Source organism: Clostridium subterminale (assembly GCF_039521425.1).
GTDB lineage: Bacteria > Bacillota > Clostridia > Clostridiales > Clostridiaceae > Clostridium_J > Clostridium_J subterminale.
Genome location: NZ_BAAACI010000007.1, coordinates 230,686 through 346,028 on the forward strand (window position 1 = coordinate 230,686; position 115,343 = coordinate 346,028).

The 115,343-nt window shown below is 29.3% G+C and carries 114 protein-coding genes, 1 pseudogene and 2 riboswitches (2 of these 117 only partly in view); of the genes and pseudogenes, 16 read left to right on the forward strand and 99 right to left on the reverse strand.

Annotated elements, in window-relative coordinates; all coding sequences use genetic code 11:
- The 7 genes from yjeM to cobT all read right to left on the reverse strand — a co-directional run.
- Positions 1-134, reverse strand: partial view of a glutamate/gamma-aminobutyrate family transporter YjeM gene (gene yjeM / locus ABDZ93_RS14755; protein WP_343827214.1) — the 5' end (the start) only. 1,384 nt of this gene lie to the left of the window's left edge; only the first 134 of its 1,518 coding nucleotides appear in the window; its start codon is at positions 132-134; its stop codon lies off the left edge, out of view.
- Between the two features lie 154 nt (positions 135-288).
- The gene (locus tag ABDZ93_RS14760) at positions 289-2,061 is read right to left on the reverse strand and encodes an aminopeptidase P family protein (RefSeq protein ID WP_343827215.1); all 1,773 of its coding nucleotides are present in this window, start codon (positions 2,059-2,061) and stop codon (positions 289-291) included.
- Between the two features lie 49 nt (positions 2,062-2,110).
- Positions 2,111-2,965, reverse strand: coding sequence for a DegV family protein (locus tag ABDZ93_RS14765; RefSeq protein WP_343827216.1), 855 nt, complete (start codon positions 2,963-2,965; stop codon positions 2,111-2,113).
- 285 nt (positions 2,966-3,250) lie between these two features.
- The gene (gene cobS, locus ABDZ93_RS14770) at positions 3,251-4,066 is read right to left on the reverse strand and encodes an adenosylcobinamide-GDP ribazoletransferase (RefSeq protein WP_343827217.1); all 816 of its coding nucleotides are present in this window, start codon (positions 4,064-4,066) and stop codon (positions 3,251-3,253) included.
- Positions 4,067-4,081: 15 nt separating this feature from the next.
- A complete protein-coding gene (gene cobU / locus ABDZ93_RS14775; protein WP_343827218.1) occupies positions 4,082-4,633 on the reverse strand; it encodes a bifunctional adenosylcobinamide kinase/adenosylcobinamide-phosphate guanylyltransferase in 552 nt (183 codons plus the stop codon).
- 44 nt (positions 4,634-4,677) lie between these two features.
- Complete coding sequence (gene cobC / locus ABDZ93_RS14780; protein ID WP_343827219.1) at positions 4,678-5,265, reverse strand: alpha-ribazole phosphatase; 588 nt, start codon at positions 5,263-5,265, stop codon at positions 4,678-4,680.
- Positions 5,266-5,326: 61 nt separating this feature from the next.
- Complete coding sequence (cobT, locus tag ABDZ93_RS14785) at positions 5,327-6,400, reverse strand: nicotinate-nucleotide--dimethylbenzimidazole phosphoribosyltransferase (RefSeq protein ID WP_343827220.1); 1,074 nt, start codon at positions 6,398-6,400, stop codon at positions 5,327-5,329.
- Between the two features lie 159 nt (positions 6,401-6,559).
- A riboswitch (cobalamin riboswitch) is annotated at positions 6,560-6,732 on the reverse strand.
- A 262-nt stretch (positions 6,733-6,994) separates the two neighbouring features.
- Between cobT and ABDZ93_RS14790 the strand changes: the two genes are divergently transcribed.
- The 4 genes from ABDZ93_RS14790 (at position 6,995) to ABDZ93_RS14805 (ending at position 10,958) form a co-directional block, all read left to right on the forward strand.
- Complete coding sequence (locus ABDZ93_RS14790) at positions 6,995-7,855, forward strand: DMT family transporter (protein WP_343827222.1); 861 nt, start codon at positions 6,995-6,997, stop codon at positions 7,853-7,855.
- Positions 7,856-8,092: 237 nt separating this feature from the next.
- Positions 8,093-9,187 (forward strand): MGDG synthase family glycosyltransferase, encoded by a 1,095-nt coding sequence (locus ABDZ93_RS14795; protein ID WP_343827223.1) that lies wholly within the window; start codon positions 8,093-8,095, stop codon positions 9,185-9,187.
- Entirely contained in the window at positions 9,187-9,891 is a 705-nt protein-coding gene (locus tag ABDZ93_RS14800) for a polysaccharide deacetylase family protein (RefSeq protein ID WP_343827224.1), read from the forward strand. The genes ABDZ93_RS14795 and ABDZ93_RS14800 overlap by 1 nt, the downstream gene beginning before the upstream one ends.
- A gap of 2 nt (positions 9,892-9,893) precedes the next feature.
- Positions 9,894-10,958 carry a lysylphosphatidylglycerol synthase transmembrane domain-containing protein gene (locus tag ABDZ93_RS14805; protein ID WP_343827225.1) on the forward strand — a complete coding sequence of 355 codons (1,065 nt, stop codon included), beginning with the start codon at positions 9,894-9,896 and terminating at the stop codon, positions 10,956-10,958.
- Positions 10,959-11,072: 114 nt separating this feature from the next.
- On the opposite strand, the gene ABDZ93_RS14810 is transcribed toward ABDZ93_RS14805, so the two are convergent.
- The 19 genes from ABDZ93_RS14810 to ABDZ93_RS14900 form a co-directional block, all read right to left on the reverse strand.
- Entirely contained in the window at positions 11,073-11,546 is a 474-nt protein-coding gene (locus ABDZ93_RS14810) for a cupin domain-containing protein (RefSeq protein ID WP_343827584.1), read from the reverse strand.
- A 2-nt stretch (positions 11,547-11,548) separates the two neighbouring features.
- Positions 11,549-12,643: an ethanolamine utilization protein EutH gene (eutH, locus tag ABDZ93_RS14815; RefSeq protein WP_343827226.1), complete on the reverse strand. Its 1,095-nt coding sequence runs from the start codon at positions 12,641-12,643 to the stop codon at positions 11,549-11,551.
- 87 nt (positions 12,644-12,730) lie between these two features.
- Positions 12,731-13,276, reverse strand: coding sequence for a BMC domain-containing protein (locus tag ABDZ93_RS14820; RefSeq protein ID WP_343827227.1), 546 nt, complete (start codon positions 13,274-13,276; stop codon positions 12,731-12,733).
- Positions 13,269-13,541 (reverse strand): EutN/CcmL family microcompartment protein, encoded by a 273-nt coding sequence (locus ABDZ93_RS14825; protein ID WP_343827228.1) that lies wholly within the window; start codon positions 13,539-13,541, stop codon positions 13,269-13,271. The genes ABDZ93_RS14820 and ABDZ93_RS14825 overlap by 8 nt, the downstream gene beginning before the upstream one ends.
- Positions 13,542-13,552: 11 nt before the next feature.
- On the reverse strand, positions 13,553-14,239 hold the full coding sequence (locus tag ABDZ93_RS14830) for a TIGR02536 family ethanolamine utilization protein (protein WP_343827229.1): 687 nt from the start codon (positions 14,237-14,239) through the stop codon (positions 13,553-13,555).
- A 23-nt stretch (positions 14,240-14,262) separates the two neighbouring features.
- The gene (gene eutD, locus ABDZ93_RS14835) at positions 14,263-14,889 is read right to left on the reverse strand and encodes an ethanolamine utilization phosphate acetyltransferase EutD (protein WP_343827230.1); all 627 of its coding nucleotides are present in this window, start codon (positions 14,887-14,889) and stop codon (positions 14,263-14,265) included.
- Between the two features lie 16 nt (positions 14,890-14,905).
- A complete protein-coding gene (locus tag ABDZ93_RS14840) occupies positions 14,906-15,694 on the reverse strand; it encodes a cobalamin adenosyltransferase (protein ID WP_343827231.1) in 789 nt (262 codons plus the stop codon).
- Between the two features lie 72 nt (positions 15,695-15,766).
- A complete protein-coding gene (gene eutM / locus ABDZ93_RS14845; RefSeq protein WP_343827232.1) occupies positions 15,767-16,057 on the reverse strand; it encodes an ethanolamine utilization microcompartment protein EutM in 291 nt (96 codons plus the stop codon).
- A 49-nt stretch (positions 16,058-16,106) separates the two neighbouring features.
- Positions 16,107-17,585, reverse strand: coding sequence for an acetaldehyde dehydrogenase (acetylating) (locus tag ABDZ93_RS14850; protein ID WP_343827233.1), 1,479 nt, complete (start codon positions 17,583-17,585; stop codon positions 16,107-16,109).
- A complete protein-coding gene (locus ABDZ93_RS14855) occupies positions 17,585-18,229 on the reverse strand; it encodes a BMC domain-containing protein (protein ID WP_343827234.1) in 645 nt (214 codons plus the stop codon). The genes ABDZ93_RS14850 and ABDZ93_RS14855 overlap by 1 nt, the downstream gene beginning before the upstream one ends.
- Before the next feature lie 15 nt (positions 18,230-18,244).
- Positions 18,245-18,898 carry an ethanolamine utilization microcompartment protein EutL gene (gene eutL, locus ABDZ93_RS14860; protein ID WP_343827235.1) on the reverse strand — a complete coding sequence of 218 codons (654 nt, stop codon included), beginning with the start codon at positions 18,896-18,898 and terminating at the stop codon, positions 18,245-18,247.
- Positions 18,899-18,916: 18 nt separating this feature from the next.
- Positions 18,917-19,807 carry an ethanolamine ammonia-lyase subunit EutC gene (gene eutC, locus ABDZ93_RS14865; protein WP_035130580.1) on the reverse strand — a complete coding sequence of 297 codons (891 nt, stop codon included), beginning with the start codon at positions 19,805-19,807 and terminating at the stop codon, positions 18,917-18,919.
- Positions 19,808-19,820: 13 nt separating this feature from the next.
- Positions 19,821-21,185 (reverse strand): ethanolamine ammonia-lyase subunit EutB, encoded by a 1,365-nt coding sequence (locus ABDZ93_RS14870; protein WP_343827237.1) that lies wholly within the window; start codon positions 21,183-21,185, stop codon positions 19,821-19,823.
- 17 nt (positions 21,186-21,202) lie between these two features.
- Positions 21,203-22,636, reverse strand: a complete 1,434-nt coding sequence (eutA, locus tag ABDZ93_RS14875; RefSeq protein ID WP_343827238.1) for an ethanolamine ammonia-lyase reactivating factor EutA — start codon at positions 22,634-22,636, stop codon at positions 21,203-21,205.
- Positions 22,637-22,767: 131 nt separating this feature from the next.
- Positions 22,768-24,192 (reverse strand): sensor histidine kinase, encoded by a 1,425-nt coding sequence (locus ABDZ93_RS14880; RefSeq protein WP_343827239.1) that lies wholly within the window; start codon positions 24,190-24,192, stop codon positions 22,768-22,770.
- Positions 24,185-24,757, reverse strand: a complete 573-nt coding sequence (locus tag ABDZ93_RS14885) for an ANTAR domain-containing response regulator (protein ID WP_035130570.1) — start codon at positions 24,755-24,757, stop codon at positions 24,185-24,187. The genes ABDZ93_RS14880 and ABDZ93_RS14885 overlap by 8 nt, the downstream gene beginning before the upstream one ends.
- Positions 24,758-24,778: 21 nt before the next feature.
- Positions 24,779-25,210, reverse strand: coding sequence for a EutP/PduV family microcompartment system protein (locus ABDZ93_RS14890; protein WP_343827240.1), 432 nt, complete (start codon positions 25,208-25,210; stop codon positions 24,779-24,781).
- A gap of 8 nt (positions 25,211-25,218) precedes the next feature.
- Positions 25,219-25,566, reverse strand: coding sequence for an ethanolamine utilization microcompartment protein EutS (gene eutS / locus ABDZ93_RS14895; protein WP_343827241.1), 348 nt, complete (start codon positions 25,564-25,566; stop codon positions 25,219-25,221).
- 248 nt (positions 25,567-25,814) lie between these two features.
- Positions 25,815-26,948, reverse strand: coding sequence for a 1-propanol dehydrogenase PduQ (locus ABDZ93_RS14900; RefSeq protein WP_343827243.1), 1,134 nt, complete (start codon positions 26,946-26,948; stop codon positions 25,815-25,817).
- A 491-nt stretch (positions 26,949-27,439) separates the two neighbouring features.
- Here ABDZ93_RS14900 and ABDZ93_RS14905 point away from each other — a divergent pair, with 491 nt between their 5' ends.
- Positions 27,440-28,558, forward strand: coding sequence for a hypothetical protein (locus ABDZ93_RS14905; RefSeq protein WP_343827244.1), 1,119 nt, complete (start codon positions 27,440-27,442; stop codon positions 28,556-28,558).
- A gap of 77 nt (positions 28,559-28,635) precedes the next feature.
- Here ABDZ93_RS14905 and ABDZ93_RS20110 read toward each other — a convergent pair whose 3' ends face one another.
- A complete protein-coding gene (locus tag ABDZ93_RS20110; RefSeq protein WP_425544794.1) occupies positions 28,636-28,713 on the reverse strand; it encodes a DUF2089 family protein in 78 nt (25 codons plus the stop codon).
- A gap of 361 nt (positions 28,714-29,074) precedes the next feature.
- Here ABDZ93_RS20110 and ABDZ93_RS14915 point away from each other — a divergent pair, with 361 nt between their 5' ends.
- Positions 29,075-29,446 (forward strand): hypothetical protein, encoded by a 372-nt coding sequence (locus ABDZ93_RS14915; protein WP_343827245.1) that lies wholly within the window; start codon positions 29,075-29,077, stop codon positions 29,444-29,446.
- 81 nt (positions 29,447-29,527) lie between these two features.
- Here the strand turns inward: ABDZ93_RS14915 and ABDZ93_RS14920 are convergent, their stop codons facing one another.
- The 10 genes from ABDZ93_RS14920 to nagA all read right to left on the reverse strand — a co-directional run bounded on the left by ABDZ93_RS14920 (position 29,528) and on the right by nagA (position 39,025).
- A complete protein-coding gene (locus ABDZ93_RS14920; RefSeq protein WP_343827246.1) occupies positions 29,528-29,800 on the reverse strand; it encodes a hypothetical protein in 273 nt (90 codons plus the stop codon).
- Positions 29,801-29,874: 74 nt separating this feature from the next.
- Positions 29,875-30,630: an exodeoxyribonuclease III gene (locus ABDZ93_RS14925; RefSeq protein WP_343827247.1), complete on the reverse strand. Its 756-nt coding sequence runs from the start codon at positions 30,628-30,630 to the stop codon at positions 29,875-29,877.
- 154 nt (positions 30,631-30,784) lie between these two features.
- Positions 30,785-31,837 carry an outer membrane protein assembly factor BamD gene (locus ABDZ93_RS14930; RefSeq protein ID WP_343827248.1) on the reverse strand — a complete coding sequence of 351 codons (1,053 nt, stop codon included), beginning with the start codon at positions 31,835-31,837 and terminating at the stop codon, positions 30,785-30,787.
- A 92-nt stretch (positions 31,838-31,929) separates the two neighbouring features.
- Positions 31,930-33,363 carry a HAMP domain-containing sensor histidine kinase gene (locus ABDZ93_RS14935; protein WP_343827249.1) on the reverse strand — a complete coding sequence of 478 codons (1,434 nt, stop codon included), beginning with the start codon at positions 33,361-33,363 and terminating at the stop codon, positions 31,930-31,932.
- Positions 33,364-33,367: 4 nt separating this feature from the next.
- A complete protein-coding gene (locus ABDZ93_RS14940) occupies positions 33,368-34,051 on the reverse strand; it encodes a response regulator transcription factor (RefSeq protein WP_343827250.1) in 684 nt (227 codons plus the stop codon).
- 125 nt (positions 34,052-34,176) lie between these two features.
- A complete protein-coding gene (locus ABDZ93_RS14945) occupies positions 34,177-35,187 on the reverse strand; it encodes a LacI family DNA-binding transcriptional regulator (protein ID WP_343827251.1) in 1,011 nt (336 codons plus the stop codon).
- A 145-nt stretch (positions 35,188-35,332) separates the two neighbouring features.
- Entirely contained in the window at positions 35,333-36,607 is a 1,275-nt protein-coding gene (locus tag ABDZ93_RS14950) for an MFS transporter (RefSeq protein ID WP_343827252.1), read from the reverse strand.
- 90 nt (positions 36,608-36,697) lie between these two features.
- Positions 36,698-37,438, reverse strand: coding sequence for a tRNA pseudouridine(38-40) synthase TruA (truA, locus tag ABDZ93_RS14955; RefSeq protein WP_343827253.1), 741 nt, complete (start codon positions 37,436-37,438; stop codon positions 36,698-36,700).
- Between the two features lie 131 nt (positions 37,439-37,569).
- Entirely contained in the window at positions 37,570-37,881 is a 312-nt protein-coding gene (locus ABDZ93_RS14960) for a hypothetical protein (protein WP_343827254.1), read from the reverse strand.
- A gap of 34 nt (positions 37,882-37,915) precedes the next feature.
- Positions 37,916-39,025 (reverse strand): N-acetylglucosamine-6-phosphate deacetylase, encoded by a 1,110-nt coding sequence (nagA, locus tag ABDZ93_RS14965; protein WP_343827255.1) that lies wholly within the window; start codon positions 39,023-39,025, stop codon positions 37,916-37,918.
- Between the two features lie 355 nt (positions 39,026-39,380).
- Between nagA and pdaA the strand changes: the two genes are divergently transcribed.
- Positions 39,381-40,397, forward strand: coding sequence for a delta-lactam-biosynthetic de-N-acetylase (pdaA, locus tag ABDZ93_RS14970; protein ID WP_343827256.1), 1,017 nt, complete (start codon positions 39,381-39,383; stop codon positions 40,395-40,397).
- 214 nt (positions 40,398-40,611) lie between these two features.
- Positions 40,612-42,162: a MocR-like pyridoxine biosynthesis transcription factor PdxR gene (gene pdxR, locus ABDZ93_RS14975; protein ID WP_343827257.1), complete on the forward strand. Its 1,551-nt coding sequence runs from the start codon at positions 40,612-40,614 to the stop codon at positions 42,160-42,162.
- 241 nt (positions 42,163-42,403) lie between these two features.
- Here the strand turns inward: pdxR and ABDZ93_RS14980 are convergent, their stop codons facing one another.
- The 9 genes from ABDZ93_RS14980 to ABDZ93_RS15025 form a co-directional block, all read right to left on the reverse strand.
- Positions 42,404-44,065 (reverse strand): SulP family inorganic anion transporter, encoded by a 1,662-nt coding sequence (locus ABDZ93_RS14980; protein WP_343827585.1) that lies wholly within the window; start codon positions 44,063-44,065, stop codon positions 42,404-42,406.
- A gap of 242 nt (positions 44,066-44,307) precedes the next feature.
- Positions 44,308-45,498, reverse strand: coding sequence for a [FeFe] hydrogenase H-cluster maturation GTPase HydF (gene hydF / locus ABDZ93_RS14985; protein ID WP_343827258.1), 1,191 nt, complete (start codon positions 45,496-45,498; stop codon positions 44,308-44,310).
- A gap of 21 nt (positions 45,499-45,519) precedes the next feature.
- Positions 45,520-46,569 (reverse strand): [FeFe] hydrogenase H-cluster radical SAM maturase HydE, encoded by a 1,050-nt coding sequence (hydE, locus tag ABDZ93_RS14990; protein WP_343827259.1) that lies wholly within the window; start codon positions 46,567-46,569, stop codon positions 45,520-45,522.
- A 329-nt stretch (positions 46,570-46,898) separates the two neighbouring features.
- Entirely contained in the window at positions 46,899-48,281 is a 1,383-nt protein-coding gene (locus tag ABDZ93_RS14995) for a TraB/GumN family protein (RefSeq protein WP_343827260.1), read from the reverse strand.
- Between the two features lie 196 nt (positions 48,282-48,477).
- Positions 48,478-49,512 carry a M42 family metallopeptidase gene (locus ABDZ93_RS15000; RefSeq protein ID WP_343827261.1) on the reverse strand — a complete coding sequence of 345 codons (1,035 nt, stop codon included), beginning with the start codon at positions 49,510-49,512 and terminating at the stop codon, positions 48,478-48,480.
- Positions 49,513-49,694: 182 nt separating this feature from the next.
- Complete coding sequence (locus ABDZ93_RS15005; protein WP_343827262.1) at positions 49,695-50,117, reverse strand: GNAT family N-acetyltransferase; 423 nt, start codon at positions 50,115-50,117, stop codon at positions 49,695-49,697.
- 60 nt (positions 50,118-50,177) lie between these two features.
- Entirely contained in the window at positions 50,178-50,528 is a 351-nt protein-coding gene (locus ABDZ93_RS15010) for a DsrE family protein (RefSeq protein ID WP_343827263.1), read from the reverse strand.
- Between the two features lie 212 nt (positions 50,529-50,740).
- The gene (locus ABDZ93_RS15015) at positions 50,741-51,253 is read right to left on the reverse strand and encodes a ferritin family protein (protein WP_343827264.1); all 513 of its coding nucleotides are present in this window, start codon (positions 51,251-51,253) and stop codon (positions 50,741-50,743) included.
- A 479-nt stretch (positions 51,254-51,732) separates the two neighbouring features.
- A complete protein-coding gene (locus tag ABDZ93_RS15025; RefSeq protein WP_343827265.1) occupies positions 51,733-52,110 on the reverse strand; it encodes a PH domain-containing protein in 378 nt (125 codons plus the stop codon).
- 143 nt (positions 52,111-52,253) lie between these two features.
- A riboswitch (NiCo riboswitch) is annotated at positions 52,254-52,333 on the forward strand.
- A 97-nt stretch (positions 52,334-52,430) separates the two neighbouring features.
- On the opposite strand from ABDZ93_RS15025, the gene ABDZ93_RS15030 reads away from it, so the two are divergent.
- Positions 52,431-53,318: a cation diffusion facilitator family transporter gene (locus ABDZ93_RS15030; protein ID WP_343827266.1), complete on the forward strand. Its 888-nt coding sequence runs from the start codon at positions 52,431-52,433 to the stop codon at positions 53,316-53,318.
- 256 nt (positions 53,319-53,574) lie between these two features.
- On the opposite strand, the gene lplA is transcribed toward ABDZ93_RS15030, so the two are convergent.
- From lplA to ABDZ93_RS15135, 21 genes are all read right to left on the reverse strand, one after another.
- Positions 53,575-54,558, reverse strand: coding sequence for a lipoate--protein ligase (lplA, locus tag ABDZ93_RS15035; RefSeq protein WP_343827267.1), 984 nt, complete (start codon positions 54,556-54,558; stop codon positions 53,575-53,577).
- A gap of 56 nt (positions 54,559-54,614) precedes the next feature.
- The gene (gene lpdA / locus ABDZ93_RS15040; RefSeq protein ID WP_343827268.1) at positions 54,615-55,997 is read right to left on the reverse strand and encodes a dihydrolipoyl dehydrogenase; all 1,383 of its coding nucleotides are present in this window, start codon (positions 55,995-55,997) and stop codon (positions 54,615-54,617) included.
- Positions 55,998-56,179: 182 nt separating this feature from the next.
- On the reverse strand, positions 56,180-57,634 hold the full coding sequence (gene gcvPB, locus ABDZ93_RS15045; RefSeq protein ID WP_343827269.1) for an aminomethyl-transferring glycine dehydrogenase subunit GcvPB: 1,455 nt from the start codon (positions 57,632-57,634) through the stop codon (positions 56,180-56,182).
- A complete protein-coding gene (gcvPA, locus tag ABDZ93_RS15050) occupies positions 57,634-58,974 on the reverse strand; it encodes an aminomethyl-transferring glycine dehydrogenase subunit GcvPA (protein ID WP_343827270.1) in 1,341 nt (446 codons plus the stop codon). Before gcvPA ends, gcvPB begins: the two co-directional genes overlap by 1 nt.
- Position 58,975: 1 nt before the next feature.
- The gene (gene gcvH, locus ABDZ93_RS15055; RefSeq protein ID WP_343827272.1) at positions 58,976-59,371 is read right to left on the reverse strand and encodes a glycine cleavage system protein GcvH; all 396 of its coding nucleotides are present in this window, start codon (positions 59,369-59,371) and stop codon (positions 58,976-58,978) included.
- 12 nt (positions 59,372-59,383) lie between these two features.
- Positions 59,384-60,490, reverse strand: a complete 1,107-nt coding sequence (gene gcvT / locus ABDZ93_RS15060) for a glycine cleavage system aminomethyltransferase GcvT (RefSeq protein WP_343827273.1) — start codon at positions 60,488-60,490, stop codon at positions 59,384-59,386.
- Positions 60,491-60,716: 226 nt separating this feature from the next.
- The gene (locus ABDZ93_RS15065; protein ID WP_343827274.1) at positions 60,717-61,199 is read right to left on the reverse strand and encodes a flavodoxin family protein; all 483 of its coding nucleotides are present in this window, start codon (positions 61,197-61,199) and stop codon (positions 60,717-60,719) included.
- 86 nt (positions 61,200-61,285) lie between these two features.
- A complete protein-coding gene (locus tag ABDZ93_RS15070) occupies positions 61,286-62,716 on the reverse strand; it encodes a potassium/proton antiporter (protein ID WP_343827275.1) in 1,431 nt (476 codons plus the stop codon).
- Positions 62,717-63,150: 434 nt separating this feature from the next.
- A complete protein-coding gene (locus ABDZ93_RS15075; protein WP_343827276.1) occupies positions 63,151-64,200 on the reverse strand; it encodes an ABC transporter substrate-binding protein in 1,050 nt (349 codons plus the stop codon).
- 4 nt (positions 64,201-64,204) lie between these two features.
- Positions 64,205-64,987, reverse strand: a complete 783-nt coding sequence (locus ABDZ93_RS15080) for an ABC transporter permease (protein WP_343827277.1) — start codon at positions 64,985-64,987, stop codon at positions 64,205-64,207.
- Positions 64,981-65,817, reverse strand: coding sequence for an ABC transporter permease (locus ABDZ93_RS15085; protein WP_343827278.1), 837 nt, complete (start codon positions 65,815-65,817; stop codon positions 64,981-64,983). Before ABDZ93_RS15085 ends, ABDZ93_RS15080 begins: the two co-directional genes overlap by 7 nt.
- Position 65,818: 1 nt before the next feature.
- Entirely contained in the window at positions 65,819-66,868 is a 1,050-nt protein-coding gene (gene potA, locus ABDZ93_RS15090) for a spermidine/putrescine ABC transporter ATP-binding protein (RefSeq protein ID WP_343827279.1), read from the reverse strand.
- 62 nt (positions 66,869-66,930) lie between these two features.
- Positions 66,931-67,470 carry a helix-turn-helix domain-containing protein gene (locus ABDZ93_RS15095; RefSeq protein ID WP_343827280.1) on the reverse strand — a complete coding sequence of 180 codons (540 nt, stop codon included), beginning with the start codon at positions 67,468-67,470 and terminating at the stop codon, positions 66,931-66,933.
- Positions 67,471-67,993: 523 nt separating this feature from the next.
- Complete coding sequence (locus ABDZ93_RS15100; protein WP_343827281.1) at positions 67,994-68,272, reverse strand: hypothetical protein; 279 nt, start codon at positions 68,270-68,272, stop codon at positions 67,994-67,996.
- Between the two features lie 53 nt (positions 68,273-68,325).
- Complete coding sequence (gene aroQ / locus ABDZ93_RS15105; RefSeq protein ID WP_343827283.1) at positions 68,326-68,769, reverse strand: type II 3-dehydroquinate dehydratase; 444 nt, start codon at positions 68,767-68,769, stop codon at positions 68,326-68,328.
- 18 nt (positions 68,770-68,787) lie between these two features.
- Positions 68,788-69,600: a shikimate dehydrogenase gene (gene aroE, locus ABDZ93_RS15110; RefSeq protein ID WP_343827284.1), complete on the reverse strand. Its 813-nt coding sequence runs from the start codon at positions 69,598-69,600 to the stop codon at positions 68,788-68,790.
- A 37-nt stretch (positions 69,601-69,637) separates the two neighbouring features.
- Positions 69,638-69,916 (reverse strand): chorismate mutase, encoded by a 279-nt coding sequence (locus tag ABDZ93_RS15115; RefSeq protein WP_343827285.1) that lies wholly within the window; start codon positions 69,914-69,916, stop codon positions 69,638-69,640.
- Between the two features lie 138 nt (positions 69,917-70,054).
- On the reverse strand, positions 70,055-71,020 hold the full coding sequence (locus tag ABDZ93_RS15120) for a patatin-like phospholipase family protein (RefSeq protein WP_343827287.1): 966 nt from the start codon (positions 71,018-71,020) through the stop codon (positions 70,055-70,057).
- 33 nt (positions 71,021-71,053) lie between these two features.
- Positions 71,054-71,959: an alpha/beta hydrolase gene (locus ABDZ93_RS15125; protein ID WP_343827288.1), complete on the reverse strand. Its 906-nt coding sequence runs from the start codon at positions 71,957-71,959 to the stop codon at positions 71,054-71,056.
- 161 nt (positions 71,960-72,120) lie between these two features.
- Positions 72,121-72,894, reverse strand: a complete 774-nt coding sequence (yaaA, locus tag ABDZ93_RS15130; protein ID WP_343827289.1) for a peroxide stress protein YaaA — start codon at positions 72,892-72,894, stop codon at positions 72,121-72,123.
- 56 nt (positions 72,895-72,950) lie between these two features.
- Positions 72,951-73,613, reverse strand: a complete 663-nt coding sequence (locus tag ABDZ93_RS15135) for a pentapeptide repeat-containing protein (RefSeq protein WP_343827291.1) — start codon at positions 73,611-73,613, stop codon at positions 72,951-72,953.
- A 239-nt stretch (positions 73,614-73,852) separates the two neighbouring features.
- Here ABDZ93_RS15135 and ABDZ93_RS15140 point away from each other — a divergent pair, with 239 nt between their 5' ends.
- The gene (locus ABDZ93_RS15140) at positions 73,853-74,761 is read left to right on the forward strand and encodes a patatin-like phospholipase family protein (protein WP_343827292.1); all 909 of its coding nucleotides are present in this window, start codon (positions 73,853-73,855) and stop codon (positions 74,759-74,761) included.
- Between the two features lie 120 nt (positions 74,762-74,881).
- On the opposite strand, the gene ABDZ93_RS15145 is transcribed toward ABDZ93_RS15140, so the two are convergent.
- From ABDZ93_RS15145 to yeiL, 4 genes are all read right to left on the reverse strand, one after another.
- Positions 74,882-76,975, reverse strand: a complete 2,094-nt coding sequence (locus ABDZ93_RS15145; RefSeq protein WP_343827293.1) for a sensor domain-containing diguanylate cyclase — start codon at positions 76,973-76,975, stop codon at positions 74,882-74,884.
- Between the two features lie 43 nt (positions 76,976-77,018).
- Complete coding sequence (locus ABDZ93_RS15150; RefSeq protein WP_343827295.1) at positions 77,019-78,392, reverse strand: MATE family efflux transporter; 1,374 nt, start codon at positions 78,390-78,392, stop codon at positions 77,019-77,021.
- Positions 78,393-78,598: 206 nt separating this feature from the next.
- Entirely contained in the window at positions 78,599-79,573 is a 975-nt protein-coding gene (rsgA, locus tag ABDZ93_RS15155) for a ribosome small subunit-dependent GTPase A (protein ID WP_343827296.1), read from the reverse strand.
- 486 nt (positions 79,574-80,059) lie between these two features.
- On the reverse strand, positions 80,060-80,740 hold the full coding sequence (gene yeiL, locus ABDZ93_RS15160) for a transcriptional regulator YeiL (protein ID WP_343827297.1): 681 nt from the start codon (positions 80,738-80,740) through the stop codon (positions 80,060-80,062).
- A gap of 324 nt (positions 80,741-81,064) precedes the next feature.
- On the opposite strand from yeiL, the gene ABDZ93_RS15165 reads away from it, so the two are divergent.
- Together ABDZ93_RS15165 and ABDZ93_RS15170 are read left to right on the forward strand one after the other, a co-directional pair.
- Positions 81,065-81,490, forward strand: coding sequence for a DMT family transporter (locus ABDZ93_RS15165; protein ID WP_343827298.1), 426 nt, complete (start codon positions 81,065-81,067; stop codon positions 81,488-81,490).
- A gap of 57 nt (positions 81,491-81,547) precedes the next feature.
- On the forward strand, positions 81,548-82,015 hold the full coding sequence (locus ABDZ93_RS15170; RefSeq protein ID WP_343827300.1) for a DMT family transporter: 468 nt from the start codon (positions 81,548-81,550) through the stop codon (positions 82,013-82,015).
- Positions 82,016-82,097: 82 nt separating this feature from the next.
- Here the strand turns inward: ABDZ93_RS15170 and ABDZ93_RS15175 are convergent, their stop codons facing one another.
- Complete coding sequence (locus ABDZ93_RS15175; RefSeq protein ID WP_343827301.1) at positions 82,098-82,712, reverse strand: DUF488 domain-containing protein; 615 nt, start codon at positions 82,710-82,712, stop codon at positions 82,098-82,100.
- 230 nt (positions 82,713-82,942) lie between these two features.
- On the opposite strand from ABDZ93_RS15175, the gene ABDZ93_RS15180 reads away from it, so the two are divergent.
- Positions 82,943-83,428, forward strand: coding sequence for a permease (locus ABDZ93_RS15180; protein WP_343827302.1), 486 nt, complete (start codon positions 82,943-82,945; stop codon positions 83,426-83,428).
- Positions 83,429-83,481: 53 nt separating this feature from the next.
- Positions 83,482-83,973 carry a permease gene (locus tag ABDZ93_RS15185; RefSeq protein WP_425544795.1) on the forward strand — a complete coding sequence of 164 codons (492 nt, stop codon included), beginning with the start codon at positions 83,482-83,484 and terminating at the stop codon, positions 83,971-83,973.
- 137 nt (positions 83,974-84,110) lie between these two features.
- On the opposite strand, the gene ABDZ93_RS15190 is transcribed toward ABDZ93_RS15185, so the two are convergent.
- The 25 genes and pseudogenes from ABDZ93_RS15190 to ABDZ93_RS15310 all read right to left on the reverse strand — a co-directional run bounded on the left by ABDZ93_RS15190 (position 84,111) and on the right by ABDZ93_RS15310 (position 111,247).
- A complete protein-coding gene (locus tag ABDZ93_RS15190; RefSeq protein WP_343827305.1) occupies positions 84,111-85,241 on the reverse strand; it encodes a DUF1648 domain-containing protein in 1,131 nt (376 codons plus the stop codon).
- A gap of 1 nt (position 85,242) precedes the next feature.
- Positions 85,243-85,629, reverse strand: a complete 387-nt coding sequence (locus ABDZ93_RS15195; protein ID WP_343827306.1) for a GntR family transcriptional regulator — start codon at positions 85,627-85,629, stop codon at positions 85,243-85,245.
- A gap of 15 nt (positions 85,630-85,644) precedes the next feature.
- Positions 85,645-87,291 carry an ABC transporter permease gene (locus ABDZ93_RS15200; protein ID WP_343827308.1) on the reverse strand — a complete coding sequence of 549 codons (1,647 nt, stop codon included), beginning with the start codon at positions 87,289-87,291 and terminating at the stop codon, positions 85,645-85,647.
- Entirely contained in the window at positions 87,284-87,997 is a 714-nt protein-coding gene (locus tag ABDZ93_RS15205) for an ABC transporter ATP-binding protein (protein ID WP_343827309.1), read from the reverse strand. The genes ABDZ93_RS15200 and ABDZ93_RS15205 overlap by 8 nt, the downstream gene beginning before the upstream one ends.
- Before the next feature lie 399 nt (positions 87,998-88,396).
- Positions 88,397-88,906 (reverse strand): L,D-transpeptidase, encoded by a 510-nt coding sequence (locus ABDZ93_RS15210; protein WP_425544790.1) that lies wholly within the window; start codon positions 88,904-88,906, stop codon positions 88,397-88,399.
- 92 nt (positions 88,907-88,998) lie between these two features.
- Entirely contained in the window at positions 88,999-90,195 is a 1,197-nt protein-coding gene (locus ABDZ93_RS15215) for an alanyl-tRNA editing protein (protein ID WP_343827310.1), read from the reverse strand.
- Positions 90,196-90,239: 44 nt separating this feature from the next.
- Complete coding sequence (locus ABDZ93_RS15220; RefSeq protein WP_343827312.1) at positions 90,240-91,217, reverse strand: D-2-hydroxyacid dehydrogenase; 978 nt, start codon at positions 91,215-91,217, stop codon at positions 90,240-90,242.
- A 152-nt stretch (positions 91,218-91,369) separates the two neighbouring features.
- Positions 91,370-91,987, reverse strand: a complete 618-nt coding sequence (locus tag ABDZ93_RS15225) for an NUDIX hydrolase N-terminal domain-containing protein (protein ID WP_343827313.1) — start codon at positions 91,985-91,987, stop codon at positions 91,370-91,372.
- Positions 91,988-92,201: 214 nt separating this feature from the next.
- Positions 92,202-94,157, reverse strand: a complete 1,956-nt coding sequence (locus ABDZ93_RS15230; RefSeq protein ID WP_343827314.1) for a GTP-binding protein — start codon at positions 94,155-94,157, stop codon at positions 92,202-92,204.
- A 146-nt stretch (positions 94,158-94,303) separates the two neighbouring features.
- Complete coding sequence (locus ABDZ93_RS15235) at positions 94,304-95,038, reverse strand: MBL fold metallo-hydrolase (RefSeq protein WP_343827315.1); 735 nt, start codon at positions 95,036-95,038, stop codon at positions 94,304-94,306.
- A gap of 361 nt (positions 95,039-95,399) precedes the next feature.
- Positions 95,400-95,561 (reverse strand): annotated as a pseudogene (locus ABDZ93_RS15240) (DUF4272 domain-containing protein); the annotation flags it as partial.
- 61 nt (positions 95,562-95,622) lie between these two features.
- Positions 95,623-96,279, reverse strand: a complete 657-nt coding sequence (locus tag ABDZ93_RS15245) for an ABC transporter ATP-binding protein (protein ID WP_343827316.1) — start codon at positions 96,277-96,279, stop codon at positions 95,623-95,625.
- 16 nt (positions 96,280-96,295) lie between these two features.
- Positions 96,296-98,893, reverse strand: coding sequence for an ABC transporter permease (locus ABDZ93_RS15250; RefSeq protein ID WP_343827317.1), 2,598 nt, complete (start codon positions 98,891-98,893; stop codon positions 96,296-96,298).
- A 73-nt stretch (positions 98,894-98,966) separates the two neighbouring features.
- On the reverse strand, positions 98,967-100,220 hold the full coding sequence (locus tag ABDZ93_RS15255; RefSeq protein WP_343827318.1) for an ATP-binding protein: 1,254 nt from the start codon (positions 100,218-100,220) through the stop codon (positions 98,967-98,969).
- 8 nt (positions 100,221-100,228) lie between these two features.
- On the reverse strand, positions 100,229-100,921 hold the full coding sequence (locus tag ABDZ93_RS15260; RefSeq protein ID WP_343827319.1) for a response regulator transcription factor: 693 nt from the start codon (positions 100,919-100,921) through the stop codon (positions 100,229-100,231).
- Between the two features lie 907 nt (positions 100,922-101,828).
- The gene (locus ABDZ93_RS15265) at positions 101,829-103,115 is read right to left on the reverse strand and encodes a cation:proton antiporter (protein ID WP_343827320.1); all 1,287 of its coding nucleotides are present in this window, start codon (positions 103,113-103,115) and stop codon (positions 101,829-101,831) included.
- A gap of 5 nt (positions 103,116-103,120) precedes the next feature.
- Positions 103,121-103,741 (reverse strand): TetR/AcrR family transcriptional regulator, encoded by a 621-nt coding sequence (locus ABDZ93_RS15270; protein WP_343827321.1) that lies wholly within the window; start codon positions 103,739-103,741, stop codon positions 103,121-103,123.
- Between the two features lie 197 nt (positions 103,742-103,938).
- Positions 103,939-105,285 (reverse strand): hypothetical protein, encoded by a 1,347-nt coding sequence (locus ABDZ93_RS15275; RefSeq protein ID WP_343827322.1) that lies wholly within the window; start codon positions 105,283-105,285, stop codon positions 103,939-103,941.
- 519 nt (positions 105,286-105,804) lie between these two features.
- Positions 105,805-106,416 carry a class I SAM-dependent DNA methyltransferase gene (locus ABDZ93_RS15280; protein WP_343827323.1) on the reverse strand — a complete coding sequence of 204 codons (612 nt, stop codon included), beginning with the start codon at positions 106,414-106,416 and terminating at the stop codon, positions 105,805-105,807.
- A gap of 35 nt (positions 106,417-106,451) precedes the next feature.
- Positions 106,452-106,640: a hypothetical protein gene (locus tag ABDZ93_RS15285; protein ID WP_343827324.1), complete on the reverse strand. Its 189-nt coding sequence runs from the start codon at positions 106,638-106,640 to the stop codon at positions 106,452-106,454.
- A 237-nt stretch (positions 106,641-106,877) separates the two neighbouring features.
- On the reverse strand, positions 106,878-107,732 hold the full coding sequence (locus ABDZ93_RS15290; protein ID WP_343827325.1) for a GNAT family N-acetyltransferase: 855 nt from the start codon (positions 107,730-107,732) through the stop codon (positions 106,878-106,880).
- A gap of 469 nt (positions 107,733-108,201) precedes the next feature.
- Positions 108,202-109,101 carry an SPL family radical SAM protein gene (locus tag ABDZ93_RS15295; protein ID WP_343827588.1) on the reverse strand — a complete coding sequence of 300 codons (900 nt, stop codon included), beginning with the start codon at positions 109,099-109,101 and terminating at the stop codon, positions 108,202-108,204.
- A 70-nt stretch (positions 109,102-109,171) separates the two neighbouring features.
- Positions 109,172-109,609: a 2-thiouracil desulfurase family protein gene (locus ABDZ93_RS15300; protein WP_343827326.1), complete on the reverse strand. Its 438-nt coding sequence runs from the start codon at positions 109,607-109,609 to the stop codon at positions 109,172-109,174.
- Positions 109,610-109,659: 50 nt separating this feature from the next.
- Complete coding sequence (locus ABDZ93_RS15305) at positions 109,660-110,271, reverse strand: GyrI-like domain-containing protein (RefSeq protein WP_343827327.1); 612 nt, start codon at positions 110,269-110,271, stop codon at positions 109,660-109,662.
- 64 nt (positions 110,272-110,335) lie between these two features.
- On the reverse strand, positions 110,336-111,247 hold the full coding sequence (locus ABDZ93_RS15310) for a helix-turn-helix transcriptional regulator (protein WP_343827328.1): 912 nt from the start codon (positions 111,245-111,247) through the stop codon (positions 110,336-110,338).
- 354 nt (positions 111,248-111,601) lie between these two features.
- On the opposite strand from ABDZ93_RS15310, the gene ABDZ93_RS15315 reads away from it, so the two are divergent.
- Positions 111,602-111,751 carry a hypothetical protein gene (locus ABDZ93_RS15315; RefSeq protein WP_343827329.1) on the forward strand — a complete coding sequence of 50 codons (150 nt, stop codon included), beginning with the start codon at positions 111,602-111,604 and terminating at the stop codon, positions 111,749-111,751.
- Positions 111,752-111,822: 71 nt separating this feature from the next.
- Positions 111,823-112,671: a patatin-like phospholipase family protein gene (locus ABDZ93_RS15320; protein WP_343827330.1), complete on the forward strand. Its 849-nt coding sequence runs from the start codon at positions 111,823-111,825 to the stop codon at positions 112,669-112,671.
- A gap of 204 nt (positions 112,672-112,875) precedes the next feature.
- On the opposite strand, the gene ABDZ93_RS15325 is transcribed toward ABDZ93_RS15320, so the two are convergent.
- The gene (locus ABDZ93_RS15325; RefSeq protein WP_343827331.1) at positions 112,876-114,186 is read right to left on the reverse strand and encodes a sodium-dependent transporter; all 1,311 of its coding nucleotides are present in this window, start codon (positions 114,184-114,186) and stop codon (positions 112,876-112,878) included.
- 403 nt (positions 114,187-114,589) lie between these two features.
- On the reverse strand, positions 114,590-115,343 hold the 3' portion of the coding sequence (locus tag ABDZ93_RS15330; RefSeq protein ID WP_343827332.1) for an FtsW/RodA/SpoVE family cell cycle protein. 563 nt of this gene lie beyond the right edge of the window; 754 of the gene's 1,317 nt are visible here — the last part of the coding sequence; its start codon lies beyond the right edge, outside the window; its stop codon occupies positions 114,590-114,592.

Sequence of the window (115,343 nt, forward strand, 5' to 3'; positions counted from 1 at the left end):
AAGAATGGTATTGACCCATATCCCATTAAATAGAATGACCTCGGCATATTATTAAAGCCATATACAGATGTAAAAATCATTAATATCAGTGCTGTGATAGATAACTTTTCTGCACTACCTTTCTTTGATGACATTATTTCTCCTCCTTTGTAGCTCAATTAAGTTTTAAACTTAAGTTTATCTAATTACTTATTTAATAAGTAATCTTGTTTTATTTTTCACCATAATAAAATAAATATGTAAGAAAAATAAGAAACCACAAATATACATTGTGGTTTCTTACTTTTTTTAGATAGCTTTAGTTGCATTCCTTAACCATGAAATCTCATCTTCTAATAAATAAGGACTTAACTTCTCAAAGACTTTTCTATGATAATTATTTAACCAAGATTTTTCATCCTCATTTAGTAATGATGTTTCAATAGCCTCTAATTCATAGGGACATAAAGTTAAATCTTTAAAGTACATAAATTTCCCAAAATCATTTTCTTCTTTTTCCTGAACAGCTATTAAATTTTCAATTCTTACCCCATGTTTACCAGCTTTATAAACTCCAGGCTCATTAGACACTATCATGCCTTCTTCTAAAGCAACTGGATTTAATTCTCTTCTTATTCCTTGTGGTCCCTCATGTACATTAAGTAAATAACCAACTCCATGTCCTGTTCCATGTTTAAAGTCTAAGCCTTTACTCCAAAGAGCTCTTCTTGCTAAAACATCAAGACTACATCCTGGAGTTCCTTCTAAGAATATTGCTGTAGAAAGATTTAGATGACCTTTTAAAACTAAAGTATAATCTTCTTTTTCTTCTTGTGTAAGTTCGCCAAGGGCTATAGTTCTTGTAATATCAGTAGTTCCATCTAAATATTGAGCTCCAGAATCTACTAGAAACAATCCTTTTGATTGTAGTTTTGAACTAGTCTCTTCAGATGCTTTATAGTGAATTATAGCCCCATGAGGACCATATCCTGCAATAGTCTCAAAGCTTATATCTATAAAGTCCTTCCCTTCTGCTCTAAATTTCTTTAATTTTTCAGCTGCTGATATTTCTGTTATCTCTTCATTATTTACATTTTCTTTTACCCATTTTATGAATTTCACCATAGCTATTCCATCTTTCATATGGGCATTTTCTATATTCTTAAGTTCTACAGAATTTTTTCTAGCTTTTAAATCTGTAGTTATATTTCTTTTTTCTATTATGTTAACTTCTTTACTTATAGATTCCTTAAGCCATACATTAGTTTTACTTGGATCAAAAGTAATATTTCCTTTAACTAACTTAAGATCTGATGCAATATCATTATAATCTTTTACAGCTATGGATTTACTACTTAATAGATTTACTATTTTTTCATTTAATTTTTCCTTTTCTACATATAGACTGCACTGGCCATCACTGATTAAGAAATAACTTAAGAATACTGGATTACATTCCACATCTCCACCTCTTAAATTTAAAAGCCACGCTATATCATCTAAAGATGCTAATAATAAATTATTAGCATGAATTTTATTCATTTCTTCTTTTACTAAAGTTAACTTTTCTTCTACGGTTTTTCCTGCATAAGAGTCCTCATGAATAAATACTTTTTTATTAGGCATCTCTGGCCTATCCTTCCAAAGAATATTGAAAACATCATCCTCTGGTTTTGTTTTAATTCCTTTTTCTTTAAAAGTTCCCTCTAGATCATGAAGCTGAGAAACTGTAAATACCTTTCCATTAAAGCTTACAGTGCCACCAGATTGCACATTATCACAAATCCACTGTGTATACGTTTTTACACCTGGTTCTCCCATACGTTCCAGTATGTATTCTGTACCTTGTATTTGTTGCTCACCTTGAAGAAAATATCTTCCATCCACCCATAAATGAGCTTCTTTTTCAGTTATAACAACAGTTCCAGCCGATCCAGTGAACCCTGAAATCCATTGTCTTACCCTAAAATAGTCACTTACATATTCACTTCCATGGTTATCTGAACTTGGAATAATAAAAGCATCTATACTTCTTTCTTTCATTAAACTTCTTAAACTTTCAATTCTTGATTTAATATCCATTTTAACATCTCCTTATAAAATAAATTTTATTAATGTTTAAATATTAATCTTATTTTTCAGTGTAATAAACAACTCCTACAGTTTTTGGTCCTACATGACATCCTATCACAGGCCCAATGCATTGTATATCTACATCTATACATAGTATTTCTTTAATTTTATTAGCTAGAGCCCTTCCTTCTTCTTCACAGTTTATATGATGAACTATTACCTGTCCAAGTCCTCTATTTTTTATATCCTGTTGCAATTTTTCTATAATTTTAAGTACTGCCTTCTGTTTTGTTCTAACTTTATCAAAAACTGAAGTCTTTCCACCTTCTACAGTAAGTATAGGTCTAATTTGAAGAAGTGCTCCAAATAAAGCGGCTGCTCCTCCTATACGACCACCCTTTTTTAAATATTCTAAAGTATCTGGTACAAATAAAAATCTACTCCTACTCTTTATAACCTCTACTCCAGCTATAACTTCCTCCATAGATTTACCTTCCTCAGCCAGTTTTGCTGCTTCTAAAACTGCATATCCCATTTGCATACAGTTAGATGCTGAATCTATAACTTCCATCCTAGCCTTAGGATATTTGTCCATTATCATTGTCTTTATTAGTTGATTACAAGTAGCATATGTACCACTCATTTCTGAAGATATAAAAATTCCTAATGCTTCATGTCCTTCACCTATAACCTGGTCAAAGCTATTAAACAAATCATCTATACTTGGTTGGGATGATGTAGGTATACTATCTAACTTCTCCAAGGTTTCATAAAACTTATCATTTTCAATTTCTATTTCTTTATTAGCTATATTATTTATAACAACACCTAAAGAAACTACAGTAATATCATATTTTTCTATGAGCTCCTTTGGTATATAACTAGTACTATCTGTTATTATTTTTATACTCATAAATTCTGCCTCCAAATAACAATAATTATATGCTTATTATTAATTATAATCATAATTAATATTTATTTTTATATTATATTTAACTCTAATATAACATTTTAATTTTTAAAAATATAAAACTCTCTATGGAGCTAACCTTTAAGTAATATAATATTTAAATTAAGTTTGCATCTCAAATTTGAAATTTAAGATGCAAACTACAATATTAATTATATACAATTTTCTAAACAATATTATAATTATATCAATACCAGATTTAAAAATATATAGATAACCATTATTTTCTTAAAAAATCACACTACTAATTAGTATAAATAATGTAAGTTCTACTATTTCATTATTAGCACCTAGGGTGTCTCCAGAATGACCTCCTATTTTGCTATTACAAAACGAATTAAATATTATAGTAACTATAAGTCCACCAAGTAAAAGTATAAATATATATTTAACAGTAAAGAATAACCTTCCAATAAGTAAAGTAAGTGCTAATGCTCCTGCAAAATATACCCCATTAGTATTTCCAATATATAAGTTCCCAGTACCTTCCTTTTTAGCTGTCTTTCCTATTAAAGCTATAAATACAGTAAATAGTCTACTTATCATAGGTACTACTATTATCATATAGCCTATGGATTTTGTTCCTATATAGTATATTCCCAAAGCCTTAACTAATATATCTATAATCATAGCTAATACTCCAAAAGAACCTACTCTACTATCCTTCATTATCTCAATTATTCTCTCTCTACTTCTAAAAGAAAAAAATCCATCACAGGTATCTCCTAATCCATCCATATGAAGTCCACCTGTAATAATTATTCCAATTATAACCGTAATTATAGCAACCACAGGTAACGGTAACCATAGAGACGTAATATAAAAAACTAAATATTCAATAGCCCCAAGAATAGCTCCTACTACCGGAAAATATAAAGTAGCTTTTTTAAAGTTTTCTTTTTCACAAGCTAAAGATATATTCACTGGTATTCTAGTTATAAATTGAAATAGTAAAAGAAAATTATTAAAGAAAATCTTTTCTTTTCCTATGGCTCCTAATACCATAATAGTTACTATAGCTAAAATTATCAAACCTTTAATCATAATAATACTCCTCGTCTATCCCTTTATTTTTAATCCTTGTCCACAGCAAACTAAATATACTTCATCACAAATGTTCGCTACATGTTGATTTATAAACCCTTGAATATCTCTGAAAATTCTAGATAATTTATTTTCAGGCACTAATCCCCATCCAACTTCATTAGTAATTAACACAACTTCTTTATCTAATTCTCTACATTTTTCTAAGAATAATGTAAATTCATTTTTTATGCTATCACATATTTTATCTATTTCCTCATCGCTTATGTCATCGTAATTTGTAGTGATTTCAAACATTAAATTTGTAGTCATTATAGTAACACAATCTAAAAAAATATATTTTTCATTGAATCTCTCTATTTTTTTATGTAAATCTTTATAACTTTCTAAGGTTTCCCATTTTTTATTTCTGCTTTCCTTATGCTTTTCTATTCTGTGTTTCATTTCATCGTCTGTTACTATAGCTGTTGCTATATATAATACATCATCAGTATGTTTGAGTAGATTTTCTCCATATTTGCTTTTTCCACTTCTACATCCACCAGTAACTAAAGTTAATTTACTCATTATCTTTCTCCTTTTCTTTATACTTATAAACAAATTAATTTATATTAAAATTCTACTGGAATTATACTATCAATATAAAAGTACCCGTATTCTAGTTTAATTATGGACAAATCTGCATTTTTAGAATTAAATCTCCAATAATTATCTAAACAACCTTCCAATATATAAGTATATATAGTTCTTATAATTCCTCCATGGGTACAAATAAGTATATTGTCAACGGATTCTCTTTTTAGTTCTTCCATAAAGTTCTTTACCCTGTGATAAACTTCCTCAAAACTTTCTCCATTCTCTATGGAATACTGCTTCCAATCTTTTGTCCAATCATCATATTCCAGCTTGAATAAATCTTGTAGCTGTTTATAGCTTTTACCTTCAAATATTCCAAAGTTTCTTTCATTCAATCTAGAATCTACTATAAACTCTTCTCCTTCATATATTCTTTTAAGTGTATCCTTCGCCCTCTTCTTTTCACTGCAAAACACCTTATCAAAGTTTATATGCTTCAGTTTTCTTCCTACTAATTCAGCTTGTTTAATTCCCTTTGCTGTGAGCTCACAGTCTATTTCTCCATAGTAAGTCTTCTTTATATTTTCTTCTGTCTCCCCATGTCTAACTATATATATTTTCAATTACTACACTCCTTTATAAAAAGATGTATACCCAATAATCTATATACAACCTGTGCACATTCTATTGATTTCTTATATCTATATAATCTTTTTTATCTATACCAGCTTCATTAAAGGAATCCATATTATTCATAGTAAAAACAGCACTCTCTATTATTCCAAAGGCTATTGGACATCCACTACCTTCACCTAATCTCATTCCCAAGCTAAACATAGGCTCAAGTCCTAAAGTTTCCATTGCATATTGTGCTCCTGGTTCTGCTGAAAGGTGAGATGCAAACATATAATCAGAAGCCTTTGAATTTAATTCCTTTGCACAAATAGCTGCTGCTGATGATATAAGCCCATCAATTACCACTGGTACTTTATATATAGCTCCTCCTAAAAATACTCCACAAAGTCCAGCTATATCAAATCCACCTACCTTACTAAGCACATCTATTACATCATTTTTGTTAGGCTTATTTATTTCAATAGATTTTTTTACCACAGCCTTTTTATGAGACAATCCATCATCTGTTAGACCTGAGCCTTTACCTACTATTAAATCACTATCGATTCCTGAGAATACACTTATTATAGCTGCAGAAGTAGCTGTATTACCTACCCCCATTTCACCAGTTCCTATTAAATCATATCCTTGATTTTTTAGTTCCTTAACAACATCAATTCCTACCTTTATAGCTTTGATAGCTTCTTCCCTAGTCATTGCAGGACCTTTAATCATATTACTTGTACCATATCTAATCTTTCTGTTAATTATTCTAGAATCAGTAAAGTCCTTATCTACACCTATATCTATCACTGTAGTATCACTATTATAGTATTTGCTTAATATACACACTCCAGTAGTACCCTTCACAAAGTTTTCTGTAACTGTAGCCGTTACCTCCCTTGGGCATGATGAAACCCCTGATTCTTGAATTCCATTATCAGCACACATTATAACTATATTTTTCTTATTTATCTCTTTTATATGCTCACCTTTAATCCCACTAAGTTTAACAACAATATCTTCTAAGGCTCCTAAACTTCCTATGGGCTTACTTAAATGATCTATATAATTCTTAGAATTATTCATAACTTCCTTATCTGCATGTTCAATACTACTTAATATTTTTTTTAACTCTTCCACTCTTATCACTCCATCTAAATTTATTCTTTAAAATTTATTCTTTAAATAGTTTTATTATAACTAAAAACACCCTTATCCTCTAAGATAAGGGTGTTAATACACATAACTAAATTTATTAAACTAAAAAATAGTTTGATATACTCTTCCCTCCGAAGGTCTCAACTAACAAAGTTTTAGGCAGGTCTCCTGACTCACGGCTTATCCTCATCATTCCCTTCCCAGTGAATCACCAGTGGTATTATGACTTGTATCCGTACACAGTAGCGGGGGCTGCAGTGGATTTTAACCACTTTCCCTATTAAACTTAAAGTACCTTAAACTATTATTCATCTACTTTAAATTATATACTACTAGGATAACTTATTCAACAATCTTTATAGATTCCACTTATATTATATAAAACTATTAATTAAAATATAAATCAAATTTACATAACATTCGTAAATATCCCTATTCCCTTGAAAAATTTATGAAATAGTGGATAATTATAATTGATAAGTAATATCATTTGAATTGTATTTATAACTTTACTATAATACATAAACTGTATTTTAAAATAGTTTATAAAAATTAACTTAAGATTGGAGACGTACTATGAGTAATAGAATTAAAGGAATAATATTAATTATTTTATCTGCCTTCGGCTTTGCAATGATGTCCGCATTTGTAAAGCTATCTGGAGATTTACCTTCTATGCAGAAAGCTTTTTTTAGAAACATAGTTTCTTTTGTCATAGCCCTTGGAATGATTATATATCACAAAGAAAGATTCTTCGGTAAAAAAGAAAGCCAAAAGCTTCTTATTATGAGATCTACTTTAGGTACATTAGGAGTAATATTAAACTTTTATGCCATTGACCATTTGATTCTTTCCGATGCTAATATGCTTAATAAGCTAAGTCCCTTCTTTGTAATACTTTTCTGTGCTATCTTTTTAAAAGAAAATTTGCAACTAAGGCATATTGCTATTATCACTGTCGGATTTCTTGGATCACTACTTATTATTAAACCAGCTTTTAGTGTGGATATAATTCCTTATGTTATAGGACTTTCATCTGCCATATTTGCTGGAGCTGCCTATACCTGTGTTCGTGCCATTGGAAATCGTGAAAAACATTATACTGTAGTATTCTACTTTTCTTGTTTTTCCGTAGTGACTATTTTACCATTTATGATATTTTCTTATACGCCTATGACTTGGCTTCAATTTACCTACTTAATACTAGCTGGTATCTTTGCAACTATAGGACAGTTTGGAATTACTCTTGCCTATAAGTATGCACCTGCAAAAGAAATATCAATTTTCGATTACTCTAATATAATATTTTCAGCTATCATAAGTATGGTAATATTTAACCAATCCCCTGATATCATAAGTGTTTTAGGATACATAGTTATATTTTCGGCTTCACTTTACATGTTTATGTACAATAAAAAATTAGATAACCCTAAATAGTATTTTAAAAAGGGTTGTCTCAAAGTTAATTCTTTTGAGACAATCCTTTTTATTTTTATAACTAATATCTTTCTTTCTCTATTTTATATAGTAATTTATTATAAATTTATGTTAAATTTAATAATTTTCCCTAAATCTTTAATAAATCTTAATATTTATTAAAGGTATTTCTTAAGATTTACCGGGTAATATAAAACTATAGTAAAAATTATGTATGATTAATGGGAGGTTAAAAATATGAAAATATTAATTCTTACCGGAAAATTTGGTATGGGTCATTATTCAGTATCTAAATCTTTATGTGAAGAAATTAAATCTAAATATCCTAATGTATCTGTAGTTATAAAGGATGTTTTTGATTATGCATTACCAACTTACTCTAATACAATTTATAAAGCTTTTAATGTTATTGTAAACAAGGGAAGTATTTTTTATAATCAAGTTTATAAAATTACAGAAAATAGAAAGCATAACATAAGACCTGCATTTTTAAGTTATTTTCTTCCAAAACTTGGTGAACTTATTAAAGATACAGAACCTAATATTATTATTTCTACTCTGCCATTCTGCTCTCAATTAATTTCAAGATATAAGATGAAGTATAATCCTTCTTTACCTCTTATAACTTGTATAACTGATATTAGTAGCCATTCAGAGTGGATTAATGATAATACTAATTTCTATTTAGTTGGAAGTAATTCTTTAAAAAAGGATCTAATTTTAAAAGGTGTTCCTGAAAATAAAATATTTATTAATGGAATACCTGTAAAAGAAGAATTTAAAAAAACTATAACTAATAATTCTTCTAATGAAAAGCAGATCCTTATTATGGGCGGTGGATTAGGATTATTACCTAAGTCTCTGGAATTTTATGACCAGCTTAATTCCTTAGAAAATGTTAAAACTACAGTTATTACAGGAAATAATACCGAAATCTATAATATGCTTCATGGCAAATATGAAAATATTAATGTACTTGGATATACTGATGAAGTTTATAAATATATGCAGCAAGCAGATTTGATACTTTCTAAACCTGGTGGAATAACTCTATTTGAAAGTATTTTCTCAGAAACACCTTTAATTGCATTTAAGCCTTTTCTTCAGCAAGAAATTAATAATACTAATTTTATATTAAATAATGGTATTGGAAAAGTTCTTGAAACAAGTCCTGATAAATGTTTTGATAAAATAAAAAAAATTATCTATGATGATACAATACTAGATGTTCTTTCTAATAATATAAAAAACCTAAAAAGACAATTTGATTGTACAGTAATTGAAAAAGTATTACTTACTTTAGAACCAAACATGGATGGAGTGTGCGCTTAATGTACTTTACTACTTTAACAGCTATTATTATAATTATTTTTCTCATTCACTCAATCATACCAACTTTATACAACAAATATATAAATTCAAATATTATTAAATGCACTAATAAGGATAATGAAATAATGCTTACATTTGATGATGGTCCTGATGAAAGATATACTGATACTCTTTTAGATGTACTTAAAGAAAATGAAATTACAGCTACTTTCTTTGTTGTTGCTGAAAATGCTAAGAAGAACCCTGATATTATACATCGTATGCATAAGGAAGGCCACGCTATAGCACTACACTCTTTAGAGCATAAAAATGCTCTCTTTTATAGCTATAAATATACAAAAAAAGATTTTAAAAAGAGTATAGAAATAATGAGAAACTTTAATTATGAAATCAATTATTATAGACCACCTTGGGGGCATAGTAATATGTTTACAAACTTTTCTATGAAAAAGTATAATTTAAAAATGATTTTATGGGATGTTATGGCTGAGGACTGGAGCAAATATGCAACAATTGATTCCATATCTTCAAAGTTATTATTACGCACTAATGGAAATTCTATTATATGTCTACATGACGCAGGGGAAAATTCAGGTGGTGCTTTCAATGCGCCTCTTAAAACCATTGAAGCATTATCTGCAGTTTTACCTAAGTTAAAGTTAGAAGGTTATAAATTTATAACACCAGAAAGGTTAGGACAATAATTGTGGAAAAATCTATAAAAAAAGAAAAGTTTAATAATTGTTATGGAAGTTTAATTTTTATGACCTTACTCATTGCTATTACCTTTTATTTACTTTTTAAAGATACTTCTATAACTTCACTAGTCTCTGTAATAAATACAGTTAATCCTATTTACTTATTCATAGCATTTTCTATGATGTGTCTATTTATAATTTTTGAAGCTTATGTTATTTATATTATACTTAAAAATTTAAAGAAAAAAGTATCTTTTAAAAAATGCATTGGTTATTCCTTCATTGGATTTTACTTTAGTGCTATTACTCCTTCATCATCTGGTGGTCAGCCAGCACAAGTATACTATATGAAAAAGGATAATATAAATATATCCTATTCTTCTTTAACCTTATTGATAATTGCCATAGTCTATCAATCAGTAATGCTTTTATATGGACTACTTATGTATCTTTTTAAATATACTTTTATAATAAATAATGTACATGGCATTAAATGGTTATTAATTTACGGAATTGTGATAAATGTATTTATAATAGGTTTTATATTTGCAGTTATATTTTCTAAAAATTTAGTTGGTAAGTTTATTAAATTCATTGTTGAACTCTTATCAAAATTTAAAATTATAAAAAATGCAGAATATACTCTATCCAAAATTAATGTCCACCTTGATGAATATACTAATGGTGCTAAGTATATCAAAAATAATCCTTTACTACTTGTTAAGGTTTTAGTAGTTACAGTTTTACAAATTACAGCTATGTATTTAGTTCCGTATTTCATATATAAATCTTTTGGATTAAGTACTTATAGCATTATGGATATAATTTCTATACAAGCCTTATTAACTATAGCAGTATCTTCTTTGCCATTGCCTGGTGCAGTAGGTGCGACTGAAAGTAGCTTTATGATACTATTTAAAATATTCTTTTCACAAGAATTGTTGCTTTCCGCAATGCTATTAAGCCGTGTAATTAGCTTTTATGCCTTCCTATTAATAAGCGGAATAGCCACTATAATTATTCATATTAAAATAAATCATAGACACACGTCTCAGCAAAACTCACTTTATTAAAGTTAATAATGCATTATGTTCAAGCTATGTTATATAAACTAATATACAACACTAAAAACACAGGTTATATCAAAATAATATTTAGATATAACCTGTGTTTACTTCTAAATTAACTTAATCGTTTTGAGATGCCCAATCTGCTGGATATGTCACATATATGAATCTAGCATAGTTTGGAACTGAGAATTTAATTGTGCTTCCTTTTGGTATTAAAATTAATTCTCCAGCATCTGCTGATACAAGTCTTCCATCTACTACTATATCTAAATGTCCTTCTATAACATAATCTATTTCATCATAGTTTAAAGTCCAATCGAAGGTTGTTTCTTTCATTTCCATTATTCCACAACCTAATCTTCTACTTTCTTCAAGAGTGAATAAATCTTTTGTATATACTATATCACTACTATTTCCAGTATCAAGTCTATTTGACTCATCAACTCTAACTGTTGGAAGTTTAACAGAAATAACTCCACTTGCATCTTTATTCCTTACAAAGTCTACAGAATCATTAGAAGCTCCTGTAAGTTTTTCTTCTATTATTTGTCTAACTAATTTTTCTAATAAGCTTTTATCTATATTTTCCATCATTATTTAGCCTCCTCATTTTTAGTTGCATTGTTTGCAATAAATATAGCTACGAATACAGCTGTAATTCCTGCAACTAATTTACCTACTATCATTGGTAGTATCATTTCTGAATTAAACCCTGCTGTAAATCCTAAGTGATCTCCAAATACAAAGGCTGCAGATACTGCAAAAGCAACGTTAATTATTTTACCTCTGTTATCCATATCCTTCATCATACCAAACATTGGGATACTGTTAGCAAGAGTTGCAACCATACCAGCTGCTGCTATATCATTCATTTTTAAAACTTTACCTAATCCCATTAAAGGTTTTTGGAATACTTTAGTAATCACATATACTAGTGGGAATGCTCCAGCAAGAACTATTGCTATTGCTCCAACAGTTTGGATTCCTTCAGAAATCGGTGCCATTCCTGGAATTACAACAATACCTGTTAACGCTTCAATTACAGCTGCTGCTAATCCTAAAGTTATAACTATTACTACAAACTTTCCGAAAACTGTAAATCCTTTAATGATTGCATTTTCAAACTTCCAAAGTCCTAAAGCTATAAGTGCTGCAATTATAACTATTGGAATTAAGTTTTTAAGTACCATCATTATTGGGAATCCAGCTACAAGACCACCAACAAAAGCTCCTATTGGAATTGTAATAACTCCTGCTAATACTCCCATAGCTAAGAATTTATGATCTTCTTTTTCTATTATTCCAAGGGCAACTGGAATTGTGAATACTATAGTAACACCCATCATAGAACCAACTATTAATCCACCAAACATACCTGCTTGAGGATCTACTGCAAGAGCTTGAGAAAGTGAAGCTCCTCCCATGTCGTTTGCAAGTAGTGTACCACCAAACATACCTGGGTCAGCTCCTAAAAAGTTAAATACAGGTACTATTACTGGTTCTAATATGTTTGCAAGTACTGGTGCAAGACAGATAACTCCTATCATTGCAATTGCAAGAGAACCCATAGCCATGAAACCTTCTTCAAACTTTTCTCCAAGTCCAAACTTATTTCCTAAACACTTATCTATAGCTCCAAGAGCCATAAATACAACCATGATATATACGATTATCTCGTTAATTCCCATCATTTCATCTCCTTATTAAGTTAATTCTTTATTTAATAAATTACGTTTCATTTATATTCATAATTGTGTAAACTAAAGTTTAAGTTTTTATGTTAAATACTTAATGATAAGTTCATCTGGTGAAGGTATTACTGTTGCATGAACAATACGTTTTCCTTCTATAGCTTCTTTAGCTATATTCATTCCATGTTCTACATCACTTAGTCCACCAGAAATAATATAAACAAGTTTACCACTTATTCCAGATGCTACTTGTAGTTTTACTAAATTTAAGTTTGCTCCCTTAAGAGCAATATCTAATGCTTTAAGTCCACTACTTACACTATTGGTTTCCATCACTCCTATGGCACCACTAGCCTTAGTTACAAATCTACTTTTTAAAGCTTGTATAATGTTATTATGGGCACTATTTATAATACAGCTATCTATTATATGCCCTTGACCAGAGGTAATCCCATGGTCAAGGGTTGTTTTTATAGCATCTTCATCCCCTGTTAATATCACTAAAAATCTTCCAGGACATATAGTTTTAAGATATAGTACATCTACATCAGCTTTTTTCACCATTTCATCTGCAACTGCAATGCCTTTAGCTATACTTTTAAAATCAATTGCTCCAATACTTTTACTCATTTTCTACCTCTATTGAATCAATTATTCCAATAATAGTTGCATCTACAGGAACATCTCTTTCTCCTAGCGAAACTCTTGCTGAGCCTCCTCTAGTTATAAGTACATTATCACCAGTACCTGCACCCACACTATCCGCTGCAACAAAAAAGCCTGTTTCTTCTACATCTACATCTTTAAGTAACCTCACTATTAAAAACTTCTGACCATTTAGCTTTTCATCTTTCCTAGTTGCCCATAATCTACCAACTACTCTACCAATAACCATATTATCCTCCGTTAAACTCTTTTAACTTTCAGATTATGAATTCTTATAAAGTCGTTAGCTAATGGAGTGATTATGCTTTTTTTATCTATTACCACAGATTTCATCCCGTTCATAAATGGCTTCCTAAGATCCATTTCACTAATAAGTTTCTTATTTCTAATTTCGAAGCTCATCTCTTCTGATATAGAATTTGAAGTTTCTAATATACTAACTTCTTCAACTTTTTTATACTCTTCTTTTCTTGTGGTTTTATCTTCAACTTTTTCAATAGCCTCAACTATATCAATTCCATATACCTTAAGCTCTTTTTCAAAGCTTAAATACTTATTATATAGTGCTCTTGGTGCAGTATTTTTATATTTTCTATACTCTAGACCATTTTCAAGAACATAGACTCTCTTACCTGCTAATAGCATATTAATGATAAAGTTTTCTTCTTCATTAATGCCAGTTAGTGTAGCTATATTTGCCATGGACTTTATAGATAGTCTAGAAACTACAGCTATATCAGCTTCTAGTGCTTCTTCACCGTAATAAATCATTCTATATTCTTCATTTAAATTAGCTTTAGTAATAGGATCTAATTCTACATCTCCAATTACCACAGCTGTCTTATGTCTTATATTTTTTCTATTTGTTTCTTCTAACTTTTTATAAACTTCTTTTACTATTAAGTCCACAAGTTTATCATAGTTCATTTATATACCTCCTTTTTTGAGGCCTACTTAACTATTCTACAAAGAGTTCCCTTCGTAAATCCACAAGCATTAGCCTCATCATAGTCTATATGCATATATGTTCTAAAGTCTGGGCTTACTCTTATGACAACATCATCAAATATTAGAGGTCTATCACCATAAACCTTTGCTTGTATGATTTCTTTATCTTTTACACCAAACTTCTCTGCATCTTCTGGAGTCATGTGTATGTGCCTTTTAGCAGCAATTACTCCTTTGTCTATTGTAAGAGTAGCTCGCTCTGTGGAAATTGTAATTCCAGGAGTACCTTCTATTTTACCACTTTCTTTAACAGGAGCCTTAATTCCAAGAACTGTTGCATCAGTTAATGAAATTTCTACTTGAGTAGCTTTTCTAGCAGGCCCAAGAACAACAACGTTCTTTAATGAACCTTTAGGTCCTGTTATAGTAACTCTTTCTTTACATGCATATTGACCTGGTTGTGATAAGTCCTTAACCTTATTTAACTGATAATCACGTCCAAATAATATGTTTATATGTTCTTCACATAGGTGAACATGCTTTCCAGAGGCTTCAACTTCTATAAAAGCTTCTTTTTTTACCTTCTTTATTACTTCATCTATGATATCCTCTACTAAAAGATTATTCATATTTCATCCTCCTGATTTAACTGTATTCTCCAGTTCTATATTTAAATATCATTATCCAAAGCAAGGATGATAATCTATTTAATGCCTTTATTATATCAGGCCTTTGAACATCACCATATTCGCCTTTAAATGCTGTATAAGCTAAAAGTTCAGTTTCCCTTATAGTTGTTCTACAAGAATTTAAAGCCACAACAGCCTCACCCATAGAAAACCCTACTGGCTCATGACCAATACCATAGTATTTCTTTGGATAATGTGATCTTTCTCTTAATTCTTCTGGAGTCATACCAAGAAGTTTAAATTCTCCTACTGGTTCATTAACTACTTCACATCTAAGGATGCCTCTTACAAACTTTAAAACTTCTTCAAGATCTTCTGTTAATTTTGAAGCTCCTAATTTATGAGCAACAACTTGAGTTTCTAATATCTTAGACTCAAGAGAATCTAACTTTCCTCTCAGTGCTATTACCTTATGATCTTTAAACACTAATAAGTTTCCATGTAAATGTGTCATATGCTCAGGCTTTTCCGTTAATTCAGCACCAAATACAGTTATATATTTACTTTCTTCTTCTTTGGTTTGTGACTTTCCAGGTACTTCTTCTTTTACTTCTTTTGCTTTTTTTACTTCATGTACTACTTCCTCTAAAGAATCTACATACTCTAAGTTAATGTTATGTTCTGACAAAAATGATTTTGCAGATGGGGTTACTATTTGTCCCTTTAGCACTCTAAATTCAGTATATTCCTTGAAGTCTTTTCCCTTTAACTGTCTTCTAACTTCACTTTCAGTTAATACTGACATATCTTCACATCCCTCATTAGATGTAAGAGACGTACTGCCTATTTTAGCAATACATCTCTACACAAATCTAAACTAAACTGTTTCGTGTGTTTTTGGTAAAACAGCATCTACTTCGAAGTGTGGTCTTGGGATTACGTGAACTGATATTAATTCTCCAACTCTTTCAGCTGCTGCTGCTCCAGCATCTGTAGCAGCTTTAACAGCTCCAACATCACCTCTTACAAGTACAGTTACAAGACCGCCACCAACTTGTTCTTTTCCTACTAGTTGTACGTTAGCAGCTTTAACCATTGCGTCTGCAGCTTCTATTGCTGCTACTAATCCTTTAGTTTCAATCATCCCTAATGCGTTTGCGTTTGCCATTATAAATTCCTCCTTAAATTTAACCTATATACTTTGAAATTTTATTTTATTATCTTAATTCACTTATTATTTTCTTAACAAGTAAATTAACAAGCTCTTCTGTGTCTGCAGATGAAAGTGAACTATTACTGCGAGTAACTGTATTGCTGCTTCCACCTCTGAAATGTTCAATTTCTCTAACTCCATAAGCTACTTTTTTTATGTTTACAAGGTGAAGTGGTCCTACATTATCAGATGTTGCACTTCCACCAATAGCTCCACAACCTAAAGTTAAAGCAGGTACTATGTTTAGAGAAGCACCTATTCCTCCTAAAGTACTTGGAGTGTTTACTGGTATTCTCGATACCGGCATACTAAGAGCAAATCTCTTTACTAGTTCCTTATCTTCACAGTGCATTGAGAATGTGTGACCTGCACCTTCATTAAGAAGTATTTCTCTACACTTAGCTTCTATATCATCTACACTCTTTTCAACATAGAATCCTAGAATTGGAGCTAATTTTTCTCTTGAATATGGTACATTGTGTCCTACTTCTGTTTCTTCTGCAATAAGTACTCTTGCTGAAGCAGGTACGTTAGTTAAACTTGCAAGCTTTGCAATAGTTTCTACACTCTTACCAACAATTTGTGGATTCATACTTCCGTTAGCTCTCATTATAAATTTACCAAGTTGTTTTGCTTCTTCTGGACTTAAGAAATATGCTCCTTGGTTTTTGAACTCAGCTACTACTTTATCTTTAATAGCTTCTTCTATAATTACTGATTGCTCAGAAGCACAGATTGTTCCATTGTCAAAAGTTTTAGAATCCATTATTCTCTTAACTGCAATTCTAATATCAGCACTCTTATCGATAAATGCTGGACCGTTTCCTGGACCAACTCCAAGAGCTGGTGTACCTGAAGAGTAAGCCGCTCTAACCATTGCTGAACCACCAGTTGCAAGTATCATAGCTGTATCTTTATTTTTCATTAACTCGTCTGTAGCTTGAAGCGTCGGAATTGTAATACATCCAATAGCTCCTTCTGGGCATCCAGCCTTTACAGCTGCTTCATTCATAATTCTAACTGTTTCTAATATACTTTTTTTAGCATTTGGATGTGGTGAAAATACTATTGCATTCCCACATTTTAAGGATATAAGAGCTTTATACATAGTTGTTGATGTTGGGTTAGTTGAAGGAATTAATCCTGCAATTACTCCCATTGGAACTGCAACATCCATAACTTTTTTCTCTTCATCTTCTGCTACTATTCCAACAGTTTTAAGATCCTTAATATAATCATAGATGTATGTAGAACCAAATATATTTTTGATTACTTTATCTTGCCATACTCCAAATCCAGTTTCTTCAACTGCCATTTTAGCTAATTTCTCTGCATTTGCTGCAGCAGCCTCAGCCATAGCCTTAATTATTCTATCAATCTCTTCTTGAGACTTTTGAGCTAATTTTGCTTGAGCAGCCTTAGCTGTTTTAATTAGATTCCTAACCTCTTGTATAGACGCCAAATCTTTATCTGTAAGTTCCATTATTTTTCACCTGCTTTGTTATATTCTAGTATAGTGTTTATAAGCACATCCTTTTTGGCAAATTTAATTTGTTTATTTGTCATATTCGGAATTTTTAAAGTTCTAACTAATCTTCTTAACTCTTCAACTTTCATAGAGTTATAATCTATATGATCTTTGAAATCATTTTTTATAGTCTCTTCTATTTTGTTGATTTGAGACTCTACTTCTTTAGTTTCTTCTTTAACTTCTGATTTTTCTTTTGTAACTTTTTCTACAATTCCTACTTCAGAAGTTTCTCCCTTTTTATTATCTGGAGCTTCTATTTTTTCATTATCTTTTGAATCACTTTTTTCACTAGATGATTCTATAGAAACCTCTTGTGATTTTTTATGTCCTTCAAAGAATAAACTTTGAACTTGTGAGTCTACTCTTGGTATCACATGAGCAGTTCTAAAAGTACCTAAACTTTCTACAGAAGCCCTGGCTGCATCAACTGCAGCCTTTACAGCTCCTACATCTCCAGTAATTTTAATAGTGGTTATTCCACCTTTTATTTTCTCTAGTCCAATCAAGGTAACATTTGCAGCCTTTAGAGCAGAATCTGCAGCTTCTACTGCTGCAACGTATCCTCTTACTTCTACTAGACCTAATGCTTTACTCACTTCCTAAACCTTCGCTTAAAAGTTTACTGGTTGTTGAGCAACTGATTTGACAGCTTCTGCAAAAGCGTCACATGCTGCCTTACATGCTGATTGACTACCTGTAAGTAATCCACCACCATAGTTAGTTTCAGTTGGAGGTCCAAAGAATTCCTTCATCTCAACATCTGCTGCCTTAAGAGCTGCATCTAATCCATAAATAGCTTCAAGTGGTGGAGCTACAAGATAAGCTATTGCTTCTCCTTCTTTAACTCCTGCTACCTTTGAAAGATAAGTTCCAGTTCTTGAAACACAGTGTGCATAGTAAGCTATAGAGTTATCTTCATTAGCACTTACAAAGTGTGATCCATTTTCCATGAAGTCTATAGTAGCATTTAAACCGCTTCTTACTTCTGCTGGACTTGGTCCAGCTATTATTCCAATAACTTCACCAGCAAGTTTTGTAGATGCATTAGCAGCACCTGCATACATTGATCTTGCATATACTACATCAACTTCAGCAGCTTTAGTAGCTTCATCAAGAGCAGTGTAAGTTACGTCATCACTATCAGCAGTAATGATACCTAAACTTTTGTGATGAGGTTGTAATTCTAATTTTTTAACTAGTTCTGGGCTTACATTTGAAATTATTTTAACGCTTAATACTGTTGGACGTAATGCTTCATTAATCACAATAAATTCCCCCTAAAATTATATTTTTAAATTTATTCCTGATGCTTTTTTATCAAGCATTGTCTTTATAAGTTCAGCTATATGTGCTCCTGCTTCAACTGCTGTAGTACCACCTTTATGGATGTTTGATATAACTGTTCTGTTAGCTTCTGGCATATTAGCTGTTGGTCTATAAGCTATATAAGCACTCATTGATTCAGCAGTAACAAGACCTGGTCTTTCACCTACTAGCATACAAACAACTTCTGCTCCTGTTGCATCACCGATAGCATCCATAGCTCCAACTCTACAATGTTTAATAAATAATATATCTCCAATTTCAATTCCATACATTTTTAAACCTTGTTTAATTGAAGGAACTGAATCTTTTAAGTTAGCTTCAATAGCTGCTGAAGAAAGTCCATCTCCAACTACTACTAATACCTTTTGACCTGAAAACTTATCTTTTATAAACTTAGTAGTTTCTTCATCAAATTTTCTTCCAAGATCAGGACGAGTTATATATTGATCTTTATCAACACACATTGTATTCACTGGTATTAAATTATTTTCTTTTATAAAGTCTTCAGATACATAAGAGAATACTGAATCTTGTGCAGCAGCATGGTCAGCTCTAACTCTTAATTGAGTTATAGTTTTGTATCTTGGACCTGATCTTCCAATACCTATTCTTGCTGGAGTTCTTTCCTTCATTTTTAGATACCCTTCTCTATCATGAGGGTTTTCAACTAAAAGTTGTTTTTTAAGGTCAATTTCAGTGATATCTGGAATACATCCATTTTCATCTACTGAACCTATTACAGCACTCATTTTATTTGCTACTTGATTTACTATGTCAGTACTACCTGATTTTTCTACCATTTCTCCTAATAACTTTTCAACCATTAATTTTAATTCTTGTTCGTTCATCAGTAGTCCCCCCTTATCCTAAGAATATTGAAGCGTCGCCAGCTCTTCTGGTTAACTTGCCATTTTCTATAATTCCCATTTTTTCCATCCACTCTTCAAAAGGTTTAATAGGTTTTACTCCTAATAACTCTCTTAATGTAGCTGTTTCTTGATATCCAGTTGTTTGATAGTTAAGCATTACGTCATCACCATGAGGAATTCCCATGAAGTATGTACATCCTGCTGTAGCAAGTAATACTGCTAGGTTTTCTATATCATTTTGATCCGCTTTCATATGGTTTGTGTAACAAGCGTCACATCCCATTGGAAGTCCTGAAAGTTTACCCATGAAGTGGTCTTCAAGACCAGCTCTTATAACTTGTTTTGCATCATATAGGTACTCAGGTCCTATGAATCCAACAACTGTATTTACTAAGAATGGCTGGAATCTCTTAGCAAATCCATAACATCTAGCTTCCATTGTTACTTGGTCAGCACCATGGTGCGCATCTGAAGAAAGTTCTGAACCTTGACCAGTTTCAAAATACATTACGTTTGGACCTGTAGCTGTTCCTTCTTTAAGTGCAAGTTGTCTTGCTTCTTCTATTGTTGCAGCAGTAAATCCAAATGCTTCATTTCCTTTTTCAGAACCAGCAATTGATTGGAATATAAGGTCAGCTGGTGCACCTTTTCTAATTGCTTCCATTTGTGTAGTTACGTGTGCAAGTACACAAGTTTGAGTTGGTATTTGCCATTTTTCTTTAAATTCATTAAATCTCTTTAATACTTTAGTTACGCTCTCTACAGAGTCATCAACTGGGTTTAATCCAAGTACTGCGTCTCCAATACCATAGCTTAATCCTTCCATTAAAGATGCAAGTATTCCATCTGGATCATCTGTTGGATGGTTTGGTTGTAATCTAACAGATAATGTTCCTGGTTCTCCTATAGTTGTATTACAGTGAGCTGTAACTTTTATTTTCTTAGCTGCGTATACTAAATCCATGTTAGACATTATTTTTGCAACAGCAGCCACTATTTCTGATGTTATTCCTCTTGAAACTCTTCTTATATCTGCTCCTGTAGTGTTATCATCTAGTAACCACTCTCTAAATTCAGCTACAGTCCAATTTTTAACTTCTGCATATATTTTTTCATTTACGTCATCTTGTATTATTCTTGTAACCTCATCTATTTCATAAGGTACTGCAGGATTATTTCTTAAATCAGACAGTGTAAGGTTAGAAAGTACAACCTTTGCTGCAACCCTTTCCTCTGCTGACTGTGCAGCTATTCCTGCTAAGTTATCTCCTGATTTTTCTTCATTTGCTTTTGCCATAACTTCCATTACTGACTTAAACTGGTATACTTTTCCGAATAATTTAGTTTTTAAAATCATGATAATCCTCCTCTCGGTTAATTAAATACTAATGTTTTTATAACTACAGGTAAGACTTTACCTTCCGCTACAGGTTTTCCTATATCTATATAATCTCCATTTTCAACCTTGATACCATCTATACAAACTATATCCTTATCAAGATTTAAAAGGGAGTAAATAGCCTGACCTAATACCTTTGCCATATCATTTTCAACAATTATAATAAGTGGAAGCTTTCTATCAATAAGTTCTTTCATACCACCTACTAGCCCCTTTGCCATTTCTTGTATTTCTGTGAAAGAAGGATTCTTCTTTCCATGTAGAGCTATGGCAATACTCTGAAGTTCATTCTCATACTTAAACCAATTAATTTTTTCTGATATTGCTTTTTCTAAAACTCCAGCACCTCTATTTTCATCTTCTAAACTAAGCTTTAAAATTGGTAAATTCTTTATAGGGAAGTTATCATGGGTATATGTAATGGTACTACCACTAATATCCATGGTGTGAGATCCAGCTCCAACTACGGTAGCTCTTATAGTTTCTATTGATCTCACTAATTTCAGTTTTTTACATAAGTCTGAATTTTTAATAGCTTCTCCTAGAAGTATTCCTACATCTCCATACTTAAAGTAATCTTCTATAGGAGCTTCATTATATACATAGTCAGCTACTCCTCCTGAGAAGGATATACACTTAATTTCCTCATTTAAAGCTATGGACTTATTAGTAACTATCATTTCAAAGGTAGATGTTTGGGATCTAAGCCCTACACTTTCCTCTAAAAGTTTTACCATTTCATTAATAACTGGAATCAACATTTCTTTAGTTACTTTATAACCAATTTTTATATCAAAGTTATTTTCATTTATAATGTTTTGTATTTTAGGAGCAATATATACTATATTATTTGTATCTTTATCAAGTTTTATAAGTCTTCCACCTATATCAAGACATCCTGTTTCCTTCAAGTCACCTCTAGTAAATACAGCTAAATTTGTAGTTCCTCCACCAATATCTAAGTTAACTACACTTGTAGAATGTTCACTAGAGTAAATATGTGCTCCTGCACCCTTAGCTGCTATAATACTTTCAAGATCTGGACCTGCTGTAGCAACTACAAAATCTCCTGCAAATCCACTTAAAGTATGAAGTACTTCATTGGCATTTTCTTTTCTAGCAGTCTCACCTGTTATAATTACAGCTCCTGTTTGTATTTCATCCTTATCGATACCTGATTTTTTATATTCTAAAGACACTATATCCTTAACTTTCTCAGCATCAATTTCTGTCATAGATTTAAGTGGTGTAAAATAAACATCACTTCTATAAACCACTTCTTTATCAACTATTGATATTCTAGGCACTGAAAAACTTGAAGCAGTGTTTTCTATGATTAATTTTGAAAATACAAGTTGAGTTGTACTCGTTCCAATATCAATTCCAACGCTTAAAAGTTCTTCTCTCATTGAATCACCTCCAAATACAAATATAAAAGGCTTAAAGCTATCAAATTAATCTTTCAAATAACTATGAAAAATTAATTTTTTTAACTTTAAGCCTCTTTGCTTAAATCAAACTACTTCAATGTAGTTCTATTTCATTCAATTTTTATAGGAAATCTAAATTTAATTTTAGTTCCCTCATCATTAGAAAATATATCTATATCACCTTTTAATTTATCAGATATGTAGTTTTTTACTATAGACATTCCTAAACTAGAAGATTTATCAATAGAAGTATCAAAACCAACTCCATCGTCAGCTACTGATATTTCTCTAAACTCATCCTGCTCAGTCACAGTAATTTTTATAGTTCCACACTCCCTATGATTAAAAGCATGATCATAACAATTTTGTATCAATTCATTAATTATAAGAGATATTGCAGTAATTCTATCTGTATCAATGTAAAAATCATCACCTGATACTTCTATATTAATTTCCTTTTGAATGTTTAAAAAACATCTTTTAGCATTATCTACTATAGCATTTATAACCTTCATAATTTTTACCTCATCACTTATATCCTTTGATAAAAGTTCATGAGTTGCTGCAATAGCAAGAATCCTATTCACACTTTCCTGAAGACTTACCTTTGCTTCCTCACTATCACATCTTCTCCCTTGAATACGTAAAAGTGAAGCTACGGTTTGCAAGTTATTCTTTACTCTATGATGAATTTCTCGTATAGCAACAGATTTAGAGATTATTTCAGCTTCTTTATTCTTTATATCTGTTATGTCTTGAACTATTTCAATAACTCTCAAGTCCTCTTCCTTAATCAGTATTCTTTTTATTCCATAATAAAAATTACCAACTTTTACTTCCTTTGTTATTACTTTATTATCTTCTGTAATCTCTAAGATTTTATTAATATTGGTAAATAGGGTATTATCTAAGGACAAATCATCGTAATGCATGCCTTCAAGCTCGTTGTATCCCCTACCTATATAAATCATATCAGCTTTTCTATTTTTAATTCTTAATATTCCATTTTCATCATAAACTAAAACGGCAGATTCTAAGTTATCATTAATCAATCTATTGGAATTTATTAAGTTCATTAGCTGATGTGTCTTTTGTCTTTTGCTTTTGGAGCCATCATTAGGAATAGTAAAATCTTCTTTTATTTCATTACTTATATCATTCTCAACAATAATTACTCCTATTATTTTCTGTTCATTTAAAATTGGGTATACCTTTTGTCTTACAAATCTATTTTCTTGAGTTAAAGCTCTTACTCCTTTAAAAACTTCACCAGTTTTTAGAGTTCTTATTACACCAGGCTCATTTATTCTTAAAGCCTTTTTCCCAACTACGGAATCAGTATAAATAGATTCTTTTTTTCTTCCTTCTGAAACTACTATGGCTTCTTCTGGATTTTTTGATGGTACATCTATAAAAGCATCGCATTCCTCGAAATTAGCTATTAACTCTATTGAGTTAGAAATCTCTATGATTTTATTAATATCCTCATCAGTGAGGTTAGTATAAATATTACATAATTCTTTTATCTTATTCATAAGCCACTATTAAGGTTTTTGCAATATCTATCATAGAACATCTTCTATCCATACTCAATTTTCTAATGTACCTATAAGCTTCTTCTTCATCGGAATTTAATTCTTTCATAAGTATACCCTTAGCTTTTTCAATTAACTTTCTTTCGTTTAACTTTGATGTAACTTTCTCTAGGTTATTCTCTAACTCTTCAAATTCTTCTACTTTAGCTAAGCACATTTCCACTGTTGGAATAAATGATTTTTCATCTAAAGGTTTTACTAGATATCCATATGCTCCTACACTTTTAGCCTTTTCTATAAATTCAGTATCATTAAAGGCTGTCAACAAAAGTATTCCACCTGCAAGATGTTCAAGTCTAATTCTTTTACTAGCTCCAATGCCATCAAGTATAGGCATCTGTATATCCATAATTACTAAATCAGGTTTATGCTCTTTGCAAAGTTCTACAGCACTAAACCCATCAGAAGCTTCTGCTACTACATTGTAACCCTCTGCTTCTAAGATATCTCTGATATCCATTCTAATAATAGGCTCATCGTCGACTATTATGATTTTTTTACTCATATTTAATTATTCTCCTCTATATTATGAACTTAAATATTTAATTAATTCCTCTATTCCGGTTCCATCTAAAGTGTTTACTTCAAAAATTCTAGAGACTCCAGCCTCTTTTAAAATCTCCCTAGCATGTTTTACTCTATCATTGTTTTGAGCAATGTCTATTTTGGTAACTATCCCAATACACTCCTTAGCAAACATACTACAAAAACCTGGTGCTATGTAAGATTCCTCTGAAGTACAATCATATACTAGTGCAATTACATCTGCATCTGCTGATGTTACTATCAGAGCTTTATAATAAGATCTATTTTCTAAATATTCTCCTGGAGTATCTATAGACTCATCATAAATTTCTACTGATTGAGTCTTCTTATATTTCAAATCTAAGTCGTGAATCTTTTGGCACAAAGTAGTCTTACCACTTCCTGTCTTTCCTATGAATATTACTTTTTTCATGTTTCCTCCTACGTTCTAGTAATTTTTGTAGAAGTAAATTGTAATAATCCCTCAAGAACAGAAGTAACTTCCTTCAATGCTGATTCTATAGAACTAACATCTCCTGTTATAACAAGTGAGCCACTAAATCTATCTACAAATCCAAGATTAACTCCAGCAGCCTTCGTAGCTACATCTGCAGCTATTATGGAACCTTCACTTGGAGTTATTGTTAAAATTCCAATAGCATCTCTAGTATCTGCTACAAGACCCAGCTTTTTATAAAGTTCATCAGTAGGATTTGCTATTATATGTGCAAGGGTTACTTGTTTACCAGGAACAAACTCCTGTATAATCCTTTGCTTATCGTCACTCATATACTCACCTTACCTTTGCATTTAGAGACAATATCTAAAAACAATATTTAATATAAAATATTAGTATTAGTATTACCTGTGTTTTAACAACTATTCTTAAATAAATCTATAATTTTATAAAAAATAATAAAGGCTCCTTGAAAACATAAATATTTTCAAGAAGCCCCTTTGCTTAAAACCATTACACTACTTTGTGTATATTTCGATTATATATTCAAAATTTTATACTGTCAACCCATTTTTTAATGTTATTCTTTAATTTTTCCGATAATTTCAATAACATTAAGAGGAGTTGGTATTTTAGGGTTAGTTGCAGTACATGCATCTAATAATGCACTGTTTGCAATTTCTTCTTTAAGCTTTTCTAGTTCTTCCGTAGATACACCACAAGCTTTTAAAGTCGTAGGCATCTTCATTTCCTTTTGTAATTTTTTTATTTCATTTACAAGGCTTCTAACTCCTGCTCTAGCATTACTACAAGGTAATCCCAATAATTTTGATATATTTGCATATTTAATAGCTGCTCTAGAAAATTCATTATTCTCATATCCTACTATGTCAGCATTAAATTCAACTATATAAGGTAATAATAAAGAGTTAGTTCTTCCGTGAGGCACATGGAATTTACCTCCTAAAACATGGGCAATACCATGGTTTAATCCAAGAGAAGCTGAATTGAAGGCAATTCCTGCAAGACATGATGCGTTATGCATTTTTTCTCTCGCTTCTAAATCCTCACCATCTTTATACGCTCTTAAAAGATATTTGAAAGATAGCATAAGTGCTTTTTCAGATAAAGCATCAGAAAAATCAGATGCATTTGTAGATACATATGCCTCAAGAGCATGAGTAATTACGTCCATACCAGTATCTGCAGTAATTGATCCAGGTACGCTTTTTACTAGTTCAGGATCTAAAATAGCTACATCTGGTAATAGATCATCTGAAACTAAAGGATACTTTGTTCCCTTAGCTTTATCTGTTATTACTGAGAAAGATGTTACCTCTGAACCTGTACCACTTGTAGTTGGAATAGCTATAAACTCCATATCAGTAACAGGTGTAATTTTTTTTGCAAAATCCATTATAGCTTTAGCTGCATCTATTGAGGAACCTCCACCTAATGCAACTAATACTTCTGGTTGAACTTTTTGTAGTTCTTCTATACCTTGAACTATAAGCTCTATAGGTGGATCTGGAACTATATCACTAAATATGGCTATGCTAGCACTTTTTAATTTTTCTGTGATCTTATTAATCATTCCTGACTTCACCATGAAAGGATCTGTAACTATAAAAACTTTTTTATTTCCTACGTCCTCTAACCTTTCTAAAGCTCCTTGACCAAAATAAATCTGAGTCTTAATTTTAAAATTGTTCATTATAAACTCCTTTCAAGACTATTCTATTTATAATATAGTCTTTAAAATTAATTAACTATTTATACGGTAAGTTTACTAAAAGATAAATCTTTATTAAATTCACCCTAAAAATAAACACAAAAAGCTCCATAGGAATAATCCTATGGAGCTTCACTGCTCTTTAAGTACTTCATCGTACATATTTTCAATATACTATTTTAAAAATTAAAAGTCAATGAATATCTATTTAATTAAAATATAAAATCTTCATTGATCTAATTTTACATTTAAACCATTATATTATTTCTTACTCTTCTCTTATTTCTACAATATTTTTATTTATATTAACAAAAATAAAAAAATATTATAGTTTCAATACTTTTTTTGATAAATTTCCTCTAAATTTGCTACTAAATATCATCTTTTTTCATCATATTATACGTTTACATATGGCTGTTTTTAAAATATAATATTTGTATAACATGCTAACTCTTTATATTTAGGAGGACAAAATGAAAAATCAATCTTACCATACTACTATAAAAAATAATATTATAACTTTATATCCACAGGAATCTAAAAATAATGTTTGGTATATAGCTTCTTTGTGCTTTCTCATTGCTTTTATGATATTTCATTTATTCTTTTCGAATTTCTTAAATTTAGATGGAAAATTTCCTTTAGTATGGATTGTATTATTCAGTCTTACTTTAATTATAACCATTACTAACTTTAATGAGTTCCATTCTTCTAATTATATTATTGCTAGTTATATTATGACCATTCCCATGATTTTAAATTATTTTTTATTTAAGTTATACGTGTATATACCTAGTCAAATACTCCTCATATTATCTTTAAGTTTGACTATAATTTATGGAGCTACAAAAGAATTTCATACTAGAAAACATTTAAGAATTATTATGGTGATTTTGTCTATATGTGTTTTCTTTTTAATTGATTACTATATATATTCTCAAAGAATTATAAAAGATTCTAACCTTAATCTTACAATAAAAAAATCTATAGGTATGGATTTCTACTCTTTAAATTCATTAGATAAAAACAGTCTATTAAATATAAATACTCTTAAAATAAAAAATGTATCTAATCTAGAAGGCTTAGAATATATTGAAAATTTAAACGCACTAGATATAATTGATGATGGATTAATTTTAGATTATTCACCTATTACTAAGTTAGATAATTTAAAAACTTTAAGTATACATGGATGTAACTTAAATGTTTTAAGTGAAGTAGACCTAATAGATGAAGCAGAGACTTTTCAACTAATGTACCCTAAAACTGATTCTATAAATAGTCTTCCACTATTTCCAAGTGTAAAAAATTTAACTATTAATTTTAGCGGTAATTTTGCGCTGTCAACTTTAAAAAATTTCCCTAGTGTAGAGGAATTTTCTCTTTGCTTAGAAGGTCCTTTAGTTGTAGATGGAATAGAAGTTATAAATAATTTAAAAATATTGAATCTATCTTATGCCTACATGTCAAATTACTCCAAACTTTTTGATATACCTACACTGAAAACTATTAGTTTAAAAAATTGTTATGTAGTTAATTTAGAGGATTTCATAAAACAAGCTGAAGCTAAAGGTATTAAAGTCATTATGTAGTTTTGCATAATGATTTTAATACCTTTATTGTAATCTCTATTAAATTATCGGTTATACTAGTTAAAATACCTTTTCCTTCATGAACAGAACAAATATTCTAACTTACCTCTCACTGTTGGATAAGAAATTCCTAATACTCTCTCTACATCTTTTATATTTCCTCTATATTGTAAAAAAGGTTTCTACAAACCTTAATTGATCATCATTTAACTTTTCAAACTTATAAAAAGCAAAACTATTCTCAATTACTGAAAGATTTATCACACTCATATTTCAGTAATATATAAAACAACTTATTATGAAATTTTCATTTCAAACTTTATAATAAATATCCAAAGAACTACTAACATAAATCTTTTTAAATTGGTAATTATATTTATTAATGTATAATCAATAAATATTGTATACAAATTATAAAAAAATTTAATATTCAGTAAATTGATTGAATAATCTTCAAATTAATGGTACAATAATAATTAAAATATATGATGTAAAAGTGAGAGGGAGTGAATTTTTATGATGGTAAAACTTACTGTAAGAAGCATTATGAATTTAGGACTATGGGGTAGACTTTGTGAATATAAAGGGTGGGATAAACTTATAGTTAGAGAAGGTTTGATCTCTCTTGATAGTGAAGTGGAATTTGATGATGAATTTTTAAAGAAAGATGTTGTACCGATAGAGAAATTAAACGTATTCTTATTTAATGTGGATACTGAAGATGCTAGATACTGTGGAACATTATTAGCAAGAGATTTAGAGGATGCAAAAATTAGAGTTGGCATGATCCACAATGTAACTAAGATTACAACTATTCAAGAAATCTCTAAGGAACAGCTATATAATATGAAAAATAAACATATGGTTCTTGCAAGAATACCACTTTAATTTATAAGTGCTAATAAAATAAATTAATCCCCAGTTAAGTTGAGTGTTTTCAACTTAACTGGGGATTTTTCAAACTATAATTTAAATCTCTTTAAACTGTATATTATGTGCATAATGAAGTACTAAATCTCTTTGTACTTCTATTACAGATGTATTAATATTTTCTCCATCAACGCTTAAAGTTACTTCACTATGGTCTCCATATCTTTTTAGAAATTTATCCATATCTGAACGTTTAATACTAATTGGCAAAATGTCTCCATTACTTTTTAGTATTATTCCCATGGTTCTTCCTTCATTTCTAAATTTTCTTCCTTTAATTTTCAAATCTCTTAAACTAGCATCTATTATCATAGCAACCCCTCCATATTTACTTAAGTATAATTTTATATATTATATTTAAATTTATGGAATAATATTACTCTAAATTAAATATTAATTTGCAGTTCTACTGGACAATGGTCTGAACCCAATACTTCTGTATGTATCTTAGCTGAAACTAAACTGTCCTTTAATCTTTCAGAAGTACAAAAATAATCAATTCTCCATCCTGCATTCTTCTCTCTAGCTTTGAATCTATAGGACCACCAAGAATATGTTCCCTCTAAATCTGGATAAAAATTTCTAAAGGTATCTATAAACCCAGAATCTAATAATTCAGTGAATTTATTTCTCTCTTCATCAGTAAATCCTGCATTTCTTCTATTATTTTTAGGATTCTTAAGATCTATCTCCTTATGAGCTACATTTAAATCTCCACAAACTATCACTGGTTTACTTTCATCTAACTTCTTAAGATGTTTTCTAAATTCATCTTCCCAAACCATTCTATAATCAAGCCTCTCTAACTCCGACTTAGAATTTGGGGTATATACTGTTACAAGATAAAAACTTTCAAACTCTAAAGTAATTACTCTACCTTCTTTATCATGTTCTTCTATTCCAATTCCATAGGATACATTCATAGGCTCTACCTTTGTAAATATAGCAGTTCCTGAATACCCTTTTTTCTCAGCATAATTCCAGTATTGATGATATCCTTCTAAAGCAAGTTCTATCTGCCCACCTTGAACTTTACTTTCTTGAATACAAAACATATCTGCATCTACTTCTTTAAAGAAGTCTAAAAATCCTTTTTGAACGCAAGCCCTAATACCATTAACATTCCACGAAATCAACTTCATATATACTACCTCTTTTCCAAAATAAATTTTAAGTTATAATAACTTATAACTTAAAACTTATTTTATTATTAGCTATAGCTTATCCCTATAAGTTTAATGTGATTCTATTATCTTACTAATTATTGTAACATATAGTATATATCTATTTACACTACTATGGAGTAAATTTTCTACTCATTGATGCAACTATATTATTTTTCATATCTACTTCACATAGTAAAGCTCTTTCTGCTGAGGTGTCATTCTTATACTTCTCTATATGCTTTTTAAAAGTATCATAATTAACTTTTTGAAAATCAATCTTATTATTATCTGGGTTTACTTCATATGCTAATAAGTTCATTGCTACATCCTTAGAAACTTCATAAACCTTTGTTTCAACTGCAGAATTTCTAATATAATAGTCATCATAAACTATATAAGTTCCATCTTCTTCTTTTATAGCTTTATTATCCTTTTTAGCTTCTGCTAAGGCTTCTTCTCCAGTATAAAATTCTACTTCATCAAAGGATATATAAATGGTATTATTCTCTGTATATATATCTGTTACAAGTCCAATCCTACTATTATATACATCTTCTTTTGTATTTTCTTTTACATTCTCTTTTACATTTAAAGTAACATGAACATTTCTTCCATATTCCTTTGTTAGCCCATTATATGAGTACTGTCCAGGTTTATTGGATATACCGAGGTTTTCCTTTCCCCAAAGTACATAATCCTTAACTTTATTATTATCCACAGTTATATCCACTTCTTTTGGCAAAACAAATGAAACATTATCTTCATATATTTCATAAGATAGCTCTACACTTTCCATTTTATCTCTTATACTAGTAAGCACTTTCTCCATATTCTCTATATCAACCTTATTTTCAACAGCTAATTTAATAATATAGTAAGCATCATCATATCTATTTTTATTTAAATATTGATCCTTTATATCCATATAAATCTGCTTGTCATTCTTACCTTTTGTTATTGCAGCTTCATAAGATTTCCTAGCTTCTGTGTAATTTTTTTCTTCTAAAAATTTATTTCCTTCTTTTATATACTTTTCTATCTCATTTTCTTCAACTTGAATATCTTTGGCTACATTTTCAGATAAAACAATCTCTTTATCTTTATTTTTGCATCCTCCTATTATAACTGTACTAGTGACCATAACAAAAGCTACAGAACACAATAGAAATTTATTTATTTTCATTTTCAAGCACCCCTTACTTAATAACTTTAATATAAGTATATGATTAAATTTTTAACAACTATAGTAAAGTTATTTCCAAGTTATTAACAAGGTTATTTTTTACTTAATGGCATTTCTACTCTTACAGTAACCTTTTCTCCATTTATAATATCTATAGAACCTCCGTGATCTTTTATAATTTCACTGCATAGGTATAATCCAAGTCCTCTGCTTTCAGATTCTGAAAATTTATTAGATTTTATAAAAGGTTCAAAAATATGATCATATATTTCCTCAGGAATAATTCCTGACATACTCTCTATTTCTAAAATATATTTCTTTCCCTCTATTTTCCCGTTTATATAAAGAGGCTCTTGTGATTTAGAATACTTTATACCATTGTCAATTAAATTTATAATAAGTTCCCTAATCCTGTTACACTGTGTTGATACTATACCACTTTCTAAATTGTTTATAATTTCCATAGAGTATTTTTGAGCTTTTATACTCATGTCATCACTTATCTCATCTATAAGTTTATCTATTCTAATATCCTTAAATTCTTCTGTATTATAAGATAATCCCTTGGATATTTCTATTAACTCTATAATTAAGTGATGTAATCTTTCACTTTCTAGGTATATTCTTTCTATAGCTCTTTTCTTAAAAGCCTCATCCTTTACCATTCCATCATTTATCATCTCTGCATATCCAGAAATAGCAGTTAACGGTGTCTTCATTTCATGAGTCACATTATCAAAAAAAGCTTTTCTACTTTTCTCTAATTTCTCTACCTTTTGTTTTTCTTCTTTTATTGTATTTATTTGTTCTTTTATTTTTTCTTTCATACTATTAAATTCTCTTGACAATATAGCTATTTCATCATTTCCATGAGCATCTATATAAAAACTATATTCTCCTTGTCCAACTTTTTTTACGCCTTCTGTTAATGTTATTATAGGCTTAGTAACTTTAGTTATTATGAAAAAGCATAAGCTAAATATAAAGAATAATATAATTCCTTCTACAACAGTTATAAATAAAAGCATCCTATTATTTTCACCATAAACCTCGCTATAATCTTTTATAATACTAAGAACCCCTAGATTATCTTCATTTACAAAAATAGGATAGGACAGAATTCCATATAGTTTTTTATCTTCATATTTAAGATTAACAATAGCAGCTCCAGATCCAGCATTTTTATTTCCACTATCTAATATTTCCCTAAAAGATTCATCTACGTTCTCACTTAATACCTTACCGTCTGTATCACTTATTTCTACAGTACATTGAAAATTAGATGATATATATCTATTTAAGTAATTACTTTCTTTAACTAAGCTATCTTTTTCATACTCTAAATCTGTAGCTAGCAGTCTATATTTTATAGCTTCTCTAGTACTGTACATAATTTCATTTAATGAATTACCTATGGATGCCTCCATTCTAATAATTAATATATGCCTTATGGATAAATTCAATATTATTCCAAAAGTTATAATTATAGATAGTATAGAAAATATAAATTTCACTCTTATTTTCATATTATTACCTCATCACATATCCTACCCCAAATACTGTATCTATAAGAGATCTCTCATTTTCATTATCTAATTTACTTCGAATTCTTCTTACATGAACATCTACAGTTCTAATATCTCCATCATAATCAAATCCCCAAACTTTATTAAGAAGTTCTTCTCTTGAAAATACTCTATTCCTATTCTTCACTAAGAATTCAAACAAATCATATTCCTGTGGTTTCAATCTAACTTCATCTTCATCCTTTAATACAATTCTACTATCCATATTTAATTTTATATGGTTTGAAACTTCTAAAAATTCACTTTCACTCTTTACTTTGTACTTTTCTACACATCTCAGAGCAGTTTTAACCCTTGCAAGGACTTCCTTTATATGAAATGGCTTAGTCATATAGTCATCAGCTCCTAGCTCTAACCCTAAAATTTTATCTACTATATCATTTCTTGCAGTTAATATAACAATAGGAATTAAATACTTGCTATTAATTTCTTTACATAGCTCAAAGCCACTTTCATCTGGTAAATTTAAATCTAACAAAGCTAAATCAGGTTTAAAATTTTTTACTAATTCTCTGCCCTCCTTAGCGGTAAATCCACATCTTACAATATATCCTTCACTTTTTAATGCAGTATATAATATATCACTTATAGATATTTCATCTTCTACTATTAAAATCTTTATACCCATATCCCTCTCCCAAATTAAAAATCATACATTAATTATAATATACATCTTCGTATTATATATGGCAAATATATGAAGTGACTGTCTCAAAATAAAAAATCCCCATCTATATTAGATAGGGATTGAAACTATATTCTTTGTACACTTTCTCTTACTATTAATTCAGATGTATACCTATACTCTGATTGTTCTCTTGGTTGTCGTAAAATTATAGATATCAACTCTTCAGTGGCCTTCCTAGTCATTTCTTCTATAGGCTGTTTAAAAGTTGTAAGAGCTGGCGTTATAATTTCAGAGAAAACTAAATCATCAATACCTATTACGGATAAGTCATCTGGTATGGATATTTTAAGCTTATTAGCAACTTTATAAACTCCATAAGCAATAACATCAGAACAAGCTACTATAGCTGTAACCTTATTCCTACAGTTTAAAAGTTTCTCTGCTCCCTTAATACCAGTTTCTACATCATGCATAGAGGAGTATGTCCACTGCTCATCTATTTTTAATTCATAATCCTTCATAGCTTGTCTATATCCTTGCATGCCGTCGCCTGAATTTATTAACCATTGTGTTCCATTAATGCATCCAATATTCTTATGACCTAGTTCAATAAGTTGTCTAGTTGCTTCATAACCATCATTAAAACTATCTAGATACACATTGCAAACGTCTTCACTACTACTAATGCTCCGATGAATGGCTACCATAGGATACTTAATTCTTAGTAGATCTTCAAATTGCCAACTCTCTTTTATTAAACTAGGTGCAATTATCATACCATCTACACAATGCTCTCTCATTAGGTTGATATACTTATGTTCATTTTCTGCACTGTTATATGTACTACAAACTAATATACTATATCCATGCTCCTCTGCTGTTTCCTCAATCCCTCTAATTATTCGCGAAAAATAAAAACTAGAGATATCTGGTAAAATCACCCCAATAAGCTTAGTTTCTCCATTAACCAGGCTCCTAGCCATGGCATTAGGCTTATAGTCAAGCTCCTTAATTAAATTTAGTATTCTTTGTTTTGTCTCCTCTGTAGTTTTCGCTGTCTTACCATTAATAACATTAGAAACCGTAGTTGCCGACACTTGGGCAATCTTAGCAATGTCCTTTATTGTAACCCCCATACAGATTCCTCCTACTTTATGTCATTTATTAAGTTATAAATATATTATATATGATAGTCTATTAAACTACAATAGACCATATGCTCCCCAATATTTATCAAAGTAAGCACATGGTCTATATTAACTTTATATCTACTATGTAATACTATCTCTTGTATTCAATGTGTTTAACCTTAAAATGACAAGGACAACTTCTATTTATTATAGTATTTGCCATGTATGACCTAACCCTTAAATAGAAAAATAGTGTAGCACAAAGAAGCATTACAAATCCATATAAATAATTATATCTATACCCTAAATTATTTAAAATAGTTCCACCAACAAAATTTCCTATGGATATTGAGAACCCATTGGATAACATCTTTACTGCTGCAAATATATCTCTATGATCTATGGCTATATTACTCATCATCAAGCTATCTAAAGAGGAAATTATAAGACCAACAAATACACCTCTAATAACTAAGAAAAATATAAATAATTCACTATTAGAAACCATTGCTAATATAAAGCAACTAACAATAGCAATTACAAATATAGTTAAATTAAATTTCTTTACCCCAATTTTTTCTATAAGTCTAGGCATTAGAATAAGCCCAACCATACTCAAAATAGTTAATGAAAAGGTTATATAAGATATTATATTATTCTCTAAATTAAAGTAATTCTTTAATATTAAATTATTATAAGGTCCTACACCACTAAATCCTAAGGTGTTAATAAATAGAAGCATAGAAAAAAGTCTAATTTGTTTATCAGACTTTATGCATTTTATTGATTCCCTCATGCTTTTCTTTACTTCTTCATTCTCTACTGCATTAGTTGCATCTTTAGGCAACAAAAAACATCTAATAGATGAAGTCACTATAAGAATTATGGCTGCTAATAGAAATAACTTTTTATATCCTATTTTGGCAAAGTATTCTATTCCCGTTATATTTCCAGCTATTAATGCTCCCACAGCTCCAGCTATTAAATTTACAGAATACTTATAACTATAGGCACAACATTCCTTTTGCCCTGTAGTATAAGAATATAACAATTGTAATTCCGTAACATGTATAAGACATGTGCCCAAATTTATAAGAATTTGACCTATTATAAGAACTATCATTGATTTAAATCCCATATGAAATCCAATTCCTATGGCACAAACTGATAATCCTATGCATAAAATTCTCTTACGTCCAAATATCTTAATAAATGGTCCCATAAAAAAACCTATCAAGGTGAATAAAGAGCCTATAGAAAATATTGTTCCTATAGCTTCAGCCGATAAGCCTATAAAATCATAATATAAAACTTGTAAGAAAAAAAATATTCCCATGGCCAGAGCACTTAAAGCTTCACTAGCCACCATTATATGTATATTTCTTGAAAATGTCTTTATTATTTGTATAGTCTTTAATTTATCCATTTTATGTCCACCTTAAATAATCATTATCTATTTAGGTTAAACAAAATTTCAATAGTTATGCAAAAAGAGAGCATTATTGCTCTCTTAAAATTAATTATATTCAACTTCTTTTAAGTATAATCCTTTAGCTTGAGCCATTGGTCCAGCTTGAGCTCTCTCTTTTGCCTCTAAGATTTTAGCAACATCACTTGGCTTTAACTGACTTTTTCCTACTTCTAAAAGAGTTCCAACTATTATTCTAACCATATTTAAAAGGAACCCATCTCCATTGACCTCTATTTTAATAATCTCGTCATCCTTTGTTATATCAATATAATTTATGGTTCTAACAGTGGATTTATTATCTGATTTTAAGCTTGTAAAACTCTTAAAATCATGAGTACCAACTAAAATGTCTGCTGCTGCCATCATGGCATTTAAATTAATTTCTTCATCAATGTGGTATGTGAATTTCCTATTAAATACATTTCTGTATTTTCCATTATTTATAGTATACTCGTAGGTTTTTGCCTTTGCATTATATCTTGAATGAAATCTCTCATGAACATCAGTTACTGATTTTACAACTATATCTTCTGGTAAAAATTCATAAAGATAGTTCAAAATATCTTCATTGGTAAGGGTAGATTTAGTATGAAAGTTAGCTATATAGTTTTTAGCATGTACTCCTGTATCTGTTCTCCCACAACCTACAACTTGAATATTTTCATTAGTCATCTTACTTAATACATTTTCAATTTTATCTTGTATAGTAGCAACATTATCCTTTTGCTTTTGCCATCCTTTATATCTTGTTCCGTCATATTCTATTACCATTTTTAAATTTCTCATAAAATCTCCTCTATTATCTATCCTAGTTAAATTCTCTATAGAATAAAGCTCTAACTTTTCTAACTCTTAGCTCATTCCCAATTAAGTATATACTCTTTACTAAAATAAATCTATAAAATTATGTAGTTATATTATTTAGTTGTCTTGCAATTTTTACTTATCCCTTCGTAAAGATATTCTAAATACTCCACATCCACATTTTCAGCCTTTAAACTATCAATTCTTTCCCTAGCCTTTTCTATAGCTTCTTTTGCTTCTGCATAATCCCTTTGTTTTATAGCATTACTTGTATACTGAAGTAAATAATCCACCTTTAATACACTCTTTGCTAAGTCCTCTCTCTCATCATTTACTAAATCTAATAAAAGAGAATATATCTTAGGGGATGAACTATTTCTATGAGTATTTAAAAAATCATTGTTTTTACTATTCTTCTTTGCCATAATTTAATTTCTCCATTCTTATTACTTAAAACATTTATTTAGCTTTATACACAACTTTTCCTTTGCATAAAGTCTTTACAATATTATAATTGCTATCTAATATTACTAAGTCGCAATCCTTACCGATATCTAAACTACCCTTCCTATAAAGTATATTTAAATCTCTAGCTGGATTTGTACTTGCCATAGTAACAGCGTCTTCTAAGGTACATCCAGTGAATTTTATTATATTCCTTACAGCTTCTATCATAGTTAAACAACTCCCCGCTAAGGTTTTATCTTCAAGTCTAGCTTCACTTCCAGTCTTAATAACCTTTTGTCCACCAAGCTCATATTCACCATCTTTTAACCCTTTAGCTTCCATAGAATCTGTTATTAATATTATTTTATCCCTTCCTTTTATTTTATAAACAGCTTTTACAGTATCTTTGTGAAGATGTATGCCATCACATATTATTTCTACACTTAATTCATCAAAAGCAAAACCAGCAGTAACTACTCCAGGTTCCCTATGATGATGAGGACTTTGTCCATTATGAAAATGCGTAACACTGGAAAGACCCTTTTCTACAGCTGTTTCTATCTGAGAAAAAGCCCCATCACTATGCCCTACCGATGGAATAATATCATTGTTAGTAAGACATTTTATAAATTCAAAATTATTGTCTAATTCAGGGGCATAAGTAAGTTTTTTAATATTGTTATGAGAATGCTTTATAAGCTCCTTTAGCATCCCAACATCTGGGGTTAAAATATAATCTTCAAGTTGAGCTCCCTTATACCTTTTATTTATAAAAGGACCTTCCAAATGAAGTCCAATTATTTCTGCTCCACCAATTTCATTATTTTCATTATAGTTTTTAACCTTTAAATTATTATCAATAGCTACTTTTATGTCATCCAAATTTGCAGTCATAGTAGTTGGAAGAAAAGCTGTAACCCCTTCTTCGGGTAATTTATTAGTTAGATTTCTTAAACCTTCATAATCAGCATCCATGACATCTGTTCCATATCCACCATGGGTATGCTCATCTATAAAACCAGGTACTGCATAATATCCTTTTTCTATAACTAAAGACTGTCCATTATTTGCTATTTTCCCATCTTTAATATATATTGTTGTATCTGTTAATACCTTTATCATTACCATTACCCCTTAGATCTTTATTTTTCACTAACAAATCAATTATTAATAATTCACATTTTAATATATTTTTACTCTCACTATTTAAATGAAAAATGCCCTCAAACCCTCATGAATAGAACAACTATTTAACTATTTAAATAGCTCCCTATATAACAATTTCTCTATTTCGCTATTTAAATAGTTATATAGTACAATATTCTACATTTTATTATAAGATAATTTTACTAAAGGTTAAATAAATTTCAATTCATATATTACAAAAACTTTTTGTATTTTTTATTAACTATAAACACATGCTATTCGTATATTAAGTATTAAAATAACTAACGATATTTTAAAAAGGAGGATTAAAATGATTAAAAGATTTATACGTAGTTTAAGTTTAGTCCTTGTAATTATAAGTTCTTTTATATTTGTTGGATGTACTTCTAACACAGGGTCTACCTCAAACTCAACTACAGACAAGGATGAAAATAAAAGTGTATTTAATACCATAAAGGAAGTTGATGATGAAATAATTAAGGGATCTTCCCAAAATAATCAGGAAAATTCCTCATTTTCAAAAGATGACTTAGCAGTTAATCCATCAGATAAAGAAGAAAATATCCCTGATGGTAAATCTAGTAGTCCATCTAATGAAGCTCCTACTCCACCTACTTCAAAAATAGATACTACCAATCTTAGCAATGAAAAAATAGCCTGGTGGTTTAAACCCAATAAACAACATGTAACTCCCGAAGTAAATTTAAAATTAAATTTTGATTTAAGTAAATATGATGCTCATTACGTAGGAGATACTAATAAAAAGATCCTTTATTTAACCTTTGATGAAGGCTATGAAAATGGATATACACCTAAAATTTTAGACATACTAAAAGCAAACAATGTTAAAGCTATATTCTTTGTAACTTCACCTTATGTAAAAGACAATCCAGATATTATAAAGAGAATGATAGAAGAAGGACATATTGTTGGCAATCACACAAATCATCATCCTTCTATGCCCGACGTTACTAGATCAGAAGAAAAATTTAACGACGAATTTTCAGATGTAGAATCAAAGTTTAGAGAAATTACTGGTGAAGATATGCCACTTTATTTCAGGCCACCAATGGGTGAATATTCCGAGAAATCTTTAGCTATGACAAAAAATCTCGGTTATAAGACATTATTTTGGAGTTTTGCCTATCACGATTGGGATATAAACAAACAACCTGATCCAGTTAAAGCAAAGGATACTATAATGAATGGATTACACAATGGTGCAATTCTTCTTATCCATGCAGTTTCCAAGACTAACACAGAAATCCTTGATTCTGTACTAAAAGAAGCCAAAGCACAAGGTTATGAATTTCAACTATTCCCATAAATCATAAAACATATTACCTTTAATATATTTTTAAAATATATTCTTCCTAGAATTTAATAAATATGAAAAGGAGTATTGATACACTTAAAGCAGTATTAATGCTCCTTTCATATAATTATATTTAATCTTTTCTTTACAACCTGATTACTTAAATATATAATTATTGTAACGATACAATAATTATATATTTGAAATAATGAAAGGAATCTTAGTTATGAACTCTATTTCAATAGAACTAGACAAATCTTCAACTATACCTATGTACCTTCAAGTAGCTAATAAAATTGAAGCATTAATTAAATCTAGTACTTTAAAAGTTGGTGATAAGCTTCCACCTATTCGTAAATTATCTAAGGAATTAGAAGTTAATAATGTAACTATAGTTAATGCCTATAAACAACTTGAGATAAACGGATATGTTAACGCTATAAAGGGAAGTGGATATTATGTATCAGAGCAAGATAATATTTATATGAGTTATGATATTTCCTCCTCCCCCTCCAATAGTAGAGGTATAAATTCTGAAAATCTAGATTTACATAATACCTATGTAGCTTCTCCTAACTACCAGGAAGATTTTAAGCTTATGTCTAATGGTCAAATTGCTATGTCTTCAACTACTATTAACTTTGCTAGTGCTACTCCTGACCCAGGTATCTTTCCTTTTGAAGCCTTTAAATCTGCTTTAAATGAAGTCCTAGATAGAGATAAAGGTTATGCATTTGGATACCAAGAAAGCAATGGTTATGAACCTCTTAGGTCTTCTTTATGTGATTATTTCCTTCAAGAGTATGGAATAAATGCTACTCCAGATAGCATTCAAATAGTTTCTGGTGCTCAACAAGGTATTGATATAATTGGTAAAGCTCTACTTAGTCCTGGTGATTATGTTATTACAGAAAATCCTACTTATACAGGAGCTGTTGCAGTATTTAAATCTAGAGGTGCTAATATCATTGGTGTACCCATGGAAGTTGATGGCATAAACTTAAAGTTGTTAGAAGCAAATATTAAAATATATAAACCTAAATTAATATATGTAATGACTCAATTTCAAAATCCTACTACAGCTTCTTATTCTGAAGAAAAACTTAATCAGCTATTAGCTTTAGCTGATAAATACAATTTATATTTGGTGGAGGATGATTCTTTATCTGGACTGTCCTATGATAGTTCTTTTAAGAGCAAAACCCTTAAATCTATGGATAGTAAAAATAGGGTTATCTATATCAAAAGCTTCTCAAAGCTTTTAATGCCTGGACTTAGAATAGGATTTATAATTTCTCCTGATGCCATAAAAGATGAACTTTTAGCAGCAAAACATACTACTGATATTTCCTCTTCTGGATTAATTCAAAGAGCACTGCAACTTTATTTTAAAAATGGTTACTGGGAAAAACATCTAAAATATATGATAGAGATGTATAAAATAAAATATGATGCCATGAAATCGGAACTAAAAAAGCTTAAAATATATGGCATAGATTTTATAGATCCTAAAGGTGGTCTTAACTTTTGGGTAACACTTCCTAAGGGTGTTTCTGCTAGTGAGCTATATGTTCAATGTTCAAAAAAAGATGTATTAATTGTTCCTTGCAATGTATTCTATGTAAATAAAGATAAAAATATAGATAACACTTTAAGACTTAGTTATGCAGCCACTAATTTAGAAGAAATTCAAGTTGGCATGAGTATAATCGCTGACTGCCTATCAATGCTTATAAATAAATGTAAAAGAACTTCTTATATAAGTCCTCTTATATAAGAAAAATAGGTTCTGTATGCCAATAGTAAACTCTGTTTATCCGATGACTACCAGCTCTAATACTCCCATCTTCTTCAAAGTGGGAGTAAAGAGCTACTACGTCCCTGGATAACGATTTTCCCTAAAGGACAACGACTTCTAAGTATCAAAAATACTGATACTTAGAATTCTGTTAGTAAGCTTCAGTGGGAGAAAAACTCCCTCTGAAGCAAAGAACTCTGTTTATACAGAACCTTTAATTTTATCCCAAAAGTTTTTCTTCTATATTTATATACTCATGTGCAGCCTTTAATCCTTCTTCTCTCGTATTAAACACCGCTTCTTCACCTAAGGATTTTACAAACTCCATTTTAGTAAGTGCTTTTTTAGGTTGTAGTTGTAGATTGGATATTATCAGTTTTATATTGTGCTTATTACAATGACTATGTAATCTTTCTAAAGCTGAAATTGCACTTGCATCTAATGCTTGAGTGTGCCTCATGTCTAACAATAATACCTCTGCTGCAGTCTCAATTTTACTTATCATCTTAATAAAATCTTGAACTACTCCAAAGAAGAAAGGTCCATTTACTTCATATATTAAAATTTTATTATTATCAATCTGTATTACTTCTCCATCTTTATTTCTTTTGCTTTTTATTCCTTGAACTTTTTTAATATCTGTAGTTTCAGCTAATCTTCTTATCCATAAGAACATAGCTAGAATCATTCCTATCTCTATAGCTACTACTAAATCAAATACTATAGTAAATACAAAAGTTAAAATTAAAATTATAATATCACTTTTTGGCGCTTTAAGAAGAGATTTAAAGGTTGACCACTCACCCATATTATAAGAAACTACAATTAATACTGATGCCAAAGTTGTCATAGGTATCATTTTAGCTAAAGGCATAAATAATAACATTATTAATAATAAGGTTATAGCATGTACCATTCCTGAAATTGGACTTCTACCACCATTTTTAACATTAGCTGCTGTTCTTGCAATGGCTCCTGTAGCTGGAATTCCTCCAAATAAAGCTGAACCTATATTTCCAATACCTTGAGCAATGAGCTCCATATTGGAATCATGACTATCATCTATCATTCCATCTGCTACAACTGCTGATAATAAGGATTCTATAGCTGCTAATATGGCAATAGTCATAGCTGGCTTAAATAAAATTTTTATTGTTTCTATTTCAAACATTGGAATTGAAGGTACTGGTATACTAGATGATATTTGTGCATATCTACTACCTATTGTTTCTACCGGTAAATTAAATAACTGAACTGCTAGAGTAGATACAATAAGTGCTATAACGGAACCTGGTATAGTTTTATTTACCTTTGGCCAAAACACCATTATTAGTATACATCCAATTCCAACTAAAAGTGCAGCAATATTTAAAGTGCCCATATTAGAAAAATAGCTTTGCCACTTAGGTATAAACTCTGCTGGTACATTTTCAATATTAAGTCCTAAAAAATCTTTAACTTGTGTAGATAATAAAGTTATAGCTATCCCACTAGTAAAACCTACAGTTATAGTATGTGGGACATACTTTATAAGATCTCCTAATTTTAATACTCCCATTATAACAAGCATAATTCCAGCCATAAGGGTTGCTATTATAAGACCATTAATACCATACATTTGTACTATAGTATAAACTATAACTACAAAAGCTCCGGTGGGACCTCCTATTTGTACTCTACTTCCACCTAAAAAAGAAATTATAAATCCAGCAACTATAGCAGTGATGAGACCTTTTTCCGGAGATACTCCAGAAGATATACCTAGTGCAATGGAAAGTGGTAATGCTATTATAGCTACTATAATTCCAGCCATAACATCCTTCATTACTTGTTCCTTAGTAATTTTTTTCTCTTTAATAAGATTAAAAATTTTTGGTGACATCTTTTCTCCATCCTTTACTTTAGCTTTAGTCACTCAACGATATTCTATTTTAATACTTATTTCCACTACTAAGTACTAAAGTAGAATATTTGGGCAACGAACATAGCCTCAGTGGAATATTGCTATCCTCTGAAGCCTAATGCTTATGCTATTATTTATGAGTGCAAAACATATTTTTGCACCCATACACATTTTAAACCTTACTGTCTTTATTGTCAAATTTATATTTAATATGGAATTATTTACAATTTATAAATAGATAAAGTTCTATCTAAAATCCCTGTTAAATATGCAAGTATGACTCCATAGTTAGTTATAGCGACTCCCTTATCTTTACACTGATCTATTCTGTTAATAACAGTTTTTCTATTTATCATACATGCTCCACAATGAATTATTAAATCATATTTTTCTATATCCTCTGGAAAATCATGTCCAACTCTATATTCATAGGTGAGTTCATATCCTAAATGTTTATTTAAAAGTTTTGGAATCTTAGCTCTTCCTATATCCTCATGTGAAACATTATGAGAGCAGCTTTCTGATATAAGTATTCGTGAATTTTTGTTAAGTTCTTTGATTTTATTAGCTCCCTCTACAAATACAGATAAATCTCCTTTATGTCTTGCAAATAGCATAGAAAAACTAGTTAACTTAATATGGGGTGGAACTATTTTATCTACCTTTTTAAAAGCTTGAGAATCTGTTATTACTAAATTTATATCTTTAATATCCCCTAGAGCAGACTCAAGTTCTGTATCTCTTACTATATAACTTTTTATTCCATAATCTAAACAATCTCTTATGCATTGAACCTGAGGTAATATTAATCTTCCTTTGGGTGCTTCTGAATCTATTGGTACCACAAGAACAACCTTACTATTATAAGGCAGTAAATCTCCTATTATTGGAAGCTCTTCTTGATTCTCTTGTACCATAGCTATAATTTTTCCCTTTAAAGTTTCAATTCCTTCACCAGTTATAGAAGATACAAATACCCATTCCGAGAATTTATTTTTTAAATCTATTATTTCATTTTCACTCAAAGTGTCTATCTTACTAATGACAAGAATATTAGGTACATTATATTTTTTAAAGTTTAGTTTCACTTCTTCATAAGCTTTCATATCTATATCATCTGAATCCATAACATATAGAGCTAAATCTGTTCTTTTCATTATTTCAAGAGTTCTCTCACCTCTTAAAGCTCCAAGTTCAGTATCATCCCAAAGCCCTGCCGTATCAATAAACAAAACCGGTCCTATAGGAATTAATTCCATTGCCTTTGATACTGGATCTGTAGTAGTTCCCCTTACCTCTGAGACTATAGATACTTCTTGCCCAAGAATTTTATTTAATAAGGATGATTTCCCTACATTAGTCTTACCATAAATGGCTATATGAGTTCTATTAGAGTTAGGTGTAGTATTCATTCTATCTCTCCTTATAATCAATTACTTACGTGTCCAATCTATATTATCTCCTCTAGTAATATCTAGCTGGAATCCTGCATTTCTTATTCTATTCTCTATGCAATGTCTACATTCTGCTGCCTCGTCTCCAGTACATATCTTTCCATCATAGAGAGAATATTTTTCTCTTACGCGTCTTGGTGAAAGATTAGGCATAACAACATTTGCCCCTGCTTTAATTCCAAGCTCTCTTCCTAAAGGATTAATACTACCTAAAGCTGTGGTAGCTGGTAATAAAATATTAGGTACTAAAAGTCTAACTAAAGCTAACATAGTTATAGTTTTTTCTAGTGTACCTGCTTTATAATCATTTAATACTGTGTCTTTATGAGGTATAAATGGTCCTAGCCCACACATATGAGGATTTAACTCTTTTATGAATCTTAAGTCATTGACTAAATCCTTGTTTTCTTGTCCCGGTAATCCTACCATAAATCCTGCTCCTATTTGATATCCTATTTCCTTTAGATTATATAGACACTGTCTTCTATTTTCAAAGGTAGCTCCTGGGTGAAATCTATCATATAGCTCTTTCGTAGCGGTTTCGTGCCTTAATAAATATCTATCTGCACCTGCATCATAGAGCTTCTTATAGGATTCATAACTTCTCTCTCCTAGAGAAATTGTTATAGCACTTTTAGGGTGTCTCTTTTTTATAGCTTTAATTATTTCTACTAATTTTTCATCTGTATAATATGGATCCTCTCCACCTTGCAATACAAAGGTTTTATATCCAAGTTCATTTCCTAAATCTGTACATTCTAAAATTTCTTCTAGAGTAAGTCTATATCTATCAGCATTTTTATTTTCTGCTCTAATTCCACAATAAACACAATTCATGCTACAGTAATTAGTGAATTCAATGAGACCTCTTATATATACTTTATCTCCATATACCTTCATCCTAGTTTCATGAGCTTTTTCTATTAAATATTTTTTACTTTCTTCATCCAAATTATCTAATATATACAATAACTCCTCTGAAGATAAATCATTAGTTAACTCCAACTTATCTATTAAATCTCTTATCATAATTTTCCCCTTTACAATATAATTTTAGGTAAGTTCATTTTTATATTTATGAATTCAATCTAACTCTATAATATCCTTAACCTAAAATAAAAGTCTAGCCATCTTAATATTGAAAGAAAGCTAGACCCATAATATATGCCAATACCTATGGTTCTGGTTTTATAGTTTTCTTTCAGATTAGATTATTATATCTTTTCTGTTAGATTATTTTAAACCTTTACATAAAGTGTTTTATGAAAATTTGAATTTATTATCCCACTTTTAGAATAATACTTTGCTACAATAAATTCAAGTCATTTATTTTTATTACAATGATTTTAATGAGACATTTACGGATTACTATTCTCATATATTCTATTAAAATAAGATTCGTCTATAGAAGGATTCTTTATAATAATCACTCCTTGAAAATAATCAATAGTTACTCCTGGGTTTTTTCCTATAATTCCTCCAATTTCTTCTCCATTTACATTTTCCTGTGGATATAAGGCATCATCTGGAAAAGGAAAGTATATAGGCGTAAACTTTCTTCTATATGGACTTCGTGAATTATCTAAATTTATTACCATATCTTCTTTATCTAACTCAGTCTCCTGAAGAAGCGTATTTAAATCTTCTCTTGCTGCATTTATTTGTATTTGTGTATTATTAAAATCAAATTTACCTTTTTGGTATATTACATTGATTCCTAAAACCTTATCCTTAAATTTCTTATCCTTTGCAATTTTTGCCCCTAAAAAATCTAAATCTAAAGTTTCATGCTGATAGTTATATATATAGGGTACATGTATATAACATCTTTTCATATTCATACTTTTATAGAAACTATTTAAATTATCATATAAATATTGAGAATATTTTTGATTTCCATCTTTCATATTTGAATCATCTTGAGAATATGTTTTCATAATTTCTTGCATATTTTTCATGTTATTTATAACAATTTTTATATTATTAAAGTCCTCACCCAAGGCTTCTTTATATGCATCTTCATTGGCATTAATTTCACTATAGAAGTTTTCTACATATCCTATAATTATTTTATTTCTCTCATCTAGTTCCTTTTCATTGCTTATATTAGTTACAAGGTCTTTACTTTTTAAGTTTTCCAAAAACTTATTTATATTTTCTATTTGTTTTTCTGTTAAATCCGAATTTCTACTAATTATCCTTTTAAAATATAAGTCAATAGATTCAAAGGACTCATATATTCCTATTCCTATAATATTTAACTTTTTATTATCGGGAAGCTGACTATTTTTTAAATATAATCTTTTAAGCATGTCCAGCGTTGAATATCCAGTAAAAACATATCCAGTAGACTTATTTTTATAGTTTTCTAATAAATTTTCATCTCCAGTCTGCAAGTATTCATTTATATTGGCAGCTTCTGAATATCCTGCATCAATTAAAAAATATTTTAGCTTCCATTCATCCATTAAATAAGTTATAAACTTATATTGAATTTGTGTACTTTCCTTTATACCTCTTTCTTCATTAGTCATAATTATCTTTTTATCTTTTATACTATCATTAAAAATTTCTAATGCTGAATAATCATCATAATTAGTGAAGTCTATAGCAGTAGAATTTTTTCTTATATAGCTTTTCTCATTAGCTGGCAGTGATATATACATTCCCCCTAATAAAAGTATAAATCCTATCACAAAGGTTAGTGTAAAAATAGTCTCTTTCTTCATTTTAAAGTTCAATAGATATCCCTCTTTTCACTATGAAATTTATACCTAGTGCATATTTAAATTATACGTAATATAGAATTATTTGTAAATAAAATTACTATTTATTCTATACTGTTACAAATTTTTTATTAGCTTTATTCATGGTGAAAATTTCTTCTAAAAATAAGACTCAACCTATCATCTATAGTGATAAGTTGAGTCTTGATAACTATCTTGTTAAGTATGCATATAATAATTTTATTGTTCCTTCTAAAGCTGTGTAGTGAGTTCTTTCCATTCCGTGAGAAGCGTGAACTCCAGGTCCTATTAGAGCACCTTTAATATTATTTCCACCACTAAGTGCTGCTCCAACATCTGAACCATACATTGGATAGATATCTACAGCATATTTAATTTCATTACTCTTAGCAAGGTTTACTAAATCTGTAGTCATATTAAAATCATATGGTCCATTAGAATCCTTAGCACAGATAGAAACATCATATTCTGTACAAGATAAATCTTCCCCAATACATCCCATATCTACAGCTATCATTTCTGTTATATCTGATGGTATATAAGCTGAACCATGTCCAACCTCCTCATAAACAGATATAAATACTTTAGTTGTATAAGTAGGAACTATTTTTTCACTGCTTAATATGTGAAGAAGATTCATTAAACATGCAACACTGCCTTTATCATCTATAAATCTAGATTTCAAGAAGCCACTTTCCGTTATAGTAGTCTTAGGATCTATAAATATAAAATCTCCAGGACATATACCTAATTTTTCTACATCTTCTTTAGATTTTACAACTTCATCAAGTCTTACTTCCATATTCTTAGCATCACGTGGTTTAGATTTAGCATCTTCAAATACATGAGCTGCTGGACTTGTACTTAAGAATGTTCCATTATATATTTTTCCATCTCTAGTTCTAACCTTACAATATTCAGCATCTAAAGTAGGAACTATTGGTCCTCCAATTAAAGTAAACTTTAAAGTACCTTCACTAGAAATAGATCTTACCATAGCTCCTAATGTATCTACATGTGCAGATAACCCTATTACTTTGTCATTACTCTTTCCAGGAACAGTTATAACTCCACAGCCTTTAACAGTCTTTTCAAAAGTATAACCTAGTTCTTCTGTCATTGATTGGATTTTGTCCATAACGTCATAACAAAATCCACTTGGGCTATCAATAAGCAATATTTCTTTTGCTGTATTTAAAACCTTTTCTTTGTTTACTGTTATCATTTCTCGCCCTCCTGATAATATAAATTTTATATTTCTATTATTCCTTAATCTTAGATATAAAATAATTAATTTTCAAAATATCTAAATTATTATAATAGTCATATAATTTAGCCTCTCTAAATATTATAATATTCATCTATAAATTATTAAAGGGTTATTTAAATATTTCTTGTTAAAGTTTTCTATTCAATAAATCCCTTTTCTTTCATATTTTCAGCATTGTTAAATAAAGCCATACCAGTTTTCATCTTTCTAAAATTAAGACTACTATAGAATCCTTCTTTGCCCTTTGCAGCATATAATATCACATTACATCCTGAAATTGATTCTAGTATAGTACTTACAATTAACTTTCCTATACCTTTACCTTGATACTGTGGCAATACAGCTACATCATAAATTACTCCTTGATAAACTCCATCTGATAAGGCTCTTCCAAAACCAATAAGTTTATCGTTATCATATACAAATATAGTACTATAGCTGTTTTCAAAAGCTTTCTTATGGGTTTCTTCATCAAAATACCCCATACCTCCCAGCTTTAACATTTCTGGTATCAAGCTCCAATCCACGTTAGTACAATCTTTTTCTATTTTTATATTCATAATATTGCTCCTAAATTACGTTATTTTATATTAATTATTCATTCTTATAGATATAAAATTTTAAGGCTTTATATAAGCATAACCTTCTTCTTGTTTCTTTACAATTTCAACTACTCCAGCAGAAACCACTTCTATAAAACTAAATATTTCTTCCTTTGATATGTAAAATTTAGATAAAGCATTATTGCAAGCTACAACTTTTACTCCTTCTTTATCTAAATACTCGAACTCTGAAAAGTATTGGGAATTAGCGTTTTCATTTTCTTTAAATCTAAATACAGCTTCTCCATTAGCCACTACTTCAATTTTAGCTTCTTCTTTATTCTCTTTACTAAACTTAATCACATTTTTTATATTTCCAATAGTAATATCCCATTTATTTAACTCATCAATATGAAACAATACTTTCATTTCATTAACCTCCTTATATAATACTTTTTAAGAATAGCTATAAATTATTTTTTCTTAGTGTATTAAGTTAATAATATCTATATTAAAATAAAAAGTCCACCCTACCTATATTAAATTTTCTTTCTTAATAAAAATATAATCTGCGCTCCCCCATTAATATAAGGACAATTATATTCTCCTTATTGGGTTTACACAGATTATTTTATACTTTATTATAATGTTCCATAATTATCTTTATCTAAAATAACTAAAGCTCTGGTTAATTCTTCTACATGTTCCTTTTCATCCCTAGTTATATCATTTATTATTTTAATTAAAGTACTGTTATTTAAATTCCTAACAAATTGTTCATAAAGTAAAATAGCCTCTAGCTCTCCTTTTATTCCTTCCCTAATAGTTACAAGTAGATTAACATCCTTATCATATTTATTAGTATAGTCTTTATACTTCTCTTTAGATGACATATTTACATGTTCTTTAGCTTCTTCCTGTAATTCCTCCTGCTCTGGATCAACACATCTTAGAGCATTTAAAAACATTGCATAATGCCTCTTTTCATCTTCCATAATGTGATGAAATAATTCTTTAAGTTCTTTATTTTCTGTAACTGCTATAAAATGACTATAATCATTTATTGCCACTAATTCCGCAACAAGTCCTTCTCTTAAGAATCCTTCCACACTTTTTGCAATACCCTGAGGTTGTCTATCAGTAGAATAGCTCATAATAGCCTCCTTAATTATTTATCTACATTATATTTATATTAAAATGATTTTATCTTATGAGTGGCTCTTCTACATTTAGAAACAATTCTTCTATTTCTGGCTCTTGGTTAAATTCTGTTAATCTGATTATTAAGTAAATTAAATGCTAAATTTGATGAAGTTAAATTTGCAAAATCATATGTAAAACATTTATCTTCAAATATACAATGTAGAATAAATTTTGGTATAGATACCTACTGGCTTAATTCTAATAGGATTAAAAACAAAAGTGCTATAAACCCTACATATGAGATTAGGAATATAGTTAAAAAATAGGTACTATTAATTTATAGCTAACAATATAAAGTTTATAAATTTATTTTAATAGAAGATGAAAAAAGTGGATTCATCAAGAATCCACTTTTAAATATGCAAACTGTTTTTCTTTAATTTTATTTTTAGCTTCCGCTACTCATTAACATGCACTCTTATGTTTATAACTATCTGCTACAATACTCTGCTAATATTGATTGTACTTCATAGATATTACAACTACTGCTAAAAGTCTTTTCTATAGGCATACTCATTCCAGAAACAAATATTTTAAGTTCTGCATCTAAGTCAAAATGTCCTGATGTTTCCACTTTGAAATTAGTAATTGCTCTATATGGTACTGAATGATATTCTACCTTTTTACCAGTAACCCCTTGCTTATCTATAAAAATTAATCTTTTATTTGTAAATATAATCATATCTCTTACTAGCTTGTATGCTTTTTCTATTTGTTCGTTAGATCCTAATAATTTCATATAGTCTTCCCTGATTTTATTGATATCCACCTCTGACGCATTTCCTATTACACTACTAAATAATCCCATGACCATCACTCCCTTTATAAAATTAATTTAATTATACCCTAAATAACAAATATTAGTAAATATTTTTATATAGTCTTTCTTAACTTAAATGTATTTTTATGTGGCCTTATATTTATCTTTGCATATACTATAATTAAAATAGTTATATATTTATTGAACAGGCGATGATATTTCATGCAGCCGGGCTTTTTCTCAAGCAGTGGAACGAATCCATGGGACATTTTTTAAATGTTCTTGGGTTTTTTTATTTTCTTATTTTTTAAACTTCTTCATAAATTGTATATATTATTTTGTTTAACATATCTAATAGGAGGTTTTTTATGAATATTGATAATTACAAAAAAATCAGAAAAGTATTATGGATAATATTTTTTGCTAATTTACTTGTGGCTCTTTTAAAAATAGTTATTGGAAGTTTAATTAAAAGCTCCAGTATTACCGCCGATGGATTTCATTCTCTCTCAGATGGTTCTTCTAACATAGTAGGATTAATTGGTATAGGCTTGGCCTCAAAACCTATAGATAAAGACCATCCCTATGGTCATAAAAAGTTTGAGATGCTTTCTGGTCTATTTATAGCTGTAATGTTAGTTTTTATGGGAGGAAAAATTATTATTAATGGAATAGTCGGATTTACAGTTCCTAAGGCTTTAAGTATAACTCCAGAAAGCTTAATAACCATATTAATTACGCTTTTTATAAACATTCTAGTTTCAAAATATGAATATAGTATTGGTAAAAAACTCAACAGTTATATATTAATTTCTGACTCTCTTCACACTAAAAGTGATATTTTTGTATCTTTAGGAGTATTAACTACCCTTATAGGTATAAAACTTGGACTTCCACCCATAATAGATTCCATAGCTTCACTGGTGGTAGCTGGTTTTATTCTTCATGCTGCCTATGAAATTTTTATATCTACCAGTGGAATATTGGTAGATAAAGCTATATTAGATGATGAATTTATTAAAAATGCTATCTCAGATTTTAGTGAAATTAAAGATATTCATAACATTAGAAGTAGAGGAAGTGAAAATAATATATTTATAGACATGCATGTTATGGTAGATCCAAAATATAGTGTAGAAGATTCTCACGTACTACTTCATAAAATTGAAAACAAAATTCGAGAAAAAACCAATAATAATACAGAAGTAATAATACATGTAGAACCTTATTATGAAAATATATTAAGCCGAGAATAAATCATTTACACTTATTATAGTTTTAGTAACTTGTATAGTTGTTAATTAACTTAGCCTAGTTATAGGCACTTTAAATTGTAACTTAAAAATTCTTCGACATATTATAAAATTTATTTATTCTATTTACTTTAACAATATATTCAAAAAGTGGATTCGATAAGAATCCACTTTTAAATATATAAGCTATTTTTATTTAAAATTAATATATCTATATTTTATTTAGATAATTAAAGTATATCGCCTAATTTAGGCAATTTTATAAAAAAAATAATCCTAAAAAATCTTCTTTATTTATATTTCCAAAATATTTTTTCATATTAATATTATCTATTACGCTGTGAATTTCTTCATTATTATGCTTTTTACCTATAAGAGCTTTTTCAATTTCTTCAATATTTTCTTCTCCAAAGAAATCTCCAAAAATTCTTATATGTTTCATTACACCTTTTTCAACATCAATACTTAACTCTATAGTACCAGCAGAAAACTTTTTCTCATTATAAAAATTATATTTGGGCGACTGTCCAAAATTCCACTGCCAAGTTTCGTATTTGGTTTTAACTAAATTTTTAACTTCTTCAATTTCCTCATTATCTAAAGTAGTTATAACCTTATCTTCCTCTGCCCTGCTTATATACTCAAATATTTTATTCTTAAAATCTATAACACTAAGAGATTCCTGTAGGTATTCACTAATGTTTGTAATTCTACTAGATACAGATTTAACTGCCTTATCTGAAAATTTTATAGGCTTTGAAATTAAAGCATCACTTAAATTAACTATGTCAGAGGAAAATAATAAAGTCCCATGATGCATTACTCTGTTTTTATATTTACATTGAGCATTTCCAGAAAATTTTTTCCCCTCTATCAAAAGGTCATTTCTCCCTGAAAACTCTGCTTTTACACCCAATTCATTTAACACACCTATTATTGGAATAACGAAAGTCTCAAAATCATTAAACTTTTTCCCATCATCCTCTACTATAAATGTAAAATTTAAATTTCCAAGATCATGAAAGACAGCTCCACCACCACTCTGTCTCCTTACAACCTTTATATTATGCTTTTTAATATATTCTTCATTAATTTCCGATAAAGTATTTTGATTTTTTCCAACTACTATACAAGGTTCATCTCTCCAAAGTACAAAATACTCACCATTCTTTTCTCTTAATAGATACTCTTCTAAAGCTAAATTAAAATAAGGGTCTGTATAATCATTATCTATATATCTCATTTTTTCTCCTTTTTGTTTAGAATAAGTTATACCGCTACATACATTTAGAATAATAGCTACTTATTTATACTGTGTATAGACTCTTTGTTCAAGCCTAAAACTGCTTCATGTAGTGCCTCACCTAGAGTAGGATGACTATGAACTACTTCTTTCAATTCTGAAACTGTCATTTTCTTTTCTACCATTATCGTTCCTTCTAATATTAAATCAGACGCATGAGGTCCAAGAATATGCACACCTAAAATCACATTATTTTCATCACTTATAACTTTTACCAAACCTTCACCCTCGCCTAAGGCTAAAGCTTTTCCATTAGCTCCAAATAAAAATTTATTTTTTTTATAGCTTATTCCCTTATCTTTTGCTTCTTCCTCTGTAATTCCTACTACTGCTATTTCAGGAAAAGTAAAAATACAAGAAGGAATCACTGCTTTATGACAGGTTTTATTTAATAATATATGCTCTACAGTTTCTACACCTTGATGAGAAGCTGCATGTGCAAGAAGTGAAATTCCATTTACATCTCCTATAGCATATACTCCCTTTAAAGAAGTTTCATAATTATCATCAACCACTATACCTTTTTTATACGTGTCCATTCCTAATCTTTCCACATCAATACCTTCATAATTAGGTTTTCTTCCCTTTGCAAGAAGTACTTGCTCCCCTTTTACTTCAAACTCACCTTTTTTACCTTGACATTTTATAATAACTTCTTCTTCATCACTAAAGCTCATCACTTTAGTTGAAGTAAGAATTTCTATTCCAGATTTTTTTGCCATAGCTGAATATCGCTTTGAAATATCCTTATCTATATCATACAGTATAGAATTTCTTGCAACTATAACAGTAACTTTACTTCCCATAGCATTAAAGATACTGGCAAATTCCATTCCAATTACTCCACCGCCTATAACTACTAAGGATTTTGGTATATGGTTAAAATCTAAAAGTTCAGTACTGGTTATAATATTTTTACTACTATATACTCCTTCTATAGATGGAATTTCAGCCTGAGATCCGGTAGCTATAATTATATTTTTAGCTTCAATAGTTATTTCTCCATCTTGGGTGCATACTATTGCATTATTTTTATCAATTAATGTAGCTTTACCTCTTATAAGTTCTACATTATTTCCCTTTAAAAGCGACTCTATTCCAGTTACTAAAGTTTTTATAATATTTCCTTTTCTTTCTTGGATTTTATATACATCTATTTCAGGATTGTATGCTTTAATACCAAAATCTTCAATATGACTTAAATTATTAAAAAGCTCTGCAGTTCTATATATGGTTTTAGTTGGAATACACCCATAATTTAGGCATGTCCCGCCTAGGCTTTCTTTTTCTATAAGACATACTTTCGCTCCTAATTGAGCTGCTCTAATAGCGGCTACATACCCACCAGGTCCTCCACCTATTACAATTATATCTCTCATAACTACACTCCTTAATACATTCTGTATGATTTATTATAGAAACCTTTTATATACAAATTTATTCTGGTTAAAATTTTAACAAATTTGTACATAAAGGCATTAATATAATGATGTCAAAGATTATATTAATGCCTTTAGAAAAATTAACCTTGCCTCTCCATTTCCAATCCTTACCTCAAAAGTTATTTACTCCACTTTAAAATCGGTGTTCTAGCTGCTTTGACTTGATCTAATCTTCTTACTAAAGCATTTTGGGGAGCTTCATGTAAAATTTCTGGAGTCTCTTTGGCTTCTATAGCTATTTTTTTCATAACTTCAACAAACTCATTGATGGACTCTAAGCTTTCACTTTCAGTAGGTTCTATCATAAGAGCATCTTCAACTATTAGAGGGAAATAAACTGTTGGTGGATGTACGCCATAGTCAATCAACCTTTTAGCTACATCTAAAGTTGATATGTGATTTGGGTTATCTTTTAATCCAGCAAAAATAACTTCATGTTTACATATCTCATTTATAGCCACCTTATAATAATCTTTTAAAGCTTCTTTTATATAATTAGCATTTAATACAGCATTCTCTGAAGCAGCTTTCAATCCTTCTCTTCCCATAGTTAGTATATAGGTATATGCTCTAACTAATACGCCAAAATTACCGTAAAAACTTCTTACTTTTCCAATGGAATTAGGTCTTTCATAATCATATACAAACTTATCTTCTTCCTTTTTTATAATTGGAACTGGAAGAAACTTCGAAAGTTTGCCACATACGCCTACTGGACCTGCTCCTGGACCACCACCACCATGTGGTGTTGAAAAGGTCTTATGAAGATTTAAATGACACACATCAAATCCCATATCTCCAGGACGAGCTTTTCCCATAATAGCATTTAAGTTTGCCCCATCATAATATAAAAGACCACCAGCTTCGTGAACTAACTTGCTTATATCCTCTATATTTTTTTCAAATAAGCCTAAAGTATTAGGATTTGTAAGCATAAGCCCTGCTACTTCATCATTTAAAACTTTTTTAAGCTCTTCTATAGAAACTAACCCATCCTTATCAGATTTAATTTCAACAACTTCAAATCCTGCTACTTTAGCACTTGCAGGATTTGTACCATGAGCTGAATCAGGAACTATTATTTTTTTACGTTTAAAGTCATTTCTACTTTCATGATATGCTTTTATTAATAAAAGCCCTGTAAATTCTCCATGAGCTCCAGCAGCAGGTTGCAATGTGAAATCATCCATGCCTGTAATTTCACATAACTTTAAAGAAAGGTCATGCATAAGCTCTAAAGCACCTTGTACATTTTCAGCTGATTCATTAGGATGAATTTTACTAAAGCCAGGAATCACAGCCATGTCTTCATTAATTTTAGGATTATATTTCATAGTACAAGAACCTAGAGGATAGAAACCCTTATCCACACAATAGTTTTTATTAGAAAGAGCAGTGTAATGTCTAACTACATCAACTTCACTTACTTGTGGAAGATAAGCATCTTCTTTTCTTAACATATTTTTAGGTATAACGGACTCTATATTTATATCATCCACATCTATTTCTGGAAGCTTATAACCTACGTTACCCTCACATGATAGTTCAAAGATAACTTTATTATAACTTTTCATTATATCTCCTCCATCACTTTAACTAATTTATCTATTTCATCCTTTGATCTTTTTTCTGTTACACAAAGTAGCATAGAGTTATTATATTGAGGGTAATCTTGTTCTAAAATATATCCACCTAAAATATTATTTTCTAATAATTTATTATTTATTTCACATGAGCAAGAATCTGATTTAATTACAAATTCTTTGAAAAATGGTTTATTAAATAAAGGTTTATATTTTCCACTTTCTATTAATTGTTTAAATGCATAGTGAGATTTTTTAATGCATTGAGCTCCTATTTCTTTTATTCCTTCTTTTCCTATAGTGGCCATATATACAGCAGCTCCTATAGCCATCAATGTCTGATCTGAACATATATTAGAGGTAGCTTTTTCTCTTCTTATATGTTGTTCTCTTGCTTGAAGTGTTAATACATATCCTTTATTACCATGACTATCATCAGTTTCGCCAACTATTCTTCCTGGCATTTTTCTCATAAGCTTTTTAGTAGTATTTAGAAAACCTAGACCCGGTCCACCAAAGTTAATATTAGCACCAAGACTTTGGCCATCACCTATAGCTATATCTGCACCTAATTCACCAGGACTTTTTAAAATACCTAAAGATAATGGATCCACACTCATAATAAATAAAGATTTATTTAAATGAATCTCTTTTTCTAATTCATCTACTTCTTCTATAATTCCAAAGAAGTTTGGACTTTGTATAATAACTCCTGCTATCTCTTTATTTAATAATGATTTTACCTTTTCAATATCTGTAACTCCATTATTTTCGTCAACTTCTAATAAATTGTATCCTTTATACTTTAGATAAGTCTTTAGAACTTGTCTTGTATTTGGATGTACTGTTTTAGAAACTATTATGGTATTTCTCTTTGTATTTTCTATAGCCATTACAGAAGCTTCTACTGCAGCTGTAGCTCCATCATACATAGATGAATTTGAAACTTCCATACCTGTTAAGTTACAAATCATAGTTTGATACTCAAAAATTGCTTGTAAAGTTCCTTGGCTAATTTCAGGTTGATATGGAGTATATGCTGTATAGAACTCTGTTCTTCCCGTTAAATGCTTACATATAGAAGGAATATAATGATCATACATACCTGCACCTAAAAAACAGCTCAACTCCTCTGTAGATTTGTTTTTATTAGCTAATTTAGTCATAATCTTCTCAACTTCTAATTCCGATAAGCCTTTAGCAATATTTAATTCTCTATTTAATTTCAAATTATCAGGAATATCTCTAAATAAATCCTCTATTGATTTTACAGAAATAGAATCAAGCATTTGATTTTTTTCTCTTTCTGTAATAGGAATATAAGGAAACATATTATTCACCTTCTTTACATAGGTCTTTGCATATTTCTTGATATTCTTCAGCCTTTAATAAATCTTTTAGTTCATCTTCATCTGATAATTTTATGCAAATCATCCAAGCATCATAGGCATTCTCATTTATTAAAATAGGGTTATCACTCAACTCTTCATTTACTTGTAATACGATACCACTAGCAGGCATGAAAATCTCCTCAGCCGCTTTAACAGACTCAATTGTTGAAAAAGCTTCTCCCTTAGAAAATTCATCTTCTTCTGATGGTAAATCTACAAAAACTATATCTCCTAATAATTTTTGTGCACAATCTGTAACACCTATATAAGCCTTATCTTCCTCTACTCTTATCCATTCATGATTCTTTGTATATAATAAATTTTCTAATACTAACATAATTACTCCCCCTTATTTTTGAGTTTTTTTACTATAAAACTTTTTATTTACAACTATTGATTTTAGCTCTTTGTTTCTAACCTTTATAAAAATTTCAGTACCTAATGCTGTATACTTAGCATCAATTAAAGCAAATCCTATGGTTTTGTTTAATGTAGGAGACAAATATCCAGTGGTTACATGTCCTATTTCTTCACTATCCTTAATCACTGCATAACCATGTCTTCCTATCCCTCTATCTACCAATTCATATCCTACTAATTTTCTAGTTAACCCATTTTCCTTCTGTTCTACTAAAGCATCTTTACCAATAAAGTTTTCTTTATTAAGTTTTACAAAAAATCCAAAGCCCATTTCTAAAGGTGTTATAGTTTCATCCATCTCATTGCCATATAACGGAAGTGTAGCTTCAAATCTTAGTGTATCTCTAGCACCAAGTCCAATAGGTTCAACCCCTTCATTTTCTCCTGCTTTAAGTATTTCTTTCCACAAAAGTACTACATCCTCTGGTTTTGCATATATTTCAAAACCATCTTCACCAGTATATCCTGTTCTTGAAATTAAAACTCTTTTACTACATATGTCTACATCGTTTTTAAACTGGAAGAATCCTATCTCCGATAAGTTAAGTTGTGTTAATTTTTGTAATATTTCTTGAGCTTTAGGCCCTTGAAGTGCCAATTGAGCAACACTTTCTGAAATATCTTCAATAGTTACTTCAAAATTAGCTTTATTATCTAACATCCATTTAAAGTCTTTTTCTTTATTGCTAGCATTTACAACTAAATAATAATAATCTTCTGAAAACTTATAGGCTAGTAAGTCATCTACCACACCGCCATTAGGATAACACATAAAACTGTATATAACCTCTCCATTTTTAAGTGTTTTTACATCATTAGTTAAAAGAAAATTCACAAAATTTTCAGCATCTTTCCCCTTTACTAATATTTCCCCCATGTGAGAAACGTCGAACAAACCTGCTCTTTCTCTTACTGTCTCATGCTCATGTAGAATTCCTTTAAATTGAGTTGGCAATTCATATCCAGCAAACTCTACAATTTTGCCACCATACTTCTCATATTCTCCTCTTAAAGGAGTAACTTTTAAATTGTCCAATTAAACCCCTCCTTAATTTAAAAATAATGTATATAAGTCTATTATAACGCTAATATATTTATATGCAATATTTTACTCAAAATACAATATTTAAGAATAAAATATTGCATACTACTTAATACTAATTATAAATTTTATATAATTTTTTAAATAACAAAAGAAAAGTCATAAATACAATTATGACTTTTAATTAACTATCTCCGCGATATTAATCTGATTAGTAAAATTATTTAACTATATTAATGTTCGATAACCATTTTTTCACCTTATCTTGTTTTTCTTTTTCATCATTAGAATCTATGAAATCAGCTGTTCCAATTACTTTATTTCCATTTAAAACAATTTTTAATTTTTCAAAACATTTTTCTGCACCACCACCAGCATGTGAAGCAAACAATAAAACATTTTTCCCCTTTATTTCATTATCAGTAATAAAAGTGTTTACTGGTGGTGCATAAGTACTCGCCCATATAGGCGTTCCAATGAATATAGTATCATATTCTTTTAGGTTAGGAGTTTTGTTTTTTAACCTTGGCTTTTCCTTAAATATTACACTCTTGCCGCCCCATAAAAACTTTCTAAATCCAGTTCTAGGAATTTCTTTTTCTGGTTTCAATTCAAGGAGATCACAGCCTAATTCATCTGCAATAATATTAGCAATAACTTTGGTATGACCTTCTAATGAATAAAAAACTATTAAACCCTTCATTTTTTCACTCCTTATTAAGATAATCCTTCTGTAAATTGTAAATATTTAAAGTGGCTACAATATTTTATAGCCACTTTGTACAAAATTTACGATCCAATATTTTTTTCTAATATATATTCTATATTATTTCCACTTAGAACTAATACATCACCTTTCTTAATTAGTGTAGAGCCTTTTGGAACTATTATTTCATTATCTCTTTTTATCATTACAATAAGTATCTCCTCTGGAATATCCGCTTCCATTATAGATTTTTCTATCCAATTATTATTAGAATCAACATTATACTCTATTAATGTTGTAGACCTATCTTCTTGATAGTCAGTAAATGTTTTTAATACTGTTTTTGTATCGTCTACTAGATCTAATTTTCTAGCTACTTTAGGGATTAGTGTTCCTTGAATTGCTACTGATAATAAAGCTATAAAAAATATTATATGAAATATATCATTTTCTAATGGTATTCCTGATGTTATTGCATATATTGCAAATACAATTGAAGCTGCCCCTCTTAAACCTACCCAAGAAACAAACAACTGCTGTTTAAATGGTATCTTAAACCAGCTTAAAACACTAAAGGTTGCAATTGGACGTGCAATTATTATCATAAATATTGATATTAATATAGAGCTCCCTATAACACTTGGTAATTCAGAAGGAAATGCTAATAAACCTAATACAAAAAATAGCATAATTTGCATTATCCACGATACCCCATCAAAGAAATGCACTAAACTTCTCTTATGTGGAATTTTGCTATTCCCAATGATAATACCCGCTATATAAACACTTAAATATCCATTACCTCCTATCCATTCACTTAATGCATAAGATAAAATAGCAATTGCCGTTATAAAGATTGTATAAAATCCATCCACCTCAAAATTTGCATTTCTCATTATATAGATAGTTATCTTAGATAATATCACCCCAACTAATATACCAAAAATAATTTGAGCAATCACTGTAGGTACTATTGAACTAATACCTCCATTATTCATTAATGTCAAAACTATTAATGTTAGCATATATGCAATAGGGTCATTACTTCCGCTTTCAACCTCTAATATAGATGCAATTTCTCCTTTTAAGTTTAATTTCTGTGAACGTAATATAGAAAATACCGATGCTGCATCTGTAGACCCAACTATGGAGCCTATTAGCATCCCTTCTAAAATACTTGTTTTAAGGACAAAATAACAGAATAATCCTGTCAATCCTGATGTGATTATTACCCCAAATGTAGACATTAATATTGATTCTCTTGCAACAGGTTTAGCTTCCTTCCAATTCGTACCAAACCCACCATAGAACATTATAAATACCAACCCAAAGGAACATAATTCTCTTGTAAGTTCATAATTATCAAAATATATTCCTACTACACCATCTGAGCCAAATAACATTCCTAAAATGATGAATATAAGTAACATTGGTACACCAAACTTATATAGTACTTTACTGGATGTTATGCAAATTAGTAATACTAATCCACATATAATCATTAACTCAAGCATATTACCTCCTTAATTTATATTATTTATTTTAAAATAAAGTTATTATAACTAAAATACTTTTCTCGTATTAATTGTTCTTATATATATTATACAATAAAGTAGTATTCAATACATTAAAACTCTACACTTAATTTAGCTATTTTAATATTTTTTATGCACTTATAATAATTATTATACTTTTCCCATTATGTAAAAAATAATATAATATTTATTAATTAACTATATGTCAAAAATATGGGAATAAAATCATATATAAAATTCACAAAATTAATGTTAAAAATTTGAGAACAGATGAAATAAAAATTTATATTCAAAAATATATTATGCATAATAATGCATAATGCAATGAATATTTTTATTACTAAATTTGAATATTGAAAAATTTAAATATAAAAATAGTAGCTCATCATTTAGGGTAAGCTACTATTTTTATATTATTTAGATTTTATTTCAATCCATCTTTCATCATAAAGCTTAATGTTGTCACCAAGATCTGTGAAAGAGTCACATTTATCAAGAATAGCTTTATCTGGATATGCTACTGGGTTAGATTTAACATCTTCTGATAGCATTTCAAGAGCTGCTTTGTTTGGTGTAGAATATCCTATATAATCTATGTTTTGGACAGCATTTTCTGGCTGTAACATAAAGTTTATAAATTGCTCTGCATAATCTTTATTTTCTGCATCTGTTGGTATACATAGTCCATCTACCCACTTATTTGTACCTGTTTTAGGAATTCCATAAGCTAAATTTTCATTTTGTTCCATAAGAGTTACTGCATCTCCTGAATAAACTATTCCCATAGCAGCTTCTTCTCCTAAAAGCCTATCTTTCCCCTCATCATTAACATAAGCACGAACTAAAGGTCTTTGAGCTATTAATTCAGCCTTAGCTTCATCTAGCTCTTTTTCATTTATACTATTTTGAGAATATCCTAGCTTCATTAATGCAATAGCCATAGTATCTCTAACTGAATCAAGCATTAAGATTTCTCCAGAGTATTTCTCGTTCCATAAAATATCCCAGCTATCTACAGGATCACTTACCATATTCTTGTTATATAGAATTCCGAAAGTTCCCCAGAAATAAGGCACACTATATTCATCATTTTCATCATAGCTAGGTTTTTTAAAGCTTTCATCTATATTCTTATAGTTAGGAATTTTAGAATAATCTATCTTTTGAATTAATCCCTCATCCTTCATCTTTTCAATCATATAATCTGATGGAACTATTAAATCATATTTTGATCCACCACTTTTAATCTTCTGATACATGATTTCATTTGTATCATAAGTTTCATATACTACTTTTATCCCAGTTTCTTCTTGAAATTTTTCTATTAGAGATTCATCTATGTAATCTCCCACATTATAAATATTTAAAACTTCACTAGATGACTTTGTACCACAGCCTGTAAGCATAGTTGCCATCATTACCCCTGTACATACTAGAGCTATAATCTTTTTTAATTTTTTCATATTATTACCCCTTCCTTACCATAGATTGCTTTCTGTTAGCTAATAATAATAGTATTAACACTGTTATAAACATTAATGTAGTTAGTGCATTAATCTCTGGTTTGATACCTCTCTTTGCCATAGAATAAACTTCAATTGATAAGTTAGTTACACCATTACCAGTGTTAAAAAAACTTATAATAAAGTCATCTATAGACATAGTAAATGCTATTAAAAAGCCTGAAATTATACCTGGCTTTATCTGCGGAAGTATTACCTTTCTAAGGGTATACATAGGTTTTGCACCTAAATCCATAGCTGCTTCTTCTACATTGTCTGGAAGCTGTTTTAGCTTTGGCAATACAGATAAAACTACATAAGGTATATTAAAGGTTATGTGTGCAAGTAACATAGTTAAAAATCCTAATTTCATATTAAAAAATATAAAAAGTATCATAAGACCTATTGCTGTTACTATATCAGGGTTTAATACAGGTAGATAGTTTACATTGAGAAGCATTGCCTTTTTAGGCCCTCTCATCCTATCTATTCCTATAGCGCTTATTGTTCCTATAACTGTAGCTATAGCAGATGCTAATATTGCTACTACTACAGTAGTTATTAAAGCTGAAATTATTCTATCATTATGAAATAATTGCTGATACCACTTAAAAGTAAACCCTTCCCATTTAGCCATAGATTTTGAATCATTAAAAGAAAATAGTGCTAGAGCAAAAATAGGAGCATATAGAAATATAAATATTAAAACCAAATATATATCTGAAAATAATTTTTTTACTTTTACCATAATACTCTCCCTCCTCCTTTTTCATCACCATCTGAAAACTTAGAGGTTAATCCCATAGCCAATAAAATCAATATCATCATAAGGATAGATATTGCAGATCCAAAGTTCCAATCTCCAACGGAAGTAAATTGCTGCTCTATTAAGTTACCTATGAGCATATGCTTTCCACCACCTAGAAGTTGTGATATTACAAAAGTAGACACAGCTGGCATAAATACCATAGTTATTCCTGAGATAACTCCTGGTATACTTAATGGGAAAATAATCTTCACAAAAGCTGTAATCTTTCCTGCTCCTAAATCATAAGCTGCATTAACTAAATCTTGGTCCATCTTTAATAGGGATGTATATATTGGTAGCACCATAAATGGAAGGAAGTTATACACCATTCCAAGAAGTACTGCTCCATTTGTATATAATATATCTACTGAATTTAATCCAATGCTGTTAAGTAAGTTATTAAATAAACCATTCTTACCAAGGATTGCAAGCCATGCATAGGTTCTAAGTAAGAAGTTCATCCACATTGGAAGAATAAATAACATTATAAGTATTCCTCTTTTATGTTCTGGTTTTCTTGATATCATATAAGCAATGGGATATCCCATTACTAAGCATAAAACTGTTGATTGTAAGGCTAAGCTAATAGATCTTGTAAATACATTTATATATAAAGGGTCCATTAGTCTTTTAAAATTATTCATAGAGAATTGGTAGCTTCCGCCTACCTTTTCTGTAAAACTAAAAAATACAATTAGAAGAAGAGGTACTATTATAAAAAGAGAGCTCCACAATACATAAGGATAAGCTAAATATGATTTCTTTTTCATTCTATGCTTCTCCTGATTTTTTCATTATATGAATATCTTCTGGATAGATACCCATTCCTATTTCTGTGCCTATAGCAAAGTTCTTAGTATTGTGAAGAATAAATGTCATGTTTTCTTCCTCTACTTCTAATTCATAGTGAACTCCCTTAAATACAGAGGACTTTACTATCCCATTTAGATTTCCCTCTTCTCTATGTACTATCTTTATATCCTCTGGTCTTATTACCACATCTATCTCTTCATCTTTTTCAAAGCCTTTATCAACACATTCAAATACACGTCCGCAGAATTTAACCTTAAAGTCTTCTAACATTATCCCGTCTGTAATATTACTTTCTCCTATAAATCTAGCTACAAATTTATTCTCTGGCTCATTATATATATCTTCTGGAGTACCCATTTGCTGAATTACTCCCTTATTCATTACCACCACAGTATCAGACATAGTTAATGCCTCTTCTTGGTCATGAGTTACAAATACGAAGGTTATACCTAATTGCTTCTGTATTCTTTTAAGTTCTATTTGCATTTCTTTTCTAAGCTTTAAATCAAGAGCCCCTAAAGGTTCATCAAGTAGTAATACCTTTGGCTCATTAACAATAGCTCTTGCTATAGCTACTCTTTGTTGTTGACCACCACTTAGGGATTCAATTTTTCTTTTTTCAAATCCTTTAAGATCTACTAATTTCAAAACTTCACTTACTTTTTTATCAATTTCACTTTTAGAAAGTTTTTTAATTTTTAATCCAAAAGCTATATTTTCATATACATTCATATGAGGAAATAGTGCATACTTTTGGAATACTGTATTAATTTGTCTTTCATATGGAGGTAAGTCATTGATTTTCTTATCTTCGAATATAACTTCACCTTCGTCACAAGTTTCAAATCCTGCTAAAATTTTTAATGTAGTAGTCTTACCACACCCGCTAGGTCCAAGTAAGGTTACAAACTCATTCTTTTTAATTACTAAAGTTATATTGTCTAAAACCTTATTATCTTCAAAAGTTTTAGATATTCCTTTAATTTCAATTATACTATCAACCAACATAAACACCTCTTTTAAAACATAATGTTACTTATACTCTTCGTGTCAATATTAAATCTGTCTATTTAAAATGACGGTGGCGTACTTACCCATATTACTGTTGCCTCAGTCTTTCCTGTATTAGAAATGTAGTGATTAGACTTTGGCTTAAAGTAGAAGCTTTCTCCCTTACGTATTTTATATACTTTATCTCCTAAATGTAAGTTTACAATGCCATGAAGTACAAGACCAAATTCCTCTCCCTCATGAGGAGTTTCTTCTTTATATTTTCCATTTGGTTCTAATGTGAGCATTATAGGCTCCATCTGGTTTTTTTGAGCATCAGGTACAAGCCACTTTAATCTATATTTCAACTCTTCATCCTCAGTCTCAAACATATCGTCATTTGTAAACTTAACTCTTTCATTGATCTTCTCGCTAAAGAATTCATTTAAATTTGTGCCTAGTATCTGAAGAATGTCCATAAGTGTTGCAATAGATGGAGATGTGAGATCATTCTCAATTTGCGAGATGAACCCCTTGGATAATTCACATCTGTTTGCAAGTTCTTCTTGTGTTAACTGTTTTTCTATTCTAAGACTTTTAATCTTCTCTCCAATTTGCACGATTCCACCTCAATTTTATGTATTTACTAAACCTTAAGTTTACATTTACTAAACAAACAATATTATTCTATATTTTTTTTATTAATAAATCAATAGATTTACTAAATTTTTTTATATTTTTATAATTTTTTTTCATAATGAACCCTTGAATATACCTCATGTTTATGAAAATATGTTTATATTAATATTCTTCATGTTTAGTAATACTAAATATACCCATAATAAAAGCTTCCTAGTATTAATTGTACTAATTTCAACTAAATACTAGAAAGCTTTTTCACTTTAACTAATTCTTTATAATAACTGTAAATAAATCTTCGATATTTATTTGTAAAATAATGTAATTATTAACATTTTCCACAACTTTATCCACAATATAATCAACACTAAGTGGATAAGCCTTAGATTATACACCTTTTTTCTGAAAATTTACTTTACTTTATCCACATTTCTCAAATTTTTTAGAAAATAATAAACAACTAAGGTGTTAATTACCTAGTTGCTTATTTTTCATTAGATTCTACTAAATCTCATTTAATTTTTCTAAAAGTCTATCAAATTCTCTTATCTCAACCCAATCATAAAGATTAATATTTTCTTTTGAATGATATATTCTAAAATCTTCTAATGATACTTTAACTTTATTTTCTTCCTCAGTTGTAAAACATAGGTATTCTTCATTAAAATAATTCAATTCTTTTATTTCACTAAAAGGGGTAATATCATCCTCATAATAAAATCTAACTCCACTTTCAGTAAGGCTTATATATACGTCTATTATTCTATTCTTGAGCTCATCCATAAGTTTTCCTTCCTTCTAGGTTATAAATGTTTAATTTATTATTATAACCTACTTTAGCTAGAAATCTTCTTTTTGTTTTCTAGAGCATTCATGGCCATTATATATCCATATTCTCCAAATCCACATATCTGGCCTATACATGCTGGAGCTGTAACAGATTTTTGTCTAAACTCTTCCCTATCATAAATCTGTGATAAGTGAACTTCCACAGTATCTATGTTTACACTTTTTATAGCATCATAGATTGCGTAGCTATAATGGGTGAATGCACCTGGATTAATTATTATCCCATCATATTTTTCATAGTATGCTCTTTGGATAAGGTTAATAATTTCTCCCTCTATATTGCTTTGGAGCATATCTATATTATGTCCGAATGATTCAGAGTATTCCTTTATGTAAGTTTCAATCTCTTCAAAGCTTTTTGATCCATATATATGTTTTTCTCTTATGCCCAAAAAATTTAAATTAGGTCCATTTATAACCATTATTTTCATAGCCATCACCTCTTAAAATTAGCTAAACTCTCTATTTAAAATTTCATATATATCCTTAATTACTTGGTCATCAATAGAATTCTTTTGCCATATTTCCTGTGCTTTTACGCCTTGTCCTATGAGCATAGATAATCCCCCTACAACTTTTTTACCTAATCCTCTTCCCTTTGATAAAAACTTTGTCTCTGATGGATTATATACTATATCCACAACTGTTTGAAAATTATTTATGATAGTGTCATTAACAGGAGTAGCATCTTCATTAGGAAACATTCCCACTGGAGTTGCATTAATTATCATGTCTCCCTTAATTTCTTTTAAGTGTTCATAGCTTATTAGTTGAACTTTTTCATGATTTATTCCCTTAATTTTTTCTGGAGTCCTACTTACTATATAAATTTTTTTAACTTCATTGTCTAACAAATAGCACATAGCAGCCTTTGTAGCCCCACCATTTCCTAAAATTACAGCTACAGAGTCTTGTATATTAACATTATGTACCTTTAACATATATCCAAAGCCATAGTAATCTGTGTTATAACCATATAGTTTATTTTCTTCTAGTGATATTGTATTAACAGCACCTATTCTTTGTGCTTCTGGTGATATCTCATCTAAATACTTCATAATTTCTTCCTTGTAAGGAATAGTTACACTGGCTCCTTTTATTTTTAAAAGTTTAAGTGCATCTATGAACTTTCCTAAATTTCCTTTAGGTATTTCAAATAGTTTGTATGCACCTTCTACTTCCATAGCCTGAAATATTATCTTATGTATTCTCGGTGATAAGCTATGTCCTAATTTTTCACCTAGTATGCCGTAAAATTCCATAACATTACTCCTTTATATATGATTAATTTAAATAACTTTACTTATGCTTTTTTATAATGCTCTCTTGAAGACTCCTACTTAACTCCATTACGCTTAAGAAAAATCTTCTTGCTAATAAATCATAGTTCTTATTTTTTAAATTGTCTACATTTTTTTTAATAACCTTTGATTCTCTTTCTTCATTATATATTGGTAAATCATTTTCTTTTTTATAATTAGCTACTCTTATAGCAACATCCATTCTTCTTTCAAATAGATTTATAAGTTCTTTATCAATCTCATCGATTTCTTTTCTGCATTGCTCTAATTCATTCACACTAATTCACCCTTTTCTAAATTATCTATATATAATTAATTAAATTTTACTAATATATATAATAACACTTATTTATATATAATTTCCACTAAAAATAAATAGACTCCCCTTGGAATCTATCTTTCTGTCTATATATTTTTACTTTACATAAGGTTTATTAAATTTATTTATTCCAAGTTTTTTCTTTATTATTCTTGTATTTCTAGCTATCCAACTTTCCTTATTTTTTTCTTCAAGTTCTTGTAATTCCTTGTCCATAGCCTGTCTTTCTAATTCTTCTTTATATTGATATCTTGCCATCTCAAATATAGGTTCCAAAAGATTTTTAGTATCATAGTAACCTCTTTGAATTCTCTTATTTTTTGACTCTTTATCTAGATTTAATAGTCCATCTAATATTTTTGTTTCCATGTCTGAAGGAATTAATTCTATAATTTTTGCGTCAGGAAAATCTTCTCTTCTTATTTTAGCTTCCTTAGATAATAGTACAACTATTATTATATCACAGCCCTCTTCATATACTGGTTTTATAGGAGTATTATCTACTAATCCCCCATCTAAATATGTCTTTCCACCAATTTCTTCACTTTCATATATCATAGGAAGACAAGCTGTTGCTAATAATATACTTCTAGCCCTTTCTTCTTCATAGTCATTTATTTTGAAATATTTAGCAGATAATTCCGGCATTTCAGTACATGATACATAACATATTTTATTTGACCTTTTTAATTTATCAATATTTATATATTTCTCTATAATCTCTTTAGCTCCATCCCTAGGAATATCACCCTGCTCTAATTTCTTCGTCATATACTTTTTTACTAAATTCATATTTTTACTACCAATAGCGAGGGTTAATCCTTTCCTAATTAGGACTTTATTATTTACTGGTAACAACTTCTCTATAGTAACTTCTTGCCACATTTTCTTAGCTTCTTCAAAATCATCTTGAGCAAATAAAGCTGCATTTATAGCACCTATAGAAGTACCTGAAACTACTTTTATGTATTTATCCATATTTAACTCTTTTATAGCTTTCCATACTCCTATCTCATAAGCCCCTTTTCCGCCTCCACCAGATAATACTAATCCTACTCTCATTTTCCTTCATCCCCCATTAAAATATTATCTTAATTATATCATTTTAAAAAACTTCTTTACTTCATTTTCATATTTTTCTTGGTTAGTGGCATAACAAGTATTATGTTTAGCTCTTGGAATTATACATAAGCTTTTTATTCCCTTTTTAATTTCATACATTTCCATAGACATATAACACGGTATTAATTCGTCTTCATCTCCATGAATGAACATAATTGGAATTTCACTTTCCTTTACCATATCCATTGGACTTATTTCGCCTAAAGAAAAGCCACATACTTTTTTTATTTTATGATTAGTGAGATTATAGAAAGGAAAAAAAGGAATCTTGTATTTATTTAACTTTCTTTTTATAACCTCTATTGCATTTGCATAAGCTGATTCCGATATTATAAAATCTATTTTATTCTTTCCTAAAACTGAATACATAAGACCAGTAGCAGCTCCCATAGAATGGCCATGTATACCTATAAAACATTTCCCCCCAACTTTTTGTCTTATACAGCTTACCCATAAATCTAAATCTTCACACTCATATCTCCCATAGGTAGCATAAGTTCCTTCACTATTACCATGACCTCTTTGATCTACTAAAAGAATATTAAATCCTTCTTTTATAAAAAACTTTATATATTGACAAGACCTGTAGTGGCCAACCAAGTATCCATGCAATAATACTATTACTTTTTTTGATGGTGAATTACAATTTAGATAATATCCTTTTAACTTATATCCATCTTTACTTTCTACAATTAGCTCCTCCAATTTCAACTTTTCATACTCGTCAAGAGAATATAATCCCATGGTGTAAAGACTATTAAAAGTTTCTATCTTATCACGCTTTTTACCAAGGGTAGCATAATAAAATAAACAATTTACAGTTTTTATAAATATTATAAAAAGTACTGTCATTACAATCAATATATTAGCTATTATCATAATTTGCTCCTATTATCTCTTATAATATTTTTAAATAAAAAAACTTGTATTTTAAATACAAGTTTTTATTTTATATATTTTATTAATCCCCTACTTTTTATAATTAATGCACCCCTAATTTCTTTTATAATGTCACATTATTTAATACTAAGGTCGTAGACCTAAAGCATTATTTCTCTAGTAAAAACTAATTTAGTATTGCCACTTAATTCTTTATTGTAACAATAACCTTCTTCTTTAAAATTCTTTAAATCCTCTATAGTATGTATATTATTTTTAACAATATAAGTTACCATAAGCCCCCTAGCCCTCTTAGCATATGTTCCTATAATCCTATATTTTCCCTCTCTATTTTCTTTAAACTCAACATCATAGACATTAATAGTACCGAGCTTACTTTTATCTATGGATTTAGAATACTCCAGCGAGGCTAAATTTAAAATTGTACTATTTTCTTTAAGATTTAAATCATTAACTATATTTTGAGTAATCTTTTTTGTCCAAAATTTATATAAATCTTCTTCAGGTATACCTCTTAACTTGGTAGCCATCTCTAGCCTATATTCTTTTATATTATCTAAAGGTCTTAAGACCCCAAATAATCCTGATAAAATTCTAATATGCTTTTGTGCAAACTCTAAGTTTGATCCGTCATATTCAAAAGGATTTATAGCTCTATATACTTCCCCACTAAAGGCAAAAATAGCCTGCCTAGTATTTACTTGTTGGTCATAAAAGCTTTGAAATCTATTATAATTTATCTTTGATAACTTATTACTAATTTTCATTCTCTTAGCTATTTCTTCTACATTGTAATTTTTAATTATACCTACTAATTCTCTTACTTCATCCATAAATACAGGCTCGGTACTTTCATCTATAAATATTTCTTTTTCAAAATCTAAAGATTTAGTTGATGATATTATTGTTATCATATGTTTTCTCCTAACTTTAATTATCCTAATTTTAATTCATTACTCTAACAGTTTCTTTAATCCATCTCTTCCTTAATAACAATACCTAAAATTTTTGAAAGTGATAGTGCTTGCATTGGTGTAACTACTATTCCATATAAATCTCTTACATCTCCAATTAGTCCCTCTATATCACTATTTGTAAAATCAATACCTTTTACCATAGCCTTGGATATATCAATTTGTCTCATATTTACATTTTCAAATTCTACCTTATTGCATTTACTGCTTTCAAAAATCACATTATTAAAGGATGAATCTATAAAGTTTACATTTTTAAGAGTAGAGAAAGATATGTTACTATAGTCGCCATTACACTGATTAAACGTAACATTTTGAATATTTGTATCTGTCAAGTCTATACCTATAAGCTTACAGTTTATCATCTCTACTCTATGAAGAATTCCATTATTTAAATTTGAATTTGATAAATCACAATTTTCAAACCTTACATCTATTAATTCAATATGTGGAAATTTTACATTTTTAAAATCTACATTTTTAAAAATAACTTCTGAAACTTCAACATGGGATGCACTCTCATTACTCATGTCACAATTAAGCACCATTACATTATTAAAATAATCTTCATCATCTATATTCTTCTCTAAAGAATAAATCTCTTCATTTATTGATGTAATTTTAGGTAATAATACATTTTTTACTTTTCTATCTTTCATATTTCTTCTAGCTATGTACTATATACTTAACATAGCCCAGTCTTCACCATCCTTCACCAATCTTTATTTTAATTTAATTATTATCTAGCTTATTTAAATATTCCCCAGGTAATTTCAAAAACCTCCATAAAAATTAACTAATTTATAAATCAACAATATTTTAAAACAGGTAATAACTTATTCACATACATACATAATCATTAATACAATAATTATATAAACTAAAATGGAGGTATATAATGTCTACATTCAGAATTATTGTCTTTGACGGTGGTGGAATTCGTGGTGCTTTATCCACACGTATATTAAAACGTATTTATAATAAATATCCTGATATCTTAAAATATACAAACTTATTTGCTGGAACTTCTACTGGAGCTTTAATAGCCTTAGCTCTAGCTTCTGGAAAGGATGGAAATTATGTAGATAACTTATACAACTATGAAACTATAAGAAGTATATTTTCTCCTGCTCATCTTAACCTTTTTAGACCTAAATTTAATAATAAAAACTTAAGAAAAATGATATTATCTGTATTCCCAGAGGACCTTACCCTTGGAGACCTTGAAAAGTATGTATTCATCCCATCCTTTAATGTAAAAGGTTTTTCATCTGATAACTGGCAATCTGTATTTTTTAATAACCTTTCCCGTGGTTCGACATACTCATCTAAGGTTGTAGACGTAGCCTTGGCTAGCTCTGCTGCTCCTACTTATTTTCCTTCTTACAAGAATTTTATAGATGGAGGTGTAGTTGTAAATGATCCTACAGCTGCCTCTATGATTTCTGTAATGAAGCTTCTTAAACCTAAGCATTCACTATCTGATTTTCGTATATTATCTATTGGTACTGGCTCAACACTTAATCAAATAAAGTCAGATACGTCCTCTTGGGGTGCTCTCCAGTGGATGCTTAGACCTATGTGTAACGTTAAAACCCCTCTGGTTTCAATACTACTAAATAATACACCTCTAGAAGACTTATATTGCAAGGAACTTATAGGTTCTAATTACTTTAGAATAAACCCTATACTCAAATATAAAATCCCTCTTGATGACTATTCAAAAGTTCCATTACTTAAAAGTGCTGTAGACAATCTAGATCTTTCTGAAACTTTTAAATTTATAGAAAATCATTTTCTTCGTTAGCATGAACTTTATATAAGATAAAAAAGTTATTCTATAATAATTCCTATTATCATTATAGAATAACTTTTATACTTTTTATGTACATTTTTAAGTTAATTAATCTTATGTAGTTTTATATCCCTAAGAATAATTTTCATATTTCACAAGTTTATTTTTTCCTTCTGCTTTGGCTATATATAATGCTTCATCTGCAAAATTAATACATTGATCAATATTCTTCTCTTTACCTGAACACATAAATATACCTAGGCTAGAAGTTACTTTTAATTTAGATTTTTCTCCATAATATGTATTAGCTCTTTCAATAGATGCTCTTATATTCTCACAGATTGCATAAACCTTTCTTTCACTTATATCTTGTAAAATCACTAGAAATTCTTCACCCCCATACCTACCTGCAATTCCATAGTCTTTAACATTATTTTTAATTATGCCTCCAACCATCTTTAAGACACTATCGCCATAACTATGTCCATACTTATCATTAATTAATTTAAAATCATCAATATCTATCATTATAACTGCCAATTTCTTTCTTTCGCTAGCATGCTCTTTAAAGATTTTTTCTCCTTTTTCAAAAATTTCCATCCTTGATAATAATCCTGTTAAGAAATCATGAGAAGAAAAATATTTAGTTCTATTATACAGATAAGAATTCTCCAAAGCTATAGCAACATAAGATGCTAATATTTTTAATTTATTTAAATCATTTTCTGTATATGCATTTTTCTTATAGCTTTGTACATTTAAAAACCCTCTAACCTTATCCTCTAAAATTAAAGGACAATACATAGCTGATTTAGTATCATCAACACTTACATTCACCTTAAGTTTTGGTACATATTTTTTATAGTCATTATGCAAATCATTAATTAAAATAGTACTTCTATTTCTAACACAATAAGCTCCTATGCTAGTTTCATCTTCTACATGAACATTTTTTAAATTTAGATTATTTCCTCTATCTATAAATAGAGCATAGTCTAAAATTCTCTCTGATTCCTTAAGAATAGAAACACCAATTACTTCAGCATCCATAATCATGGATATTTCCTTATGTATATTTTCTAATATCTTCTCAAAATTAAGATCCGAAGTTATTTTCTGACCTATAGTTGATATTACTTTAATGTCATCATATAGTGATTTAAATATAGCTGCTTCTTGCTTACTCTTTTCATTTTCCAAATCAGCAAGACTTAAATCATTTGTTTTACAGTTCAACTCATTATTTATACCAACATACTTCTCATAATACTCTAATGATTCTTTATAGTTATTAGTCTTCTTGTTTAATAAATAAAGTTGATTATATATGTTTCTATTAATTAGTACACATTTATTTTTTTCAGATATTTCTAAAGCCCTTACTAGCTTACTGATAGCCTCATCATATTTACCATTAATTAAATCACCCTGAGCCCAAGCTTCTAGTATATTAGCTTGAATTTCATAATATTCTCTTTTTATAGCATGATCTAATCCCTCTGAATAATCTGCTTCCGCTTCCTTGTGCTTACCAGCCTTAAAATTAATTTTCCCCCTAATCCTTAAAGCTTCACTCCTTACAATTTCATAATTTAGCTTTTCTCCAATTTCAATAGATTCATTAATAAATTTCATAGCCTTATCTAAATCACCAAGTTCACATTCAATTTCTGCAATAACTTGATACATACTTATTTTCATAGTATCTTTATCTCCATAAGGTATGTCTTGCAATGAATCTATTATTCTTTTAGCTTCCTCATATTTTCCTAAATTCAAATAATTAATGCAAATATTATTTAAGATTATAGCAAAAAACCTATCATCTTTTATTTCCTTTACTATTTTCAAAGCAACTTTTCCCCATTTAGTGCTTAATTCACATAATCCTAATTGAAAGTAGGCACTCATAAGTCCATTTGCTACATACAATTTTCCTTCTTCATCTCCGAGCTTTTGAAACAATGTATTAGCTTTTAAAAGCCACTCTACTCCCTTTTCATATGTACCTGAATAATTAAAATACCATCCTATATTTCCACTACACCAAGCTACTCCTCTGATATTTTTATTTTCATTACATATTTTTAAACCTTCATCTAATATACTTTTAGTATTCTCTGAGTTACTTACTAGCTGTTGTCTCACATACTCTACAAATTGGTCTATGTAATTTGGATCCTCTCTAAGTCTATTTAATACTTCTTCTCTTGAATCTTTGTACATAGATTTCTTAACCCCCTATTTTTATTATAATATAAGGTATTAATTACTCCCCTTCTTCTATGGCAAAATCCCTAGTTACATCTCTTACCCATTTTCCACGACTTACTCTTACTATACTAACCAAAGATTTTATTATCTCATCAGATCTAATTATAAAGAATACAGCTACAATAGGTAACCCTAATAAATCTACTGCTATAAATCCTCCTGGAATAGCTACGCACCACATAAATACAATATCATTTAATAATACAAATCTTGCGTCCCCTCCACCTCTTAGAACGCCCATCATCATATTACTTCCTAAAGCTTGGAATATAACAATAATAGAGGTTACACTCATTATTTCCATAGCGATTAGTTTTGTACTTTCTGGAACGTTGTAGAAATTTACTATTATAGGCTTAATAATATAAATTATACCGCTAGCAATAAGCCCTGTAATTACACTAAATACACCTATGGTAAAAGCATATTCCATGGCTTTATTCTTTTTACCTTCGCCTATTGTATTACCAATTATAACAGCTGCAGCATTAGATAATCCAAATATAAACACTGTTACAAACTGTTGTGCAATTCCATTTATACTATTAGCTGCTACTGTACTTGTTCCCATTTTTGCTACAATAACAGAAATCATTGAAGACCCAGTAGACCAAAGTAGTTCATTAAATAATACTGGTGTACATGTTGATACATAATCCTTTAATATAACCTTATCTACCTTTATTAGATGCTTAGGCCTTAACTTTATCTTCTTCTCAAAATAAACCATAAATATTAAAACTATTATAAATTCTGCAATTCTTGCCATAACTGTAGCTATAGCTGCTCCCCTTATTCCTAATACTGGAAATCCAAATTTCCCAAAAATAAATATCCAGTTAAAAAATGCATTTACTGCTAATGACACACTATATACTAACATTGAAATTTTTACTGTTTTCACAGAACGAAGCATCATTATTGTACAATTTGTTAAACCATAGAATATGTACCCTACACAAACTATTCTAAGATAACTAGCTCCTCCCTCAATAACAGCCATATCATTAGAAAATATACTCATAAACTGTGTTGGTAAAAGTGCTGCTATTAATATAAATATAATTATTATAACAGTACAAATTCTATACATAATTGCAAGTATCTTATGAATGGAATTCACATCTTTCTTCCCCCAATATTGGGATATCATAATATTAGATCCACTAGCTAGTCCAAAAAGTAGAATCATTAAAATAAAAAATAAATTATTTGCTAATGCTACTGACGATAATTGAACCTCTCCTAAAGATCCCACCATTAAGGTATCTACCATGCTTACTGCAAAAGTAATTAAGTTCTGTATAGCTATAGGTATTGATATACTAAAAAGCAATCTGTAAAATTTCTTATCAGTAGTTATTTTCATATTTTTACTCTCCATATTAATCCAATTTAATAAGTTTATTATATCATATTTATTATTCTAAAATAACCATACATATTTCTACAAATGTGTATGGTTATTTTAGAATAATAAATATATTAATACTAATTTTTCTTTCATGAACATATTAATAAAATTATTTATGCTCTTAGAAAATTTCATCAACTTTCAAAGTACATATTTATCACTTATCTTCTTATTCTAGTTTTTCTTTCATTTATTCGCTCTTTAGCCCTTCTTCGTTTTTCTTCATTGGCTATTTCTCTTTTTATTTTTTCATAACTTACAAATCTTTCCCTAGATAATTCTCCTCTTTCAATAGCTTCTTGCACAGCACATTTAGGTTCACTTTTATGCTTACAATCTGAAAAATGACATTTTAATGCAAGCTCTTCTATATCCCTAAATGTAGATTCTACATCCCCCTGACTTATCTGAAGTTCTCTCATACCTGGAGTATCTATAATAGCTCCTCCTGTTGGTAATACAAATAACTCCCTATGAGTTGTAGTATGTCTTCCCTTATCATACTCTCCAACTTCTTTAGTGATTTGTACTTCTTCTCCTAGCAATCTATTTATAATAGTTGATTTTCCAACACCAGAAGATCCTATAAAAACTACAGTGTCATCACTTTTTATAAGACTTCTTACTACCTCTACACCTTCTCCAGTTAAAGAACTTACACTTATCTTATCTATACCTAATGCCACCTCATCTAATTCTAATAACTTATCTTCTAAATCCTCACATAAATCTAGTTTAGTTAACAATATAACAGGGGTAGCACCACTATCCCATGCTATATTAATATATCTTTCAAGTCTTCTTAGATTAAAATTATTATTTAAAGACATTGTTATAAAAATCTTATCTATATTTGCAGCTAAAACCTGTTCTTCACTTTTAGCTCCTGCTACCTTTCTACAAATAAGAGTTTTTCTTTCCTGAATCTTATGAATTATTCCTTCTCCATGTCCTAGCTCTTCAAAATTAACCCAATCTCCTACTACTGGATAGTCCTTTTTATTAATTAATTCATATTGTAACTTTCCTGATACGGTAGCTGATACTTCTCCCTTTTCAGATATTATTTTGTATAAATTTCTATGTTGAGTATACACTCTACCTAATGAATATTGATTTAAATTATTTTCTTTCAACTTTATAATCCCTCTTTCTAACTTTATACTTTATTTAATATACTTTGAACTTATGCACTTTAAATTCTTACTGTAGCAGCTTTGCAACTTAAAACACTTTATTTTGCATACAAAAAAACCTTGGATTAAGCTACTCCAAGGCACAAGTTCAAATTAAATATAGTTATAAATTTAGGATTATAATCTTATTATATTTCTAAGCATGCAAACTAAATATAATTATTAATATAAATCCACTGAAACTAACATTTAAATCTTAAATTTGGAGCGGCTGTATAAAATTCATCTATTATTAATCTTTCTATGTTCATCATAATACAACAACTCCTTTCAAATTTGATTTATATTTTTATTATATCAATATATATACCAAGTATACATCAAATATACATATTTGTAAATAATTAAATGCAACTTTTCTTTAAATACTTTTCACTTTTAGAATTTAATATAACCTAAAATATTTATGTATACCATCCAAATTACCTATTTATATAAATCTATAGCTAGACTATTAAGCATTTCTTCATTAATAATCTCATAACCATACTTACTTTTTTTTAATATTCCCTTATTTATTAGATTATTTATAGTACGCAATAGATGTCTATAACTAGTGCCTAGTAATTCCGCAATTTCTGTTAAGGTTTCATCAAATTGAATTCTATTTCCGTTCCCTCTCGTTGCCATCATATAACTTGCTAACCTGTTTTCCAAGGGATATAGTAAATTTATTGTTCCATTTCTAGATGAAGTATCCATTTTATTTCCTAAAGAACTACATATGAACCTTAAAAACTTAGCATCATTTAATAGCTCATCTCTTACCTTCTTAAGAGGTAATCCAATGCAATAGGCATCTTCTATGACTTCCATGTTAGTGGTTGCCTTTGTAAGATTAATTAACTCTAAATCTCCTAGTACCATAAAAGGATAATAAAAGTTTATTAAAAGAGATTTACCATTTTTTAGACTAATATATATCTTTGCTTTTCCTTCTACAAAAAAGAATAAATAGTCTATATTCTCATCTTCTTTACATATATATTCGTTCCTTTTAAAGTAAAATAACTCCATATGCTCTCTCATACTGGTACTAAAAATATCATCAATATTATATTTATTTATATACTTATCTACAAGTTCTGGGTTCTTTATTTTCTTCATATTATTCTCCTATTTTTATTAAGGCATCTTCCAAAAATAAATAAGTCAGAATGTTCGTCTATTTTGTATTATACTGCGTCAACAGAACCCTTAGGTAGTGCTACTATCTAAGGAACCTGTTTCCTTGTCTAATTCAAAACATACTTCCCATCTTTGACTTATTATTTATTTTCAGATGCCTAATGCTATAAATTACTTTAGTAAAATCATTTATTATAACTATTCATTATTTTATATGTTTTCTTAATACAACTATGACATATGTCATAGTTATTCTCAACTACTTTATGCTAAATTCAATATATAAATAAAAGGAGGCTTGTCATGAATATTTTGATTTCTGTATTTATAGGTGCATTAATCTCGGTAATGCTTGTATTTAATGGAACCTTATCTAATACTGTAGGAAACTATTCTTCTACTGTAATTATTCATATAGTTGGTTTAATTACTATTATTATTGTATTATTTGCTACTAAGTCAAAGTTAAAAATTGAAAAGAACATTCCTATTCTATGGTATAGCGCTGGTGCAGTAGGTGTATTTACAGTTCTTTTTAGCAATATAAGTTTTGTAGCTCTTGGTGCTTCCTTAAGCATTTCTCTAGGACTACTGGGGCAAGCAATTTCTTCAATTGTAATAGATAACTATGGCTTACTTGGAATGAAAAAGATTAAATTCAATGGTAAAAAATTCATAGGATTATCAATTATGATTGTAGGTATCATTGTTATGACTGTTTTTAAATAATACTAGGAGGTGAACTTTAATAAAGTTATTTTACAGTAGCTTTATTAAGGGCAAATAATGATATATATTATAATTTCTATTTTAGCTGGAGTAACTATTGTTATAGGTAGGACTATAAATTCTAATTTAGCTGAAAGAATTGGCATATTTCAAGGAACTTTTTTTAACTATGTGGTTGGATTACTGTTCTCAATAATATTTCTTATATTCAGCAAGGAAACCTTTCCTTCCTCCCTTAGCAACTTTCACTCAATACCGTTCTTAGCATATCTAGGTGGTCTTTTAGGAGTTATCACCATAGTTATTTCCAACTATATGACTCCTAGAATATCTTCTTTTTATCTAACTCTATTTATATTTATCGGTCAACTATTTACGGGTATAATAATTGACTATATCACCATAGGTACAGTACCTATTGGAAAGATTATTGGAGGTATCTTAGTTCTTATAGGTTTAACTTATAATCTTATAGTGGATAAAAATGATACTACCTGTAATGAAGAAGAAATTCTCGAAGCATAAGTAATAAAAATCTAAGATTTTTAACCAATAATATAAGGGGCTTTTTCCAAAGAAAACCCCTTATATTATTTTATAAATATTATCATTTTAAATGTTCAATTCTATAGCCAATTTCTTTATTGGCCAATCGATAACCTTCTTCTATTAATTCTTTCTCTGCGGGTGCTGTTCCAAGGATATTATCTATAGTAATTTGATCTCTACCACTAAAATATTTATCTAATAGATTTCTTTCCATATCTTCTTGAGAAGCTAGAGAGTAATCATCTAATATATGTCTTACTGTGAATCCATTATCTCTTAAAGCCCTTCCAACCAAGATGCTTCTATGACATCTTATAGGATCTTGCATAGCTCCAAGCAATGCTATTCTATATCCCTTTTCACATCCATTTTTTAATCTTTCAACACCTTTTATAAAGTCTTCTTCATATACTACCTTCTCAAAGTCTGAATAACCTTCATCATAGTAGGATATCTTATTTTCTCTCTTAGCAGCTAATTCCTTAGCCATATAGATATAAATAAAGCCTTCCTTTGTCAAAGTTTGCCTTATGGTTTCTTTGTCAAATTGAATATTATACTTTGAATAAGGAGTTCCTCTAATATCTACTACACAGTCAATGTTATAATGTCTTAACATATGAATTAACTTCTCTACAGTATAATTAGAATGTCCTATTGTAAATATCTCCATAATCTTTCTTCCCTCATTAGTATAATTTGTTTTATTTCTTATATTTAAATTTTGAATTAGTAATGTTTAGTCTTTATACCTACTATATTATTTATCATCAACATATTTTCATACTTCACCATAATATTTATTATAACTTACAAACACATATAAATAATATACTATAGATTAGGTAACCTAATTATTTTAAATAGCATAATATATTTTATATACTTATTGGAAGTGATGTTATGACAGGTGTTATTCTATATACTTTAGCTTTAATACTACTTCTTCTTTCTATAATTAAAGATAAGAAGAAAACTATTAAGGCTCTTAAAATTTCCCTTAAATCCTTTGAAAATATAATGCCTCAATTTCTAGGTATCATTATCACTGTAGGAATTCTCCTTGCTATAGTAGATGCTAATACAATATCTAAATTAATTGGATCAAATTCTGGATTCTTAGGAGTTATTATTTCTTCTCTTATAGGCTCAATAACTATGATGCCTACCTTTGTAGCTTTTTCTTTAGGCAATACCCTACTTGAAAGTGGAGCCGGTTATCCCCAAGTAGGCGCTTTAATTTCCACACTTACTATGGTCGGTATTATGACTTACAGCTTAGAAGCAAAATATATAGGTAAAAAAGCTGCCTTTCTTAGAAACTTTATAGCCTTTATCTTTGCCTTTATAGTAGCTTTCTTCATTGGAAAGGTGGTGACTTTGTTTTGATTAAACTACTTAACTTTCTAAAGCGATATTCCTTTTTCCTTTTAAGTTTATTTATCCTTATCTTAGTATTCTTCTTTAATTGGGACTTAGGAGCTAAGAGCTTTATTAGTGCTCAATCTAGCTTTATTCAGATGTTATCAGTACTTCCACCTATTATGATCCTTCTTGGCCTTATTGATGTATGGGTTCCAAGGGAAGCATTAATGAAATACATGGGGAAGGACTCTGGATTTACTGGTGTTTTAATTGCTATTCTTATTGGCTCTATAGCTGCTGGACCCATGTATGCTGCATTTCCTTTTACTGCAATGCTTTTGAAAAAAGGAGTTAAATTTAGTAATATCATTATTTTTATGAATGCTTGGTGTGTTACTAAAATTTCTACATTACTCTTTGAAATTTCTGCTATAGGTTATGTATTTACCCTGTCAAGACTAATGATTAATGTACCTGGAGTAATTATCATGGGTTATTTAGTTGAAAGGCTCATGAAAAAAGATGACTTAGATAACTTATATTTTCGCTATAACACTGAAGAACCATAATTTTTAAAATTATGGAGCTACTAAATCATCTAAAGTTATAATTTCATTACGTTGAAATTAAACTTATTTCTGACATTTTAGTAGCTCCTTTAATTCTAGCTTTATTTTTAATAATATTTAAAACACATGAATTCATTTTACTTAAGTAATATAGACATAACTATACTACCTATTATAAATACAACAAGTCCGCCTACAGCTACCCAAGACTTTGGATGAGCAAAGTTTACAGTCCAACCCACACCTAACCTTTTCTCTACCATCCAAGCTGGATCATTTTTGTTGTAATATATGCTTCCTAATATCCACTTATCATCATCATCTTTATATAGCTCATCTTTTTCATCTTTTGTGGTTATATTTCTTCCACCCTGACCAACCTTTATAAAAACAATGATAAATATAATTATAGTTATCATCTGAATTATCATAAATATATAGTTAATTATCATTGAATCAAAATTGAATAATATAGATGCCTGAATTAATGAAAATAAAATGAGTGTTTCAAGTGCCATTATCATTATTATTATTGATCCCATTTTTTTAAACTTCTTTTTTCGCGTAATAGCTTTTTCAATACTTCCACTATTTAAATCAACCTTAGAACTAATGATTACTTTATTTATTCCATATAATAATGTTGCTAAGAAAATCTGAACCATTGGAAATTGATATATTATAAGAAATCCTCTTAAGGTATCTTTATTAAATTCACCAAAGCTAGTATAAGGTATTTCCATTATCTTAGGTAATGCATCATATTTATACATAGTTAATCCAATACTTATTAATGGAAATAAAAATAACATTAGAAACCATTTTGAATCTATAGGTTTTATTTTCTCATCTTTTTTAGGCTTTCTTAAAGTAGTTTCTACAACTACTACATTTCTTTTAGCATAGGTCCAGTTTCTATCTTTTTTTAATATTTTAGTCTTTTTATAATATGGTAAATACACTAAAAAGCTTATTACTAGACTTCCCACAGTTGTTATACCCATTATAGCTCCTAGGATATCTTCACTGTAGCTATTAAGATTAAAGAATAGGATGTTCACCCCTATAAACATGATTAAGAAGATAGTAGATATAACTTTTCTATAGGATTTTTCTATATCCTTTAGTTCCTTTTCTCCTTGATATTCCTTGGGAAATCTCACCCCAAAGAAAATACCATTATTAGATGTTTTATTTATAAAATAGCTAATTAGAAATATAACTAAAAGCAAGGAGTTCATAAATGCTAAGAATAACCATCTATCCATATTATCTATCCTCCTTCTTAAAACCACTAAAAATGGTATCAATATAAATCTTTATATCCTCTTTACTTATGCCTCTATTGAAGCACTCTGCCATATAATATTCTAGTTCATAATTTAGGTTTTCTTTAAAGCTTTCATCAGAATTTTTTAAGTTAAGAGATATGAAAGCACCCTTTCTTCTATCTATTTTAATATAGCCATCATCCTTTAAAAGAGAATATGCCTTATTCACAGTGTGCATATTCACTCCAACATCATCGGCCAGTCCCCTAACAGAAGGAAGTTCCTCACTTTCTTCTAACTCTCCCTTAGCTATCCCTTCTACTACCTGATTCTTTATCTGGACGTATATAGGTATTTCCGAATCAAAATCTATTTTTAAAATCAAAGCCTCATCTCCTATTTAGCTGCTTAATCTATTAAACAACTTTTCTCCCTTAGTTTTTAATAATGCATATACTAATAATATCAAAAGAAATAATAATAATGCTATAACTCCTAAATATAAATTAACATTTGTAATTGCAAAAACCTTATTAATTCCTATAGTTACAAAAATAGTCACAGCTACAAGTACTCCTCCCATAAGGATACTTATCATGGAACTTAAACTTTGCTTTACTACTTGTACTTCTGAAGTCCAGTCTAGCTTTGGAAAATATAAATTAATTAATAACCCTCCTACTGACACCAATATTGCGAGTAGTGTTGGAATTAATATAGTCCACATAAAATTTATTAAAGTTAAATCAAAAGCTATAGCAAGCATAATTGTATCAAAGATTATTGCAGGTACTAGTAAAATAATATTAACAGCTATCTTACTTATAAATATATCTTTAACTTCTAGTGGAGAAGATTTTAAAATCCATAGATTCTTTCCTTCAATAGATATAGCTGAGCCCGTAGTGCAGGTCAATCCTACACCAAAAGATATTATTATAAGTGGTGCAAATTGCATTACCTGTTTTAATAATGGTGCTATTGCCTGAATGTCTGTATCACTAGATTGTGCCATCTGATCTAGCACGAAGTCTCCTCCCATAATTAAGCAAGCCACGGCAGCTACCGTTACTAAAACTACCCCTATTATTGTGTTAGTTACATATATAGAAGATGAAAAATATCTCTTAAATTCTTTCTTGATTAGTGCTCCCCTCAATGTATTAGATTTTAAAGTTGTTAACTTATAATTAGATTTTTTAAAGGTTTCTCCTAATCTTAAATTTATTGATTTAAAGCTTCTACCAAAGACTATTAAGAATAATATAAATGGAATTATTGACCATAGAATAAGCTTAACCATGGATAATAAATTTAAACTAGCTAAAGCATCAGTAAAATAATAAGAAGGTGGATAAATAGTTTTTATTCCTTCAATTATAGATGCACTGTTTGCTATGACCATATTTATGATTTTATCTATTTTAAATGAACCTATCACAATTATAATTACAACTATCAAAGTTCCCATATTTAGAATTAGAGCTTTATGCTTCATCCTTGAAGATATATAGCTAATAGCAAAGGCTATGATAGCTGCTAAAACTATAGGTAGAAGAGGAATAAAAACTATACCTATTAATAAATAAATAAAAAATAATATACTGGTGTCAGCCTTCATAAAATAAACTATAGATGGTGGAATTGTTACTAAGGCTACAAATAAATAGTTTAATAATAATAATTCAATCATCTTGCTAGCTAAGATTATACTAGGCTTTATTGGTAAACTCATCAAAGTTTCAAAATCTTTTGAAGAGAATAGAACTCCCTGAGCCTTATATACAGAGGTAAAAAATGAAAACATAGTACTAAGAATCATTGCACTCATTAAAATAAGACTTAAATATCCATATTGTCCTAATTGATCTACTATAGCTAAGGAATACATTACGATTAACATACCTACGGAAAATATTCCTAGTAATATTGCCAAAAATATTGAAATATTTTTTATTCTTTCACTCTTTGATTCTTCTTTTAGGAACTTATTTATTCCCCAATTGTTCATAATGCTATTTTTTAATAGAATTTTTAGATTACTCATTGTCAATCAACTCCATAAATATTTCTTCTAGACTACCATCACCCTTAACTGTATTGGTATCTCCTGAAGCTACTATCTTTCCACCTTTAATGATAGCTATTTTATCACATAATTTTTCAGCAACTTCTAGTACATGGGTAGAGAAAAATATAGCTCCACCTTCATTACATAGCTCCCTCATGAATTCTTTCAAAATATGTGCAGCTTTAGGGTCTAGTCCAACAAAGGGTTCATCTAAAACTAATAATTTAGGCCTATGAATAAATGCTGATATAAGAGCTAACTTTTGCTTCATACCATGAGAGTAGGATGAAATTAAATCTCCTAAAGACTTTGTAAGCTCAAAGGCTTCACTATACTTCTTTATAAGTGATTCTTTTTCTTCCTTTGACACCTTAAAAATATCTCCTATAAAATTTAAATATTGAATACCAGTTAAAGAATCATATAAATCTGGATTATCAGGAATATAAGCTATATCTTTCTTACATTCTATTGGATTAGATTTTATAGACTTACCATTTACTAAAATCTCACCTTCTTCAAAATCTAAAATTCCTACTACTGCTTTAATAGTAGTAGTTTTACCTGCACCATTATGACCAATAAATCCGAATATTTCTCCAGGTTTCACTTCAAGAGATATATTATCTACTGCTTTTTTACTATTGCTATAGGCCTTTGAAAAATTATTTATCTTTAACATTCTACATACCACCTTATTTGTTATAACTGTTATATATATAATATAACAATTATAACAAAACTTCAAGGGATTAATAGTACTCTTTATAACTTATTTTTAACAGTTTTCTAAATAAAAAAGAACTTTCACAAAATAATTTAATAATCTTTATAAAATACTGAGCTTACACTTTAATATAAGTGCATGCTCAGCATTTATCTAAGATTTAGCTTATTTTGTGAAAATCCCTTTTAATTAAGGCATCTGAAAATAAATAATAAGTCAAAGATGGGAAGTATATTTGAGTTAGACAAGGAAACAGGTTCCGCAGATAGTAGCACTATCTAATGGTTCTGTTGACGCAGTATAATACAAAATAGACGAGCATTCTGACTTATTTATTTTTTGAAGATTCCTAACCTATTCTATATAAATAGTACTTCCCTTTGGAACATTATCGTATATCCATTTTGCATTTTCCTTTGCAAGTCTTATACATCCATCTGAAATCCTCATACCTAATCTTCCATCTCTCACTGTTCCATCTAAATTATATATTATAGAATGAAAAAGATAATTCCCCTTGATTTGTGTATAATAATAGCATATATAACCGTGCTCTACCCCAAAGTATGGGCCTTTTATACCAACCTTAAAGGTACCTTTTATAGTTGGTGTAGACGGTTTTCCTATTGAGCATATATAAGACTTTAATAAGGACCACTGATTACCACTCTTTTTAAATACATTAGTCTTAAATTTATTAAGCTCTACATATATTAAATATTCAGTATTACTTTTCAATCCTTTTGAATTTACTCGTTGTGTCACTGTTGTATTATAGTCACTCCTATATGCATCCTTTATTCTCATGTTTATAGAGTTTAATCTACCTTTAACTGCCCTTAATGTACCTTTTACATATTTCATAATTACTCCACCATAATATTGTATACGTATATATTATGTACTCAATTATAAAATGTTAATGTAACCTAAAATGAATTCTGCTCTTTGCTTTGTTATTTATTTTTTATTTTATTTATAGCATAATCTAGAGCTCCATGGAGATTACTATTATTTTTTCCACCACCTTGAGCTTGATGGCTACTTCCACCACCTTTACCATCAATTAATGTAATTGCATCTTTTAAAAGTTCATTCATAGATATTCCTTTAAAATCCTTTGATGCAGCAAAGATAATATTTGCTCTTTCCCCATTTTTAATGGCCATTAAAGCTATAGTATTGTCATTTTCTATAATCTTTGAAGTAACCTTATTAACATACTTTGTATCTTCATTATCATATATTTTCTTAACTATAGTTATATCACCAATTTTTTCACCTTGGTCAACCATATCTTTTACTTCATAGGCGGCTACTTCTTCACTTAATTTTTTATTCTTATCTAAAACTTCTTTAAGCTTTTCATTCAAATTCTTAATTCCATTTATAGCTTCGTCTTCGCTAGCATTTAAATATCTACATACGCTGGTAGTAAATCTATCCTTTTTAAAGGAATCTTCCACAGCTCTTTTTCCTGATACATATTCTATTCTCGTTGCTCCTTTGTGCTTTTCCCATCTTCTCACTTTAATCATTCTAAGTTCTAAAGTAGAGCTTGGATGTACTCCACAACAAGCATTAATATCCAAATCTGCAATCTTAACAACTCTTATTTCTTCATTAGTATTAGGTAATGCTCTTCTTAATCCCATTTTCTTTAACTCCTTTTTATCTGGAACTAAAAATTCTACTGGAAGATTATCTCCTATAATTAAGTTTGCAGCTCTCTCAGCTTCTCTTATCTTCTCTTCTTCTAATATTCCCTCTATATCTACAGTACATATCTCCCTTCCCATGTGAAAACCTACTGTATTTGCATTGAATATCTTATAAAAACATCCTGATAACACATGCTGACCGAGGTGTTGGTCCATTCCATCCCTTCTTCTTTCCCAATCTATAGAGCACTTTAGTTTATGAAGCTTTATAGGTTTCTTATTAAGAACATGATATACTACACCTTCTTCTTCATAAACATCCAGTACAGGTTCATTTTCTATAAGTCCTAAATCACAAAATTGACCTCCACCACCTGGGAAAAAAGCTGTTTTATCTAGAACTACATGGAATTTCCCATCTCTTTCTTCAACTCTTTCTAATTCAGCCACAAATTCCTTCATGTATTGATCTTTATAATAAAGTTTATCCATTGTATCTCTCTCCCTTACCTTACTGTGTAAATAAATTTCTAGGATTACTTTGTCTTTAAGTCTCTATATCCTGTAGAAAAATCAACTATATTTTTAAGTTCTTTTCCCTTTATAAAGCACTCTAAATTGTGAGTAGCAATTCTGACTATACGTTCATGGGTTTCCTTTAGATGATAATCTCCAGAAATATGAGGTGTAATTATAGCATTTTTTATATCCCAAATTCTATGATCCTTTGATAATGGCTCAGGGTCCGTTACATCTAAGGCAGCCCCTAAAAGCCTTCCCTCTTCTAAAGCATCACAAAGAGCTTCTGTATCTATAGCAGTACCTCTACCTACATTTAAAAGCACTGAATCTTTTTTCATTTTAGCAATTCTCTCTTTAGAAAATAATTTATAGGTTTCCTTAGTTCCTGGTAGACTTAGTGCTACCACATCCGCCTTCGGTAATACCTCATCAATTTTATCCATAAGATATAGCTCATCTAAGTATTCAGGTTTACTAGTATCACTTCTTCTTATTCCTATAGTATATCCACCTAGTGCTTTAACTCTCTTTGCAAATTCTCCTCCAATATCTCCAAGTCCTATAATTAGAGCAGTGCATCCATAAATAGATTTAACTTCACCTTCATCCTTCCAAAGATTATTGTTTTGATTATCCCTATAAAGATATAACTTTTTATATATAGAAAGTAAAACCCCTATCATGTGCTCTGATATAGCTAATCCATAAGCGCCAGTGGCATTAGTTAATTTCACTCCCTCTGGAAGTATACCTTCCTTAACAAACATATCAGCTCCTGCACTATTAAGTTGTACCCATTTTAACTTTTTACATTCCTTAACCATATGAACTGGTGGGTTCCCAATAATTATATGAGCATCTTCAAGAGTTGCTTTATTTATTTCCTTTGCTGAAGAAAATATAAAGTTAGCCCCTGGAGCAACTGACGTTAACTCACTTATCTGTCCTTCTTCCATAGGCATCAATACAACTATATCGATTTCATTTTCCATAATTATCACTCCTTTATTTATATTTAGTAAATGACTGTATAATATGTTTCAAAGCATTGATTTCACAGTAATCTTTACTTATTATACACAAAATACTGTCCAATACGTTCTCCTTTCTTTTCAATTTGACAAATTGGAATTTAGCAAAATCCTTAATCAAAAACAACTTGCCATTTATTATCTTTTATTGCGTCAAAACACATTTTTATTTGTTCGTAAACATTTTTATCCTCATCTAAAATAGGTAAATTCTCAAGAGAAAAATAATTGCTTTCTGTTGTTTCATTGTTTTGCTGGAAACTTCCACCCAATACCTCACACAGAACAAAGACCTTAACTATCCCATAAGCATATTGGGGAACATTGTGTTTATTTCTATCTTGTATCGCAATAATCCTTATTGGTTTCACATCTAATCCTGATTCCTCTTTAGCTTCTTTAATTGTGTTTGAAGTAATTGACTCATTATAGTCAACCCATCCACCAGGAAGAGACCATTTCCCCTTTTCTTTTACAAGCAATATTCTATTTTCTTTAAAGATTACTGCTCTTGTTTCTATTTTAGGAGTTTGATATCCTGTTTCATTACAAAATAATTCTTTCACCTTTTCTATCGGAAATCCTGTCTTTATTGCCATTAATTCTGCAGATATTTCTCTTATTCTCTCAAAACGCTCTTTATCATAAATATCTTTCGTATAAGTCAGACCAATTTGAGCTATTGATTGTAATTCCATTGCCAGATTCGTTATTGTATCAAAATCATTCATGATATGTATTTCCTCCAGATTCTGTATTTTCACTTTATATCATCATCTCAACAAACTGTGATTTGTCTAAATAGTTATTGTTTTGCTAATCTCTGTTTTAATCGCTCGTTTTCAGATTTCAATTCCTCATAATCCACCAACTGAACGATGAGATTCTTTTTATCTTGTGTAGCATACCACAAGATACTGTATTTATTAAATTTTTAATAAAGTTTTATTTCAGACAATGAATATGTACCTTGACTTGATCCCAAGGTACTGCATATCCTACACCTTTAGCGCAGAAAATAGAAGAAGACGTATATTCCGGATCTGCATCTTTATTATATCCTTTAACCTCTATAACTTCTTCTGAATTATGGCATATATCATATCCATGAAATACTAAACTTAGACTTCCCTTTCCTTTTGTAAAAGCTTGAAACTCTAAGGCATAATTCATAAAGGTAGCTACTGGTCCCCTTCCTTCTATTATAATTCTTTCCCCATAATTCCTAGGCTCATTAAAAATACCACTCATCTTTTGAATATCACTAATAACCCTTCCCATTAAATTAACATCTACATCTATTTTAAATTTATAATAAGGTTCTAGTAATATATTTTTAGTGCTTTCTAACCCTTGTCTAATAGCTCTTTTAGTTGCTTCTCTAAAATCTCCACCCTCTGTATGCTTTAAATGAGCTCTACCATTCATAAGAGTTATTTCTATATCTGTAATTATACTTCCTGTAAGTATTCCCTTATGCTCTCTTTCAAATATATGAGTTCTTATAAGGTTTTGATTTCCTGTAGTTAAAAAATCACTATGACATTTATTTTTAAATGTTATGCCAGATCCTCTAGTTCCTTCTTTTAATTTCAAATGAACTTCAGCATAGTGACGAAGGGGCTCAAAATGACCAAATCCATCTACTTCACCTTCCATAGTTTCCTTATACAATATTTCTGGAGTTCCAAAATTCACTGATAAATCAAATCTATCCTTTAATATATCCTTTAAAACTTCTAGTTGTATTTTTCCCATTATACTAATGTGAATCTCTTGTAATTCTTCACTCCATACTACATTTAGACTATTTTCTTCACTTTCTAAAATCTTAAAGTATCTTAACATTTCTCTAGGATTTACACTTTTATCAAAGTCAACCTTTGCTCTTAGAGTTGGGATCATAGAAAACTCATTTAAATCAGAAACTCCTATACCCATACCAGCTCTTAGAGAGCTTATGCCTATAACACCAAGAATTTCACCTGAAACAATTTTACCCTTACTCTCATATATATTCCCATTATAAACTCTTATTTCATTTATTTTTTCTCTTATTTCTTCCCCATTAACACTATATATAATTTCGTCTTTTACCTTTAACTCACCCTGAAGTGCTTTTATAAAGGTAACTCTATTACCTTTTTCATCATATTTAACCTTAAATACTCTACCTTTAAAGTCTTTATTATCCTCTGTCTCTTCATAGTTAGTATAGCTAAGATTATTAAACTTCTCTAAAAACTCTTTTATACCTTCATCTAATAATGCTGACCCCTTTAAAGCTATGAATATTTTCTCTGACTTAATGAGCTCTTTTAATTTATCTATCCATAAGCAGTTGTCATAGCCTTTATCTAAATAAATTTCCAGTAATTCCTCGTTTCTTTCAGCTATAAATTCTATATTTTCATCACTTAAATTATATAATTCTTCTTCAATTAAACAAACTTCACTACTTAAAGTATTTCTTATCTCATGGATAACTTTCTGTAAATCAGCACCTTCTCTGTCTATTTTATTTATAAATATAAAAGTAGGTATATTATTTTTTCTAAGTAACTGCCATACTGTCTCTGTGTGACCTTGCACTCCCTCTACTGCACTTATTAAAAAGATAGCATAGTCTAGAACACCCATAGCCCTCTCCATCTCTGGAGAAAAATCTATATGTCCTGGAGTATCTATTAAATAATATTCTGAATCTTTATATTTAAAAATTCCTATATCAGAAAAAACTGTTATTCCTCTATCTCTTTCTATCTTATGGCTATCTAAAAAAGCTTCCTTATGGTCAACTCTTCCTCTAGCTTTAATACTCTTTGTATGATAAAGTAATTGCTCTGAAAATGTGGTCTTTCCTGCATCCACATGAGCAAAAATCCCTATTGCCTTTTTCACTATAAACTTCCCCTTTATTGTACAGTATCATTAGATTTATTTTATCACAATATTCTTCTATGGTTCAGTTATAAATACAATTCACTAAACTCTTTTCTTTAGGTCAATCCCACTATTTTAATTTTGATAGTAAATTTAGACGATAGTTAATCATTACTTATAGAGATTTTCTTACATTGTGCTTTTAAACACTCAATAATCTCTATCTTTTTTAGAGGTGATGAGTGCCCTAAGAAACAAGTATCAAACTCTAAACTCTCTAACATATTTATAAAACTTTGTAATTTAACTAAATCATACTTGTAGTTATTATAAAAATCTATACTGTAGGCATCCCCTATAAATACTACTTTTTCTTCAAGTACATAGACTATGACAGAATCCTCTGAATGAGGCGCAATAACATTTTTTAAAATAACCACTAGCCCTCCTAAGTTTATTTCTAAATCCTTTTTAAATATTATATCAACATGTACAACTTTTATATCTTGAAGAGATTTATATTCTTTACGAATATTAGTATCTGCAAATTCAATATCCTCACCAGTTAAAAGTCGTTTATTCATTGCTTCTTCTGTCCATTGCCATTTAGACATAACCTTTAATCTTTCATTAGTTATTTCACATGCTATTGTTTTTCCTGTAACTGCATTCATGCCATAAGTATGATCCCAATGCCAATGAGTAATAGCTACATAATCAGGTAATCTTAAATTTAATCTTTCTATAGAACTATTAAATTTTTCAACATGATTTTTCGAGTTTCCTGCATCCACCATTAAGGAATACTTATCTCCTTTAATATATCCAATTAATGGCCTATCTGCTTCTCTATCATTTTCAAGAAAATAGATCCTTTCTGTAACTTTTGTTAATGCCATAAAACATCCCACCCTTTTTAATATAAAATTTAAAAAATCCCTGCAGATGAACAATATCATCCACAGGGATTTTATTTACATAAAAATCTTTTATTACATTCAAATTAAACTTAATACACAATATATTTATCTATATTTTATCTTAATATAAATAATCATATATATTCATATATATGCATTTGTAGTTATTTAATTTTTATATAAAAGAGTTTAATAGAAGATATTGTTCTTAAAATGCATCATTAAACAAAGCTCTATCTTAGAACTTTAAAGCATTTTAAACTATTTAATTTTAATAGTTTAGTTAAGAACTATTGTGTACATCTCCTTAAATCTCCTTTTTATATAATTATAATTTTGTTTAAATATATAATTTAACTTTGTTATTGTCAAGAAATATTTGTAATACAATTCCTAACTCTAAACATGCCGGTGGATTTTCTCCATATATTCTAGCATCTACACAAGTCCAGTTATAACGATAAATTAAATTCGCTTTATCTAATATTTCGTCTATACTCTTTAATTTAACTGTATAGTAATAATATTATTTTATAGGAGTTGCTACAAATTTCAGGGGATTGTTACCTAATCTCTCCATCCGAAAGAGTAATTATCCTATCTGCTTCTGAAGCTATTTCTAAATCATGAGTTACAACCACCAGTGTTTGTTTGTATTTTTTAGAGGATAATTTAAGCAGCTCCATTACCTCTTTTGAATTCTTTTTATCAAGATTTCCTGTAGGCTCATCTGCAAATATAATTGAAGGCTTGTATATTAATGCCCTCGCTATAGCAGCCCGCTGTTGTTGCCCTCCAGATAGCTGTGACGGAAGATGATCTCTTCTATCTCTTAAACCTAATAGCTCTAATAATTCATCCAGGTAATCTTTATCTATTTTTTGATGATCTAGTAGTACAGGCAGCTGTATATTTTCCTCTAAAGTTAACACATCAATTAAATTAAAGGACTGAAAAACAAAGCCTATTTTTCGCCTTCTAAAAACGGCAAGATTATCTCCATCTAAAGTATATATATCCTGATTATCAATAATTATATTACCTTCTGTAGGCTTATCTAAACCAGCCATAGCATGAAGAAGAGTACTCTTTCCCGAACCACTAGCCCCTACTATAGACACAAATTCTCCCTGATTAATGGTTAAATTTATATTTTTTAAAGCATCTACCTTTGCTTCTCCATTTCCATACGTTTTACAAAGTTCCTTTATGATTAACATTAAACTTCCCCCTAATCTAATATTCTTTATACTGCAATAGATTTTCCTTTTTAATTTTCCTTAATGGAAAATATATTGCCACTATGGAAGCCACTATGAAAAACACTATACTTATCAAAGTTTCCTTATAAGGATATACATATGCTATATCATGTCCACTTCTAAACATCATACTGAGCAGTATAGAATTTATTCCTCCAATAATAGTTCCATAGATTATTCCTATAATTGAATATAGCATTCCTTCTAAATACATTATTTTCTTTATACTATTTCTAGAAGCACCAACAACACTTAAAAGCGTCAATTCTTTACTTCTTAAAATTACATTAGTATTTACTATATTAAATACATTTGCCATACTTATAATAGTTATAAATGCTATAACACTGAAGTAAAAGAGCTTACCAAATTTAATATATTTATCATTTTTTTCATCAAAAATTATATTACTATTATATTCTCCCTCATCATAATGGGCTGACCATTGAGCCCCTAGTTCTTTTCCAATATCTCCTCTTTCCTTATTTGTTACATTATCCTTGTAACTTACAACCATGCCTTTAAGTTGTGCAGGCTGCAATCTATCTAGTTCCAATTTTTTATTAACGTCACCCTCATTACCCTTAGGTACATTAACACATTTCTTTTCAATCAACTCATTGTAAAGCTCCGTAGGCATGTATATTACTGGAGACATCTCTTTAATGCTCTCTCTGTCGAAAAGATTCACCCTAACTATACCCAAAACCTTTACCTTCATAGCTTCTTTTTCTGTATTATCATTACTTTCAAATTTATTAGTATACATTAAATTTGATGTATCTATTAGTATTTCATCTCCTATCTTCAAGGTTGAAATATCCTTCTTCTTATATTTTATGTCACCTGGAATTTCCATGTCTTGTTCATAGCTTATTTGAGTAATATAAACTCCTTTTTCTTTTTTCATCTTTTCCTCATTATGAAATTTCCTTGAAAGATATGGCGAAATCTGATCTATAGTGTTTAAATCAATTGGTACTATTTCAGATCTTATATTAGTATATTTGTTATCTTTAATACTGATTGAATCACCCTTTACCATTGCTTTCTTTTCAGGTATGAAAGTATAAGAGCTTATGCCCTGATATATTCTATATACATCTTTCACCTCATGAATTTTTTTAGTATTCTCTACAATTAACTTTATTTGTTCACTATTGCTTTTAATCATTTCTTTACTGTTATTCTCATTATATACATTAGTAAAGTAATGATTATGCACAGCCATATGCATTTGCCCTGGAAAGGCTTCATAAGGTAGCTGTTCTATGTTGCAAACTAAACTGCTAAATGTAATAAAAAGTGTTATTGAAAGTACAATTGAAACCACTGTTGTTCTAAATCTTCCCTTATTGGTTCTTATATTTCTATTTGCAATAATTACCTCAATGCTGAAAAGCTTATCACTTAAATTCCTTTTTCTTTTAATCACTTTTTTCACGTCACAACTTCTATTAGTAAAGCAATCTAGTGGTGATATTTTTTTTACTTTTCCCATCATGGAAATTACTGATAAATATAATGTACCAATAGTAATTACTATTGTTCCCCAAATACTATATAGAGAATAATAGGTTTTTATAGTAATTGCTTTACTTATCAGCAAACTATTAAATGCTCTAAATAGCACTGAACCTGCTGCCATCCCTAGCAATAGTCCTATAGGCACGGCTATTGCCCCAATTATAAAAGCTTCCCTTAAAATAATTTTTTTAATCTGCTTGTTAGTTCCACCTATAGCTTTTATTAGTGCATATTCCTTAATTCTTTCCATAGTAGATATATTAAATGAATTGTATATAAACACTAATGTTGCAATCATTACAATAATAGCTACCATAAAAAAAATCATATAATCTATAATGTCACTTTTGCTTCTACCTTCCCCCATTGCGGTTAAGAGCGCTTCATTCTTTACAACTTTATTAGCATCTATACTAAAGTCCATAGCTAAATTGTCTATTTTACTATTTAATTTTCCTACTTCCTTTAATTTTACATAAACTTCTGCATTATCAACCACTATATTATTGCTAACTGCATATCCATTAAAGGTCTTCAAAAAAGCGCTATTAGTAGATTGTGAAAAACCTACAATAGTATAATCTACAGTTCTATTATCATATAGATTAACAGTTATTTTATCTCCAATCTTTTTCTCTTCGCTCTCTTTAAAGTCTAAATTTAATATTATTTCATTAGATTGCTGTGGAAATCTTCCCTCTTCTAGTCTTATACCTAATAAGCTAAAACCATCACTATTTATTTCATTAATTACTAATGTTTTTTCTCCTAATTGCGCGATTCCAAGTTTTTGACAAAAGGTTGCCTTCTCTACCGCTGAGTGCACCATAATCTCTGGAAATTTTTCCTTTTGCCTTAATTCAAATTTACCATGATAATCCCCATCTTCTCTTATCATGGTAATAAGATTTTGTTGAGAAGAATAAATCATGTGCCCTGTACCACTTATAAACATAGTAGCTAATATTATTGCAATTATATTGACCATACTTCTCCTTTTATTTTGTCTAATATACTTATTAGATATCTCTATGTATCTTTTCATATTGTCTTCCCCTCACTTTCCTCTATACTTATAAACATACACCTCAATTCTTACTATAAGATAAATACCTTTCTTACAAATTTGTAAGAAAGGTAACTATAAATTTACTTCCTTGTTCTTTCATGCTTTCCAACTGTAAAAAGCCCCCCTGACCTTCTATTATACTCTTAGAAAGAGCTAAGCCTATTCCTATAGAATCCGTCTTTTTCATACCACTGCTGCCTTTTCCTTTATAAAACCGTTCAAAAATATGGGGTAAATCCTCTTTATCAATACCCTCTCCATTATCACTTATGGTGATTTTATGATAAAGGGAATTGCTTTCATAGCAAATAGAAATCTCACCATACTGTTTTGTATGCTCAATAGAGTTTTTAATTATATTTGTTAAAGCTTCACTTGTCCATCCTTTATCATGAGGATATGAGCCTTCTTCAACCTTAACTCGGAAGTTTATATTTTTTTCTTCTATGCTTATTAATAGAGGCTCCACAGCTTTTTCTATAGTTTCCTTAAAACTAGTATTTATCTTATTATATTCCACTATCCCACCTTCAATTTTAGCAAGCTTTAATAATTTTTTTATAAGCCATTCCATACAATATATGGAGCTTCTCATTTTGCAGCCTATTTTTTCTACCTCATCTTTACCCATAGAAGAATTATTAATCAATGCTTCATTAAACAAACTCAAAGAGGTTATTGGTGTTTTAAGCTGATGAGATATATTTGCTAAAGTGTCCTTTAAAAAAAATTTTTCCTTAGTAAGCTCCGTTAATGCGTTTTCTAACCTTTCTGCCATTTGATTAAAATTATGCGCTAGTACACTAAATGGTCCTTCTCCTATAAATGAAAATCTTAAAGAAAAATCCCCTTCAACTACTTTTTTTATTCCCTGGTTTAGCATTCTGACATAGACAACAATTTTCTTATAGAAGAAGAATACAATCAAATATAATATCACCATAGAAAGGAGCACTAGAATATTAATATGTAATTTCAGTCTTTCATAGGATTCATTTACCTTAGGAATTAATTTGATGTCCATGTCCTCCTTATACCCATAAGAAGCCAAAATTCCCTTTCCCCTTTCATAATCCTCATATTTTGCACCTTGTGTAAAAATTGCAGCGACTTTATCTTTCTCAATAGCTTTGGTATTTGAAAATGAACCTATTAAAGCACAACTTTCATTTATATAATTCTTTTTAATTTTTTCGAAACTTATGTTAATAACAATATTTAATGTAATTATTAAAACAGTTACGACTATAATCCATACTAAGGTAAATTGCTTTAAAAAATCACTTTTATATACATCTTTCATTTTACAACTTACTCCTCTATAACATTTTTGTCCCACTTATATCCCAAACCTCTTAAGTTTACTAAATAGCTTGGCCTTGATGGTTCATCCTCAAGCTTTTCTCTAAGCCTTCTCACATACACAGCAGGTGTGTTTTCATCCACAAAATCCCCCTGAATATCCCACAGCCTGTGGAGAATTTCTTCCTTAGAAATAACCTTATATGGATAACCCATAAAATATAAAAGCAACTTATACTCAACAGATGTTAAAATAATTTCTTTTTTATTTTTATAAACCTTTGCGTCTAAACTATTTACTTGTATGTCTCCTGAAATAAGTCTTGTTTTTGGGGAGTTGCTTGTCCTTCTAAGTACCGCTTTAATTCTTGACAAAAGCTCCTTTAACCTAAATGGCTTTATAATATAATCGTCACCACCAAGATCAAAGCCTAAGACTACATTAACTTCCTCATCTAATGCTGTTAAAAATATTATTGGTACCTTGCTCTTTTCTCTTACATACTTACAAAATTCATATCCATTACCATCTGGTAATCCAATATCTAAAAGAATAAGCTTAAATTCTTCATTAAATAGCTGTTTTGCACTATATATATTTGCAGCTCTTATTACTTCAAAACCATCATTTTTTAAATTATATTCAATACCTAAGGCAACAGCTTCATCATCTTCCACTAATAAAATTTTAATATTATCCATATCTTTCTCCTATTCTAATAAGTATTTACACTAAAAACTGATTAACTTTTCACCTTATATTTGCATATTTAAGCTATAAAAATAATCATAAATTTATGAAGTTTTATCACATTTATTTCCTATTGATAATTTTATTGGTGATACAACAATCCATTTCAAATGTACTTTCATTAATTTCGTCCCCATATAGTAATATTTCATCAAACCTTACACAAAATTACTTCATTCTAACTTTAATGAGTGAATTTTTATTTTACTAATTATCGTTTGATTCTTAGTTACTTCCAAATTTCCAACTCCAATAATAAAATTATACATTATTCTATATATATAACTTTATCACAAACTTGCCTACTTGTTAAATAATTAAAATTTATCCAAATATAACAACACCTTAAACCCTAAATTAGTTTGGAAAATTACTAATACATTTTATTATAGCTTAAATGTAGAAGGTGATTGGAGGTAAGTGATGAAAGGGAAACGTTATACAAAGGATTTAAAAGAAGAGATATTCAGAGAAGTAAAAGATGCCCTAGGTGGTAAGATAGTTGACGTAGAGTAAAATAAAAAGAGTAGCATGACTCTTTTTATTAAAGCTTCATTTATATGAATAATTTTTTACTGGTAGATATATCATAACAATTTAATATTATTGAGAAATAGATATCAAAATTTCAAAAGCCACTCAATTTGAATTTCTTCATATCGAGTGGCTTGGCTTATCTATTTACTTCATATCGTATAGCAAAACCTCAATTGTAACCAGCTTATTTTCACATGTTATTTCAAGGCTTTTTTATCTAAAGTTTCAAGACCTTGACTATCATAAAATCATAATTATGGGTTAAATCTGTGTATAAATAAATATGTTTTGTGTTATGATTTCATAAATAGTCTCAAAGCTCTATAATGATTTCTCAATTATATTTTTTTCATTTCTCTGTATATTATCACATTCATTGCTGATTTCATCTTTTTTATTGAATTCTCCTGCCCACTCAAAAGCCTTTTTAGATGCGATAACTGCGATAACCTCGTTAATAACAGCCGCCGCTGCAATTGTTCCTTGGATAACCTTAGCATATTCTGGTGCTGGCCCTGATAGAACAGAAACCGCTATACCTGTAAATACAAGAGATACACCTGAATGAGGAAGTAATGTGAGTCCTAAATACTTTTTTACAGTTTCTGGCGAATCTGTTATAACCGCTCCTATAAATGCTCCACCATATTTACCTACAGCTCTTGAGATGATATAAATGGCAGTAAATAATCCGGCGCCTAAAATCAGATGATAATCAAGTGGTGTTCCAAGATTTAAGATAACTATAATCATTGAAATACCAAGAATAGGATTAAACGAGTTCATAATTTGGTCTAGACGTTCCTCTGAAATCATGTTAGAAAATGTTGCTGAGAAAGCCATACCAATAAGCATAAAGTTAAGTACAGGTTTTGGTAAAACTAAATCATTAAATATGAAACCAACACCTGCTGATATTAGTATAGTTGTACTCAGCAGTAATATAGTTATTTTGGATGAACGTTCTCTTTTCAGTACAAATCCTGAAATAAATCCTGTAACAATCCCAATAATAATTGGTAGTAGAACTACAAGTAATATCATATAAGCTGGTAGTTTTTGCTCAGAGAGATTGGCAGAGATAATAGATATAGTTGAAAAAAACACAATTACTCCTACCATATCATCAAGGGCTGCCATAGGAATTAATGTTTTAGTTACAGGCCCGTCTGTTTTAAACTCACGTACAATGGAAAGTGCTGGCGCTGGTGCAGTTGCAAGGGCAATACCCCCAAATATAAATGCAAGATAAATAGGAAATCCTACAAAATAAAATACAACCCCAAATACCAAGCTCACAACCAAAAATGTTCCTAATGATTGGGTTAATGTTGTTATGATAATTTGTTTGCCTGACTTTTTAATTTTCTTCCAAACAAGCTCCGTACCTATTAAAAGGCCCACTACACATTCTAAAATATGCATAATTGGTTCATACCAATGAGCATTTAAAACTGCATCATTTACAACTCCAAATGCATGTGGTCCAAGTATCATACCTGTAAGTAGCCACCCTAAAATAGCAGGTAATTTAATCTTTGAAACAAGCTTACCTACAATAAAAGCAATGGCGATTGCCAATAAAAGCCTTAAAATTAATAATATCATTGTTTCTACTCCTCCTTTGAAATACCATAAAGCATAATATTCAGTATTTTTGACAGTTTCAGTTCATGCATTTCTATTAGTGAATTAAAGTCCAAGTTTTCATAAGCTTTACTTTGAAAATAACCATTGAACATTTCTTGAAAAACAAAAAAGTATTCCATTGCTTCTTCTTCTGTAATATTATCTCGCAGTGTTACAGTACTTAACGCCATACGATAGTGACTTATATTAAGTGTGTCAAAATCAGATCTTAAGTCTTTGATTTGTTCTTTCAAATGTATAGGTGGTTGTAAAATTGCATGAAAGAATATATGACTGTAATAAATATTCTCTTTTAAAAAACGATATCTTAAATCAAAATAATTTTGCATGTACTTCTGAAAATCCAATTGGTTAAACTCTTCTTTGCTAAGATAATCTACAAGCTCATCAAAACAAACCTTAACACATTTCAAAAATAACTCATCTTTGTTTTTAAAATAGTGATATATAAGTCCCTTTGAAATTTTGTTATCGTTACATATACTATTAAGCGAAGCATTTTCATATGTCTTTGTTCCAAACTCCGCTATTGCAGCATTTAATATCTTGTCTTTGCTGAGCTGACTTTTCTCTTTTTGATTCATAATATCCTCCAAAAACAAATATTGACCACCAGGTCTATCTTATTCTACCAAAAACAAACCACGTGGTCAATAATATAAGCAATTAATTGCAGAAAAATTTACAATTAAATTTTTAGCGCGAATTTACTGATAATTATTATAACCATTTATTCTTTTCTATTTTTAACTTTAACTGATCCATTTCACATAAAAATATTTTAAATTACACAAGTAAACTTGTATAATTGAATGGCATCTTTACCATTAACCCTAACTATCTTGGGTGGCCTAGCATACTCTATACTTATTTTTTGAGTTTCCTCTTCTAATAATAATCCTCTAACCTTCATAGCATTAATTAAACTAATCTTTCTGTTATTAGGAAATATTATATAAACAACACTTTTTCTATCTTGCCTTAACAATTCAACAATATCATTTGCTAAAACATCCAATTTGATATCGAATGGAGGATCACATATAATTCTATCAAATTTTTTAAAATATTTATTCTGTAAAAATTTTGTTAAACCAATATTTAAATCATATTTTACAAACTTTAGACCTCCATTTTCTCTAAATCTGTTATCTCGTTCAAAAAGAACTATATTTTTATTTATCTTATATGCATACTGTGCTACAGATGGAGTAACTAGACATGCTGTATACCCTTCACACAATTCTGCTAGATTTGCTGTAGTTTCAACAGAAAAGAAATATTGCATATACTCTAAATTCTGATTTAATTTAACATAGGCTTCAGAATTACTATAGGAGATCTCCACATAGGGAAATATTAAATTATTCCTATGAGCATACAGTCTATCAATGTTGTTATCATTCATCAAAGATAATATATTCCTCTTATGCAAATCCAATTTAACATTTACATCTCTTTTAATGAACCGTAACCAAATAAATTCATTAGGATGCCTATTACTATCGATATATAGACTATAGCTATCATATTCTAATTGTAAGCCAAGGTCATGAATTAAACTCCATAACTTTAATATCCATCCTGGTTTCGTCAGTACTACTAATCTTCCATCTTTTTTTAACAACTTACTTGACTTTATTAATAACTTTTCAAACATCTCATATTCTATTCCAGTTTCAAGACTAAACCTGTTTATCTGTACTTCTTCTGAGATATTAATTAAATTAGCAAAACCCACAATTGATACGTCAAAAGATTCATTCTCATATTCTACAAGTCCTATATCAAAATTAGAGCTAATAATTTCTGTATATTTATAACCTGATAAAAGTTCATTGATATTTTTAAATACTCCATTATCAATACCACAACTTGTATCTGAAATCTGTGTCACTAACTTTTGTGGTGCATAGATATATGATATTAGTAATGTGGTAATCTCTAAATGTGAGCCTATTGTAATTACATTATCAGTATCATTAATACAAGCAAAATTAATAAAGGATAAGGCTTTATTTAACCCAAATATATTTGAAATTAACATATTTCTGATTTCATGTTCATAAACTAACTCCATTGCACAAATTACATCTTCTTCATGTGCAAACTTCAATGTTGTATCCATTGATATAGCCTCCTTAAAATAAGTTTTGAGGCCTAACCATTGATTTATTAAATATAAAACAAAAGGCTACAAAAAAGCGCTGCTTTCTTGTAGCCTAAAAATCCGTAATCAATTTTATACTTAAATAAGTTTATCTAATAAGAACTATATATATTTAATGCAATAAAAAAATATATAATCTTCAATTACTATAGCTCCTATCGTAATAAACTTAACATCTATATAAAATATAAATACAATTTTAGTTCTATAAGAGGTATGTCTTTTAATTGCTAACTTAAAAGAAGTACACAAAAAAACCTAATGATTAGGCATTTTATTCTTTCTTTTATCAATTTTCAATTATGAAAATTAATTAGCAATTACACAATTTCATTGTTGTACCTCCTATATTTTATAAAATCACTATAACAAATATTTGAAATTAAGTCAATAAATAATAATGTAGTTTCAACAGAAAAAAATATTGCATATACTCTAAATTCTATTCTATAATCGAGAAAATTTCGTAACATATATTTACTTTCTTATACCACACATACTAAATAACTGATATGGTTGCTCCTTACCTTCACTTTTCTTTATTCCCGAATAAAATATTTTTGAACCTATGACTTCAAGTCCAGCTTCTTCTATTAAGCCTTCCATTTCTGTAAGCTTAAATCCATTATGTCCACTAAAATCCTGTACTTCATCATGGAAACCACCATTATCAGGACATAGATCTACAACTATTAATTTTCCCTCTTTATTTAGCAAATCATATAGCTTCTTTATTACCTTTGGTAGATCTTCTATATGGTGAAAAACCATAGATGTATAAATCACATCAAACTTTTTATCATCGTTAAATTGAAATAAATCCCCACACCAAGTTTTCATGTTTTTTATATTGTTTTTTTCTATTTTTAATTTTAATTGCTCCATCATTCCTTCAGATAAATCTATCATCAATATATCCGAAAATCTATGAGTTAAATTTTCTGATATAAGCCCTGTACCACATCCAAATTCTAAGGCTTTCAAATTGTTACTTTCATCCAAATAGTTTTCTATTTCAGTACTAATTTTCTTTGCTCTTTGAGCCCTATATTCCGTATCCCATTTTTTTGACTCATCATCAAAATGCATATCTTCATCCCCTTAATATAAATTTTTCCTTTAGCTTATACTTCTTCTTTGCTTCTATCTTTTATAAATAATTTATTTATAAAAATGTAGCCTCCAAGAATTATAACTATTCCTAATGCCCATTTAAAAATTTCTGGAATATCTACATCCCTAAGTAAATATCTAAAGCCATCCGCAAGTAAAAATCCTATTATCCAATAGAATATTGATTTAATATCCTTCATTTTAACTATATAGATTTTGCCTTAACATATATAAGACAAACCATTTCCCCCTTTTAATTAAATACTATATACATTTTATCATACATTGAAACATAGGTTAAGTAAGATAAATCAAATACTCTTTACACTAAACCTATATAGCAATGTATAAAAATAAAAAAACTACTCTTTTCATTTAAAATCGAGATATATTCTATGGTAAGATATGAACAGGTTTAAACTAAATCTATTAGCTTATTAAGATGAAGTTATAGATAAGTAATTATACTTTTTTAAGTAGGATTTAATCATTTCTTCATCTTCATGCCACCACAAAATATTAACATCTTTTGATTTGGCAAATCCAAGTTTTAAAGCAAGTTTATTTGATGCTTCATTGCCTCCATCTGCATCCCAAGTTGGAATTAACTCATGTTCTAGACAATATCTAATAAAAGCTGAGCATGTAATGGAAGCAAAACCTTTACCTCTATATTTACTATTTGTCATTATGTCAATCTCTGCACATCCGCCACCAACATAGCAGGTATTGCATGTACTTACAAATTCATTATTACATAATACACAAAATCCAAAACCATTTTCAATAAATTTCTTAGCCGAACCCCAAATATCACAATAAGACTGGTCAATTTCTCTTGCATATTTATCATACAAATACTCGTCCATTTTTTTTAGAACGAAACCTTCAGGAATTTTAAACTTTAAAGTGTTAGTCTTATAATTCTCTTTACTGTTATAGCAATAAATTGAACGCCATAAATTAACTACACACCCCTCTAATAATTCATTTATTATTTTAAGCCATTTTTCTGATGATACATATAAATCAAAGTAATTAGAGTGATTACTTTGATTCTTCAAATATGAGCATATGAATTCTCTAAAGTTTAAATCTTCTTCATCCCCAGCCACAAAATATTTACCTCCTTTGCTAACTATAAGGCAACATTTAGGATTACTTATATCATCCACATAAATATGCCCATATTGAATATTTTCTAACACAGCATGAGCAAATACACATTCTTCTTTTAACTCATGTAATAAACTTAATACTTTTATATAATCAGTTTTCGTTAACTTATACATATTATCATCTCCAATAAAAATATTTTAAATTAACTTTTTAAGTCCCACCATTGGTTTATTAAATATAAAACAAAAGGCTACAAAAAAGCGCTGCTTTCTTGTAGCCTAAAAATCCGTAATCAATTTTATACTTAAATAAGTTTATCTAATAAGAACTATATATATTTAATGCAATAAAAAAATATATATAATCTTCAATTACTATAGCTCCTATCCTAATAAACTTAATATCTATATAAAATATAAATACAATTTTAGTTCTATAAGATGTATGTCTTTTAATTGCTAACTTAAAAGAAGTACACAAAAAAACCTAATGATTAGGCATTTCATTCTTTCTTTTATTAATCTTTAATTATGAAAATTAATTAGCAATTACACAATTTCATTGTTGTACCTCCTACATTTGATAAAACCACTATAGCAAATATTTTAAATTAAGTAAATAAATAACAATGCGTAAATTATGTCAAAATAAGCTCAGTTGCTCCTCTTCATAATTCTTTCTATAACCTTTAATTATATCTTTCATTTTGTATATAATTCCATATTTATCACATTCCTCAGTGAAGGTCTTCCAAAGTTTCTTGGCATTAGAAGATTCGTACTCATACCTATCACCATAGGTATGAGTATATTTCCTAACCAGGTTGTGCCCTGGAAATAGTTTTTCTAATTGCTCATAGTAGTAAACTCTCTGGTTTCCTCTAAGGGTAAGGCCCATTCCATAGGCAAATATGAACTTTGCTCCTGAATTATGAGCTTCTCTAACTATATTTCTTATATTCTCCTGTGAATCATTAATAAAAGGAAGAATTGGCATCAGCAATATTCCCGTATATATGCTATTATCACTAAGCTGTTTTATAGCCTTAAATCTTTCACTGCTAGATGCTACATTAGGCTCTATCTTTTTACATAGCTCATCATCAAAGGTAGTTATAGTTATTTTTATTAACACCGGAGAATGCTTTGAAATCTGTTTTAATATATCCATATCTCTAGTAATAAGAGGACTCTTGGTAGCAATAGAAACGCCAAAGTTATATCTATTGATTTCCTTCAAAGCTCCCCTTGTTAGCTCATATTGTTTTTCAAAAGGATTATAAGGATCACTCATAGCCCCTGTACCTATTACACCCTTCATTCTCTTTCCCTTAAGTTCTTTTCCTATGGATTCTATAGCTTTTTCCTTTGCTCTAACTCTATCAAAATCCTGTATCTGATAACATTCACTCCTAGAGTCGCAATAAATGCATCCATGACAACACCCTTTATAAATATTCATATTGTAATTAATATCAAACCATGAATTATTAGGCATATATTGAGATATTAATTTTTTAGCTTCTATGTATTCTATGCTAATCACCACCTAACTTAATTTTAAAATAAAGTATATCTTCATAGCTTTCATCCCAATAATTAAAATAATAATATTATAATTTATCTAAATCATTTTCTGTATAGACTTCAATTTCATTTTTCATCAATAATTCTGCTACTAATCCATTGCCTTCTATTAGTTTTCCTGAAAATGTTCCATCATATATGAGTTCACAGCCACACGAAGGACTTCTTGACTGTAGTATTGCCTTCTTTATACCAGCTGCTTTAATAATTCCTAAGGTTTTCTCTGCTCCCTCTATAAAATTCTTGGTTAAGTCTTTACCATCCTTACTAACTACTCTTTTATTGGAATTTTCATCTATAATAATTTCACAACACGGCCTTGGAGTAGATAATCCTGCCAATTGCTCTGGACATACGGCTATGGCCTCTCCTTCTTTCACCAACTTAGCTATATATTTATTCGCACTATTACTTCCGTCGTATCTACAGTTAACTCCTGCTAGACATGAACTTACTAGGTACATATATAGTCCTCCTTCATTTTATATCTATACCTTAGCTTATACTACAATACCTAAACTCTTACAACAGATTGCTTTATTATTGTCTTAAGCTTACTATCTTCAACTCTTCTTGGATCACTAAGGTATATTTCTTCATGTTTTCCACTTATTCTGTATCCTGCTTCCCTTATAGTTTCATGAAGCCTTTTTATAGTGTCACCTTCATCCTTGTAAGCTCCAATATATAAAGTTCCAAAGGCTTCAGTCTCTTTAATTTCTATAAACCTAATTTTATCTATATAATTAGACTCTCCCTTTAACTTATCCTTCATTTCCTCTACAGTTTCTTTTGTAATGAAATCCGGTACTTGAATCATCATTGTCCACATCCAGTTTTCCTTAAGTTCTTCTGTAAAATCCTTTATATTCTCACTCCACCAAAGCCCTGTCAAAGGCATGACAACAAAGTCTAAACCTTTCTTTTTGCAGTCCATCTTAATACTATACGCCATTTTATATAGAGTTCCAACTATGTTCTGATACTCCTCATTATTATTGGGATCTCCCTTACCATCTAAAGCTATATAATAAGACTTTGGACATGTAACTTTCCTATATTCATGCTCCTTTACACTAAATATGTCCTTCTGCTGTTTCTTTAAATCTAGCTTTGTTTCTATCATTACTAAACACCCCTATTTTTTACTTTCCTCTAATATAACAAAACAAATAGGACATCATACTGTCCTATTTGTATAATTTATTCATGTTATTTATTTTTTCTTTTATACTTTCTCTTAAGTCTAATGGGGTTAATACTTCTATACAATCTCCAAAGCTTAAAATCATGCCTTCAATCCATTTGCCACTAGGAACTTTTATAATAGCTATTATAAATCCATCTTTTTCCTCTATTAATTTATACTCTGGAAAACCTTCCTTTATCATCTCTTTCATATTGCTTGATATTCTAATAGTAACCTGAATCTTTTCAACTTCTTTCTCTATAAATAAATCATCCATAAGTTTTTCGTTATAGATAAATTTTTCATTTCTAACCTTAATATTTTCCATCCTGTTAACCTTAAAAACTCTCATTTCATTCTTAAGAGTACAAAAACCATATACATACCAAGCTAAGGATTTAAAAATAATTTTATATGGCTCTATTTGTCTAGAAGTTTTTTCTCCACTTACATTAATATAGTCGAATTCTATAGGATTTTTGTTTTTAATTGCTTCATCAATAATATTCATCTCAACAGTAAGTTTTTCACTCTTTCCCCAAGTAGAGAAATCAATGATTAATCTATCATTTAAACTACTGTGCTTTTCTGGATTCATTACCTCTAATTTATTAATTAAAGTTGTAGCTTCTTTATTTTGATAGGACTTATTTATTCCTATCAAAATCTTTTTAAGAAGATTAGCCTCATCCCCCGTCATAGATGATTTATTAACTTTATAACCATCTATAATACCATAACCACCTTGATGACCTTTATAAGAAACTACTGGTATTCCTGCTCTTGCTATTATCTCCATATCTCTTTGAATAGTTTTAGTTGAAACCTCAAATTTTTCACTAAGTTCCTTGGCAGTTACTTTCTCCTTATTATTTAATATCATTATAATTGAAACTAATCTATCTATTTTCATCTTTCTTATCCCTTTATTCATACTATAGTAGTTCATATTCTAGAATTTATTTTAGGCATCTGAAAATAAATAATAAGTCAAAGATGGGAAGTATATTTTGAGTTAGACAAGGAAACAGGTTCCGCAGATAGTAGCACTATCTAAGGGTTCTGTTGACGCAGTATAACACAAAATAGACGAGCATTCTGACTTACTTATTTTTTGAAGATGCCTTAAGTCTATATTTAATTATATCCTAATTGATTTTACAAATAAATGCACAAAATAACCAAATCCATTATTTTAATGGATTTGTCTGGTTTAAACTTGATATATTTTGAAATTATCCCTCATTGAAATCGTTGGCCTTTTTATTTGGATGACCTAAAAAGGTATTCTATTGAAAATAATATTACTATATACACTGTAGAAGATAGACATGGTATAGTAATAGAAGATGATATCTTAACTTTCTATGGTGATATAGGTATAATAAAAGATGGAGTTTATTCTAAAGAATTTTAATTATAGCTACCTCAATAACTGCTATATAAAAAGTAATAAACTTACAAAATTAATTTTAAGGAGTTGACATCATGAATAGTTTAATTCTTGAAGGTGGAACCTTTAGACCTATTTTTAGCGCTGGTATAATGGATGCCCTTTTAGATAATGATATTATGTTTCCTTATTGCATTGGTGTTTCTGCAGGAATTACCAACGGCTTTTCATATATATCAAGACAAAAGAAAAGAAACTATGACATTCTAATAAATCATAGACATGATAAAAGATATATAGGCTTTAGAAACTTTTTTAAATGTAAAAGCTTATTTGGTTTAGATTTTGCTTTTGATGAGTTACCTAACAAAATTTACCCCTTTGACATGGATACCTTTAAAAGCTATGAAGGTAAAATTTTAGTTGGTGTGACTAATGCTAAAACTGGAGCTACTGAATATTTAAATGGTAAAGATTTAGATGAAAAATGCAATATGTTAAGAGCTAGTTGTGCTATACCTCTTTTCTTTCCTCCAGCTATAATTAATAATAATGAATATTTTGACGGAGGTATCTGTGATCCCATTCCTGTATTAAAAGCCATGGAAGATGGAAATAAAAAACATCTAATTATTCTAACTAGACCTAAGGGGTATGTTAAAGAATTAGGTAAGGGTAATATTTTTGCTGCTAAAGTTTTAAAAAATAAATATCCTAATCTGGTAAAGCCACTTCTTACTCGTCATGAGCTTTATAATGATAGAGTTAAGTATTGTGAACAACTTGAAAGAGATGGAAAAGCTATAATTTTAAGACCTACTGCAGAAGATGGTATAGATAGCTTTGAAAAAGATCTTAATAAGATTAAACATGCCTATGATCACGGATATAATATAGCTTTAGAAAGAATTGATGAAATAAAAAAATTCTTTAACATCTCATAAAACTATTTAAATATTTACCTATAATTCTATGAAACTATATAAATATTAATATTTATAAATATTAATATTTATAACTAGTTAACTATGGAAATAGTTAACTAGTTGTTCTGTTAATGTGGATTTCAGAGAATTTACTATTTAAAATATATAGTTATTGACCCCTTTTAAATAACAAAATCAATATCTAAAATTATTATAAAAGATTTATATCCCACCATAAATTATTCCTAATATTATTACTAATACTGTTATAGAAGTAAATCCATATTTAGCAAATATAAAGAATTTATTTCCTAACTTTCTCTTAGTACCTCTATTTATTTCTTCTAACACCTGTTCTTTGTCGTACATAAAGTAAAATACTATGAATACTAATAGTGCTGCTAATGGTGATATTACTATAGTAATTACATCTGCAAAGTTACTAAACAAATTCATATTTAAATTTAAAGGTATTGATAATACAAATGACACTAAAGCTATTAATATAGTAGATGTTTTTCTGCTTAATTTTGTTTGTGCCATAAATGATTCCACTGGCCCTTCTAGCATATTTATTGAAGAACTAATTGCTGCAAATAATACACTTAAAAAGAATAATATCATAAGTACTTGTCCACCAGGTATAGCCTTAAATATAGTTGGTATTGTTATAAATAATAGTGGTGGACCTGATGCTGGATCTAAGCCAAAGGCAAATACTGCTGGCATAATAACAAAGGATGCTAATAATGCTGCAATGGTATCAAGTATAGCAGTACTTACTGCAGACCTCGGAATGTCTAAATCCTTCTCTATGTAACTACCATATACCACCATTCCGCATCCATTTAAAGATACTGTGAAAAAAGCTTGACCAAGTGCCATTACCCATGTATTTATATTAAATAGGTATGACCATTGTGGTGTTAATAGGTACTTCACCCCCTCTATAGCTCCAGGTAAAGTTAATGATCTAATGGCTAACAATATAAAAATTCCAAAGAGCATAGGCATTATAATTTTATTTATTTTTTCAATTCCCTTAGAAATACCTATACAAACAATTACTAAAGCTAATACTATGGCTAATAAATTCCATGGTATAGTTTGGGCGCTTCCTGCAAAGCTATCAAAGTACTTAGGTATATTAATATTTTTTATATTTCCACTAAGACTAAGACCTAAATACTTAATTATCCAGCCTACTACCACATTATAAAATATAAATACTCCTACAAGTCCTATGGCTGGTATAAATCCAAATAAAGTTCCTCCCTTTAACCCTTTATTCTTAAACCCTTTTTTAATTCCTGTTAGAGCTCCTCCCTCAGCACCTCTTCCAAAGGCAAACTCTGTAATTAATCCTGTTGAACCTAATATTAGTACAAAAATAAAGTATGGTATTAAAAATACAGCTCCCCCATTTTGCCCTAACCTGTAGGGAAACATCCATATGTTCCCAAGTCCTACTGCTGCTCCAATACAAGATATCACAAATCCTGCTCTACTTGTAAAGTTCTCTCTGCTCTTCATATCCTAATCTCCCTTCTAAAATAAATAAAACCACATAGACTGATTCTATGTGGTAAAATAAGAAGGTATCAAACATAAAAACCACATAGATATATCTATGTGGCTTAATCACTAAACATTTGAGTATAGCAAAACTTCCTAACCATCATAGACACAAACCAAATTTGTTAAACTGGCTTGCATCTATAATTGTTTATAAATACAAACCCTATCTATAATAGCTAAGATAATATGCCATATTAACTTTTGTTGATTTAAAGTTAATTTCTCTACTCATTTTAATTCTCCTGAATGTTATATTTTAATAAATATTATCATTCTTATATAAGCTTGTCAATAACTTTACTGAATATTTTTTAATATACAATAATAATTGATTTACTTATTCATATTATTAAAATAACTATTGTATTTTTGCATTATATGGTGTATTTCTCCACTTATACACATTTGATACTATACTTATAGCAGTGATATTAATTAAAAATTGACTTGCTCCATAGCCAATAAATGGCATATTTACTAAAACTGATGGCGATAATATTAAGCTAACGGAAATACTTAATAGAAATTGAACTACAAATAGAGCGCACAATCCACTAACTAATAATTTACCATAGCTTTCTTTAGTACTTTTTCCTATTAGTCCAATTCTTATTATAAAGGCTAAAATTAAGGAAATTAATATTATCCCAGCAATCCATCCGAAGGAATAAACGATATACGTAAATATAAAATACGTATCAACTTTCGGTAACATACCTCGTGTAAAATCTGCTCCTTGCCCAAATAATCCTGCTGATTCCCTTAAAACTACTAATAGATTATAATGCCCTCCAATTCCAGCTATTGGATCTAATGAAGGATTGAAAAACAGATGAAGTCCTTCAATTGCACGTGGCTCACTAAACATATAAAATAAAGCTATAGGTCCAATAACTCCAAAGGAAATTATGATATGTTTTAATTTCAACCCTGATATAATCATTAAAGTAACAGCTGCTATTGTATAGATAATTATGCTCTCTAAATCCTTTCCAATGATGAAAACTATTGTTGGTACAAAAGCAATAATAGTGCCTTTTAATATACTTTTAGTGTCATTCCAATTCCATCTATCAAATATTCCTGCCAGCGCAATGATTAGAAAAAAAGGG

What these genes read in the sequence shown, in the direction of transcription:
- ABDZ93_RS14760 (WP_343827215.1), bottom strand. Translation starts at nt 2,061, where the DNA reads ATGGATATTAAATCAAGAATTGAAAGTTTAAGAAGTTTAATGAAAGAA.
- ABDZ93_RS14850 (WP_343827233.1), bottom strand. Translation starts at nt 17,585, where the DNA reads ATGGAACTTACAGATAAAGATTTGGCGTCTATACAAGAGGTTAGGAAT.
- cobS (WP_343827217.1), bottom strand. Translation starts at nt 4,066, where the DNA reads ATGATTAAAGGTTTGATAATTTTAGCTATAGTAACTATTATGGTATTA.
- ABDZ93_RS14920 (WP_343827246.1), bottom strand. Translation starts at nt 29,800, where the DNA reads ATGATAATAGATGCTAGTTTAAGAGATTTGAAAATTAAAGGAAGAAAA.
- ABDZ93_RS15290 (WP_343827325.1), bottom strand. Translation starts at nt 107,732, where the DNA reads ATGTATAAGTTAACGAAAACTGATTATATAAAAGTATTAAGTTTATTA.
- ABDZ93_RS15245 (WP_343827316.1), bottom strand. Translation starts at nt 96,279, where the DNA reads ATGTTAATCATAAAGGAACTTTGTAAAACGTATGGAAATGGAGAAGCA.
- ABDZ93_RS15200 (WP_343827308.1), bottom strand. Translation starts at nt 87,291, where the DNA reads ATGAGTAATCTAAAAATTCTATTAAAAAATAGCATTATGAACAATTGG.
- ABDZ93_RS14795 (WP_343827223.1), top strand. Translation starts at nt 8,093, where the DNA reads ATGAAAATATTAATTCTTACCGGAAAATTTGGTATGGGTCATTATTCA.
- ABDZ93_RS14870 (WP_343827237.1), bottom strand. Translation starts at nt 21,185, where the DNA reads ATGATTTTAAAAACTAAATTATTCGGAAAAGTATACCAGTTTAAGTCA.
- ABDZ93_RS14830 (WP_343827229.1), bottom strand. Translation starts at nt 14,239, where the DNA reads ATGAACTATGATAAACTTGTGGACTTAATAGTAAAAGAAGTTTATAAA.
- lpdA (WP_343827268.1), bottom strand. Translation starts at nt 55,997, where the DNA reads ATGAGAGATATAATTGTAATAGGTGGAGGACCTGGTGGGTATGTAGCC.
- ABDZ93_RS15250 (WP_343827317.1), bottom strand. Translation starts at nt 98,893, where the DNA reads ATGAAAAGATACATAGAGATATCTAATAAGTATATTAGACAAAATAAA.
- ABDZ93_RS15280 (WP_343827323.1), bottom strand. Translation starts at nt 106,416, where the DNA reads ATGCATTTTGATGATGAGTCAAAAAAATGGGATACGGAATATAGGGCT.
- ABDZ93_RS15285 (WP_343827324.1), bottom strand. Translation starts at nt 106,640, where the DNA reads ATGAAGGATATTAAATCAATATTCTATTGGATAATAGGATTTTTACTT.
- ABDZ93_RS14930 (WP_343827248.1), bottom strand. Translation starts at nt 31,837, where the DNA reads ATGAAAATAAATAAATTTCTATTGTGTTCTGTAGCTTTTGTTATGGTC.
- ABDZ93_RS15120 (WP_343827287.1), bottom strand. Translation starts at nt 71,020, where the DNA reads ATGAGAGTAGGATTAGTATTATCTGGTGGAGGCGGAAAAGGGGCTTAT.
- ABDZ93_RS15175 (WP_343827301.1), bottom strand. Translation starts at nt 82,712, where the DNA reads ATGGAGATATTTACAATAGGACATTCTAATTATACTGTAGAGAAGTTA.
- ABDZ93_RS15000 (WP_343827261.1), bottom strand. Translation starts at nt 49,512, where the DNA reads ATGATAACAGTAAACAAAGAAAAGGTTTTAAATACAGCAAAAGAAATA.
- gcvPB (WP_343827269.1), bottom strand. Translation starts at nt 57,634, where the DNA reads ATGAAAAGTTATAATAAAGTTATCTTTGAACTATCATGTGAGGGTAAC.
- truA (WP_343827253.1), bottom strand. Translation starts at nt 37,438, where the DNA reads ATGAGAAATTTAAAAATGGTAATAGAATATGACGGAACAAGATATAAA.
- ABDZ93_RS15025 (WP_343827265.1), bottom strand. Translation starts at nt 52,110, where the DNA reads ATGGGATTATTTAGTAGTGTAATAGGAAATGCGTCAGAGGTGGATATC.
- ABDZ93_RS15070 (WP_343827275.1), bottom strand. Translation starts at nt 62,716, where the DNA reads ATGCTTGAGTTAATGATTATATGTGGATTAGTATTACTAATTTGCATA.
- potA (WP_343827279.1), bottom strand. Translation starts at nt 66,868, where the DNA reads ATGTTGGTTGATAGTATAATTGAAATTAAAGGAATATCTAAAACTTTT.
- ABDZ93_RS14800 (WP_343827224.1), top strand. Translation starts at nt 9,187, where the DNA reads ATGTACTTTACTACTTTAACAGCTATTATTATAATTATTTTTCTCATT.
- ABDZ93_RS15005 (WP_343827262.1), bottom strand. Translation starts at nt 50,117, where the DNA reads ATGAATATAAAAATAGAAAAAGATTGTACTAACGTGGATTGGAGCTTG.
- nagA (WP_343827255.1), bottom strand. Translation starts at nt 39,025, where the DNA reads ATGATAAAGGTATTAACAGATACAACAATATATATTAAAGATGGGAAA.
- ABDZ93_RS15065 (WP_343827274.1), bottom strand. Translation starts at nt 61,199, where the DNA reads ATGAAGGGTTTAATAGTTTTTTATTCATTAGAAGGTCATACCAAAGTT.
- ABDZ93_RS14825 (WP_343827228.1), bottom strand. Translation starts at nt 13,541, where the DNA reads ATGGTTATTGGTAGAGTAGTTGGTAGATTATGGGCAACTAGGAAAGAT.
- ABDZ93_RS15260 (WP_343827319.1), bottom strand. Translation starts at nt 100,921, where the DNA reads ATGGATAATATTAAAATTTTATTAGTGGAAGATGATGAAGCTGTTGCC.
- ABDZ93_RS15170 (WP_343827300.1), top strand. Translation starts at nt 81,548, where the DNA reads ATGATATATATTATAATTTCTATTTTAGCTGGAGTAACTATTGTTATA.
- ABDZ93_RS15165 (WP_343827298.1), top strand. Translation starts at nt 81,065, where the DNA reads ATGAATATTTTGATTTCTGTATTTATAGGTGCATTAATCTCGGTAATG.
- ABDZ93_RS15150 (WP_343827295.1), bottom strand. Translation starts at nt 78,392, where the DNA reads ATGAAAATAACTACTGATAAGAAATTTTACAGATTGCTTTTTAGTATA.
- ABDZ93_RS14960 (WP_343827254.1), bottom strand. Translation starts at nt 37,881, where the DNA reads ATGGCAAAGAAGAATAGTAAAAACAATGATTTTTTAAATACTCATAGA.
- pdaA (WP_343827256.1), top strand. Translation starts at nt 39,381, where the DNA reads ATGATTAAAAGATTTATACGTAGTTTAAGTTTAGTCCTTGTAATTATA.
- aroQ (WP_343827283.1), bottom strand. Translation starts at nt 68,769, where the DNA reads ATGAAAATAATGGTTATAAATGGACCTAATTTAAATTTTTTGGGCATA.
- ABDZ93_RS14885 (WP_035130570.1), bottom strand. Translation starts at nt 24,757, where the DNA reads ATGAGTAAAAAAATCATAATAGTCGACGATGAGCCTATTATTAGAATG.
- ABDZ93_RS14900 (WP_343827243.1), bottom strand. Translation starts at nt 26,948, where the DNA reads ATGAACAATTTTAAAATTAAGACTCAGATTTATTTTGGTCAAGGAGCT.
- ABDZ93_RS15325 (WP_343827331.1), bottom strand. Translation starts at nt 114,186, where the DNA reads ATGAAGAGCAGAGAGAACTTTACAAGTAGAGCAGGATTTGTGATATCT.
- ABDZ93_RS15215 (WP_343827310.1), bottom strand. Translation starts at nt 90,195, where the DNA reads ATGGATAAACTTTATTATAAAGATCAATACATGAAGGAATTTGTGGCT.
- ABDZ93_RS14890 (WP_343827240.1), bottom strand. Translation starts at nt 25,210, where the DNA reads ATGAAAAAAGTAATATTCATAGGAAAGACAGGAAGTGGTAAGACTACT.
- ABDZ93_RS14950 (WP_343827252.1), bottom strand. Translation starts at nt 36,607, where the DNA reads ATGGATAAATTAAAGACTATACAAATAATAAAGACATTTTCAAGAAAT.
- ABDZ93_RS15275 (WP_343827322.1), bottom strand. Translation starts at nt 105,285, where the DNA reads ATGGATACAACATTGAAGTTTGCACATGAAGAAGATGTAATTTGTGCA.
- yaaA (WP_343827289.1), bottom strand. Translation starts at nt 72,894, where the DNA reads ATGATAACAATAATATCATCAACTAAATCTTTAGATTTTGAAAAAGAA.
- ABDZ93_RS14765 (WP_343827216.1), bottom strand. Translation starts at nt 2,965, where the DNA reads ATGAGTATAAAAATAATAACAGATAGTACTAGTTATATACCAAAGGAG.
- hydF (WP_343827258.1), bottom strand. Translation starts at nt 45,498, where the DNA reads ATGAATACTACACCTAACTCTAATAGAACTCATATAGCCATTTATGGT.
- ABDZ93_RS14840 (WP_343827231.1), bottom strand. Translation starts at nt 15,694, where the DNA reads ATGTCAGTATTAACTGAAAGTGAAGTTAGAAGACAGTTAAAGGGAAAA.
- ABDZ93_RS15125 (WP_343827288.1), bottom strand. Translation starts at nt 71,959, where the DNA reads ATGATAATAGCTAATATATTGATTGTAATGACAGTACTTTTTATAATA.
- gcvH (WP_343827272.1), bottom strand. Translation starts at nt 59,371, where the DNA reads ATGTTAGTATTAGAAAATTTATTATATACAAAGAATCATGAATGGATA.
- ABDZ93_RS15010 (WP_343827263.1), bottom strand. Translation starts at nt 50,528, where the DNA reads ATGAAAGTATTGTTTCATATTGATGAGTTAAATAAATGGGATATTACT.
- ABDZ93_RS15270 (WP_343827321.1), bottom strand. Translation starts at nt 103,741, where the DNA reads ATGAATCAAAAAGAGAAAAGTCAGCTCAGCAAAGACAAGATATTAAAT.
- ABDZ93_RS14940 (WP_343827250.1), bottom strand. Translation starts at nt 34,051, where the DNA reads ATGGGTATAAAGATTTTAATAGTAGAAGATGAAATATCTATAAGTGAT.
- ABDZ93_RS14905 (WP_343827244.1), top strand. Translation starts at nt 27,440, where the DNA reads ATGAAAAATCAATCTTACCATACTACTATAAAAAATAATATTATAACT.
- eutA (WP_343827238.1), bottom strand. Translation starts at nt 22,636, where the DNA reads ATGAGAGAAGAACTTTTAAGCGTTGGAATTGATATTGGAACGAGTACA.
- ABDZ93_RS15210 (WP_425544790.1), bottom strand. Translation starts at nt 88,906, where the DNA reads ATGAAATATGTAAAAGGTACATTAAGGGCAGTTAAAGGTAGATTAAAC.
- ABDZ93_RS15135 (WP_343827291.1), bottom strand. Translation starts at nt 73,613, where the DNA reads ATGAAAGATAGAAAAGTAAAAAATGTATTATTACCTAAAATTACATCA.
- ABDZ93_RS15255 (WP_343827318.1), bottom strand. Translation starts at nt 100,220, where the DNA reads ATGAAAGATGTATATAAAAGTGATTTTTTAAAGCAATTTACCTTAGTA.
- aroE (WP_343827284.1), bottom strand. Translation starts at nt 69,600, where the DNA reads ATGGAATTTTACGGCATACTAGGTGAAAAATTAGGACATAGCTTATCA.
- ABDZ93_RS15030 (WP_343827266.1), top strand. Translation starts at nt 52,431, where the DNA reads ATGAATATTGATAATTACAAAAAAATCAGAAAAGTATTATGGATAATA.
- ABDZ93_RS15235 (WP_343827315.1), bottom strand. Translation starts at nt 95,038, where the DNA reads ATGGCATTAACAAAAGTTACAGAAAGGATCTATTTTCTTGAAAATGAT.
- ABDZ93_RS15085 (WP_343827278.1), bottom strand. Translation starts at nt 65,817, where the DNA reads ATGAAAAAGAAATCATATTTAGCTTATCCTTATGTATTGTGGAGCTCT.
- eutD (WP_343827230.1), bottom strand. Translation starts at nt 14,889, where the DNA reads ATGAATAATCTTTTAGTAGAGGATATCATAGATGAAGTAATAAAGAAG.
- ABDZ93_RS15305 (WP_343827327.1), bottom strand. Translation starts at nt 110,271, where the DNA reads ATGATAGAAACAAAGCTAGATTTAAAGAAACAGCAGAAGGACATATTT.
- ABDZ93_RS15100 (WP_343827281.1), bottom strand. Translation starts at nt 68,272, where the DNA reads ATGGATGAGCTCAAGAATAGAATAATAGACGTATATATAAGCCTTACT.
- gcvPA (WP_343827270.1), bottom strand. Translation starts at nt 58,974, where the DNA reads ATGTTTCCTTATATTCCTATTACAGAAAGAGAAAAAAATCAAATGCTT.
- ABDZ93_RS15320 (WP_343827330.1), top strand. Translation starts at nt 111,823, where the DNA reads ATGAATAGTTTAATTCTTGAAGGTGGAACCTTTAGACCTATTTTTAGC.
- ABDZ93_RS15145 (WP_343827293.1), bottom strand. Translation starts at nt 76,975, where the DNA reads ATGTACAAAGATTCAAGAGAAGAAGTATTAAATAGACTTAGAGAGGAT.
- ABDZ93_RS14810 (WP_343827584.1), bottom strand. Translation starts at nt 11,546, where the DNA reads ATGGAAAATATAGATAAAAGCTTATTAGAAAAATTAGTTAGACAAATA.
- ABDZ93_RS15300 (WP_343827326.1), bottom strand. Translation starts at nt 109,609, where the DNA reads ATGTACCTAGTAAGTTCATGTCTAGCAGGAGTTAACTGTAGATACGAC.
- ABDZ93_RS15265 (WP_343827320.1), bottom strand. Translation starts at nt 103,115, where the DNA reads ATGATATTATTAATTTTAAGGCTTTTATTGGCAATCGCCATTGCTTTT.
- ABDZ93_RS15220 (WP_343827312.1), bottom strand. Translation starts at nt 91,217, where the DNA reads ATGGAAAATGAAATCGATATAGTTGTATTGATGCCTATGGAAGAAGGA.
- ABDZ93_RS14945 (WP_343827251.1), bottom strand. Translation starts at nt 35,187, where the DNA reads ATGGGGGTTACAATAAAGGACATTGCTAAGATTGCCCAAGTGTCGGCA.
- ABDZ93_RS14935 (WP_343827249.1), bottom strand. Translation starts at nt 33,363, where the DNA reads ATGAAAATAAGAGTGAAATTTATATTTTCTATACTATCTATAATTATA.
- ABDZ93_RS14980 (WP_343827585.1), bottom strand. Translation starts at nt 44,065, where the DNA reads ATGTCACCAAAAATTTTTAATCTTATTAAAGAGAAAAAAATTACTAAG.
- cobU (WP_343827218.1), bottom strand. Translation starts at nt 4,633, where the DNA reads ATGAGTAAATTAACTTTAGTTACTGGTGGATGTAGAAGTGGAAAAAGC.
- ABDZ93_RS14790 (WP_343827222.1), top strand. Translation starts at nt 6,995, where the DNA reads ATGAGTAATAGAATTAAAGGAATAATATTAATTATTTTATCTGCCTTC.
- yeiL (WP_343827297.1), bottom strand. Translation starts at nt 80,740, where the DNA reads ATGAAGAAAATAAAGAACCCAGAACTTGTAGATAAGTATATAAATAAA.
- eutC (WP_035130580.1), bottom strand. Translation starts at nt 19,807, where the DNA reads ATGAACGAACAAGAATTAAAATTAATGGTTGAAAAGTTATTAGGAGAA.
- eutH (WP_343827226.1), bottom strand. Translation starts at nt 12,643, where the DNA reads ATGGGAATTAACGAGATAATCGTATATATCATGGTTGTATTTATGGCT.
- ABDZ93_RS15075 (WP_343827276.1), bottom strand. Translation starts at nt 64,200, where the DNA reads ATGAAAAAATTAAAAAAGATTATAGCTCTAGTATGTACAGGGGTAATG.
- ABDZ93_RS14880 (WP_343827239.1), bottom strand. Translation starts at nt 24,192, where the DNA reads ATGAATAAGATAAAAGAATTATGTAATATTTATACTAACCTCACTGAT.
- ABDZ93_RS15225 (WP_343827313.1), bottom strand. Translation starts at nt 91,987, where the DNA reads ATGAATGATTTTGATACAATAACGAATCTGGCAATGGAATTACAATCA.
- ABDZ93_RS15190 (WP_343827305.1), bottom strand. Translation starts at nt 85,241, where the DNA reads ATGGATAGATGGTTATTCTTAGCATTTATGAACTCCTTGCTTTTAGTT.
- ABDZ93_RS15080 (WP_343827277.1), bottom strand. Translation starts at nt 64,987, where the DNA reads ATGGTAAAAGTAAAAAAATTATTTTCAGATATATATTTGGTTTTAATA.
- hydE (WP_343827259.1), bottom strand. Translation starts at nt 46,569, where the DNA reads ATGATAAGAGATTTAATAGATAAGTTGGAGTTAACTAATGATTTATCT.
- lplA (WP_343827267.1), bottom strand. Translation starts at nt 54,558, where the DNA reads ATGAGATATATAGATAATGATTATACAGACCCTTATTTTAATTTAGCT.
- ABDZ93_RS15015 (WP_343827264.1), bottom strand. Translation starts at nt 51,253, where the DNA reads ATGAGCTATTCTACTGATAGACAACCTCAGGGTATTGCAAAAAGTGTG.
- ABDZ93_RS15140 (WP_343827292.1), top strand. Translation starts at nt 73,853, where the DNA reads ATGTCTACATTCAGAATTATTGTCTTTGACGGTGGTGGAATTCGTGGT.
- ABDZ93_RS15310 (WP_343827328.1), bottom strand. Translation starts at nt 111,247, where the DNA reads ATGAAAATAGATAGATTAGTTTCAATTATAATGATATTAAATAATAAG.
- pdxR (WP_343827257.1), top strand. Translation starts at nt 40,612, where the DNA reads ATGAACTCTATTTCAATAGAACTAGACAAATCTTCAACTATACCTATG.
- eutS (WP_343827241.1), bottom strand. Translation starts at nt 25,566, where the DNA reads ATGAGTGACGATAAGCAAAGGATTATACAGGAGTTTGTTCCTGGTAAA.
- ABDZ93_RS15180 (WP_343827302.1), top strand. Translation starts at nt 82,943, where the DNA reads ATGACAGGTGTTATTCTATATACTTTAGCTTTAATACTACTTCTTCTT.
- ABDZ93_RS15205 (WP_343827309.1), bottom strand. Translation starts at nt 87,997, where the DNA reads ATGTTAAAGATAAATAATTTTTCAAAGGCCTATAGCAATAGTAAAAAA.
- ABDZ93_RS14915 (WP_343827245.1), top strand. Translation starts at nt 29,075, where the DNA reads ATGATGGTAAAACTTACTGTAAGAAGCATTATGAATTTAGGACTATGG.
- eutM (WP_343827232.1), bottom strand. Translation starts at nt 16,057, where the DNA reads ATGGCAAACGCAAACGCATTAGGGATGATTGAAACTAAAGGATTAGTA.
- ABDZ93_RS14820 (WP_343827227.1), bottom strand. Translation starts at nt 13,276, where the DNA reads ATGAGTAAAAGTATTGGAGCAATTGATTTTAAAAGTATAGCTAAAGGC.
- ABDZ93_RS14925 (WP_343827247.1), bottom strand. Translation starts at nt 30,630, where the DNA reads ATGAAGTTGATTTCGTGGAATGTTAATGGTATTAGGGCTTGCGTTCAA.